Below are 111,116 nucleotides of genomic sequence, written 5' to 3' on the forward strand. Positions count from 1 at the left end.
AGCGGCAGCGTTACCCGGGCTGCGCAGATAATATCGGTGTCGCAACCCGCGATGAGCCGCATTCTCGCTCGGCTGCGCGAGGATTTTGGCGACCCGCTGCTGGTGCGCAGCGGAGCGGGGATGAAGCGCACGCCGCGTGCCGAGGCACTCGCCGATCCCGTCCGGGCGTTGCTCAAGCAAGCGGCCGCCTTGTACGAGGGCGAAGCGTTCGACCCGGCAGGAGCGCAGCGCGTGTTCCGGGCGGCGATCCCCGACGTCGTCGCCGCGACGGTGCTCGCACCATTGATCGAGGCAATGGCGCGCGAGGCGCCCGGCTGCCGGATCGACCTCATTCCCTGGCCACGGCCGAACGATCCGGTGATCGCCACGCTCGATTTCGCGATCAGTACCGACACTGGCTTGTTCGCCGGGCTGCGCATGGCGCCCTTGTTCGACGACCATGATCTGCTCGCTGTCCATGTCGGGCAGCCGGCAACCTGGCGGCAGGTGCTCGAAATGCTCGATGCGCCGCATGTCGCGGTGGTCGGGGCCGGGGCGACGAGCGACCCGGTCGACGATTGGTTGGCGGCCCAGGGCCTGCACCGTCGCATCGCCGCGGTGGTGCCGCATTATCTGCAGGCGCTGATGGCGGTCGCGCGGACCGATCTCGTCGCCATCCTGCCGTCGCGGCTGATCGCCGCTTATGGGCCGAAGCTCGACGTGCGCGGGGTCGAGCTGCCGATCGAGCAGAGCATCGATCGGCATTTCCTGTTCCACCCGGTCGAACGCGACGCCGACGCGGCGTCGGTGTGGCTGAGGGATTTGATTCAGCGGACGGTGGGGGAATAAAAATTCCTCCCCGGCACGGGGAGGGGGACCGCCGCTGAAGGCGGTGGTGGAGGGGGCCCTCCACCGCTGACTTCCAGGCCTGTTGTTGGTTTGTCGCGGGCCCCCTCCACCATTGCTGCGCAATGGTCCCCCTCCCCGTGCCGGGGAGGATTTGAGGGTCGCCTCAACCCCCGGTCAGTTTCTTCATGATCGACATCGACTGTTCGTTGCCCGATTGCGGGGTGAGCTCGCCGGTGCGGTCGGTGATCTCGGCCCAATGCGCCGCGACGCCTTCGGGCGACAGCTCGTCACCGGTCAGCAGCTTGCCCTGGGTCAGCGTGACGTACGCTGCCTGGAACACGCCGGCGCCGGCGCCGACGATCGCGTTGGTCGGCGCGTCCTCGCTGACCAGATAGAGTGCGGCAGGGGCGACCTTCTCCGGCGCGAATGCCTTGAACGCCTCGGCCGGGAACAGATCCTCGGTCATCCGTGTGCCGGCGGTCGGGGCGATCGTGTTGACCTTGATGTTGTACTTCGCGCCTTCGAGGTAGAGCGTCTTGGTCAGCCCGGCGAGGCCGAGTTTGGCGGCGCCGTAATTGGCCTGACCGAAATTGCCGAACAGCCCGGTCGACGACGCCGTCATCAGGATGCGGCCATAGGCCTGTTCGCGCATCGTCTCCCATACCGCCTTGGTGCAATTGGCCGATCCGTTGAGGTGGACGTCGACGACGAACTTGAAATCGGCCGGCTCCATCTTGGCGAAGCTCTTGTCGCGCAGCACGCCGGCATTGTTGATCAGGATGTGGACGCCGCCCCAGGCTTCCTTGGCCTTGGCGACCATCTCGACCATCTGCTCATATTCGGTGACGCTGCCGCCGTTCGACATCGCCTCGCCGCCCGCGGCCTTGATCTCCTCGACGACCTTGAGCGCGGCGTCCGAATGACCGGTGCCGTCGCGCGCGCCGCCCAAGTCGTTGACGACGACCTTCGCGCCGCGCGCCGCCAGCGCCAGTGCATATTCGCGGCCCAGGCCCCCGCCCGCGCCGGTCACGATAGCTACCTTGTCGTCGAAACGGATGGTCATGAAGTGCTCCCTAAATGGTTTGAGCGCTTCCTAGCCAAAGGTACGCGCCGTGCAAGCCCGCCATACCGCAGACACGAAAAACCCGGCGCGGGCGTGCCGACCCGCGCCGGGAGAGGGAGCTTACGACCCGTTTCTTGTCGTTACTTGGGATCGTTACGCTGGATGCACTTGTCGAACTGACCGCGCTTGCAGGGCGGGTAGCTTGCCAGTGGTGCTGGCGGCGGAAACGCCACGTCGGGCGGTGGCGCCGGCTGAAACACGATTGTCGCGCCAGGAGGGGGTGGGGGCGCCGGCGGCGGGGCATAGCCCCCCGGGGGGTCGCCCGCGCTTTGCGCGGGGGGCGGCTGGGTCGACGCCGGATTCTCCTGCGCCAATGCAGGCATCGTCACAGCGATGGCGGCCAAAAGGATCAATCTCATCCCGACCTCCTCCGGTACGGCGGAGCCGGGCGTCGACCGGCTCCGCTTCATTCAGGCGATCAGAGCGGTCATTTCCCCGGTGGGCGGGGTGTCGTGTGCAGGCGCGCGCCGTTCGGCGCCGAATGCTCCTTGCAATGATCGACGACGGTCTTGGTGCACCACGGCACGTCAGCACCGGTAGCGGGGGCAGCAGCGTCAGGCAGCGGCTGCACGACAGGCGCCGGCGGTCCCATAGTCATGGTTGCAGCGCCAGCGGGCGGTCCCGGCGGTGCGGGCATCGGCGCTGGCGGCGGCGGAGTTGGGTCGACAGGAGCCGGCGCGGTCTGGGGATCGGGGGCAGGTGGCGGCGCGGGCGTATTCTGCGCAATGGCGGGCATCGCGATCATGGCGGCCGCCGCAACGAGTATCAACTTCATGCGACTCTCCTGGTTCTGCACGATCTCAGCGTGACAGGGGCCAAACGCGCCACACCCGAATTTGCTCCCTCGTTTCGGATGCGATTCTTTACGCCCCCGAATCGAGGGCATAGCCCGCCGATCGCACCGTCCGGATGACGTCGGGTCTGTCGCCGCGATTGATCGCCTTGCGCAGCCGTCGAATGTGGACGTCGACCGTGCGGCTCTCGATGTCGCTATCATGTCCCCATACCGCGTCGAGCAGGCGCTCACGGCTGAACACCCAGCCGGGATGTTCGAGGAAATGCTTGAGCAGGCGGAATTCGGTCGGGCCAAGCGGCACGACTTCGCCGCTGCGGCGCACTTTATGCCCGACCGTGTCCATCTCGATATCGCCATAAGTCAGCTGCTCGCCGGCCAGCGCCGGGCGCACGCGGCGCAGCACCGCGCCGACCCGCGCGACCAGTTCGCGGGGAGAAAAAGGCTTGGTGACGTAATCGTCGGCGCCGGTCTCGAGCCCGCGGACGCGATCCTCTTCTTCACCGCGCGCGGTCAGCATGATGATCGGGATGTTCGCGGTCTCGGGCATGCGGCGGAGACGCCGGCACACCTCAATTCCCGATAATCCCTCGACCATCCAGTCGAGCAGGACGATGTCGGGAGTCGCTTCCTTGGCGAGCAGCAACGCCTCTTCGCCGTCGGGCGTGTGCGCGACCTCGAAATCCTCGCGTTTGAAATGGTAGACCAGCAATTCCGCCAGCGCGGCGTCGTCTTCAACCAGCAACATCTTGGCGCGTGCCATCACATTTCCCCTGATTTGCCGCGCTCACGCTCGGTCATTTGCGTGCCGGTAGCGGCGAAATAAATCATCTCGGCGACGTTCGTAGCGTGGTCGCCGATCCTCTCCAGATTCTTGGCGACGAACAGCAGGTGGGCGACCTGACCGATCGTCGCGGGATTTTCGACCATATAGGTCACCAGCATGCGGAAGATGCTGTCGTAGAAATCGTCGAGCGCCTGGTCGCGCATGCAGACATCCACCGCGGCCCGCGCGTCTCGCGCGGCGAAGGCGTCGAGCGCGTCGTGCACCATTTCGGCGGCCATCTTGCCCATCGCCGGGATGACCGAGATCGGCTCGATACGATGCTCGCTCTCGATCATCGGCACCCGCTTGGCGATATTCTTGGCGTAATCGCCGATCCGCTCGATCACGCCGGCGATCTTCAAGGCGGCGACGACTTCGCGCAGGTCGTTGGCCATCGGGGCGCGCAGCGCGATGATGCGGACAGCCAGCGTTTCCACTTCGGCCTCGATCACGTCTATCTGCTTGTCGGCGAGGCGGACTTGCTGCGCCAGGTCGAGATCGACCCGCTGCAACGCATTCATCGCGTCGTGGATCGCGCGCTCGGCCAGACCGCCCATCTGGCTGATCAGGCCGCGCAGTTGACCGATCTCGTCGTCGAACACCTTGACCGTATGTTCCTGGCCCGTTGCCATTCGCTCAAACTCCTCAGCCATAACGGCCGGTGATGTAATCGCGCGTCCGCTCTTCGCGCGGGTTGGTGAAGATGTCCGACGTCTGACCGTATTCGACCAGCTGGCCGAGGTGAAAGAAGGCGGTGCGCTGCGACACGCGCGCGGCTTGCTGCATGTTGTGGGTGACGACGACGATCGCGTAGCGGCCCTTCAATTCGTGGATAAGTTCCTCGATCTTGGCGGTGGCGATCGGGTCGAGCGCCGAGCACGGCTCGTCCATCAGGATCACTTCGGGATCGACCGCGATCGCGCGCGCGATGCACAAACGCTGCTGCTGGCCGCCCGACAGAGCGGTGCCGCTATCCGACAGCCGATCCTTTACCTCGCCCCACAGGCCGGCGCGCGCCAGCGAGCGTTCGACGATGCGATCCATGTCGGCCTTGGACGACGCCAGGCCATGGATGCGCGGACCATAGGCGACATTCTCGTAGATCGACTTGGGGAAGGGGTTGGGCTTCTGGAACACCATGCCGACGCGTGCGCGCAACTGAACCACGTCCATTTCGCGCGCATAGACGTCTTCGCCGTCGAGCCGGATATCGCCTTCGACCCGCGCCGAGGCGATCGTGTCGTTCATCCGGTTGAGCGTGCGCAGGAAAGTCGATTTGCCGCAGCCCGACGGGCCGATGAACGCGGTCACCTTGTCCTGGTCGATATCGATCGACACATCGCTGATCGCTTGCGCCGCGCCGTACCAGACGCTGACATTGTGCGCGGTCATCTTGTGATCAGAGGGAGTCTTGTTGTCGGTCACCAGCGGGTCTCGAAACGGTTACGAAGGTAGATGGCGACGCCGTTCATCGCCAGTAGGAACACGAGCAGGACGATGATCGCTGCCGAAGTCTTTTCAATGAAGCCGCGACTGACTTCGTCCGACCACAGGAAGATCTGGACCGGCAGCACGGTCGACGGATCGGTCAACTTGCCCGGCGGGGTCGCGATGAACGCGCGCATGCCGATCATCAGCAGCGGCGCGGTTTCGCCGAGCGCGCGCGCCATGCCGATGATCGTACCGGTCAAGATGCCCGGCAACGCGAGCGGCAGGACGTGGTGGAAGACGACCTGGACCGGGCTGGCGCCGAGCGCGAGCGCGGCGTCGCGGATGGAGGGCGGCACCGCCTTGATCGCGTTGCGGCTGGCAATGACGATCACCGGCATCGTCATCAGCGCAAGCGTCAGCCCCCCGACCAAGGCCGCGGAGCGCGGCAGCTGGAAGGTGTTGAGGAACACCGCGAGGCCGAGCAGGCCGAAGATGATCGACGGCACCGCGGCGAGGTTGTTGATCGATACCTCGATCAAATCGGTCCAGCGGTTCCGCGGCGCATATTCTTCGAGATAGAGCGCGGAGAGCACGCCGATCGGGAAGGCGAGCACCAAGGTCACCAGCATCGTCAACAGCGATCCCTTGAGCGCGCCCCAGATGCCGACCGCGGTGGGATCGGTCGAATCCGATCCCGACAGGAAGCCCCAATTGAACCCGGTGCGCAATTGTCCGGCGTCGGTCAGCACCTGCGCGCGCTTCTCGGCCAGCGGCGTGCCATCTGCCTTGGCCGCGGTGTCGATGTCGCTGGCGGCGGGCAACCACAATCTAGCCCGGCCGACCGCCAGTCGAGGATCGGCCTTGAGCGCCCGGCGGACGATCGTGTCGGCGCCGTCTGAAAACAACGCCGGCCCCTCGGTGCCATATTGCGCGGCTGCGGCCCGATCGACGACCGCGTCGAGCTCCGCGCCGGCGAGCGCGAGATCGGCACCCGGCCCCTTGATCCGATCCGGCGTCAGGCCGAGTCCGGCGGCCGGAAAATCGATCGTCAGCGCGACCTCTGTCGTCACGAAGCCGCGCGCGCCGTTGGCCACCATCGTCACGAGCAGGAACAGCAGGAAACTCACCGACAGCACGATCGCCGCCAGCCCGAACAGCCGGAAGCGGCGCTCGGCGGCATAGCGGCGACGGACGCGCCGCTCCATCTGCGGATTCTTCCAGTCGGTCGGCACGCGTTCGACCGCGGCGGGATCGAGCGGCCTATTCATAGGCTTCCCGATACCGTTTCACGACGGTGAGCGCGATGATGTTGAGCAGCAAGGTGATGACGAAGAGGGTCATCCCCAACGCGAACGCGGCCAACGTCTTGGGGCTGTCGAAGCTCGCTTCGCCGGTCAGCAGGTCGACGATCTGCTTGGTGACCGTGGTCGCCGAATTGAATGGGTTGAGACTGATCGTCGCGGCGCCCGAGGCGGCCATCACGACGATCATCGTCTCGCCGATCGCGCGGCTGATCGCCAGCAGGACGCCGCCGACCACGCCGGGCAGAGCGGCTGGCAGCAGGACGCGACTGATCGTCTCGCTCGGCGTCGCGCCCATCGCCAGGCTGCCGTCGCGCATCGCCGCCGGCACCGCGGCGATCGCGTCATCGGCCATCGACGAGACGAACGGGATGATCATCACGCCCATCACGAGCCCCGCGGCCAGCGCGCTTTCCGATGTGGCGCCGGGAATTCCGATCGCGACCCCCAATTGGCGCAGTGCCGGCCCGACGATCAGCGCGGCGAAATAGCCATAGACCACGGTCGGCACGCCCGCGAGGATCTCCAGCGTCGGCTTCATCCACCTGCGCAGGCGAGGCGAGGCATATTGCGTCAGATAGATCGCGCTCATCAGGCCGAACGGGATCGCCACCAGCATCGCGATGACCGCGCCGATGAAGAAGGTTCCCCAGAATAGCGGCACCGCGCCCAGGCTCGCGCCAGGATTCCTGGGATCGACGACCTGCGGACTCCAATGCGTACCGAACAGGAAATCGGTGATGGGCACCGTGCCGAAGAAGCGTGCGCTCTCTACCAATAGAGAGGCGACGATGCCGATCGTCGTCAGGATCGCGATGAGCGAGGCGGCGAGCAGGCCGGCCATCACGATCCGCTCGATCCTGGTCCGTGCGTTGAAGCCGGGGCGGATGCGCAGGAAAGCGAAGGCCCCGCCGGCAAGGCCGAGCAGTAAAGCGGTCGCTCCGCCGATCCAGCCATAGCGGGCCTGCTCCAAAGCATAAGCCGGTGCGAGCTGGGTCGCGAGCGGATTGAGCGGGGTGCGATGGCGGTCGCTGGCGATCGCGCGCGCCTCCGACAGGATCGCCGCGCGCTCGAAACCGGGCGGCGGAAGCTGCGCCGCCGCTGGCGTCTTGAGCACGGCGTCCGTCGCCAGGCCTGGCGCGCACGCTCCCCACACAGCGAGGAACAGCAAGGGGGGCAATATGGTCCACATCGCAGCAAACGAGCCGTGATGGCGCGGCAGCGACGAGAAACGCTGCCCCGGCGCCTTACGGAACGCGATCGCGCGGACGCGCCCCGACAACCAGGCGATCAGCCCGAGTCCGGCGACGAGAAAAAGGAGCGCGAGCGTCGGCAAGTCGTCAGCTCAACGTCTTCGGGTCGAGCAGGGTCTGGCGCTGCACGATCGCCGCCGAGCGCGCACGCACATCGGCGGGTGCCGAGATCAGCCCGCGGCGAACCAGCGGTCCGTTGGGCGCCCAGGCCTGTGTATAGGCATTGAGGAATGCCTTCAGGTTGGGGATGGCGCTGAGATGCGCCTTCTTGACGTAGAGGAACAGCGGGCGCGATCCGGGATAGCGACCGCTCGCGATCGTCTCGTAGGTCGGCTCGATGCCGTTGAGCGGAACGCCGTTCAGGCGGTCCTTATTCTCTTCCAGATAGGAATAGCCGAAAATGCCGATCGCGTTGGGATTGGCCTGGAGCTTCTGGACGATCAGATTGTCGTTCTCGCCCGCGTCGATATAGGGGCCGTCGTCGCGCACCCGGGTGCAGGTTTTGGCGAAATCGTCCGGGTGCGTCTCACGGGTCGCCGCCATGTCCGGCATCATTTGTGCGCAGCCGCGCGCCAGGATCAGCTCGGCGACTGCGTCGCGCGTGCCACTGGTCGAGGGCGGGCCATAGACCTGGATGGCGATCGCCGGTAGCGCCGGATTGACGTCGTGCCAGGTCTTCGCACGGTTGGGATGGCCGCCGGGTTCGGCCGCCAGCGCCTTGTAGAGGTCGACCGGAGTCAGTTGCAGCTTGGGGCCTTCATTGGCCTCTGCGAAGGCGACGCCGTCCAGCCCGATCTGGATTTCCAGCAAGTCGCCTGCGCCGTTCGCCGCGCAGGTCCGGTATTCGCTTGCCTTGATCCGCCGGCTGGCGTCGGCAATATCGGGATATTGGCCGCCCAATCCCTTGCAGAACAGGTTCAGCCCACCGCCGGTGCCGGTCGATTCGATCACCGGTGCCGGTACTCCCGGATTGGCCGCGACGAATTGCTCGGCGACCAGAGTGGTGAAGGGATAGACGGTAGACGATCCGACGACGCTGATCCGGTCGCGCCCGGCCCCCGCCAGCGCCGCCTGGTCCTGACACGCCGCTAGAAACAGGGATGTCGCGCCGAGCAGCGCGATCGTGCGAATCATGATGGGCCTTCCCGCCGGGGCGACTCGCCCCTTACCGGCGCGCTATCACGCCGGTTTCGGGCCCTCTGTGACAGTCGCGTTACCTTTTGATGACAACGCGGCCGGTAACAGGATCGTCACCACCGTCCCGCGCCCCACCTGGCTCGCGATATCCAGCCGTCCGCGGTGGCGTTCGACGATGTGCTTGACGATCGCGAGGCCCAGACCCGTGCCGCCAAGCGCACGGCTGCGTCCCGAATCGACGCGATAGAATCGCTCGGTCAACCGCGGGATATGTTCGGGCGGAATGCCGTCGCCTTCGTCGCCGACCGACAAGCGGACCATGTTGCTGGCATCGCGCGACAGCTTGACCGTCACCGGCGTTCCGGCGCGGCCATATTTCATCGCGTTGCCGATGAGGTTGTGCAGCGCCTGGCTCAGCTGGATGCGGTCGCCGCCGACCGGGGGCACGTCCGCGGCGATATCAGTGACGATCTCCGCCGCGCGTCCATCCGCGCTGTCCATCATCTCCGAATGAACTTCCGAAACAAGGTCGGCGAGATCGACCGAGGCATCGGGCAGGCGGTATTTTTCCGCCTCGATCCGGCTCAATGAGATGAGGTCCTCGACCAGCCGCTGCATCCGCCGGGCTTCGTCGGCCATGACCTTGAGGAAGCGATCGCGCATCGCCGGGTCTTCGCCGGCGCCATCGGCCAGCGTCTCGGCGAAACCCAGGATCGACGCGAGCGGGGTGCGCAATTCGTGGCTGGCATTGGCGACGAAATCGACTCGCATCCGCTCGGCGGCATAGCTGCGCGTCTGGTCGATCAGATGCGCGACCCGCCGCCCGTCGGGCAGATCGGTGACGCGCAATTCCCAACGTTGGTCGAGCGTTCCCAGGCCGACCAGATTGATCGCCTCGGACGATCCCTCACCAACTGGTGCGGTCAGTCGCTCGGCGGCGGCCGGGTGGCGGATCGCGAGCCGCACGTCCTGGCCGGTGATGTGGTTGCCGAGCACGTCGCGGGCGGCGCCATTGGCTTCCTCGACCCGGCCTCCGGCGATCACCAGCACGGGCTCGACGATCGCCTCGAGCACCGAGCCCAATCGTGCCGGCGCGGGTGCGGTGCCGATGTCGGGTTCGGCTGATGCCGCCGGGCTGGGATCGACGCCTAGCGTCACGAGCGCGGCTATGATCGCACCGACCAAAGTCACCAGCGCGCTCGCCACGTCGCCCGACAGGACGAACACGCCGATCGCCGCCACCAGAGCGGCGAGCATGCCGAGCATGAAGCGAGGGCCGAAGCGGGTCGTCATTGCCCGGTGGTTCCTAGGGCGTGCGCCAGTCAGCGGCAATGCCCGTGCCCTCCGCGCGCGGTAACCATTTCATCGGCTTGCCAGTCGCGTGCTAATGTGAAAGGCGTCTCAACCATGGACGAGAACACGACCGATCGTCAGGCGAACGAACCGCAGCCGACGCGCCGCCGCGCGCTGATGCTCGGCGCCGCGACCGCGTCGGTGGTTATCTCGATCCGTCCCGCGCTCGCGCAGACCAGTGCCTCGGTACTGACCTGCGAGATTCCGGTCCCCGATCCCGGTCGCGCCGGCATGTATGTCTCAGCCGACGGATCGCTTGTCCCCAACGGCACCAAGGACGCCTTTCCCGGCGCGACCAAGCCGTTCAAGGCGGAAGACGTCCGCACCGCGCTCAACGGTGGCACCTTGCCCGGCACGACGGACGAGCAGAGCCGCGCTTATACCGCCTATATCCGCCGCCTGCAGCATGGCACCGCCGGCTTCACCTGCTTCGCCTCGCTGCAGATGCCGCGCGGCTGAGCCGCCGGACGCGGGAGATGGCGACCCTTTATCGCGCCGCATCGCCCGACAGCCTGATCGTCGTGCCGGTTGATCTGCTGACCGCCATCTATCATCGCGCTTCGGGGCAGACGCATTTGATGGCGTCACCCGCACCCGAAATCCTCGAGGCACTGACCGAAGCACCGCTCGACGCCGCGGCGTTGCTGGTGAAACTTCGTGCAGATTATGACCTGGTTGACGCCGATCCTGCCGCGCTAGCGGCGCGGTTGGACGAGCTGGTCGAAACGGGGCTCGTCGAGCGGCGATGAGGCACGTTTTCTCGGTCGCGATCGGCCCGGTCGGATTCCGCGTCGGGTCGGATTGGCGTGGGCCGATCGCGGCGCTCGAACAGCTCTATGCGAGCTACCCCAAGCCACAGGACGGCATCGCGGATTTCACCGTGCGGCTGTTCGCCGATCGGCCGTGGCGACGCCTCTTCAGACCCAAAGTGATGATCGGCGGCGACTTTGTTCTGCCCGAAGCCGCGCCGCTCAGCCTCGAGCACGGGCTGCTCGCCGCCGAGATGGCGATGAACCTACAGATGGCGCTCGGCCAGCGGCGGTATCTGCTGCTGCACGCTTCGGCGGTCGAGCGCGATGGCAAGGCGCTGGTGATGACCGGCCTGTCGGGGGCGGGCAAATCGACGCTCGCGGCATTGCTGATGACGCGCGGTTGGCGGCTGATGGGGGACGAATTCGCGTTGCTCGATCCGGCGACTGGCCTGATCCATGCCTTTCCGCGTCTGATCAGCCTGAAGAACGAAGCCAACGCGGTGATGGAGTCGGCTGCACCGGGCATGTTCGGTCCGCTACTCGCCGATACGCCGAAGGGCGCGATCCGCCACCTGGTTCCCGATACGCGATCGGTTGCCGCGATGCTCGAGCCCGCGCGACCGGCGCTGATCCTGTTTCCCACCTTCGGACATGACGCCGCAACTCGCGAGGTCGCGCCCAGCGAAGTATTCGTCCGCCTCACCCAGGCGTCGACCAACTACGTCGCGCTTGCCGAACGCGGCTTCACGGCGCTGACGCAATTAGTCGTCGAGACGCCGGCGCGCGCGATCGACTATCCCGATACCGAAAGCGCGATCGCGCAGGTCGAGGCGTTATGGGCGTCGCTGTAGACGGTCGTCTCCTGGCGCGGGCACTGGCCGACCCTGCCTCCGTCGCGGAGCTAAATGGCCCAGGTTGGCAAGCATTGCTGACCATGGCGCGCGCCGAATTGCTGAGCGCGACGCTGGCGCATCGGCTCGATGGCATCGCCAAGCCGGCGGCGGCGCAGCGTTTCCTCGACGACGCCAAGGCGTCGTGTGCGCAGGGGCGGCTCGTCGCCCTGTGGGAAGTCGAGATGGCGCGCCGCGCGCTCGGTGATCTCGGCGTGCCGGTGGTGCTGCTCAAGGGCAGCGCGTTCATCGCCGCGGGCCTGGCGGCGGGGCGGGGGCGATTCGTCGGCGATCTCGACATTCTGGTGCCGCGCGCCGACCTCGATCGCGTCGAAGCGGCGTTGCTCGGTGCCGGGTGGGAATGGGTCAAGCCCGACCCTTACGACGATGCCTATTATCGTCGCTGGATGCACGAATTGCCGCCGCTGATCCATCGCGAGCGTGATCGCATGATCGACGTGCACCACACGATCCTGCCGCTGACCGCGCGCCCGACGCCCGATGCCGATGCACTGATCGCCGACAGCATCGCGTTACCGAACGGGCTGCGCATGCTCAATTCCGACGACATGATCTGTCACGCCGCCGCGCATCTGTTCGCGGACGGCGACCTGTCGGGCGGGATGCGCAATCTGTGGGACATCCACTGCCTGGTCGACGACTTCGGCGTCGCTGGCCTGGCCGAACGCGCGCGGCGACACGGCTTGGCTCCGGCGGTGCGCCGCGCCCTGCGGCTTTGTCATGCGCTGTACGATACCCAATTACCCGACGGCTGGGCGCGCTCGGGAAGCGACGACGAGCTTTATCTGCGCAGGCTGACGGCGCGTGACGGTTGGGGGCGGCAGACCCGTCCGGTCACCCGGCTCGGCTTCTATGCGCGCTCGCACTGGCTGCGCATGCCGCCGCTGATGCTGGCGCGGCACCTCTGGACCAAATGGCGCAAAGAGGCGGGCTGACGACCACCGGATCGCGATGATATGAAGCGGCGATTCGGGGGAGATCATCATGACCAGAATGTGGATCGCGCTGGCGCTCGCCGGCCTGTGCGTAGGCAGCAGCGCAGCTTGGGCCGAAAGCGCGCAGATGCGCGGCAAGTTTCCGGCTAATGTCCGCGAGGCGGATTTGCTCGAAAACGTCGTGGTCGATCGCTTCAACGGCCGCGATGCGCGCCAGTTCGAGGCGGCGCTGGAACAGGCGATCGGCGTCCCCGCCGGCCGGCCCGACGGCGTGCTTTCTGGCGGCGTCACCACCGGGGTCGAGGAAAGCAAGTATCAGGGCAATGAGGAACGCTGCGTCGAATGGAAGGACGGCAAGCAGGACGGAAAGTGCACCAAGCGGGCCAAGGTCGACCTCCCATGCTTCCGTCGCGTCATCAACCTGACGGTCAGTGTCCGCTTGCTCCGCGTCGCCGACACCATGCCGGTCTGGTCGGACAACAAGCCGTCGCGGGACGAAACGACCTGGTGCCAGGGCAAGGCGCCATGGCGCACCACCGAGGAAGCGGTATCGGCGATGATCACCGACCTGGCGCAGAAAATCCGCCTCGACGTGCGGCCGCGCGTGGAAACCTACAAGGTCCGCTTTCGCGAGGACCGCGACGGCATGCCCAAGGATATCGGCAACGAGTTCAAGGGGATCGTGAAGCTGTCCAACAGGGATGTGACCTCGGCGTGCCGGCAATGGGCGGAGCTAAACGGCCGCCTGCCCAATCATCCGTCGGTGCTCTACAATCTCGGCGTGTGCGCGGAAGCGGCGGGCAGTTATGCCGACGCCCAGAGCTTCTATCGCTCGGCGCAGGCCGCCTTGCCGAAACGGTCGAGCGAGATGGCGGAGTCGGCGGATCGCATCGCTCGCCTGATGATCGCGCGTGCCGATGACGAAGAGCGGGCGCGGCGGCCAGGCAATCCGCGCTAGCCGCGCCGCCTGCGCTGCGGCAGACTGATCGCGATAGGGACAGGAGGGCGACGATGCGTTTCGCGATAGTGCTGGCCGCCGCGGCGGCGCTGGCGGGCTGTTCGATGGGGCAGGACATGTCCGCCACCGATTCCGCGGTGGCCGATTTCCACGCCAAGCTGAACAACGGTCAGTTCGCGGCGATCGCCGCCGCAGCCGGGCCGGAAATGAAGAATGGCAGCGTCGACTTTCCTGTCTTTATCGAAAAGATCCACGCCAAGCTCGGCACCTTCCGGTCAACCGCGCGGCAGGGGTTCAACGACAATATCAACAATGGCGATCACACCTTCACGGCCAGCTATGCCAGCGTCTATTCGAGCGGACCCGCGAGCGAGAATTTCGTTTATCGGTTGAACAGCGGAAAGCCCGTGCTGATCGGCTATCACGTCGAATCGGCGGCTTTGCTCAAATAGCTGGCTGGGTCTCAGCCATACGCGCGAGCGTCGGCAGCAGATCGCGATAGTCGGTGAAGATCGCGTTGGCGCCCGGAATGCCGCCGCCGTCTGGAGCGAACAACGCGACCGGGATACCGGCGGCGCGCGCCGCGCCCACGTCATAGATCGAGTCCCCGACAAATACCGCTGGCCGGGCATCGCGGCAGTTGCGCAGCATGAGGTCGATCGGCGCGCGGTCCGGTTTCATCGCGACGAGGCCCGGCGTGTCGCCGCCGATGATGCACGCGAAGCGATCGGTAAGGCCCAGGGCATCGAGCAGTGCGAAGGAGAAGTGTTCGCGCTTGTTGGTCACCACGGCCAAGGTCACCCCCAGCTTTCGCAGCGCATCCAGTGCCTCGACCACGCCCGGAAATGGGCGCGTATGGTCGACGATATGCGCGGCATAAAAGGCAAGCATTCCGGGAAGCAGGGCGTCGAGTTGCTCGTCTCCGCCCGTCGCGATCAGCGCCCGCTGCAGCATCACTCCAGACCCACCCCCGATCATCGGCCGCACCTGGTCGATTGCCAGCGGCGCCCGCCCGATCTCGGCCAGTGCATGGTTCACTGCCGCTGCCAGGTCGGCGACACTGTCGACCAGCGTGCCATCGAGGTCGAAGCCGACCAGGCCAAAGGGGAAATCGTTCATCCCGACGCCGCCTGCCAGCAACGCTATGGAAAAGGCAATATGTTCGTGGCAGGGCGCGGGCCACGGAGACCCCTGTCATGACCAATCCAATCGCCGCGATCATCCTTGCCGCCGGCATGGGCACGCGGATGAAATCCGACTTGCACAAGGTGCTTCACCCGATCGCGGGGCGGCCGATGCTGCTTCACCTGATCGACAATGTGCAAGTGCTCGATCCTGAACGGATCGTCGTCGTGGCGGGCGCGCGTCGCGAACAGGTCGAGGCGGCGGTGACCCCGCTCGGGGTCGAGGTCGCGATCCAGGCCGAGCAACTCGGTACTGGCCACGCCGTGCGCCAGGCCGAGGCGGCGCTCTCCGGCTTCGACGGAGACGTGCTGATCCTGTACGGTGACGTGCCCCTGGTCTCCACCGCCACGATGGCGCGGATGACCGAGCGGCTCCACGGCGAGGGTGACCCGAGCGTCGTCGTGCTCGGCTTCCGTCCCGCCGATGCCGCCGCTTATGGCCGCGTCATTGCAGACGCCGATGGCCGCATCGCGAAGATCGTCGAATATAAGGACGCCTCGCCCGACGAGCGCGCGGTGACCCTGTGCAATTCGGGCCTGATGGCGGTGCGCTCGACCGATCTGTTCCGGCTGCTCGCGCAGGTTACCAACGACAATGCCGCGGGAGAATATTATCTTACCGACCTTGCCGAGCTGGCGGTCCGGGATGGTCGCGGCGCGGTAGTGGTCGAGACCGATGCCGAGGAAGTCGCCGGGGTAAACAGCCGGGCCGAACTCGCCGCGGTCGATGCCAGCTGGCAGGCCAGGCGCCGCGTCCAGGCAATGGCCGACGGTGCGACCCTAGTCGATCCCGCGACCGTCTGGTTCAGCTTCGACACGCAAATCGGCCGCGACGTGCTGATCGAGCCCAATGTCTTTTTCGGCCCCGGCGTCGCGGTTGCGGACGGTGCGACCATCCGCGGCTTCAGCCATATCGAGGGCGCGACGATCGGCAGCGGCGCCGAGGTCGGCCCCTATGCCCGGTTACGCCCCGGCGCGGTGCTGGGCGAGAAATCCAAGGTCGGCAATTTCGTCGAGGTGAAGAAGGCTGTGCTCGGCAAGGGCGCCAAGGCCAACCATCTGACCTACCTCGGCGACGCCGAAATCGGTGCGGGCGCGAACATCGGCGCGGGCACGATCACCTGCAATTACGATGGCTTCTTCAAGTACAAGACGGTGATCGGGGAGGGCGCGTTCATCGGCTCCAACTCGGCGCTGGTCGCGCCGGTGACGATCGGCGCGGGCGCGATAGTCGGCGCGGGGTCGACGGTGACGAAGGATGTCGAGGCCGATGCGTTGCGCCTCGTTCGCCCCGACCAGCAGACCAAGCCGGGCTGGGCGAAGCGGTTCCGCGAGATGATGGCGGCGAAGAAGGCTGCGAAATGAGCGATCGCTACATCGGCAAGCCGTTCCTCCGATTTCTCGATTGCTACGTATTGCACGCGATTGGCGAGCTCGATCAGGGAGTCGCCGAAACGTTAACCGCCATGGAGCCAAAGCTTCGCCAGACCCTTGGCTTCGAAGGGAGCTGGGACGAAATCGTTGCGCAGCAAATGGAGTTCCCATCGGCGCTCCCTGGCCGGATCCGCGAGATTTGGGAAAAGGGTCGTGAGCCGTTCGTTCAAGCCTATGGAACGCAGCCAGATCCGGCCGAATTTTCTCGGCAATTCGTTGATACTAACTTTCCGACCGGTTGACATGATATCATGATATGATATCTAGATATCGTTATGACGCGTATCCTCGCCGACCTGCCTGATGAAGACCTGAAATGGCTCGACCAGCGCGCGGCCGAGTTGGGGAGATCGCGCGCGTCGGTGCTGCGTGATGCGGTCGCAACCTACAAAGCGCACTCGCAGCCTGCGAACGGTACTGAGTGGATCGAGCGCGGGTTCGGCGCATGGAAGGACCGGGACGATATCGGCGACGCGGTCGAGTGGCAGCGGCGAGAACGCGCCGCGTCGACGCGTCCTTGGGATGACGATTACGAAGAGGTCAGGGCGGAATTCCCCGATTTGTTCGATGCCGAGGACGATCGTCAGCGCCAGATCCATCTCGATATGCTCGCGGGGCGCTATCCCGATCCCAAGAAGCCGCTCATCAAGTGAGCGGTTACTCATTCGACGCCAATATCGTGACCGACGCGCTCGTCGGCTATGATCCGGCGCGCGCCGAAATTCGCCGGGCAATCGGTCTGGGCACGCGCGTCTGGATCAGCCGGATGGTATGGGTAGAAGTGCTGTCGAAAGGGTCGGGCGCGATGCTGCGCGATGTCGAGGCGTTCCTTTCCGGGTTCGGGGTCGACGAAATCGACGCCGAGATAGCATCGCGTGCCGCCGCCTTGCGCCGCGAGCGTCCGCGCCTCAAATCACCCGACGCTATCATTCTCGCCAGCGCAATGGTGCGCGGGCGTGTCCTCGTTACCCGCAATACCAAGGATTTCCCGGCCAATATGCCTGGTATCCGTGTTCCCTATGTTTTGTAAGAAGGCGCCCTAACCATGTGCGGAATCATCGGAATTGTTGGCAAGGAACAGGTTGCGGGTCGGCTGGTCGAAGGACTGCGGCGGATGGAATATCGCGGCTATGATTCGGCCGGCGTCTGCACCGTCCAGGACGGCCAACTGATCCGCCGCCGCGCCGAGGGCAAGCTCAAGAATCTCGAGGCGGTGCTCGCCGCCGATCCGGCGCCCGGCACGACCGGCATCGCGCATACCCGCTGGGCGACACATGGGGCACCGACCACGTCGAACGCCCACCCGCACGCGACGAAGGAAGTCGCGCTCGTCCACAACGGCATCATCGAGAATTTCAAGCCGCTGCGCGAAGCGCTCCAGGCGCGCGGCCGCGTGTTCGAGAGCGAGACCGATACCGAAGTCGTCGCGCATCTAGTCAGCGAGCAGGTCGAGGCGGGCAAATCGCCACAGGAGGCGGTCCAGCAGGTTCTGCCGCAATTGCGTGGTGCCTTCGCGCTGGCGATCGCCTTCCGCGAGCATCCCGAGATGCTGATCGGTGCGCGGCTCGGCTCGCCGCTGGTGGTCGGCTATGGCGAGGGCGAAACCTATCTCGGCTCGGACGCGCTGGCGCTGGCCGGGCTGACCCAGCGTATCGCCTATCTCGATGAGGGCGACTGGGTCGTCATCACCCGCGAGGGCGCGCAAATCTTCGACGCCGAGAACAATCCGGTCGAACGCGAGATCACCATTTCGGGCGCGACCGGCGCGATGATCGAGAAGGGCAATTACCGTCACTTCATGCTCAAGGAGATCCACGAGCAGCCGATCGTCGTCGCGCAGACCTTGCGCTCGTACATCCGCGGCGTCGAGCAGACCGTCGCGCTGCCGCAGATGGATTTCGACCTGTCAACGGTGAAGCGCATCACCATCGTCGCCTGCGGCACCAGCTTCTATGCCGGGCTCGTCGCCAAATATTGGTTCGAGAGCTTCGCGCGTGTGCCTGTCGATATCGATGTCGCGAGCGAGTTCCGCTACCGCGATCCGGTGTTCGAGGATGGCGGCTTGGCGTTATTCATCAGTCAGTCGGGCGAGACCGCCGACACACTTGCGGCGCTCCGCCATGCCAAGAAAGCCGGGCAGAAGATCGCCGTCGTCGTCAACGTGCCGACCAGCACGATGGCACGTGAAGCCGATCTGTTGTTGCCGACGCATGCCGGGCCGGAGATCGGCGTCGCCTCGACCAAGGCATTCTCTTGCCAGCTCGCGGTACTCGCCGCGCTCGCCGCGCATCTGGCGGTGGTCAAGGGCAAGATGAGCCGCGAGGAAGAGGTCCAGGTTGTCCGCCACCTGATCGAGGCGCCTGCCGCACTCAACGCCGCGCTCGCTTATGACGATGCGATCGCGGCCATGGCGCATTTGATCGCGCCCGCGCGCGACGTGCTCTATCTCGGCCGCGGCCCTGATTACCCGCTGGCGTTGGAAGGCGCGCTGAAGCTAAAGGAAATCAGCTACATCCATGCCGAAGGTTATGCCGCGGGTGAGATGAAGCACGGGCCGATCGCCTTGATCGACGAAAATGTGCCGATCATCGTCATCGCGCCGTCCGGGCCGCTGTTCGAGAAAACCGTCAGTAACATGCAGGAAAGCCAGGCGCGCGGCGGCAAGATCGTGCTGATCTCCGACGCCGAGGGCCTGGCCGAAGCGGGCGATGGCTGCCTGGCGACGATCGAGATGCCGAAAGTCCACCCGCTGATCGCGCCCTTGGTGTATGCGGTGCCGGTGCAGTTGCTGGCCTATCATGTGGCCGTGGTGAAGGGGACCGATGTGGATCAGCCGCGCAACCTCGCGAAGTCTGTCACGGTCGAGTGATCTGGGTCGTCGCCGCCGGCGGTGTCATCACGGGCGTTGGCCTGATTGCTCTGGTCATTGCGATCGTCGTCAAGATGCCGCCACCCAAGGGCGGCATAGCTAGCGGCGGCGATCACGACAATTGGTATTCCGGAGGCGACGGGGGCGCTGGCGATTATGGTGGCGGACATCATGGCGGCGGCCACTAAGCGTTTCGGGCGACCGGGCGATTGGCTATTGAGGCTCGGCTGCGGTAACCAACAACATGGCCTACGCCCACACGTTTGGCGCCAATCCGCATTGGCTGCCGCGTAACCCGGCGCGGTCGCTGGCGCATATCCCCGGCGACGATGGCCTGCCGATCCTCGGTAATTCGCTTCGCCTGCTGGCCGATCCGGTCAAGTTCGGGCGCGAGATGTTCGAGCGCTTCGGACCGGTCTATCGCAATCGCGCGCTCGGCAGCACCAGCGTAACTCTGCTCGGCCCCGATGCCAACGAACTCGTCCTGTTCGATCGCGACCGCTTGTTCTCCTCCGAGCAGGGTTGGGGCCCCTTGCTCAATCTGCTGTTCCCGCGCGGGCTGATGCTGATGGATTTCGACAAGCATCGCGCCGACCGCAAGACGCTGTCGGTCGCGTTCAAGCCTGAGCCGATGCGGCATTACGCCACCCAGCTCGATGCCGGGATCGCCGCGCGGATCGGCGAATGGGGCGGCAGCCTACGCTTCTACGACGCGATCAAGAAGCTGACGCTCGATCTCGCCGCGACGAGCTTTCTCGGCGTGTCGCTCGGGGCCGAAGCCGATCGCATCAACCAGGCATTCGTCGACGAGGTCCAGGCGAGCGTCGCGCCGATCCGCTCGCCGCTGCCCGGTACGATGATGCGGCGGGGCGTCAAAGCTCGCGCCTATCTGATCGACTGGTTCGAACGCGAGATCCCGGCGCGGCGGCGAGACTCGCGGGGCGGCAATGGCGAGGACTTCTTCTCGCAATTCTGCCGCGCGACCGACGAGGACGGGCAGGAGCTGTCGGCGGCCGCGATTGCCGATCACATGAACTTCCTGATGATGGCCGCGCACGACACGATCACCTCGTCGGCGACGACCCTGGTCATGCTGCTCGCGCGCAATCCCGATTGGCAGCAACGGTTGCGCGAGGAAATTGCCGGCCTCGACGCGCAATTGCCACTGACCGAGCAACTCGATCGTCTGACCTTGACCGATTACGCTTTCCGCGAGGCGCTCCGGTTGATGCCGCCGGTACCCTCACTGCCGCGTCGCGCGCTGCGCGATTTCAGCTTTGGCGGCTTCGACATTCCGGCTGGCACCAATGTCGGAATCGGCGTCACCTGGACGCACCGCATGGCCGACATCTGGCCCGATCCGCTGCGGTTCGACCCGATGCGCTTCACGCCCGAGGCGTCGAAAGGCCGGCATCGCTTCGCCTGGGTGCCCTATGGCGGCGGTGCGCATATGTGCCTGGGCCTGCATTTCGCGCAGATGCAGATGAAGCTGCTGATCGCGCACCTGTTGACGCGCTATCGGATCGAAATCGATCCGGGTGCCGGCGGTGCCTGGCAGATGTTCCCGATCCCGCGCCCCAGGGATGGCCTGCCGATCAGGTTGATTCCCGCCTAACCCGCCCGCGCCAGTTCGGCGCACACCGCGGCGGTATGATCGTCGGCGGGGAAGGTGCAGTCGATGCGGATTTCGTCGAGCGTCACATCGTGCGGCGCGGCGAAGGTGGTGATTGTCTCGAAGAAGCGTAGCTCGCCGCGCGGGCTGGCGAAGGTGAAGGTGACGATCGGGTCGCCATCATCGTCGGCATCGCCAAGTTGCCAACGCTGGGRCACGCCCGGATAGGACAAAGCGGCATCGAGCAGCGCGCGCGAGCGGCGGTCGGTCGGGTTGGCGGCGAGGTCGTCGTGCAGATGCCGGACGAACCGCCGCGCGACCTCGGGCCAGTTGAGGATGACCTGACGGAAGTCATGGGGATCGAACAATTGGTGGATCAGATTGCTGTGCGGGCTTTGCCAATCGCCGAGCAGCAGCTTGTTCATCCGGATCGCCGCCTGATTGACCTCCAGCACTTCCCAATGCCGGCTGATGACGAAAGCGGGATAGGGTTCCTGGTGCGCCAGAATCAGGTCGATCGCCTGGCGCACGCGGTCGAGCGCGGGGGCGGCGAGCTCGCTTTCGGGATGGATCGCGGCATAGCCGGCGGCGCGGAGCAGCGCATTGCGGTCGCGCAGCGGCATGTCGAGCGCATCGGCCAGGCGCGCCACCATTTCGCGGCTTGCACGGGCCTTGCCGGTCTCGATACAGCTCAGATGCCGCGTCGAAATCCCGGTATCGAGCGAAAGGTCGAGCTGGCTCATGCGCCGCGCGCCGCGCCATTCGCGCAATATCTCGCCGACTGGAGAAAGTTGGGGCGCTATCGGTGAGCTGGCCACGAATCGTCCTATGTTCAGGAATTTCCGAACAGCTTAGCCGAGCGTGTCACGCACCACACGCCGATTTGCGGCCGCGGCGGACCTTCTCGAAGCTCAAGGCCGATCACCTGATGGCCGCGATGATTTCCGCATAAATGTCGACCAAATCGGCGAGATCGGCCAGCGCGACGGCCTCGTCGGTCTTGTGCATCGTCGCGTTGACCAGCCCGAACTCGACCGTGGGGCAGAGTTGCGACAGGAAGCGTGCGTCGCTCGTCCCGCCGGTGGTCGACAAGGCCGGCACGACGCCCGCGACCTTCTCAATCGCGCGCGTCACCAGCGCCGAGAGCTCGCCCGGTTGGGTCAGGAACGCCTCGCCAGAAATGCGCGCGATCACTTGTGCATCGGGGGCGTGCGCCTTCACCGTCCGTTCGATCAACGCGACCAGATCTTCCCCGTTCTGCTCGTCGTTGAACCGGATCGACATCCGCGCCGATGCCTTGGCGGGGATGACGTTGGTCGCCGGGTTGCCGACGGTCACGTCGGTCACTTCGATATTCGACGGCTGGAACCAATGGTTGCCCCGGTCGAGCTCGATCGCGTCGATCGCCGCCAACGCCGCGACCAGCTTGGGGATCGGATTATCGGCGAGATGCGGATAGGCGACATGGCCCTGGCGCCCCGGTACGTCGACCCAGATATTGACTGACCCGCGCCGCCCGATCTTGATCATATCGCCGAGCCGCGCGGTCGAGGTGGGCTCGCCGACCAGGCAGTAATCGGGCGTCAGTCCGCGCGCGGCCATCCGGTCGAGGATTGCGCGCGTGCCGTAAATGGCGGGACCTTCCTCGTCGCCGGTGATCAACAGGCTGAGCGTCGGCCCTTCGGCCCGCGCCGCTGCCGTGACGAAAGCGGCGATGGCGCCCTTCATGTCGACCGCGCCGCGGCCGTAGAGCAGCTCGCCGCGAACCTCCGGGGCGAACGCAGCGCTGGCCCAGCCGTCGCCCGGCGGCACCACGTCGAGATGCCCGGCAAAGGCGAAATGCGGGCCCCTGCCGTGGCGGATCGCGATCATGTTCTCGACCGGGCCGTCGGGCTCCTCGCCGACGGTGAAGCGGTCGATCTCGAACCCGATCACACTCAGCGCCTGGGCAAGCACATCGAACGCTTCACCCTGGGCGGGCGTCACGCTTTCGGCGGCGATCAACGCCTTGGTGAGTTCGACGACGTTGGGCACGGCATTCCCCGGTTGGACACGCTCCGCCTCTTGCCTTGCAACGACGGGAAGGGAAAGGTCTGCGCGTACGGGGGTGCGGAGAATCACCAATGCCTATCCTCTTCCTTCTCGCCGCCGCATCGCTCTTGCCGCAGCAATCCGACGATAACGCGCCTGTCGACATCACCCCCGGCCATTGCGTCGCCGCTGCCGACCGGCTCGACGACGCCGTCCGCCTGGCGCGCGAAATGCTCGACAGCAAAAGCGCGGCCGGAGGGCCCGACCGGACGCCGACCGAGGCGCGCATTGCGCGGGCGCAGGCGGTGGCCGCGGCGATCAGAACGCGCTTCCCGAAGGTCGTCGCGACGGATGACGATCGCGACGACATTTCGGGGGGCGACGCGATGCCATTCGCCGAACAATGCCTGACGGCGAATCCTCCCAGGGGAAAATAGCCATGCCCAAGATCGATCTCGACGCGATCCCCCAAACCAATGCCACCGGCTATCCGCCGATCTATGCTGACGTGGTGAAGGAGCGCTGGTATCGGCGTCTCGCTCCGGCCAGCGGCATCACCGATTTTGGGTTCAGCCATGTGACGCTCAAGCCCGGCGCCTGGTCGTCGCAGCGCCATTGGCACGAAGGTGAGGACGAGTTCGTCGTCATGCTATCGGGCGAAGCGGTGCTGGTCGACGACGAGGGCGAAACTCCCATGCGCGCGGGCGACATCGCCGCCTTCCCGAAGGGTGACGGCAACGGCCATGTGCTGCAGAACCGGTCGGCGAGCGACTGCGTGTTCATCGCAGTCGGCGGTCGGGGAGCGAGCGATTGCCATTATCCCGATATCGACATGCATCTGGCTGGGGCGGTCGGCGAGCAACGGCGAAAGGATGGGGGCAGGTTCTGATCGGCAGACCGTTTTGGCGGTTTTGTGATGGCGCGCGGCCGCACCGGATGCTAGCGGAACGATCGGCCGGTTGTCGCTTGCGTGGCCGCCAATGAGGGAGTTCTGACAATTCGCCAGATCGCGGCTTTGCCGTACCGGACCGAAGGCGCCGCCAGCGACGCTCCGATCCGCATCCTGCTCGTCACCTCGCGCGAAAACCGTCGCTGGGTCATTCCCAAGGGCAATCCGTCTTCGGGAGTGGTCGCTCATGCCGCGGCCGCGATCGAGGCCGAGGAGGAAGCGGGGGTGCAGGGGCTCGTCTGTCCGACACCGCTCGGCACCTATCGCTATCGCAAACGGCAAAAGAACGGCGCGTCGCTGATGATCGACGTCGAGGTCTTTCCGCTCGCGGTCAATCGCGAGCTGACGGCGTGGAAGGAACAAGGCGAGCGCGAGCGCCGCTGGGTCAGCCTTCCCGAAGCGGCGTCGATGGTCGACGAGCCCGATCTCAGCGACCTCATCCGTTCGTTCGGCCCGTCCGAATTCAAGGCGGCCGCGCGCCGCACCGGCTTTGCCGCCGCTACCAAATCGAGGATCAGTCCCATGTTCGCCTGGTTTCAGCGCCTGTTGCCCAAGACTGGCAACTTCTTCGAGATGTTCGAGGCGCACTCGTTGACGGTCACCGCCGCCGCCGACGCACTGTCGCGGCTGCTTCAGGATGGAACGGGCGCGGCGTCCGACCATATTCGCGAAGTGATCGAGCGTGAGAACGACGCCGACGAGATCACCCGCGCGGTGCTCAAGACCGTGCGCGAAACCTTCCTGACGCCGTTCGACCGCGGTACCATCACCAGCCTGATCGGCTCGATGGACGATGCGATCGATGAGATGCAGGCCGCAGTGCAGGCGATCGACCTGTACGAGGTTCGCGAGTTCGAACAGGAAATGAAGGACATGGCGGGCATCATCGTCGACGCCGCACGGCTGACCGCCGAGGCGATGCCGCTACTGCGCGATGTAGGTCGCAACGCCGGGCGCCTGCATGAACTGACCGAGCGCCTGGTCCGGATGGAAGGCCATGCCGACGACATCCACCGCGCCGGGGTGAAGCGGAGCTTCGTCGAATATGGCCGCGACGACACGCTGCGATTCATCGTCGCGCGCGAAGTCTACAAGCATCTCGAACGGATCGTCGACGCGTTCGAGGATGTCGCCAACGAGATCGACGGCATCGTCATCGATCACGCCTGAGCCCAGTCGATGCATGACCTTGCCTTTCCGCTGTTAGTCGGCCTGATCCTCGTCGCGCTGGCGTTCGACTTCCTGAACGGCCTGCACGACGCCGCCAACTCGATCGCGACAGTGGTATCGACCAGGCTGTTGAAACCGGTGCATGCGGTGCTCTTCGCTGGCGTGTTCAACTTCGCCGCCTATTTCCTGACCATCACTTTCCCCAGTCTGCACAAGGTCGCGTCGACGATCGGGCAGGGGCTGATCGACAAGAATCTGGTGACGCCGGGGGTCGTTTTCGGCGCGCTGATCGGCGCGATGTTCTGGAACATCGTGACCTGGCTGAAGGGCATTCCGTCATCCTCGAGCCACGCTTTGGTCGGCGGGATCATCGGGGCGGGCGTCGCGCATGCCGGCATGACCGGCATTCAGTGGAATGGGCTCAACAAGACGCTGATCGCGATCGTGCTGTCGCCGGTGCTCGGCATGATCCTGTCGATGCTGATCATGCTGGCGACGAGTTGGATGTTCTCGCGTGCCAGCAACCGCGGCGCGGAACGCAGCTTCCGTGTGCTCCACCTGATCTCGTCGGGCACCTATTCGCTCAGCCATGGCCTCAACGACGCGCAGAAGACGATGGGCGTCATCACCGTGCTGCTGTTCTCGACCGGCTATCTGCACGGCAAGTTCGAAGTGCCGCATTGGGTGGCGATCAGCTGCTATATCGCGATGGGCCTGGGCACGTTGATGGGCGGGTGGAAGATCATCGAAACGATGGGCAGCCGCATCACCAAATTATCGCAGCATCAGGGATTCAGCGCCTCGGCCGGCGGGACGATCATGGTGTTCACCGCGTCGCTGCTCGGCATCCCGGTATCGACCACGCATACGATCACCGGCTGCGTCATCGGTGCCGGCGTCGCCAAGCGCGCGAGCGCGGTACGCTGGGGTGTCGCGGGCGATGTCGTCGTCGCCTGGATCGTCACGATCCCGGCATCGGCAGCGGTCGGCGCGCTGTTCTACTTGCTGACGACATTGTTCTGACCCGCGGCCGGCCGTCAGGGCGGCGTACGCAATCCGCGATAGTCGTTGCTGGCAGCGATCATGACTTCCGCGATCAGCGCGTAGGCCGTCTTCCAGGCCTCGATCGTCGCGCTGTCGAGTGCAGAGCCGCCATGCACGGTAATCATGTACATCAACGCGTTGCCGGCGACCGCATAATGGCGGTCCTCCACCCCGTAATCGACATGCCGCTCCGCCAGCTTGCGTAGGCCGGGCCGCATGTCGTCCAGCTTGCTCAGCCCTGTGACGATCCTGCCCAGCGCCTCGATCAGATGCCGGCCCTGTGTGATCATTTCATTCCTGAACAGCGGACGGGTTTCAGGGGCGAGTTCGAACAGGCGGTCATAGAATGACCGCGCGGCAGCATCGGAGTCGAGCACGATCTGGACAAAACTGTCTCGGACGAGATTGACTTGGTCGGTCTCCATCGCTCGGCGGTCATCCGGATCGCGGGCAATGGCACTGCATCATCCGCACCTAGCTATTCGCCGCGGCGTGTTCGAATTTCTCGATCACCCATTCTTCTTCCTGCGCACCGGCTATCCAGTCCTGCATGAATGGGTGCGTCAGCACGGCCTCGACATAGGCCGCTGCGAACCGCGCGACCGGCAATTGATAGGTCACGATGCGCGTACAGACGGGCGCGTACATGATGTCCGCTGCGCCGAATTCGCCGAACAGGAACGGCCCGGTCCCGCCGAACCGTGCGCGGGCTTGCGCCCAGATCTCCATCAGCCGGGTCAGTTCGGCGACCACGTCGTCATCCGGCTGCCGGGGCGGATAGACTTGGCGGATATTCATGCCGTGTTTGTTGCGCAGCGCCGCGAAGCCCGAATGCATTTCCGCCGCCATCGACCGCGCCATCGCGCGCGCGGCTTCGTCCTTGGGCCAGAATTTGTCGCCGCCGGTTTTGTCGTTGAGGAATTCGACGATCGCCAGGCTGTCCCAAACAACGATGTCGCCGTCCCACAGGATCGGCACCTTGCCCGATGACGGCGCGAACTCGTCACCCTGGCGGCGCTTGTCCCAGTCGGCGTCGTAGAGCGGCACGACGACTTCCTCGAACGCCAGTCCCGATTGTTTGCACGCCAGCCAGCCGCGCAGCGACCAACTTGAATAGGCTTTGTTGCCGATGATGAGCTTGAGCATGGCGTTGCGGGATAGAGAGACGGGTAGGGCGCGGCAAGCGGGTGAATGCACACTCGATCGATCGACGGATCGGCTATTGCTCAGTCGCCGATGACCTCGCGAATCCTGCTGGTCAGCGCGTCCATCGCGAACGGCTTGGTCAGGACGTGCATCCCGCGCTCGAGTTGGCCGTTGCCGATCACCGCATTCTCGGCATAGCCGGTGATGAACAGCACCTTGAGATCGGGGCGTTCGACTCGTGCCGCATCGGCCAATTGACGGCCATTCATTCCGCGCGGCAGGCCGACATCGGTGACCAGCAGCTGGATTGCGGGGTTGGCCTGGAGCATCGCCAGCCCCGAAGCCCCGTCTCCCGCTTCGATCGCGGTATAGCCCAAATCGGCGAGGGCATCGGCGATCAGCGCGCGGATTGCGGGCTCGTCGTCGACCACCAACACGGTTTCGCCGCCAGAGGACGGCGTCGGCAGCGCATGAAGGGGCGATTCCTGCTCCGCATCCTCGCGCGAATGCACCCGCGGAAAATACAGGCACATCGTCGTGCCCTGGCCAAGTTCGGAATAGATCCGCACCTGGCCACCGGACTGGCGGACGAAGCCATAGATCATCGACAGGCCGAGCCCGGTTCCCTCGCCCAGCGGCTTGGTCGTGTAGAACGGGTCGAACGCGCGTTCGATCGTCTCAGCGGACATGCCGGTGCCGGTGTCGGTCACGCATAGCGAGATATATTGGCCGGGTGGCAAATCGCGCTCGCGCGCGCTGGCATGGTCGAGCCATTTGTTTGCGGTTTCGATCGTGATGCGGCCACCGTCGGGCATCGCGTCGCGCGCATTGATGCAGAGATTGAGCAGCGCATTCTCGAGCTGGTTGGGATCGATCAAGGTCGTCCACAACCCTCCCGCACCGACCACTTCGAGCTCGATCTCCGGGCCGACCGAGCGCCGTAGGAATTCTTCCATATTGGCGATCAGCCGGTTGACGTCGGTGGGCCGTGGGTCGAGCGTTTGGCGCCGCGAGAAAGCGAGCAGCCGATGCGTGAGCGCGGCCGCGCGTTTGGTCGCGCTGCGCGCCATCTCGACATATTTGTCGATCTCCGCGGTCCGGCCCTGCTTGATGCGCATCTCGATCAACTCGAGCCCGCCGGAAATGCCGGTGAGGAGATTGTTGAAATCGTGCGCCAATCCGCCGGTCAGCTGACCGACCGCCTCCATTTTCTGTGCTTGGCGTAATTGCTCCTGCGCGGCCTCGCTTTCGCGCGTGCGCTCCTCGACCTGGCGCTCGAGCGACTCCGCCAGCGCTGCTAGTGCGATTTCGGCCTGGCGCCGCTCGATTGCTGTCTGCGTACGATCGGCGACGTCGCGGACGAACGCCACGTCTTCCGCGATCCACGCGCGCGGACCCTTGTCGTTGAGATAGAGCAAGGCGACGAAGTTGTTATGATCGACCAACGGCATATTGAGCACTGCGCGCGCGTGGATCGCTTCCAGCGCCGTCGCAGTGGAGGCCGTGCGCGGGTCCTCGCGGGCATCGGCGATCGCCACCAATTCGCCGCGCTTCAAGTCCTCGATATAAGATCCATAGTGGCGAAAGTGGAGCACGCCCGCCAGGCTCTCGGTCCCCGCGCTGTTCCAGTCGCGCTCGATCGTGACGGTTTCCGCCACCGGATCGATGATGCCATATCCCGCCCGGCTGACGCCGAGCGTCGACCCCAGGATTTGCGCCGCCAGGAACGACATCGCGGTCGGGTCGGTCATCTGGCGTAGGCCATCACCAAGCGCAATCAGTGCGGCTTGATGGCTTTCCGTGCGGCGACGTGCCGTGATGTCCTGCGACACGCCGACCATCTGCTCGATCCTGCCACGGTCGTCACGCTCGAGCCGCCCATTGACCTGAACCCAATGGAGCGAGCCGTCGGGCCACAAGGTGCGATATTCGACGTCGAAATGGGCACCCGTTTCTATCGAACGATCGGCCGCCGCGCGCATTCGCTCGCGGTCGTCGGGATGGATCGCGGCAATCAGTTGATCATAGTCAAACGACTCGTCCGCGCGCCGGCCGTAATGTGCCTTGCAGTCGGGCGATGCGTGCAGCGTGTTGGTCCTGAGCTCCATCGTCCAGGCGCCGAGCCCGCCCGCGTTCAGCGCGACGCGCAGACGTTCCTGGCCCGCGCGGATGTCCTCGAGCCGCGTTCTTGCCTCATATTGCCGCCGTCGCGCGCGTCGCGCCGCTCGCGCCAGACTGATCAGCGTCGTGGGGTGGAAGGGACGTTCGAGGAAGGTGACGTTGCCCAGCGTCTCGAGCAACCGCACCGCACCTGGATTGCGCTCGAGCCCACCGCCGCGCGCGGTCAGAACGATGAAGGGAAAGTCGGACCATTCGGCCTGATCGGCAATGAAACCTGCTAGGTCGCGCAGATCGGCGCTGCGCAGCGTTTCTTCGGTCACGATCGCGAAGCCGGCACCGCTCCGTAACGCGCGGACGAACGCAGGAAGATCGGGAAGGGCGGCTGCCTCGAGACCCGCCTCGCGCAACATCGCTTCGGCTACGACGGCGTCGCGCCCGTGCGGCGCCAGGATGACGGCGCCTTCGTCGATGGTACGATTCAAGGGAGGCTCACCCGCGCTTGACCTCGAGGAGGCTGGCGCTGTCGTCGCCGACGAGGCTCGGCACGCCGCGCAGCACACCCTGGAAGGCAGTGAGCGGTTCGCCGAGCGTGATGCCATTTTTGTCGATCATGAACTCCCTGATCGTGTCCTCGTGAAAGCCGGTGCGTTTCTTAACGACCGACATTGCGCGCCGGACCCGTCCCAACGCCTCGAAATAGCGCAACAGGATGACCGTATCGGCCAGGTAGGTCACATCGACCGGCGATTTCATGTCGCCGACAAGGCCGTGCTGCGCGACCGTGAGGAAGGTCGTCGCGCCTTGGCGGTTCAGATATTGCAGCAATTCGTGCATGTGCAGGATCAACGCCTGCTCTTCGGGCATTGCCGCCTGATAGCCGTTGAGGCTGTCGATCACGACGGTCCGCGCGCCATGCGTTTCGACGCAAACACGCACGCGCTCGGAGAATTCCCCGGGGGTCAGTTCTGCGGCGTCGATCTGTTCGATCACCAGCCTTCCGGTGTCGACCATCGCCGGAAGATCGATGCCCAACCCCTTGGAGCGCTCGAACAACAGCCCGAGTTCCTCGTCGAAGATGAACATCGCCGCGCTTTCGCCGCGCATGATCGCCGATTGGACGAAGCTGAGCGTGAGCAGCGATTTGCCGGTGCCGGCGGGGCCCAGGATCAGATTGCTGGCGCCGCGCTCGAATCCGCCGCCGAGCAGTTCGTTGAGACGCTTATTGTCGATCGGCACCGTCTCGCGCTTGAAATCGGCCCGATGTTCGGCCGACACCAGCCGTGGGAACGCGCGGACGCCACCCGTCTCGATGACGAAGTCGTGGTACCCGCCGCGATAGCGGCGGCCGCGATATTTGATCACGCGCATTCGCCGCCGCTCCGCTCCATAATTGGGCGACAATTCCTCCAGCCGGATCACGGCATGCGCGACGCTGTGCACGGTCTTGTCCATCACATCCGCGGTCAGATCGTCGAGCATCAGCACGGTCGCGTCATTGTGCGAAAAATAGTGTTTCAGCGCCAGGATCTGGCGGCGATACCGCAGCGAACTTTGCGCGAGCAGACGGATTTCGGACAGACTGTCGAGCACCACCCGCGCCGGCTTGGCGCGCTCGAAGGCTTCGAATATCCGTTTCGTCGTTTCACCCAGTTCGAGGTCGGATGAGTAAAGCAGGCTTTGCTGTTGTTCGTCGTTGAGCAGGCTTTCGGGCGGGACGAGCTCGAAGATTTCGAAATTGTCCGGGAATTTCCATCCATGCGACGCCGCGCCGTCGCGCAGTTCCTCCTCGGTTTCGGACAAGGTGATATAGAGTACCCGTTCGCCGTTTTCCGCGCCGGACATAAGGAACTGGCTGGCGATCGTCGTCTTGCCGGTGCCTGGGCTGCCTTCGACAAGAAACAACCTGCCCTTCGCTAGACCACCGGCGAGGATTTCATCCAGCCCGGCGACCCCGGTTGCACAATTTCCCATCCGAACTCCATCTTCTGCAAACATCCAACGTTAACGGTATCGCGTCCGTTACGACTTGATGTTGCTCAATGCCGGACTGGCGATTTCGATCCCCCGCAGCTTGTCGCGGCGGCGCCTTTCCGCTGCCCGGAATGGTCCGAAATGATCGTTTATGTGAATGATTTCAGTTGTGTAGTCGCTCTCGAGCGCGGCGATTGACTTGGGTGCCCACGCATGATGCCTTGTGGCGCATGAAGATCGCCCTGCTCGCGGCGCTGGCCGCCATGACCCTTCCCGCCACGGCGCGCGCGGACAAGCTGCCGCCACGCGACGAATGCGCGGCGGATGCGTCGTTCGCCGCGTTCCGCACGACATTGAAGGGCGTCGTCGCGCGCAAGGATGCGAAGGCGCTGCTGGCGCTCACGATGCCGGACATCGAATATTCGCTCGATGTCGGCATCCCGGGCAAAGCGGGGTTCGCGAAGGAATGGGACCTGATCCACCCCGCGTCATCGAACCTGTGGGTCGAACTCGATCTGGCATTGTCGCTCGGCTGCGCACTCGACCGGGGCGAGGCGAGCATTCCTTATATGTATGCGCGCCTGCCGCAGTCGCGCGACACGTTCGCGACCACCGTGCCTAGCCGGCCGCGGGTCAATCTGCGCGCCAGTCCGAATACAGACAGCCCGGTCGTGGCGTTGCTCGACTGGGACATCCTGACCGTCATTGACGAGAAGGACAGCGCATGGACGCACGTGAAGACTGACGAGGGTAAGGAAGGTTATGTCCGCGTCGATTTCCTGCGCAACCCGCTCGCCTATCGCGCGATCTTTCGAAAGCGCGACGGCAAGTGGATGATGGCGATTTTCATCAACGGCGATTGATGGCGGATCAGCCGCTCGCGGACGGCACGATCAAATATTTCTCGCCGGTCTTCTTCGCGCTGTAGGCGAGCAGCGTGTCCTTATCGAGCGCTTCCGCCAGCGAGATTTCCGCGGTGTAATGGCTGGCGAAGGTTGTGCGGATTTCGGCGGCGACACGCGCGCGCATGCGACCGACCACCTCGGCGCCGGCCTTCATCAGGAACGGGGTCAACAGGAAGCCGCCGACGCCCCAGGAAAACCCGACATCGCGGCCGATCAAGGTCGGTCCGAGGTCGAGCGCGCCGTAGATATAGACCTGCTTGTAGGTGTTCGATCCATAGCGGCTATAGGTCGTCGCGTTGCGATTGGCGGCGACTTCCATCGCCGCGAGGATCTGACCGGCTAGCTTGCCGCCGCCGATCGCGTCGAACGCAATTGTCGCGCCGGTCTCGGCGAGCGCGTCGACCAGTTCGTCGCGGAAGTTTTCCGAGGTCGAATCGACCACATATTTGGCGCCGATATCGTGCAGGATCTTCGCCTGCTCGGCCGAACGGACGATGTTCACCAGGCTCACGCCATCGGCAATGCAGATGCGGTTGAGCATCTGGCCGAGGTTCGACGCCGCGGCGGTATGGACCAGGGCCTTATGCCCCTCGGCGCGCATCGTCTCGACCATTGCCAGCGCGGTCAGCGGATTGACGAAGGCCGACGCGCCTTCGCGTGCGGTGACACCGTCGGGGAAGGGGAGCAGGTCGCTCAATCGCGCCTTGCGGTACTGGGTGTACATGCCGCCACCGATCACCGCGACGGTCTTGCCGATCAACTCCTCGGCGCCATCGCCGGCGGCGACCACCGTTCCGGCGCCTTCATTGCCGACCGGCATCGATTCATTGAGCCGCGCGCGCACCATCGGCATGCGCTGCTCGGGAATCTCGGCGGTCAGCAGCGGACGGTCAGCCGTGCCGCGCTGATCAAGCGTGGCGAGATCGGCGGGGCCGGTCAGCAGGCCGAGGTCGGATGGATTGAGCGGCGCCGCCTCGATCCGAACGATCACTTCGCCCGGGCCGGGAGGAGACAATTCGACATCGACCAGCGACAATTCGAGCTTGCCGTCGGACACCAGCGAACGCAGTTCGAGGCCCTTGGTCGGTGTGGTCATTCGATCCTCCCTTATTTTTCGATTGTCCGGTATGTAGCTTGGGGAGCGATCGGTTCAAGTCCTCATCATTTCGGCCGGCCATTGGCTTTCCACTCCGGCTTGAACCCGCCAGACGCCAGAAGGCGGACCGGTGCGACCAGCGAGCGGATCGCCTTCGTCATATAATCGATATCGAGATTCTCGACCGTGTCGGTCGGCTGGTGATAGGTCGGCACCACCGCCCAGCCCGACAGGGTGTGAGCGACGATCCCCTTGAGGGCGAGCGAATAATTGTCCGATCGCTCGAAAAAGCTCTGCTCCGGATAAGGATCGGCAGCGATCAGCGCACCCTGGCTCTTCATCATGTCGAACAGATTGGAACGCTCCGAACCGGTCATCATCAGCGCGCCCTTGGGCAATTTGGGATCCTGCGCGCCGATCATCTCGAACTCGATATTGGCGACGAGATCGGTGAGCGGCACCGGCGGATGCTCGCCGAACCAGGTCGAGCCGAGACCGCCAATCTCTTCGCTGCCATAAGCGACGAACAGAATACCGCGCTTCTGCCGGCCCATCGCGGCAAAGGCGCGGGCGAGTTCGATGACGGCGACCGTGCCGGAAGCGTCGTCATTGGCGCCGGGCATGACGGTGCCGTCCGGCCGCACGCCGAGGTGATCGAGATGCGCCGACAGCAGGATCACGCCTGCCTTGGGATCGGTGCCCGGCAGATAGCCGATCGCATTGGTGGTGGTCGCCCTGGTGGTTGCGATCGGGACCTGGATCGACACATCGGCGCCTGCCGCGATGCCGGCCAGTGTCTCGGTGGGAATCGTCGCGACCGTCATCGGCGGGCGGCGGCTGGGCGTGCCCTCGATCGTCGTCGGCAGCGATGGCTTGCCGCCGATCATATCCAGGAACTTGCGGCTGGCGTCGCTCTCGGCGGCCAGCACCAGCTTGATTCCCTTGCCGCGCAGCTTGCGGGCAAAGGTCATCAGGCTGTCGGCAGGGCCGGTATAGACGACGATTTCGGCCGAGGGGATGTCGCCATCGGGGCGGGTCACGATGACGGCTTTGCCGCCGGCAGTCCCGCCGCCCGTCAACAACAGCGTTGCGCCTGCCACCGGCTTGCCGTCGATCGTCAGGACCGGCGGCCCGGCGATAGCGCGCCGGGTCAGCGGCGCCGTCTGGAGATAGGAGTCCATGCCGGGCGCATGGCGCAGCCCGGAATCGCGGAACAACGACGCGACATATCCGGCGGCGATGGCCTCGTCGGCAGTGGCACTGCCGCGGCCGCGCAAACCCGGTCCGGCGAGAAGAATTTCTTCGGCAAGGACTTTGTCGCGGTCGATCGTCGGCGACGCCTTGTCGCGCGATGCCGCAGGAATCGCCGGCAACGCCATGAGCGCCAGCGCCGCGACAAGGCCGATATTTTTCATGCAAGCTCCCCCGGGGTCGGTTTGCGCGACCCTTAGGTAGAGCTGCCGACGAAATCTAGCCGAGCGCCTCGATCACCGCGGCGCGCAATTCTGGCATGCCGAGCCCGGTCTCGCTCGAGGTCGACAGGATGTCGGGATGCGCGGCGGGGCGCTTGCGCGCCTCTTCCGCAGTCTCGGCCGCGACTTTGTCGAGTTCGGTCGGCTTGATCTTGTCGGCCTTGGTCAGGACCAGGCGATAGCTGACCGCTGCCTTGTCGAGCATCTCCATGATCTCGCGATCGACATCCTTGATGCCATGCCGCGCATCGATCAGCACGAGCGTGCGCTTGAGCACGTCACGCCCGCGCAGGAAGTCGTTGACCAGGTACCGCCATTTCCTGACGACATCCTTCGGCGCCTTGGCGAAGCCATAGCCCGGCATGTCGACCAGCCGGAAGGCGAGGGGCTCGCCCACGTCGAAGAAGTTGAGCTCCTGCGTCCGTCCCGGTGTGTTCGACGTGCGCGCCAGCGAGTTGCGATTGGTCAGCTTGTTGAGCAGCGACGACTTGCCGACGTTCGACCGGCCGGCAAACGCGACTTCTGGGACCACGGGATCGGGCAGATGCTCGAGCGCAGGGGCGGATTTGAGGAACGCGACCGGCCCGGCGAAAATCTTACGCGCCGCCTCGATCGCGTCCTCATCGAATTCGCTCACGTTATTTGACCACCGGTTGCTTGAGGGCAGGGTGCCGCGCGTAGAGGATCCGCTGCTGCAGCACGGTCAGCAGGTTGCTGGTGATCCAGTAGACCTGAAGGCCGACCGCGAACGGCGCCATCACGAACATCAACACCCAGGGCATCAGCGCAAAGACCTGCTTCTGCGCGTCGTCCATCGGCTGCGGGTTCATCTTGAACTGCAGCCACATCGAGATGCCGAGCAGGATCGGCACCACGCCGATCGCGATCATGTGCGGTGGGGTGAAGTGCAGGATGCCGAACAAATTGAGCGGGGTCAGCGGATCGGGCGCCGACAGATCCTTGATCCAGGCGACGAACGGCTGGTGCCGCATTTCGATCGTCAGCATCAGCACCTTGTATAGCGAATACATGATCGGGATCTGGAGGAAGGTCGGCAGACAGCCGGCGAGCGGATTGACGCCCTCGGTCTTGTACAGCGCCATCACTTCCTGCTGCTGGCGTTGCTTGTCGTCCTTATGCTTTTCCTGCAGCGCCTTCATCTTGGGCTGGATCGCGCGCATCTGCGCCATCGAGGCGAACTGGCGTTGCGCGATCGGGAAGATCAGCAAGCGGATCGTCAGGGTCAGCAGCATGATCGCCACGCCGAAATTGCCGACCATGCGGAACAGCCAGTCGAGATAATAGAAGATCGGCTTTTCGATGTACCGAAACCAGCCCCAATCGACGGCGTGATCGAACAGCGCGATGCCTTCCTTGTCGGTATAGCGGTCTAGCAACCGTACTTCCTTCGCACCCGCGAAGAACCGGCTTGTCTGGGACAATTGTTGGCCGGGCGCGACCTCCTTTGCGACGCGGGCGTAATCGGCCTGGTACCCGCCTTTGCCGGTCGACTGGAACTCGCCGGCGAAGGCCGCCTCCTGATCGGGGACCAGGGCCGTCAGCCAATATTTGTCGGTGAAGCCGAGCCAGCCGCCGGTGGTCGAAAACTTTTGCGGCGCCTTGTCGACGTCCTTCCAGTTGACATCATAGTCGGCTGCTCCGTTGTGGACCGACATCGGACCGACCTGAATCGACCAGCTGTCGAGGTCCTTCGACGCCTCGGCGCGGTTGACTAGGCCGTAGGGCGCGACTTTGATCGGCTGCGCGGCGCCATTGATGACGCTCTGGCGAACGGTGAACATGTAATCCTGGTCGACGGCGAGATCGATCTGGAAGCGCTGGCCCGCGTCGTTGGCGGCGGTCAGCGTGACCGGCTTGCCCGGCGCGAGCACGCTGCCGGTCGCGGTCCAGACGGTGTCGGGAGTCGGCGACTTGATGCCGGTATCCTGCCAGCCGAATTCCGCGAAATAGGCGCCGGCTGTGCCTGCCGGCGACAACAAGCGGATCGGCGGCGAATTCTTCTCGATCGTGTCCTTATACTCGGTCAGCAGCAGGTCATCGATCCGCGCGCCCTTGAGGTTGATCGAGCCCTTGAGCGTCGGCGTGTCGATCGGCACGCGCTGCGCCGCGGTCTCGCTCAGCACGACCTTGGTATCGCGCACCGCGTCCGGGTTCGCGGTGGTCGGCGCGGCGGGATTGGGCTGGACCTGGGTCTTGCCGCCCTCGATCTTGGTGACCGGCGGGTTTGCCGGCGGCATGATCCGGTTCACGACCAGCGGCCATGCGAACAGCAGCAGCACCGCGAGCACCGCGAACATGATAAAATTGCGATTGTCGTTCTTCACGCGCTCAGGAACCTTCGATCAGAAAATCAGGGAACGGGGTCGGGCCCGTACCCGCCCCAGGGATGGCACCGGGCGATGCGCTTCATTGCCAACCACCCGCCCTTCAGCGCGCCATAGCGGCGAAGCGCGGTGATTGCATAGGCCGAACACGAAGGCTGATAGCGACAGGTCGGCGGCATTATCGCCGAAGGGCCGATTTGCCACAGGCGAACCAGTGCGATCAGCATTTTGGCGATCATCGCGAAACCTTCGCCAGCGCCTTGATCAGATCGGCCTTCAGCTGGACAAAGTCGCGAGTCAGCGCGTCGGCGCGTCCGATCAGCACATGATCCGCGCCGGCGACGCCACTGACGCTCAGCACATCATGCGCCAACGCCCGGAAACGCCGCTTGATGCGGTTGCGAACCACCGCATTGCCGATCTTCTTGGTGACCGTATAGCCGACGCGCATCGTCGCATCTTTGTCGTCGCGACGGCGGACCAGCAGGACGAAGGCGGGCATCGGCGCGCGTTTGCCGGCATTGGCCGCCAGGAAATCGCGCCGCTTGGTCAGCGTCACCACGGACGCAGAAACGGCACCAGCCCGCGCTCCCGAAGGAGGCGGGCTGGCCGAATCATCTTGCAAAGCAGGGTCGGGTGTTACGCCGACAGCTTCTTGCGGCCGCGATTGCGACGCGCACGGATCACATTGCGTCCGCCCACCGTCGCCATCCGTGCGCGGAAGCCGTGCCGGCGCGCACGCACCAGGTTGCTCGGCTGAAAGGTCCGCTTCATCGTTCATTCCCTGTACGTCGAAATTGAAAAGGGCCGCCACGGGGACGGCCTTGTGGGGAGCGCGCTTAAGCGAGAGCGCGGCCGAAGTCAACGCGGAACGGTCAGCCGGCATTGTCGACAGATGGGGGCGGTGTCTTGGCGATACAAGACACATGAGATGGCGCCAAAATGGCGTTAAAGCCAATCGCGCCGGCGGGATAGCAGGGTAAGTAGGGGTCAGGGAGCATCAATGACCACCATCGTTTCCACCGTCGCCTATCTCGGACTGGAAGCACGCGCGGTCGAAGTGCAGGTGCAGCTGATTCCCGGTTTGCCCAAGTTTATCGTTGTCGGGCTGGCCGATAAGGCGGTGGCGGAGAGCCGGGAGCGCGTGCGCGGCGCGATCGCGGCGATGGGGCTGTCGATGCCGCCCAAACACATCGTCGTGAACCTGTCGCCCGCCGATCTGCCCAAGGAAGGGACGCATTTCGACCTGCCGATCGCGCTTGGTCTGCTCGGTGCGATGGGCGTGGTCGACGCCGAGACGCTGAGCGAGCTGGTCGTGGTCGGCGAACTTGGGTTGAACGGCCGAATCGCGCCGTCGCCGGGCGTCCTGCTCGCCGCGCTCCATGCGTCGGGCGAAGGGAAGGGGCTGGTCTGCCCGGCCGCACAAGGCGCCGAAGCGGCCTGGGCTGGGTCGATCGACGTGATCGCCGCGCCTGACCTGATTGGCCTGCTCAATCACCTCAAGGGCAATCAGTTGATCGGTCCGCCGCAGCCCGGCGAGGCCGTGGAACCGGCTGCCGGCCCCGATCTCCGGCAAGTGAAGGGTCAGGAAACCGCCAAGCGCGCGCTCGAAATCGCCGCCGCGGGCGCGCACAATCTGTTGATGATCGGGCCGCCGGGCGCGGGCAAATCGCTCATGGCGTCGTGCCTGCCGGGCATCCTGCCGCCGCTTGATGCCGGCGAAGCGCTCGAAGTGTCGATGGTCCAGTCGGTCGCCGGCACGCTCGACGGCGGGCGGATCACCCGCGCGAGACCCTATCGCGCCCCGCATCATTCGGCGTCGATGGCGGCATTGGTCGGTGGTGGTCTCAAGGTGCGGCCGGGCGAAGTCAGCATGGCGCATCTCGGCGTGCCGTTCCTCGACGAGCTCCCCGAATTCCAGCGCGGCGTGCTCGATTCGCTGCGCCAGCCGCTCGAGACCGGGACGGTCAGCGTCGCGCGTGCCAATGCACATGTGACCTTCCCGGCGCGGGTGCAGCTCGTCGCGGCGATGAATCCTTGCCGTTGCGGCCATCTCGGCGATGCGTCTCTCGCCTGTGCTCGCGCGCCGAGATGCGCCGCCGATTATCAGGCCAAAGTGTCGGGACCGCTGCTCGATCGCATCGACCTGCACGTCGAAGTCCAGTCGGTCAGCGCCGCCGATCTCGTCCTGCCGCCGCCGGCCGAGGGATCGGCGGAGGTCGCGCGGCGCGTGATGGCGGCGCGACAGGTCCAGGCGCGGCGTTATGCCGACGAAACCGCCCGCACCAATGCCGAAGCCGATGGCGACCTGCTCGAAGCGGTGGCGACGCCTGATGATGCCGGACGCACCTTGCTGGCCCAGGCCTCCGAAGCGATGCGGCTGTCGGCGCGGGGCTATACCCGCGTGCTCAGGGTCGCGCGGACGATCGCCGATCTTGCCGGTGCGGCCGATGTCGGGCGCGTCCATGTCGCCGAGGCGCTGAGCTATCGCCGGCGTGCGCCGTCCAGCTGAGGGACAGATACGGCGAGAGTTGGTTGTAATCGTACCGGGATAGGATCAGGTTACCCTCGCGACTCGGGGGAGTATCACGATGAACGGATCGACTGCGGCTGCTAAGACGCTGGGGATCCTTCGCTTTCAACTCCTCCACCATGGCGCAAGGGCGCACACCGGCGTTTCTGCCGGATGAAAATTGTCATGAAACGGATCGCAAAACCCACATTAGGCTAACAGGGAGACGTTTGATGCAATGGATGCTTATGCCGCTGAAACGGTATGCGGATTTTCAAGGCCGCTCGACCCGGATGGAGTTCTGGATGTTCGCTCTGTTCGTGACGATCGTGATGGTCGTCCTTCAGATCCTGATGGGTATCATGTTCGCGTCGTCCATGTCGGTCGATCCCCAGACGGGCGTGGTAACCGGTGGTGGGGGCGCCGGAATATTCGCCGTCATCATCTGGGTCTTCTATCTGGCTATTCTCGTCCCGAGCATCGCCGTTGGAGTCCGCCGCATGCACGACCAGGATAAATCGGGCTGGTTCATTCTGATCCCGATCGCAAACCTGATCTTCTATTGTCTGCCTGGTACGCCGGGCCCGAACAAATATGGCCCCGATCCTCTGGGCGGTGCGGGCAATTTGGGGCAGACCTTCCAGTAGGGGGCTGCGTTAGTCGATCGAGACGAGAGCAAGGAGAGACATTCCATGGAATGGATGTTTATGCCGTTGAAGCGTTATGCCGAATTTTCGGGGCGCTCGCGTCGGCAGGAATTCTGGATGTTCATGCTGCTGCTGGCCATCATCTGGCTGGTTGCGCTCGTTACCATCGTAGTGATCGCGGGCAGCGCGATGAGCATGGCCGGCACCAGTTCCGATGGCACGCCAAGGCTCGGTGGCATGGTGGGTATGTTCGCCTCCATGGGCATCATCGCCATCATCCTGGGGATCGTCTGGCTCGCCTTGCTGATCCCAATTATCGCGGTGCAAGTGCGGCGTCTCCACGATACCGATCGGGCGGGCTGGTGGCTGTTTCTGTACTGGGGTCCGTACCTGCTGGCGTTGGCGCTTAGTGTCGGCGGCGCCGTCAACCAGAGCGCCGGCATATCGGGAATCGGCGTGATCTTCTCGCTCGTGTCGTGGATCGGCGGGATCGTTCTGCTCGTCTTCTGGTGCCTTCCAGGTACCAGTGGGCCGAACCGCTTCGGTCCTGATCCGCTGGGCGGTATCGGCAATCTGTCGCAGACCTTCCAATAACCCTGCGCGGCGGCTTGCCCGGACGAAATCGCTCGTCCAGGCAAGCCGTCGGCCTGCCGATCACCTTACGGTAAAGCTGCGCGCGACGCGCGTCGCACTTCGACAAGACTCTGGTGTGCGCGGCTTCCTGCCATCGCCCGACTTCGTCGCCACGCTCAGCCTTGCCGGTCCAACAGGCAGTCGATGAACGCGCGCAACGCCGGCTGCTGCTGCCGCCGACTGGGATGGTACAGGTAGACGCCGGGAAATTTAGGTGAATAACGCTCGAGCACGCGGACCAACTTGCCTTCTTTCAGCCACCCTTCCATCCATTCGTGGGAAGCATAGGCGATCCCGAGGCCCTGGAGCGCGGCCTGCAAAACCACTTCGATATCGTTTGCGATGATCGGCCCTTGCACCGCAATCTCGAATTCCCTGCCGTCTTCTTCGAATTCCCAGCGATAAAGGCTGCCGTCGGTCGGCCAGCGCCAGTTGAGGCAGGCATGGTTATGGAGCTCGTCCGGGGTTTCGGGCGTGCCATGACGCGCGAGATAATCCGGCGAAGCGACCGCCATCATCTCCAATTCACCGGTCAGGCGCACCGCGATCATGTCCTTCTCGAGCAGCTCGCCAAGCCGGATTCCGGCGTCGAAGCGGCCTGCGACGATGTCCGTCAGCGCATCGTCCACCGTGACGTCGAGTATCACGCCGGGATTGTCGCGATGGAAGCGGCCCAATCGGGGCGCGATCAGCCTTATCGCGGCCGTTCGCGGCGCGTTGATCCGCAACATGCCCGCCGGACGTTCGCGCGTTGAAGCCGCCTCCGCGACGGCCGCGTCGAGTTCGTCCACGGCGGGACGAAGCCTTTGATAGAGGCGTTCGCCGGCCGTCGTCGGAGCCACGCTTCGCGTCGTCCGATTGAGCAGGCGAACGCCAAGCCGTTCCTCGAGCTGGCGAATAGTCTGGCTGAGCGCCGAGGGCGTGATACCCAGATGCGCCGCTGCGCGGACGAAACTGCGATGCTCCGCCACTGCAGCGAAAGCGTTGAGGTTCGCAAAATCCGTGCCGCGCATTATCCACCACCAACTTAATAGAGAAGGTGTATTCTAGCGGATAATCTAACTGTTGGTCAGGAGCCATATCGCCCCTCGCACGAGGACGCATCGCCGCGTTCGTGGGAGAATGGACAATGACCAATAGTTTGACCCTTCAATCCTACCGTTTGCTCGGCCGCTCGGGCTTACGCGTTTCGCCGCTCTCATTGGGCACGATGACGTTCGGATCCGACTGGGGCTGGGGTGCCGACGAGGACGAGGCACGCCGCCTGTTCGATACCTATGTCGATCGCGGGGGGAATTTCATCGACACCGCGAGCATGTATACGGGCGGGTCATCCGAGCGCCTTCTCGGCACGTTCATGGCCGATAAGCGCGAGCAACTCGTTATCGCCACCAAATATACGATGAGCCGCCGACCGGACGACCCCAATGCCGGGGGCAACCACCGCAAGTCGATGGTCCGTTCGGTCGAGGAGAGCCTCAGGAAACTCGGTACCGACTATATCGATTTGCTGTACCTGCACGTCTGGGATTTCACGACGCCGGTCGAGGAAATCCTGCGCGGGCTCGACGACCTCGTGCGCCAAGGCAAGGTCCTTTATCTCGGGATCTCCGACACTCCCGCCTGGCAGGTTTCGCGGATGCAAGTGATCGCGGATCTTCGCGGCTGGTCGCCACTGGTCGCATTGCAGGTCGAATACAGTCTCGCCGAGCGCACCGTCGAACGCGACCTCGCGCCGATGGCCGAGGAGATGGGGCTGGGGGTTATCCCGTGGTCGCCGCTTGCCGGCGGAGTACTGACCGGCAAGTACAAGCGCTCGGACCTCGAAGCCGAGGCGTCGGCAAACCCGACGGGCACCCGCCACAACGTGGTGCTCGCGCACAACATGCTTACCGAGCGCAACCTCACCATCGCGGACGAGGTCGGCAAGGTCGCCGAAGAACTGGGTAGGTCGCGCGCACAGGTGGCCCTCGCCTGGACCCTGCTCAATCCTGCGGTCACCTCGCCGATCATCGGTGCCCGTACGCTCCACCAGCTGGAGGACAATCTCGGTGCGCTCGATGTCGAGTTCAGCGATGAGCAACGCGCACGGCTCGACGCGGTGAGCGCCATCGATCCCGGCTTTCCGCACGTGATGATGCGCCTGCCGATGGTCCAGCAGGTCATTTTCGGAGAGACCCAGGTGCGGCGCCGCCGGCGAAGCTGATTTTTAAAGAGGGCGCCCGAGGGGCGCCCTCTTCGTCTGTACACCTACGCGGCGCGCGCACGACCGATGGACGGCTGTCAGCTCAACGCCAGCTGCTTGTTTGACCTCGAGCCCAAAGATCATTGCAGCCGGAATGAAACCAGGCCCGCACGATTGGAAACAGCTAATTCCGGTATGGAAATCCCAAAAGCGCTCGCTTATAGACCCTCAAATCGTCGATCAGTGGCCCCTGATGTGCCTCGTCGACACGCGGGCGTGGTGGAACTGGTAGACGCGCCGGACTCAAAATCCGGTTCCGAGAGGAGTGTGGGTTCGATTCCCACCGCCCGCACCATCTTCAAGCTACCATAGGTTGCACGATCAGGCGACGGATCCTGCCTGGATTGGGGAAGGGCGGCTATAATGCCGCCGGTAAGACTGACGATCTTCGAACCGGAAGCGGCGCAGCGGACACCGGCTATTCGCCCAGCCGGCCCTGCGCCGCGACGTGAGTCATAAACCTGCCGTCGTGGTGAACATCGACGCTGCGGAATGCCGGCGTGAAGATGTCGAGCGCTTCTGAGAGCGGCGGGCTGGTCATGATGTGCATGCCGGCGCTGTCTTGATATCCCCATTCGATGAAATCAGAACCGCGTGACATGACCGAGAAACCGGTCTTCGCCGCGTAGGCCGACCGGTTGAAGCTCGCCAGATCCTCGGCAAGCAGCAATTCGACATAAAGCGCCCCGCCCGGGGCGATCCAGCCGACGACCCGGCGCCACAACGCGGCGATCGCCTCGCGGTCGGCGAGATAGCAATAACCGCCCCAAAAATTCGTCAGCAGGTCGAACGACGCCGGTGCGAATTGCGTCTCCGCCATGTCGCCGCAGATGAAGTCGGCGTCGGGCGTCGCGGCGCGAGCGCGCGCCAGTTGCGCCTCGCTGAGGTCGAGACCGGTCATGCGGGCTTGCCCGGGAAATTGCGAGAAATGCCATCCCTGACCACAAGCGATGTCGATCCACCGCGGGTCAGGCCCAAGCGCGCCAAGCAACCTGCCGAGCACCTCGAGGTTCAGCGCATGTTTGGCTGGCCAGGCGGTCAGATACAACTCCGGATAGTCACGGGCATAGGAAGGACCGTACAGCGCCGGCACGCGCTCCCGATAAGTCGATGTCGGCTGGATTGCGGCTTGAGGCATATCAACACTCCATCGCAGGTTCGGCGGCCGCGCCGACAATGTCTTCCGGCCGGTAGAGGAAATGATCGAGGTCTCCGCGCACCATCGGCTCGTCGGGACTGGCATTCTGGATGCAGCACCAGTGAAAGCGGGCAATGTCGCGAGGCAATGCGTGGCCGTGCATCACTGCGTCTCGCCATCGCGAGACGATCTCGGTGGACTGATCGGAAGGAATGCGATGGCGCGCATGATTGCCGTAGAAATGGACGAACATGTCGCCTGGCCGATAGAGCAGGGGATGGTTCTGGAGGCCGTCGACATGGCCGATCCGTACGCGGTCCGACGGCGCTTCATTGAGGACCGCGATCATCGCTTCCTGCTCGCCGATCCCGTCCCATACGGCGCCGTGCGAGACGAACCCGGTTTGCGCATAGGCCCGTTCCAGGAAGCCGCGCGACCAGGCCGACCGGCGCATCAGGAACACGCCGGTATTGATCGGCATCCGCGCCATGCCGCTCTCGATCGGCACGCCGATCAGGCGGAAGAACGCGTCATGGGACTGCACGATCATGTCATGCGCGGTGTCGAGGAACCGGTCGAGCGGCCGCTGGTCGAAGATCAGCGTGTCGCTGTCCGCCCATAACACCCATTCATGATCCTGGAACGCCGCCAGGATGGCCGGAATCTTTGCCCAGCAGGCTGGACGGTCGCGCGCGATCGGCACTTCCGAGATGAAATCATAGCCGTGGCGCGAACAATATTGCCGATGGTTCTCAACGGCGAGCACGCCCAGCACTTCGTATTTGAGACTGGTGTTGATCGCCGGTACGTCGTTGAACGTGATCATCGCGATATCGGAGACAGGAAGGCTCATCGGTGACCTCCGGGGACCATTGGCTTGAGATAGATGTTGAGGCGCGGCTGCGAATCGCGGTCGATGCCCAGTCCGACAAAGGCGATCTCGACCGGCGCGTCGGGCTCCAGCGCAAAGAATGGCGGCGCGGTCAGCCGGTGGCGTCGCGCATACCCCTCGATCCGGTGCGCCCAGTCAGTCCGGCTACGAGGGACGCAATGGCCGCAAAGGTCCAGCTTGACGTCGGCGAGGGCGCCGGTCGCGACGCTCACGCCGACACTGCCGACGATCGCCGAGACCGGAGTCGCCATCCCCTCGGTTGCATCCGATAGAAACGCGGGGAGCGCCTCGTGCCTCAGCAGCGAAACCCCCAGCTCGGACAGCGGCGCCGATCCGTTGGGCCGCCAGTAGAATTTCGCCCGTGCGTCGCGCGCGCTGCTGCCCTCCACGCCCACGCTGATCAGGGTGCTGTGCTCGGAGAGATCCGTCAGCGCCGCGGCCGCTTGTGCCGCCGCGGGGGAGAGGTCGACCAGCCACGCTAAAGCGCGCGCCCAGCGCGATGCGGGATCGCCCCACCGCGCGGTCGCGTAGATCGCCACGCCGCGTCCGTCTATCCCTGCCGCCAGCCAGGCGTCGCCGCCGTTGCGCAAATAAGGAATACCGCATCCAGAGGGGGCCATGTGCTCCAGTACGGACGTGCATAGACTGGCCATGTCGGGCGCATGCCATTCGTCGAGTTGCGCCAGAGCTCGTCGGGATTGGCTGCTCCGCAACCGAGCATCTCGTCCGCCGAGATGCGGGTCGGCGATGAGGCGTAGGTTCGGTTCCGCGGAGTCCGGACGAAGGCCAAGGCAAATCTGGATCGGCGAACCGTCGTTGTTCAGCGTCGATCGCCAGCCGGCGGGGTCGCGCGGAACGCCGATCCGAGCGGAAAGACGGTCGATCCTCTCCTCTTCCGTGCCGGAGAGAAACGCGGCGCTTCGGATAAAGCCGGCGAGTGGATCGTCGCGGGAAAGGGAAGAGGGGGCCAATGCCGTCACGAAACCGCTCCTGATTGGATCAGGCGATCAGCCAGCAGCAACGCCAGCAGCGCCTGGTTGCGGGCGAAGGTCGCCCAGGTCACGACATGGCCGTTCAGGATCAGCGAGCATCCGCAAGGAACGACGATTCCCCGAACCAGCGCTGACGCCACCGCCACGCTGAACAGGCACAACAGCGCCGCCGCCGATACGATCGCCGGCGCGGCGAGCGGCGGCAGGAACGACAGCATCAGCAGAAGTCCGACGCCAATCTCGCCGATCGCCAGTCCCCGCGCGGCCGGCGCAACCGCATCGTGAGGTAGCAGCCGATATTGCGCGATCACGTGGCGGATCGAGGATTGGCGCAGCAGCTTCGATGCCCCCGACATGACGAACACCAAGCCGAGGCACAGCCGGATCGATGTGGCGAAGAGGGTGATCGGATCGGGCATGGTTGGTCGCGGTGGCGATCGGGAACGGTGATGCCGTCCCCGATCGCTCGTCCGCTCCGCCTCAGGGCACCTGGTACAGGATGGCGGTCCCCAGATCGCCATTCCCGCCATTCATGCCGGTCGCACCCGTATTCCCCGGATGCCCTTGCGCGTTGGCATTGCTGTCGCCGCCGCGACGTCCACCCGGCCCAGGCGCGCCGCCGCCGCCGGCGGTGCCGCCGGTGCCGCCCTGACCGCCGCCCATATCGGCAGTATATTCGGGAGTCGGTATGCCGGCCGAATATCTGATCACGACGTTGCCGCCATTGCCGCCACGGCCGCCGTCACCGCCACGACCGCCATTGCCGCCATCGCCGCCGATGCCGCCGTCCTGGTCGTCCTCGCAGCCCTTGCCATTGCCGCCTGGGCCACCTGAGCCGCCGGACCCGCCACTGCCGCCCGAGCCGCCATTACCGCCATTGCCGCCACGCCCGTTGACGTTGAAGCCAGTGATGAACTCGGTAACCGAGACAGTCAGCGAACCGCCATCCTGTCCGGCAAAGCCGTTAGTCCCGCTCGAACCGTTGGTGCCGCCGTTGCCAGGGCCGCCAGGCTTGCCGGCGTCGTCGCCGTCCCAATGGCAAACCGCGTTCTGGCCCTCGGCGCCGGTGCCGCCGTCATGGCCCGGCGTCCCGTTGCTGCCGGGTGTGCCATTGTCGCCGTTGATGAATATATTATACGCCATTTCAAATCCTTCCCGCGAAAAATGCAATCGTCTAAAGGTGGTTCGTGTCAGTGCGGCCGACGGATCACGTCGCCCGGGTGCAGCACGATCTGGCGCCCCTTGCCGGTGAATCCGGCGGCGTGAATCGAGGTCTTGCTGCCGCCGCGCAGCTTGATCCGGCCGGTATTCTCGACGGTGATGTAATTGGCGAACAGCGCGCTGATATTGACGTGCAGCGTCGCGCCCGCGGCCACGTTGATGTTGTTGAAGACGAACACCGGGATCCTGACCTTGAGGTTGGCGATCCAGGCGTCCAGCGCCGGCTTCTGCTTCACATCGACGCTCGCGCTGTGGCCGTAAACATAGGCGCCTGCCAACAAGTGGAGGTCGTCCGATTCCGCCTGGGTGTAGCTGGGCTGGACCGGAATGATCGCCGACGGCAGCATTGATGTCGCCACCGAGCGCGATGGCGCGATGCTGAGCGCCGAGGCGATCGTGCGGACACCAACCGTCGGCTTGGCAAGGGCGTCGTCTGGATTGCCGAGCCACTTCTTCACGTCATCGAGGCTCTTCGGCTCCAGATATTTCAGGTTCGCCTTGAGCTTGGTGTTGGACGCGTCCAGCACCAGCTCCTGGTTGGCCGGAACGTCGATGTCGGCCGGATTCGCAGTGCCTAGGTCCAGGTTGAAGCTCTTCAGTCGTTGGGCCAATGTTATCTGAGGCATGACTTTCTCCTGACATTGTACTTTTTGAAAATTTGCAATGACGCAGAGAACCCGTCGCAATTCGTCAGACGAAGTGCGTCATTACGATCTGATTATAATTGTTCGGCGACTCGTATGCGTCGTATTCACGCGTACAGGGGCGTCTTTCGGAGAAAGGCGCGCAGCATCATGATTGTGTGATGCTCACATGCAATCTAGATATGTTGGAAAGTTTGATATATTGCCGACGCTCTACCCGATAGGTGAGAGATTACCCGGCGAGTTGCGCCGTATGGCAAGATAAATTCTGTCACACTCCTTCCTTCGGCTATGAAGGAATTCATCCTCCTGCCAAAATCAGCGGTGCGACCCGAATTATTATTTTGGGGGTATTCCGGAAATCTACTCTTCTGCGCTTTTGCTGTCCACGACCCGATGTCGTTAATCACCTATTTCCCTTTATTTTGAGCATGAAGCGCCCTTTTTATGAGACAGTCCGCGTCGGCTAATGATTGCGCGCCGCGAGTCGCTCGCCCGAAAAAAGCAAAGCAAGCAAGCGATTACGATGTGATTGGGAAGCCAAACGCTATTTTGGGCGTCAGGCCGACCGCGGTTAGTAACTGCTGTTGGCCGCGCAGCGGTTGGTCGCTCCGGCTCGCTTATATCCGCCGCGCGATTACCGCCGCGTAGCCGACAAATCGCCAGTCGGTCACTTGGCCGACGGTTTCCTCGGCATGCCAGCGATCGGGTTGGGCAGGGCGCCATTCGGCCGGTCGGGGTGACAGGTTGAACACGCACAGCATGGTCTCGTCGTCCGCCGACCGTTCGATCGCCAGGATCGTCTCGCTCGCTTCGATTACGCGCGCATCGCCGCGCATCAATGCCTCGCTGGCGTGCCGGAACGCGAGCAGATGGCGCGTCAGGTTGAGCAAAGAGTTCGGATCCTGATTCTGGCGATCGACCGCCAGCGCCAGATGATCTGTGCCAATCGGCAACCATGGCGTGCTCGAACTGAACCCGGCATGGTCGTTGGCGTCGGCGCGCCAGGGCATCGGCGTGCGCGCGCCGTCGCGCGACAAGGTCAGCGGCCAGTTGGCGATCGCTTCGGGATCGCGCAGCGCCTCGAACGGGATGTCGACCTGAGTGAGGCCCAGCTCTTCGCCATTGTAGAGGAAGACATTGCCGCGCAGCGAGATGAGCAGCATCAGCTTCATCCGCGCGAAGGCGTCGCGATGTTCGGGCGTGGCCCAGCGCGAGATGGCGCGCGGCGCATCGTGATTCTCGAACGCCCAGCTTGGCCAGCCGGTCCCGGGCGTATCGGGCCATTGCGCGAGCGCGTCGCGCACCAAAGCGGGCGTCAGGCTGTCGGCGTAGAGGAAATTGAAGCCATAAGCCGAATTGAGGCGCTGATCGCCCTGGGTGAAGGCGTGCATCTCGGCCTCGGGGCTCGGGCCGCCGACCTCCGCGACGGTGAAGGTCGCGCCGTAGCGGTCGAGCAAGGCGCGGAGCCGCTCGAGGAATGTCGGGATTTCCGGTTGGCTCTGATTGTGGACGTGGAGCTGGAAATCGAACGAGCGCGTGCGCGGACCCGGAGGCGCCGGCGGGTTATCGGTCAACGCGGGGTCGTGCATCGAAAAGTTGATCGCATCGATGCGGAAGCCATCGACGCCACGATCAAGCCAGAACTTCGCCACATCGAGCATCGCGTCCTGCACGACCGGCAAATGCATATGGAGCTGCGGCTGCTCGGGCAGGAAATTGTGCATGTAATATTGCCGCCGCGAGGCGCTCCAGGTCCAGGCGGGGCCGCCGAACACCGACTGCCAATTGTTCGGCGGCGAACCGTCGGCCCGGGCATCGGCCCAGACATACCAGTCCGCCTTGGGGTTGGTGCGATCGGCGCGGCTTTCCAGGAACCAGGGGTGGCGGTCGCTGCTGTGCGAATAGACCTGGTCGATCAGCACCTTGAGCCCCAGCGCATGGGCGCGGGCGACCAACGCGTCGAAATCGGCCAGCGTGCCGAAGATCGGATCGACGTCGCAATAATCGGCCACGTCATAGCCGAAATCAAGCATCGGCGAGGTGAAGAAGGGCGACAGCCAGATCGCGTCGACGCCCAGGCTGGCGACATGGTCGAGATGCGCGGCGATGCCGGGCAAGTCGCCGATGCCGTCGCCATTGGTGTCGGCGAAGCTGCGCGGATAGATCTGATAGATCGCCGCCCCACGCCACCATTCGCGCGCGGTCTGGACGGAGGGCAAGCGGGCGGCGTCGTTCACTGGGCCTCGCAAATGATGAAGTCGAGAGGAGCGAGGCTGACCTTGAGGCTACCCGGCGCGGCGGCTTTGGCTTCGCACGCGCCATGCAGCGCGGTGAAAGCAGTGGATGTGTCGTCGACCAGCACGTTGGCGTTAAGCGGCGCGGTGGAGGTGTTGAACGCGATCAGCACTTCCTTGCCGGTGTCGGGATCGAACCGCGACACCGCGAACAGACCAGGCTTGTCACCCCAGGCGCGCGGCACCTGGCGCCCCCGGGTCAGCGCGTGGTGGCTGGTGCGGATACGGGCGAGGTCGGCGATTGCCTTGAAGATGGGATTGTCGGTGCCGAAGCTCGGAGTGGCCGTGGTCTTGGTCGTGCCGAGCAGTTTGGTGTCGTTATACACCGCGACTTTGCTGGCGAACATGTCCTCGCGCGCCAGCTGGTCGTTGCCCTTGCTGACGAAACCCTGCTCGTCGCCATAATAGATCGTCGGCACCCCGCGCAGCGTCAGCAACATGGCATGGCCAAGAATGACCCGCTTGAGCACTTCGTCGTCGCTCGCCTGCGGCATGCCCGCCTTCACGAACATCGAGAAGCGGCCCATGTCGTGATTGCCGAGAAAGGTCGGCAATGTCCGCGCGGTCGCCTCGCCATTCGCATAAGCGGGGTCGCCGAAGAACATGTGAAACAGTTCGCTGGTCGGCGCGCCGCGCGCGACGGTATCTGCCACCGCGCGTTCGAACGCGAAGTCGAGCACGGCGGGCAATTTATCGACGCGGGTGTGCGCGGCGAGCCGCGCGACGTCGAGGTCGCCGGTGAAGACTTCCCCAAAGATGTGGAAGTTGGGGATGCCCTTCGCCTTGGCCCGGGCGAGCATCGCGGGGACGAACGCCCGCCAGAAAGCGGGGTCGACATGCTGCGCGGTATCGATGCGATATCCGTCGATGCCGAAATCGTCGATCCACTTGCCGAAAATGTCGATCATGCCCGCGATCACGCGCGGATTCTCGGTCATCAGATCGTCGAGACCGGAGAAGTCGCCGAGTTGCGAATCCTCGGTCGAGAAGGTCGAATCGCCGCGATTATGGTAATAGATCGGGTCGTTGAGCCAGGCCGGAACCTTGGCCTTCTCCTCCCCCTTGGGGAGGTAAGGGGTGTAGGCCCAGGTCGGATCGGTTAGCCTGGCGAAATTCTCCGACGTGGCGACGCCGTCGCCCAGGAAGCCGGGATTGATCGCCGGGCCGCTCACGCCGCCTTTGCGCGTGTACGGATAGTCGGCACGGCTGCGGTACGCGCAGGGTTTGTCCGCTTCGCACTCGCGATATTTGATCACGTCCGCGGTGTGGTTGGCGATGATGTCCATATAGACCTTCATCCCGCGCGCATGTGCCGCGTCGACCAGTGCCTTGAAGTCGGCGTCGGTCCCGAAATGCGGGTCGACCTGGGTGAAATCGGTGATCCAATAGCCGTGATAGCCGGCGGATTCGTTGCCTTTGGGGCCTTGCACGGCCTTGTTCTTGAAGATCGGCCCAACCCAGATCGCGGTCGCGCCCAGCGCCTGGATGTAATCGATCCGCTTGAGCAGGCCCTTGAGGTCGCCGCCATGATAGAAGCCCTTGGCGGTCGGATCGAAACCGGTGACGAGCCGATCGCCCTTGAGGCTGCCGGTGTCGTTCTTCGGATCGCCATTCTCGAACCGGTCGGGCAGGACGAAATAGATCACTTCGTCCTCTGGCAGGCGATCGCGATAGTTGGAGCCCGGTGCCGGTGGGGGAGTGGCGCCGGGCGACGCCAGCGCCGGTTGCACGAGCGCGGTCGCGAGCAAGGCGGTGAGCAACGAGCGGCGGATCATGTTTGTTTCTCCAGAGCCTCGCCCGTCATCGACGTGACGAAGTCGCGATGGCTGGGCAGCGTCTCCGCCTTGACGCGATAGGACTTGGCGAGCGTGTCGAGGAACGGACCGACATCCTGTCCGGGCACGTTGTCGGCCAGCGGCGACCAGCTGCGCGGCATGATGCCCTGGCCGATCATCACCTGGCCCCAGCTGTCGTCGAGAAAGAGCTCGTCCTCCTCGCGGACGAACGCGCCGGCTTCGCGGAACAGGGCGATCTTTTCCGCCAGCGTCGCCGGCAGCTCGATCGCCCGGCAATGATCCCAGAACGGCTCGCCGATTCGGTCGTTGGCGATGTAATGCAGGACGATGAAGTCGCGGATGCGCTGCCACTCGATGGTCGACAGGCGGTTGAACGTGTCGCGCGCGATAGCGACGTTCGACAAGTCGCCCGACAGCAGAGTGAGCAGGCGCCCGAGACCCGACTGGACGAGATGGATGCTGGTCGATTCGAGCGGCTCCATAAAGCCCGCGGCAAGGCCCAAAGCGACGCAATTATGCGACCAGAAATCCTGCCGATGCCCGCTGGTGAATCGGATCGGGCGGGGATCGGCAAGCGCCTTGCCCTCGACATTGGCGAGCAGCAATTCGCTTGCCTCATCGACCGACATGAAGTCGGAGCAGAAGACATGGCCGTTGCCGGTGCGATGCTGCAGCGGGATGCGCCATTGCCAGCCGGCGGGGCGCGCCATCGACTGGGTGTAGGGGCGCAGCTCGGGGCGCGTTTCGCTCGGCACAGCCAAGGCCGTGTCGCAGGGCAGGAAGCGGCGCCAGTCGACGAACGGAACGCCGAGCGCATCGCCGAGCAACAGGCTGCGGAAACCGGTGCAATCGATGAAGAACGAACCTGCGATCTCGCGGTCGCGGTCGAGCCGCAGTGCGCGGATATCGCCCGTTTCGGCGTCGCGCTCGACCTGTTCGATCAGCCCTTCGACCCGTCGGACGCCGCGTTCCTCGGCATAGTCGCGCAGCATTGCCGCGAATAAGGCGGCATCGAAATGATAGGCATAAGCAAGCTCGGTCGGCTTGCCGTCGCGCCCCTCGGTAGTAGCGAACCGCCCCAGCCGCGTGGCGGCGACGTTGTAGCTGTAATCGCCATAATCGCCCGCAACGCCGAGATGCCGGCCGCGCAGCCAGAGCTGGCGGAACGGGATCAATCCGACGCCGCGCCCGACCTGGCCGAAGCTGTGGATGTAGCGATGGCCGGGGCGCAGCCAGTCGCTGAACTCGATCCCCAGCTTGAAGGTGGCGTTGGTGCGCCGCAGGAATTCGGCCTGGTCGAGCCCCAGTCCGATGATCAGATTGTGGATCTGCGGGATCGTTGCCTCGCCGACGCCGACCGTGCCGATCGCATCGGATTCGACCAGGGTGATCGTCGCGCGATTGCCGAGGAAGCGGGCGAGGATGGCAGCGGCCGTCCATCCTGCCGTCCCGCCGCCGGCGATGACGATGTCGAGCGACGTGGGTTCAGTCATGTCAGGCCTTCACCATCGAATGCGCCTCGCCGGCCGGAACCGGCGAGGCTGTTCGTGTATCAGAACTTTAAAGTGAAGCCTCCGACGACGCGGCGGCCATAGGTCTGATATTTGAGCCAGGCGCCGGGGAAAGCTGCGCCGTTCACGTCGGCGACCGTCGCCGACCGGGTGTCGGTCAGATTTTGGCCCTGAACGTACAACGAGAGCCCATGCAATGCGGATGTCGCGGGGAAATCGTAGCCGACCTGTGCGTCATAGACGGTTTCTGCCAGCACTTGCTGGCGATCAAGGCCGCCGCTGAACAGCGAGAAATCGCCGAGGAAGCCGGAGCGATACCGCATGCTGCCGCGCAGACTGAACCCGTCGGCTTCGTAATAGACCGTCAAATTGCCGACATATTTCGAATAGCCGGGGATGACCGTGACCCGACCGGCAAAGTCCTTCACCTTCGTTTCGGTATAACCGAAACCGCCGGTCAGGCCGAAGCCGGAAAGCGCCTTGGTGAACAGGTCGAATGGCAGCGTGCCGGCGGCCTCGATACCGTAAATGTGCCCGCCATGCGTATTCACCGGGCCGCTGAACTGGCCAATGGGCGAAGACGGCACATTGCCGGGGGGAGTGGGGAAACCCGAATAATCGAAGTTGAGATCGAACGCGCTGGGGTCAATATAGGTATTGATGTGCTTGTAGAAGGTCTGGAGCGCGATATAGCCCTTCGACCCGAAGTATTTCTCGAAGTTGAGATCGAACGCCGTCGCCTTATATGGGCGCAACAGCGCGTTGCCGCCGCTGCCGACATAGATCGGTGGCGTACGGGTATTATCGATGCCGAAGTTCACGATATTGGTCAGCTGATCCATACGGGGGCGCATGATCTGCTGCGACGCGGCGAACCGGATCACGAAGTCGTTCGGAAAACGGAAGTTGAGATTCATACTGGGCAGCACGATCCAATAGGAATCCCTGACGGTCGGCTTGGTCGCACCCTTCGACGTGAGCGCTGTGCGAATTCCCTGCACGCCGATATTGCCGGTGAGTTTTACTGCTCCGAGATCGGCGTTCAGATTGGCCATGGCGTATGGGGTCCAGACCTCTTCGGTCACGTCATAGGCCTGCGACGCGCCGGAGGTATTGGGCACGTAGACGAGCACATTGTTCGCAACCAGGGTTCGCGGATCGTAAGCCAAGATCGGCCCGAACCCTCTGTCCAGCTGTACCGGGCTAAGGATCAGGTTCGACGGGATCGCCGCGGTTGTCGCGCCACCCGGTGGCGACAGAAACGCTTCGTCCTGGGTCAGCACCTTGGTGCGATAGGTATAGTCGACACCGACCTTGATCGATTTGACGAAGTTGCCGACGTCCTGCTCGATCTCGCCACGCAGCTCGATCAGATCGTCCTTGCTCTTGCGAATTTTGTCGTAGCCTGCCTGGACTGGCGTGCCCGACCAGCCTTCGACGTCGGTCAGCACCAACGCGGAGCTGGCACCGTTATAGTCGCTGGTAAAGACCGGCCCCTTGTCGGTCAGCTTATAGCTCACCGTCGCCGTCGGATTCGGCAATGCGCGGCCGAGACCGGCGGTGGTTTCCAGACGGTCGTCCCTGCGATCCGTGCGCGACCAGCTCGCGTCGAACAGGGCGCGCGTCGACCCGCCATTGTCCCACTTTAGATTGCCGGCGAGCGAGTAGGTGCTGGCCACGCGGTCATTCGCGTAATTCTCGATGACCGGCGTTCCCTTGATCGTCGCCGACGTCACGAGCCCGCGCGAATCCGCGGTGTAGTTCAGAATTTGATCGTGCCCGCAGCCACCACCGCAGTTGAACGGCATTTCTATGCCGCGCTGATCGATCCGGTCGACGAAACGAGAATAGAATCCGTCGACCGTCAGCATCAGGTCGTCGCTTGCCTTCACCTGGATCGTACCATTGGCCCCGAAGCGCTTCAGCTTGTCCGACTCGGACCAGGTCTTGACTCCGTTCATGCCATATTGGTTCGGCCCGTAAGCGCCGTATCCCCAGGCGTTCCAGTCGCGCGTCTGATAAGGCTCGTCGGTGTAAGCGGCCGACAGCGCGATACCGATCCGATCGTCGGCGAATTTGTCGACGAATGTGCCATAGACCCGATAGCCCAGGTCACTCGTTCCCGGCTGCAGCTTCTGATCGACATAGGTGCCGCGCGCGCCGACCGCGAGGATGCGCTTGCTGACGTCGAGCGGGCGGATGGTGCGCAGGTTGATGCTGCCGACCAGGCCGCCGGCGGTGAGATCCGCTTCCGAGGACTTGTAGACGTCGACGCCCGCCAGGACTTCCGACGGATATTGATCGAATTCGACCGCACGGCTGTCATTGGTCGTGGTCTGTTGGCGGCCGTTCAGCGTCGTGGTCGAGAAATCCGGGCCGAAACCACGGATCGAGATGATATTGGCGCGTCCGGCGCTGCGCTGCGCGGAGATACCGGGCAGGCGCGCGATCGACTCGCCGATGCCGTTATCGGGCAGCTTGCCGATGTCTTCCGACGACACCGATTCGACGATCTGTTCGGAATTCCGCTTCTTCGCGGTCGCGCTGGCCAGCGCGGCCCGAAAGCCGCTGACGACGATATCCTGCGACGTGTCGGCGTTTGCCTGTTCGTCGGCCTGCGGAGCCGCCGCGGTGGGCGCCGTCTGCGCGAGTGCCGGCGACGCGATCACCGTCAGCGCGCCGGCAAGCGCGATGCCGCTTGCGCGCACGGCAAGCTGGGTACGACGGTTCGAACGGAAAGCAGTCATCAATTCCTCCCCTTGCGGCCGCACCATATTTGGCTGGCGGCATCAACGCGGCCCACATGGCGCGTGCAGATATGCTGCGCTTATGTTGCAGCGGGGATGGGGCCAAGTTGGCCACATACGTATTCAGGATTATGCATAAGGCGGTGTTGCCCCGCTGCATCGCTGAGGATCAGGTTCTGGCCTCCCTTTCTATAGCCCTCTCCCGCAAGCGGGAGAGGGTTGGGTGAGGGTCTTCTTTCTTCTTCCAGGCGTACGTCGAAAACAGAAGAAGAAGACCCTCACCCTCCCACCGCCTGATGGCGGCGGGCCCCTCCCTCTCCCGCAGGCGGGAGAGGGCTTACCTCATCGCGGCCGACGTTTCTCCGCGCGGTCCCACGCGCACCGACACTGCCGGCTGAATACGTATGTGATGGCGTTCCGACCCTCGCGCCGCTCGCCTAGGCTCCAACGATCGCCCCAGGACAGAGGGCGGTTGGGGAGGGACGATTTGCCGGACACTCGTTATGCGCGCGGGCTCTATCGCGCCGCCGCGCTGCCCGCTACACTCGCGCCCAACCGGCCGCAGGCGATGGCCGGCAGCGGGAGAAGCCGTCGGGCGATGCTAACCGACAAACCGACGTCCTTCGATATCGCGCAACGCGCGGGCGTATCCCAACCGACCGTGTCGCGCGCGCTGCGTGGCGATCCGACGGTCAGCGAAGCGACGCGCAAGCGGATCGAGGCGATCGCGGCGCAGCTCAATTACAAGGTCGACAAGAACGCCTCCTCGCTGCGCAGCCGCCATACCAACACGCTGGCGCTGTTGTTCTTCGAGGATCCGACCCCCGACGATTCGCTGATCAATCCGTTCTTCCTCTCCATGCTGGGGTCGATCGCGCGAACCTGTGCGCTGCGCGGCTATGACCTGCTCACCTCGTTCCAGCAGCTCTCGTCCAACTGGCATGTCGATTATGAGGACAGCCACAAGGCCGACGGCATCATCCTGCTCGGCTATGGCGATTACGAAACGTATCGCGCGCGGCTCGAACAACTCGAGGCGCAAGGCACGCATTTCGTGCGCTGGGGGTCGGTCCAGACCGGTCAACCGGGGACGACGATCGGCTGCGACAATGTGCGCGGCGGGCGCGATGCGGGCGCGCATCTGATCGGGCTGGGGCGCCGCCGGATCGCCTTCCTTGGACAGGTGTCGAGCCATTCGCCCGAACTCGCCGATCGCTATCGTGGCGCGTGTTCGGCAATGCTCGAAGCGGGGATCGACCCCGATCCGGCGCTTCAGGTCGACGCGATCACCACCGAGGCGTCGGGGTACGAAGCGGCGATCGAGCTGTTGCGGCGCGGCGTCGCGTTCGATGCGGTCTTCGCGGGCAGCGACCTCATCGCGATCGGCGCGATGCGGGCATTCGAGGGAGCAGGGCTCAGCGTGCCGGGCGACGTGTCGATCGTCGGCTTCGACGATATTCCGGCGGCGAGCTTGTCGCATCCGCCGCTGACCACGATCGCGCAGGATTACGCCAAGGCGGGCGCGATGTTGGTCGATACCCTGCTGCGCCAGATTCGCGCGCAGCCGGTCGAGGCGGCGATGCTGCCGCCACGGTTGGTCGTTCGACGCTCGACGGCGCCCCGGGCATGAGCACACTTTCGGCGGAGAAGCCGCGCCAGACCTGGCGCGGGCTGTGGAACATTTCGTTCGGCTTTTTCGGCATTCAGATCGCGTTCGGGCTGCAGAATGCGAACATCAGTCGTATTTTCCAGACCCTGGGTAGCGATGTCGGCAGCCTGGCGCTGTTGGCGATAGCGGCGCCGGTCACCGGGTTGGTCGTGCAGCCGCTGATCGGCCATTTCAGCGATCGGACCTGGGGGCGGTTCGGGCGTCGGCGACCTTATTTCCTGGTAGGCGCGGTGCTGGCAGCGCTTGCGCTACTCGGCATGCCGAATGCGACGACCTTGCTCGCCGCGGCTTTGTTGCTGTGGATGCTCGATGCCTCGATCAACGTGTCGATGGAGCCATTCCGTGCGTTCGTCGGCGACATGGTCGCGCCGTCGCAGCGGACCGCAGGCTATGCGTTCCAAACAGGCTTCATCGGTGCGGGCGCGGTGATCGGCAGCCTTGCGCCATTCGCGATGGCGAAGTTGGGCGTCAGCAATGTGGCGGCGGCGGGGGAGATTCCATCTTCGGTCCGCTACGCTTTCTATCTGGGCGCGGTGATGATCTTCGCGGCGGTGTTGTGGACCGTGCTGACGACGCGCGAATATTCGCCCGAACAGATGCGTGGTTTCGATGCGGTCGACGCCGGGGCAGAGCATGAAACGCCGATCGCTCCGCGTGGCGGTTGGTGGTGGTTGCTGGCCGGCTTGGTGGTCGTCGCGGGCGTCTGGCGGTTCGCGCTCGAGCGCGATCTCTACGTGCTTGGTGGGGCGCTCGCGGCGTTCGGCATTCTTGGCCTGATCGCCGCGATGATGGTGCGCGGTGGCGGCGATAGCGCGCTGGTGCAGATCATGAGCGATCTGTCGCGGATGCCCGACCAGATGAAGCGGCTGGCGCTGGTCCAGTTCTTCTCCTGGGTCGCGCTGTTCATCATGTGGATCTACACCACGCCGGTGGTGGCGCAGTATGTGTTCCATTCCACCGACACGACGGCGAAGGCGTATAACGACGGCGCCGATTGGGTCGGGGTGCTGTTCTCGGTCTATAACGGTGTCGCTGCGCTCGCCGCGTTCGTATTGCCGTTGCTGGCCAAGCGGATCGGGGCGCAGAAGACTCATATGCTGTGCCTGTTGATCGGCGCCGTCAGCTTCGCCTCGCTGCTGGTCATTCGCGATCAGCAATTGTTGCTGCTGCCGATGATCGGGATCGGCTTCACCTGGGCGTCGATCCTGACGATGCCCTACGTCATCCTCGCCGGCGTGCTGCCGCAGCACAAACTCGGTATCTACATGGGTATCTTCAACTTCTTCATCGTGCTGCCGCAGCTGCTGGTCGCGACGGTGATGGGCGCGATCATCCGCACTTTCTTTCCGACCGAGCCGGTCTGGACGATGGCGTGCGGTGCGATCGTGCTGGTACTCGCGGCGGCGTCGATGCTGCGGGTGAAGACGGGCGCGGAGCCTAACGCGGCAGCGTGATCGTCGCCGCGAGGCCGCCTTCGGCGCGGTTTTCCAGCCGGATGTCGCCGCGCGCCTCGCGGACGATCGCCCGGGCCAGCGCCAGGCCAAGGCCGATGCCGCCGGTTTCCTTGTTGCGCGATCCCTCGATCCGCGTGAACGCCTCGAACACCTCGGGGATGCGATCGGGCGGGATGCCCGGGCCCTTGTCGCACACCACGATCTCGACCGCCTTGGCGTCGGATCGCAGGAACACCTCGGCGCCGCCACCATATTTGACTGCGTTCTCGATCAAATTGCGGATCGCGCGCCGCATCAGCGATGGCCGCAAATGCATCGTCAACCGTTCGACCTCGGTGAACTCGACCGGCATGCCGAGGTCGCGGAAATCCTCGACCACCGCATCGACCAAAGCGGCGAGGTCGACTTCGGTCGCCTGCTCGCTCGGCCGCCCCAACCGCGCCAGCGACAGGATGTCGTCGAGTGTGCGATTCATCTCGTCGATCGTGTCCGCCATGCGCGCGCGGTCGTCGTCATCCTCGACCGATTCGATGCGGACGCGGAGCGCGGCCAGCGGCGTGCGCAGATCGTGTCCGATCGCGCCCAGCATGCGGTCCTTTTCCTCGAGCATCGCGCTCACGCGCGTGCGCAGGTCGTTGAACGCGCTGATCAGCGTGCGGACGTCATGCGGCCCGCTCTCGGCGATCGGGCCATCGGCTTCGCCGGGATGGAAACGCTGCGCCGCCTTGGCCAGCGACCTCAGCGGCTGGGCGATACGACGCGTCGCCAGCAACACCGGCAGCAACACAATCGCGTAGAGTACCAATGTCTGGCCGATTAGCCGCGACAGGAACGGCCATTCCGAATCCTGCCAGGGCACCGAGGCCGCCCACCAGCCGACCTTGGGTTGTTCAACGGCGATCAATAGCTCGTGCCGTACGAAGCGATAGCGCTGCGCCCGGACGCGCGACATCTTGCCGAAACGTGGGTCGTCGGACCGCAGCGGACGGATTCCTGTCACTATCTGGCCAACCGGAACTCCCGCCTCGTTGAGGCGCGCGCGCAACGCTTCCTCGATATCGGGTCGCCGCCGCAGCCCGCCTTCGACCGGATTGGACGGCCAGGGGCGCGAGCGGAACCGGTCCCAAGGCGTCTCGTCGCCGACCGGAGGGGCGGCCGCGATGTCGAGCGGCTGGTCATGCCGGTTGCGGGGGCCCTGCGACGCGTCGACGATCCGTGCCGCGACGGGGCCCACCGTCTGTTCAAGCCGGAATGCCTGGCGATCACGCAAGCTCAGCCCGAAATTGACGGCTTGCGCAGTGAACAAGGCGATGGCGACCAGTACCGCCATCTGGCCCGGGAGATTGCGCGGCCACAACCTCATAGTCGCGTGACTTCCGCGGCAAGCGTGTAGCCGCCGCCCCATACCGTCTTGATCACGGTCGGGTTCTTGGGATCGGGCTCGATCTTGCGCCGCAACCGGCTGACCTGATTGTCGATTGCGCGATCGAACGCCATCGCCTCGCGCCCCTGGGTCAGATCGAGCAACTGGTCGCGCGTGAGGACCTGGCGCGGGCGCAGCACCAGCGCCAGCAGCAGATTATATTCGCCGGTCGACAACGGCACCGACACGCCTTCGCGATCGACCAGCGCGCGTTCGCCGGACTTCAATACCCAGCCGGCAAAGGCGTAGGATCCGCTTTCGGGCGCGTGCTGACGTGCACCGCTGCCGGCTGCGCGGCGGAGGATGACGCGGGCGCGCGTCGCCAGTTCGCGAGGCGAGAAGGGTTTGACGACATAATCGTCGGCACCCATTTCGAGCCCGACGATGCGGTCGGTCTCCTCGCTCTTGGCGGTCAACAGGACCACGGGAATATCGCCGGTCGCGCGGATATGGCGACACAGGCTCAACCCGTCCTCGCCCGGCATCATGATGTCGAGGATGACCAGGTCGATGGCATAGGCCGCCATCCGCGTGCGCGCGCTTTCGGCATCGCCAGCCTGGGTGACGCGAAAGCCCTGCTTGGTCAGATACTGGGCGAGCGGTTCACGGATCGAGCGCTCGTCGTCGACCAGAAGAATGTGGGGAATGCCGCCCATCGGCACTTCGCTAAGCATCAATCGTCCCCCTGAAAAGCCCTGATGGCGAAAAGGCCCAATGAGGAAAGGGTGGAGGGCCGGGCGGGTGAGGAGGGGCACCCGCCCGGCAGCCTGGGCATATGGGGATTACTGCCCGGGCTTGTCCGTTGATGCGGGGGGCGGGGGCGGTGCGTCTCCACCGTTGCCGCGCCGACCGCGCATCTGTTCCATTGCGTCGCGCGCCGCCTGGCGCTCGGCGGCATCGACCTTGCCGTCCTTGTTGGTATCCATGCGGTCGAAGCGCTGCGCAGCCAGCGCGCGATATTCCTCGCGATCGATCACGCCGTCGCCGTTGGTATCCAGCCGGGCGAACATCCGCCCACCGAAGCCGCGGCCGGCTGGGCCGGCCGGAGGCGGCGGAGGAGACGCGCCATCAACCGGCGGCGGGGGAGGCGGCGGCGCCTCGGCTCCGCCCATCGGCCTGCGCGGCTGCATTTCGTCGGGCGTCAGCTTGCCGTCCTTGTTCGCGTCCATGCGATCGAACCGCGCATCGGCCTGTGCCATGGCTTCGTCGCGCGAGAGCACGTCGTCGCCATTGGCATCGCCTCTGGCGGCCGGGGTGGTCTGCGCCGCGGTCGGCCCGACCAGCGCTACCGCCATGAAGCTTGCGCTCGCGAGCGCCGCGGCAAGAAACACTCGATTCATCCCGTTGTCCTCGATCGGGCGAAGGGTCATTCCCTGCCGTCCGAGGACTTGTGGTACCTCTGTGTCTCCCGCGCATGTCAGTCCACGGCGAAATTGTCGCAAATTGTCGCGCTATAAGTGAAAAATCCCCGCGTCAGGCGAAGATGGCGACGCTTTGCATCTGTTCGGCGATGGGCTCGCCATTGGCATTCCAGATCATCATTTCCTGGCTCGAGCTTCCCGCCTTGGCGTAATCGGCATTGGTCCTGAGCAGCCACCAGCCGTCAGTGGTTCGCGGCTGCGCGCCGAGCAGGTTGAGCTGCCAGGTCATCGAGCTGCATGGCGCGGGTCCGCCGATCAGCTTGAGCGCGGCGGGCGGCAGGCAATCGGCCACCGCGATCAGCTCAACCATCGGATCGAGTCCCTCGCGCTCGTTCAGCCGCACCCAGCGCAACCACTCGGCGAGACCGACCGTCGCGTCGCGCCGGTCGAGTAGCTCGAAATTCTGCGCGAAGGAGACCGCCGAATTGCCCTTGAAGGTCGTGTCGCCGGCCTGCGGGCGCGGAAAGTCGGGGGCGGTGCCGACCTGATGATCGAGCTTGGAGTCGACCGCGCTCATGAACACGAAGGTCGCGCGCAGTCCGAGCCCGGCCTCGCTCTCGACATCGGCCTGGATGAAGGCGGCGTTGCGGCCACGACGCAGCCGGCTCGCGCGGATCACGACGTCGCCGGACAAGGGACCGATGAACGCGACCAGCGCGGATCGTAGTGGCGGTAGGTCGGTGTCCGACTGCTGCGCCGCATGGAGCGCGAGCGCCGCCGACAGGCCGCCATAACTGGTGCGCCCCTGCAGCCAGCTATCGGGGATGCTGCTCCGCCAGCCGCCCTCGATCGGTTCGAGCGCGTCGATGATCTGCTTCAAACCCGGCATGAATTTCCCTTGTTCTTGTGTTCTTGCGATTATGCCGGCTGCACGGCCAGGCGGTCGCGCAATTCGCGCTTGAGCACCTTGCCGATCGCGCTTCGCGGCAGTTCGTCGATCGGATGGAGCGCCGACAGCCGCTGCGTCTTGCCGAGCTGGTTATTGGTCCACGCCATGATCTCGTCGGCCGAAGCATCGACGCCGCTATTGGGGACGTAAAAGCCGACCGGGGTCTCGCCCCATTTCTCCGATGGCACGCCGATCACGGTGCATTCCTGAACCGCCGGATGCTGTTTGAGTACCGCCTCGATATCGACGGGATAGATGTTGAACCCACCCGAGATGATCAGGTCCTTCTTGCGATCCATCAGGATCAGGAAGCCGTCCTCGTCGAACCGGCCGATATCGCCATGGCGGATGAAGCGATTGCCGTCCTTGTCGTACCATTCGGCTTCGGCGGTCGCCTGCTTGCGGCCGTGATAGCCGGTCATCATCGCTGGCGACCGGCCGACGACTTCGCCCGTCTCGCCTTGCGGAACTTCGTTTCCCTTATCGTCGATCAGCCGCAGGTCGTGGCCGGGTAGCGGTTGTCCCACTGTGTGAAGCTTGTCGGGGAAGGCAGTACAGTCGAGCCCGGTCGAGGCGCCACCCTCAGTCATGCCGTAGAATTCGACCAGCCGACCCGGCCAGCGCGCCAAGATGTCGGCCTTGAGCGCGGGCGAAAAAGGTGCGCTGGTCGAGGTCTTGAACCTGAACGCCGACAGATCGAACCGGTCGAATTCGGGCAGCGCCATGATCCGTTGATATTGGACCGGGACCAGCATCGCGTGCGTCACGCGGTGTTTCTCGGCAAGCTCGAGGAAAGCGCGCGCGCCGAATTTCTGCATCAGCACGACGGTGCCGCCCCAGCCCAGCGTCGGCAGGAAACTGACCAATGTCGTGTTCGAATAAAGCGGCGTCGAGTTCATCGTCACCGCGTCGCCATAGCCCCCGGCCGAATTGCGGCCGATATGCGACCAGCGCATGCTGTGCGACTGGACGATCCCCTTGGGCGTACCCGTCGTTCCCGACGAATAGATGATGTTGAAGCCATCGGTCGGGTCGATCGTGACCGGGCGGGGTTTCGTCCCCGACGGCGCCAGCCATGCCTCGAACTCGGCAGTGTCGAGGCGGATCTGCTTCGCCGCAACGCGCTGGTCGGCGATAGCGGCCTGATTGTCGCCGTCGACGAAGACGATCGGCGCGCCGCAATCGGCGATCATCGCGGCAAGCGCCTCCGGGGTCGAGGATGGCGCGAGCGGCGCCGCGACGCAGCCGGCACGCAACGTCCCCATGAACACCGCCGCATAGGCGATCGACGAAGCGGAAATGATCGCCACCGATTGGCCCTGTTCGACGCCGTCGCGCTGCAGTGCCGCCGTGACGCGATCCATCATCGCGTCGAGCTCGGCGTACGTATAGCTACCTGCGGCGTCGGCCACCGCCGTCTTGTCACCGCGCTCTTTGGCATGTTCGCGAATGATGTCGGGCAACGTGGCGAAGTCACTGGTGAGCAAGGCTTCGGCGCTCATGATCTCTCCTCAAACTTGCCGCGAATCGCTAGGCGAAGCCGCTGTGAAATGCCATACGCGATATTCGAAAAATGGAATCAAGGGGGAGTCGATGCTGTTATACGATGCGGTAAATCCAGCGCCCAACCCGCGGCGGGTGCGGATCTATCTCGCCGAAAAAGGGCTGACCGTCGCCAGCGAACAGGTCTCGATCCCGCGCGGCGAGCACAAGGGAGAAGCGTACCGGGCGGTCAATCCGCTCGGGCAGGTGCCGTGCCTGAAACTGGATGACGGCACCGTCATTACCGAGAGCGTGTCGATCTGCCGCTATTTCGAGGCGCTCAATCCCGAGCCGCGCTTGTTCGGCGTCGGAGCGCAGGGCCAGGCGGAAGTCGACATGCTGACCCGCCGCGTCGAACTTCGCCTGATGACACCGATCGCGATGGTGTGGGTGCACACGCATCCCTACACCGCGCGCGTCGTGCCCAAGCAATATACCGAGTTCGGCGAGAGCAACCGTCCGCGGATCGATACGGTGATGCGCGAGTTCGACACGGCGCTGACCGAACGCCAGTTTCTCGACGGAAGGGGATATTCGATGGCCGATATCGTGCTGCAGACGACGATCGATTTCGGCAAGTTCATCGGCGTCGAGATGCCCAAGGACGCGATTGCACTGAGAGCCTGGTACGACCGCGTCGCCGCGCGTCCGAGTGCGGCGGCATGAGCGCAGGAATGGACGGGCGGGTCGCGATCGTCACCGGCGGCGGGACGGGGATCGGTGCCTCGACCGTGAGGATGCTGGCGGCGCGAGGCGTGCGCTGCGTCGTCAATTACGCGTCGAGCCGGGAAGATGCCGAGGCGGTGGCGGCCGAGGTCGGCAATGGCGCGATCGCGGTCCAGGCCGATATCGTCGACGACGCTGCTTGCCGCGCGCTGGCCCAGGCCGCGCTCGATGCGTTCGGGCGGATCGATTTCCTGGTCAACAATGCCGGGCGCACCAAATTCGCCAATCACGAGGATCTCGACGCGCTCGATGCCGAGGATTTCGTCGATATCTACCGGCTCAATACCGTCGCCGCGTTCCAGATGGTGCGCGCCTGCGCTCCGCCGATGCGCGCGCAGGATGCGTCGGCGGTAGTCAATGTCGCAAGCGTGGCGGGCGTGTTCGGCATGGGATCGTCGGTCGCCTATGCCGCGTCGAAAGGCGCACTGATCACCATGACCAAGAGCCTGGCACGCGTGCTGGCGCCGCAAATCCGGGTCAACGCCGTCGCGCCTGGCTATGTCGGGACGGGCTGGTTCGAGAAGAGGCTGGGGGCGGAAGGATTCGAACGACTCAACCAGAATATCGCCAGCCGCGTGCCGATGGGGTTTGCCGCGGGTCCCGACGACATTGCCGGGCCGATCGTGCAATTGCTCGATCCAATCGCGCGGGTGATCACTGGCGAGGTGACGTTGCTCGATGCCGGTGGGCATCTCGACGTCGCGCTGACGCGGCGGCCGGGGAAGGAAGGCTAGTCCGTCACCCCAGCGATGGGTAACCCGTCGCCCCAGCGAAAGCTGGGGCCTCGTGCAGTATCGCATGTCGCCTGAGATCCCAGCTTTCGCTGGGATGACGGGTAAGACGCTGGGATGACGAGTGGGGGTCAGCCTTCGGCGACCGCGACCGGTGCCGCCGGCACGCGATCGAGCACTCTCCACAGGATGATGCCGAGCGCGATCGTCACCAGCACCGCCGCGACCAGGAAATTCGCGCCGGTGAAGCCGTGATGATCCCCCGTAGCCAAGGCCTGGGTCAGGACGAGCGGCCCCAGGATCGACGATACGCTGCCCATGCTGCCGATCCCGCCCTGCAATTGCCCCTGGCGCGTTGCATCGACCATGCGGGATAACAGGCCGTTGAAGGCGGGGAAGACGAACCCCTGGAACGCGCTGATCGTCATCAGGACATAAGCCTGCCAGCCGCTGGTGGCGAACGCGAAAAGGTAAAAGGCGATGCCGGCGGAGCACATGCCCACCACCATCGCCTTGCGCTCACCGATGCGCTTGATCACCGGGCCGGTCAGGCCGGCCTGCACGCACGCCATGATGAAGCCGACGAACGCCAGGCTCCAGCCGATCGCGCGCGCATCCCAGCCGAACCGCATCGTCGCCCAGAACGACCAGGTCGAGGGATAGACCATGTGAGCCAGCTGCCAGATGAACCAGGCGAGCAGAAGAGGTGCGGCGTTGCCGGCGTGGAACAGGGGGCGGAAAGCGCCAACGATATGCGCGTCGCGCAGGTGGAATGGACGGCGATTCTCGGGCTTCAGCGTCTCCGGCATGAACAAGAACATCGTCGCCGCATTGAGCAGTGCCAGCGCCGCGGCCGCGACGAACGGTGCGCGCGGACCGAAGCTCGACAGCAGGCCGCCGAGCGCCGGCCCGAGGATGAAACCAATGCCGAAGGCCGCCCCGATCAGCCCGAAGGTCGCGCTGCGCTTCTCGGGCGGGGTGACGTCGGCAATGACCGATCCGGCCGGCCCGTAGACCGCGCCCGCCGCACCGGCGATCGCACGGCCCAGGAACAGCCAGCCGAGCGTCGGCGCCCAGGCCATCAAAGCATAATCCATCCCGAAGCACAGCATCGAGGTCAGCAATATCGGCCGCCGTCCGAACCGGTCGGACAGATTGCCGAGCACCGGCCCGGCGAAGAACTGCATGACCGAGAAGACGACGAGCATATAGCCCGCGACGCGCGTGGCCTGCTCCAGGTCGATATGGCCGAGCTGCGTGATCAGCTTGGGGTAGACCGGCATGACGATCCCGAAGCCGATCGTGTCGATCAGCACCGCCGCGAGCGCGATCGGCACGGCGCGATTGTCGAAGCGCATCAATTCCTCCCGGCGGTATTATAAATCCGCAATGCCCGAACCGCGCGGACGCGGCAATTCAGCTACTTGTGTGCGTTCTGCCCGACTTGTTCCAACATCGCAAAAAGCGCCGCCCCCGGGGCAAGGGGCGGCGCGGCCGGGGGGTCAGGCGAGATGGGCGACGAGATTGTCGAGGGTCTGGCTCGTGCCGTTGGCGACGCCGAGCCTGATATAGTCGTCGAGATGCTCGTCGGATCGGCACACGATCTCGACCGTCATGCGAGTGCCGCCGTCATGATCGGCGAGCATCACGCGACCGATCGCGTCCATCGCTTCGAACTCGAGCAGATGCGGCGGTTCGATCCGACGATAGGTGCCGGTGAACGGCATATGCGCATGGCTGGGCGAAACGAAGACGAACTCGCCGCCGATGCGCAGGTCGATCTCGCAGCGCGACAACGGCTTGCCGCCGGCGTCCCACCAGAGACGCATGCTCTCGGGTGTGGTCCAGGCGCTGAAAACGGCGTCGGGCGAAGCGGTGAAATCGCGGACGAAGCGGATGGCGTGAGCGGCGCGGTCGATCGTGAAACCGGGCGCGTCGGCGGCGATGGCGGGGGCAGGCATTCAACTCTCCTTCTTGGTGCTAGCGAGGTGGCGGTCGAGATTGTCGAAGCGGCGGTCCCATTGGTCGCGGAACCGCTCGATCCAGTCGGCGGCGTCCTTCATCGCCTCGGCGCGCAACCGCCGCGGGCGGCGTTGCGCGTCGCGCTCGCCCTCGATCAGCCCGGCATGTTCGAGCACTTTCAAATGCTTCGAAATGGTCGGCTGGCTGAGCGCGAAGGGCTGCATGAGTTCAGACACCGTCGCCTCGCCCAGCGCGAGCCGGGCAAGGATCGCGCGGCGCGTGGGGTCGCTGAGCGCGGCGAAGGTCGCGTCGAGATGAAGTGATTCGATAGCCATATGGCTATATAGCCAAATGGCTATTTAAGAGTCAAATCTTGCCCTCTTATGGACTCCCCTCCCTGCTTGCAGGGAGGGGTTGGGGGTGGGTGCGCGCGTCTGCGCGCTTACAAAGACTCATTGGCTTTTCGTCAAAACAGCGCCGGACGAGGCATCGAGCCTCGCCCAGTGCTACACCCACCCCCGTTTACGAGATTGGCAGGTAAATCATGCCCCCGGCATGATTTAGAAGTGCCCGGGGGGCATTTCGACCTGCCTATCTCGTAAGCGCCCCTCCCTTGCAGGGAGGGGGAGATTTAGAGGTCGATCGACCCTAGTCCGGCATCGTCTCAAACACGGTCAGCCCCTCCGGCATGGCGACCCAATCGGGTTTGTCGCGGACGAAGATCGCGAGCGTCGGCTTGAAATGCGTCGGCTCGTCGAGCGAACCGGCATAGACGGTGTGGCTGTCATGCACGCCATGGATGCCGCCGAACACCAGCCCGCCACACTCGGGGCAGGAATTGCGCGTGGCGCTGCCGCCGCGCATTGCCGGGGAATGGAATTGATGCGTGCGCCCCGTGATCGTCAGCGCGCTTGCGGCAAAGCCCATGAACGGGATGAAGCCCGATCCCGACGCCTTGCGGCAATCGGCGCAATAGCAGAAGCCCATGCCGTCCGGCGCTCCTTGCGCTTCGTAACGTAATTGCCCGCACAGGCATCCACCGGCGATCGTCGTCATCCGCTTCTCCGTTTGCCGCTATTCTTGAGCGCTTCGCGTTTGCTCAGGCCGCTCAATCGATCCTCGTTTGCTGCGACATAACGCGCGATTTCGTCCGGATCTGTCCAGGCATATTGGCGCAACGCCCAGCCGATCGCCTTGCGCAGGAAGAATTCGCTCGATGCGATCGACGGTTCGATACAGGCGTAGAGCAGATCGAGGTCCGTCTCGCGCTTGGCGGGCAATTGACAGAGGATCGCGCTTCTCCGCTTCCACATATCCGCGTCGGTCGACCAGGCCAGCATCGTCTCGCGCATCGCGGCGCGATCGTTCTGCAGCAAGGTCCATAGCCGATGCCCGGCGATCTCATCGACATAGTCCCACCACGCGCCGGTGACGATCATCTCCTCGTACATCGGCAGCGCGTCGATCCGCTGAAACCGCCGCGCTGACTTCACTGCAGCGAGCTCGATCGCCGCATACCGCTCCTCGCGATGGGTAGCGCCGCGCCACAAAGCGAGCACATCCGCTTGCCACGCCGCGCTGTCGCGCCAGTCGATTCCGGCGAAGACCGACTTCAGTACGGCGCGGCGCGGCACGGTCGAAGCGCCGAGATAGGGCATCGCCGATTTCATGTACGCCTGCATCGCTGGTGCGCTTGCCGGTTCCGCTACGGCCTCCAGCGCTTCGCGGACCTGCGTCGTCAGGGGCTTTCCCGCCGGCTTGGAATGTGTCATCTCCGGACCATACCCGATATTCAGATTCGGTGAAGAGGAGAGGTTTGAATGGCATCCGCCGCCGAACTCGATCGTCCGTCCGACGCACTCGAGAATTTCCGTGCCGAAGTGCGCGACTGGCTCGCCGCCAATTTTCCGGCATCGCTCAAGGGCAAGGGCAATGCGCTCGCCAGCGTCGAGGGGCCGACCCAGGAAACGCCCGAAATGACGACCTGGCGCCAGGCGATGGGCGAAAAGGGTTGGGGCGTGCCGACCTGGCCGAAGGAATATGGCGGCGGCGGGCTCAGCCGTGCAGAGGCCAGGGTGCTGGCGGACGAGATGGCGCGCGTCGATGCGTGGAACCCGATCGGCGGCATGGGCGTGATGATGTTCGGCCCGACATTGCTTGAATATGGCAATGAGGCGCAGAAGCGCGAGCATATCCCGGCGATCGCCAAAGGCGAGGTGCGCTGGTGCCAGGGCTATTCCGAGCCCAATGCCGGATCGGACCTCGCCAATCTCCAGACTTTCGCCGAGGACAAAGGCGATCATTATGTCGTCAATGGCCAGAAGACCTGGACCTCGGGCGGGCAATGGGCGGACAAATGCTTCTGCCTCGTCCGCACCGACAAAACGGAAAAGCATAAGGGAATCAGCTTCCTGCTGATCGACATGACCGCGCCGGGCGTCGAGGTGAAGCCGATCAAGATGATCAGCGGCATGTCGCCGTTCTGCGAGACCTTCTTCACCGACGTGAAGGTGCCGAAAGAGAATCTGGTCGGCGAGGAAGGGCAGGGCTGGACGATCGGTAAGCGCTTGCTCCAGCACGAGCGGACCAATTTGTCGGGCGGCGGGTCGCGGCTGATGCCGAGCGGACCGGGCCTGCCAGACGTCGCCAAGAAATATGTCGGCGTGGATGCCGAAGGGCGGATCGCCGATCCCGATCTGCGCGCGCGGATCGCCAAGTTCGAGATGGACTGGCGCGCCTTCCTGCTGACCGCGATGCGGATCCAGGCCGAATCCAAGGCAAAGGGCGGCGTGTCCGAAGTGTCGTCGATCCTCAAGACGATCGGCACCAAGCTCGGCCAGGAACGCGCCGAGCTGACCATCGAAATCCAGGGGCTGCAGGGCCTGGGCTGGGAAGGCGAGGGCTTCAGCGAAGCCGAGCTGCACGGCGTCCGCGCCTGGCTCTTCGGCAAGGCGACGACGATCTATGGCGGCTCGACCGAGATCCAGAACAACGTGATCGCCAAGCGCATCCTGGGGATGCTGGATCATCAATGAAACCGTCACCCCAGCGAAAGCTGGGGTCTCACGCCGTTTAGCGTGCGCTTGCCGCACCAGATCCCAGCTTTCGCTGGGATGACGAGGGAAGAAGAATATGGCCGTCCTCAACGAAGAACAGACGATGCTGCGCGACATGGCGCGCGAATGGACTCGCAATGAAAGTCCGGTGACCGAGTGGCGCAAGGTACGCGATGCCGATACCGCGACCGGCTACGATCCCAATGTTTATAACGAGATGGCGCAGATGGGTTGGGCGGGGATCGTCATTCCCGAAGCCCAGGGTGGCTCCGATTTCGGCTGGCTCAGCCTGGGGCTAGTGATCGAGGAACTCGGCCGCACGGTGACTGCGAGCCCGCTATCGGCAAGTGCCGTGGCGGGTTCCGCGATCGTGCTTGGTGGCAGCGACGCGCAGAAGGATGCCTGGCTGCCCAAGATCGCGAGCGGTGAGCTGGTCGCGACCTTCGCGCTCGATGAAGGGCCGCGTCATGATCCTGAGAATATCAAGACAGCAGTCGCGGGCGGCAAGCTCAGCGGGGCCAAGGCGTTCGTGGCGGAAGGCGACAGCGCCGGCCTGTTCGTCGTCGCGGCGACGGACGGGCTTTATCTGGTCGACGGGAACCAGGCCGGCATATCGCGGTCGCGTCGTCACTTGACCGATTTCCGCAGTCACGCCGACGTCACGTTCGACGCGGTCGAAGCCGACAAGCTGGCGAACGGTGGCGACAAATTGCTCGACCAGGTGCTCGATCGCGCACGCGTGGTAGCCTCGGCCGAGATGCTCGGCATGGCGCAACAGGCGTTCGAGACGACGCTCGATTATCTCAAGCAACGCCGCCAGTTCGACCAGGTGCTGTCCACCTTCCAGGCACTGCAGCACCGCATGGCCGGTCTGTTCAGCGATATCGAGTTGATGCGCTCTGCAGTCGAAGCGGGACTCGCGGCGATCGATGCCGGCGGCGATACGCGACAGGCAGCCTTGCTCGCCAAGACAAAGGCGAACGAGGTTGGCCACGCGATGAGCCGCGAGATGATCCAGCTCCATGGCGGGATCGGCATGACCGACGAATATGATGCCGGATTCTACCTCAAGCGCATGCGGGTGCTGGAAGCGGTATGGGGAAACACCGCCTATCTGCGCGACCGGTTCGCGCGGCTCGGCGGCTACTGAACTCAACACCTTTTCTGGCCATGTTTCCGGAATCCGGTTTGCCCGGCTTCGGAGCCATGCGCCCGTGCCCATTCCGCGCCGAACCGAGAATCCATAGCGATTTGCAACGCGACTAACGCTTGACGTAGGGTCACCCATAGTGCCTATTCGAGTAATGGGTATGGAGCCGATCAAGGTGCTCCAGCTCGTTTGGGGAGAGGCATATGACCAAGACAAGGTTGCTTTGCGCCTGCGCTATTTCCGTGTTTGCGGTATGCGCGGTGTCGTCGGCGGCTGCCCAATCGGCGCCGGCCGCGGATCCGCAGGACACTGGCGGCACGGCGGACATCATCATCACCGGTTCGATCATCAGGGGTACGCCGGAGGACGCGGCATTGCCGGTCAACGTCATCGGCGCCGATGAACTCCAGAAGCAGGGCTCCCCTTCCGCGGTCGAATTGCTCAAGGCGCTGCCGACATCGAGCGCGGTGCTCGGCGACTCGAACCAGTTCGACAGCCGTTCGCAGGGCGCGGAAGGCATCGCCACCGCCAACCTCCGCGGCCTGTCGCCGCAACGGACCCTGGTGCTGCTCAACAATCGGCGCTTGGTCACGGCCGGCAACGGCGTCCCCGCAGTCGATATCAACCTGATTCCGTCCGCGGCGATCGGCCGCATCGAAGTGCTCAAGGATGGCGCGGCGGCGACCTACGGATCGGACGCGGTCGCGGGCGTGGTCAATTTCATCACCCGTACCGACCAGGAAGGGTTTCGCGCCTCGGCCGCCTATCGTTGGGTCAAGGACACCGACGGCGATATCGACGCGTCGCTGAGCTACGGCCATGTCGGCAATGGCTTCAGAATGCTTGCCGCGGTCGGCTTCAATAAGCGCGGTCAATTGCTCGCGCGCGACCGTGCATTCGCGGTCCAACCCTTTCTCAACAATCCACAGGGCGGCTGGACCGGTGGTGGTAACCCCGCCAACTTCCTGCTGGTTGGTCCAAGTGCCACCCCTGGCGTCGTTACCCCCTATACGGGTGTCGTGGCCGATACGAGCTGCGTTCCCCTGGGCGGGTATCTTGGCGCGAACGGCCGCTGCTCGACTCAATATACCGGGTTCGACACGCTGGTAGACCTTGAGAAGCGCATCACCGCCTTCACCGATGTCGAGGTCGATCTCGGCGGCAGTCACAAATTCGAGGTCACCGCGCTTTATGGACGCACGACGGTCCCGCACTATCTGACCTCGCCGTCCTATCTGCTGACGCAGTTGCCCTCGACGGTGTCGCTGGGCGGTTCGGTAGCGAACACCAGTCTCGGGCTCGGTTTCTATGTGCCGGCGAACAATCCGGGGTTCATCGCCTACAAGGCCGCCAACCCGTCGCTTTTCATCAACCCGGTGACGGGCAATCCATTGCCCGCAAGCGGAGCTATCTTCCCGCTGCTGCTATTCCGCCCGTACATGGCCGGCGGCAATCCCTCTACGCTCGGGGATTCGGGTGAGACCGGTTCGGCCCGCGGCATGCGCAAGTCGGAATCGATCCGTTTCACGGCCGAATTCAGCGGCAAACTAGCGCCGAAGCTCGATTACAGCCTGTCGGCGACCTATCACCAATATTATCGCTACATCGACGGCTATGACTCATTCGGTGACCGCATCCAGCTCGCGTTGCGCGGGTTGGGCGGCCCGAACTGCACCGGCAACGTGCCCGGCGCGAACGGCTGCATGTGGCTCAATCCGTTCGGCAACGCGGTAACCGCCGGCGCGATCAATGGCACGACCAACCCGCAAGGCAATGCCGCTTTGGCCAATACCAAGGCACTGACCGATTGGTTCTTCGTGCGGTCGTCGACCGCGGTCGATTCACAATTGTTCGTGCTCGACGGCAATATCAGTGGCTCGACCGGCATCAAGCTGCCGGGCGGCGACATCCAGTTCGGCGTCGGCGCGCAATATCGCTATAATTGGTTCGACACCAAATATGCCGCGAACAACAACCTGGCGGTCAATCCGTGCCGCGACACGCCGATCACCGGCAACACAAATCCGGCGGCCTGCGCCCCGACCTCGGGCGTAACCCCGAGCCCCGCGACCGGCGCGCTGGCGTTCCTGGGTACCAACCGCGACAGCTTCCTGAAGGGCGGCGTCAAGGCCGTGTTCACCGAATTGCAGCTCCCGGTGTTCGACAGCTTCAATATCCAGGCAGCCGTGCGATATGAGGATTATGGTGGCTCAGTCGGTTCGACCGTCGATCCCCAGGTCCGCGCGCGGTGGCAGGTTACGGACTGGCTCGCCATCCGCGGGGGATATGGAACGACGTTCCGCGGCCCGACGCTGGCGAACATCACCAACAATTTCGTGACCGCGCTCCAGCTGATCGGCACGACGTTCAAACCGGTCGACGTCTATGGCAACCCGGCGCTCAAGCCCGAAAGCTCCGAAAACTACTCGGCCGGCATTCTGCTAAAGTTCGGCGGATTCAATGCCAGCGTCGACTATTTCCGCTACAATTTGACCAACGTCATCGTCAGCGATCCGCTGAGCGCGATGGTCGCGACATTGTTCCCGACCGGAATGCCCAACACATGCGCCGCGAACGCGGGCCTTGCCGCCCGGTTCACCTTCTCGACCGGCGCGTGCACCGGGGCGACGACGGTCGCCAACATCGCGCGCGTCAAGACGATGTACCAAAACGGCGCGACCCAGCGTAACGATGGGCTCGACTTCAGCGTCAACTATCGGTCCAACCAGTTCCTCGGCTCCGCTATTCGTTTCGGCATCGGTGCGGACGCCACGCGGACGCTGCACAACCGGATCAGCGCGATCATCGTGGCGGGAACGAAGGTTCAGGACGCGTTCGATGGCGTCGGGCTGCTCAACTATCAATCGACATTGTATCCGGTGCCGAAATGGAAGGGGCAGGCGTATCTCGACCTTGGCGCCGGCCCGGTCGATGCCCGGTTGACGGTCAACTATACCGACGGACTGCATGACCAGCGTTACGATACCAAGACCGGACCATTCGCGCCCAACTGCGCGCTGGGCCTGAAACCGGGAGCGACCGGCGCCTGCGTCGACTCTGGGCTGACGCCCAACGCTGCGAGCATCCTGACCGGAGCCGATCTCGACGACTTCATCTCCGCGGACCTCAACGTCCAGGTCAAGCTGCCGTGGAAGAACATCGTCCTCACCGGCACGGTGTTCAACATCTTCGACTCATCGCCGCCGTTCGCGCGCGAGGATTACAATTACGAGCCGTTCGTCGGGAATCCCTACGGCCGGATGTTCAAGCTCGGCCTGTCGACCAAGTTCTGACTTTGGCACCCTAGCTTTCTCTCTCCGGCCTCGCCGCGCCAGACCAGCGCGGCGGGGCCGTTGTTTTGCAACGAAAAGAAAGGTCGCCCCTCCCGTGTCCTCCCCCACGCATCTTCCCGAAATCGAGGCGACGTTCGTCCCCAAGCGCCGCGCGCTGACCCTGCTGCTGCTGACCTTCGCCTATTTCTTCAGCTATATGGACCGGCAGATCCTGGCGATCCTGCAGGAAGACATCATCAAGGATCTGCATCTCTCCGATACCCAGATGGCAATCCTGAGCGGCATGGCGTTCGCGATCTTCTATGCCGGGCTCGGTATTCCCGTCGCCTGGCTCGCGGACCGCAGTAACCGCGTGCGGATCATCGCTGGCGCACTTGCGATCTGGAGCGGGTTCACCGCCTTGGGCGGACTTGCCGGCAATTTTTGGCAGTTGCTCGGCGCGCGTATCGGCGTCGGCATCGGCGAGGCGGGATCGAGTCCCCCCAGCCATTCGATCATTGCCGACCTCTATCCGCCGGACAAACGCGCGTCGGCCCTGTCGATCTATTCGCTCGGCGTCGGGCTGGGGGCGGCGTTCGGCACGATCATCGGCGGCGTCGTCGCGACTTATTATGGCTGGCGCGTCGCGATGTACGTGATCGGCCTGCCCGGATTGCTGCTCGCGGCGATCATCTGGGCAGTCGTCCCCGAGCCCAAGCGCGGCTTGTCCGACGCGCAGATCGCGATGGATACCGCCAGGCCGTCACTGATCGACGGCTTCACCACGTTGTTCGCCAACCGCGCCGCGCTTCACCTCGTCGCCGGTTTTACCCTGACCTCGATGATCGGATACGGCCTCACCGCGTTCGGTCCGAGTTTCATGCAGCGGTCGTTCGGCTTCACGAAGCTCGACATCGCGCTCAAGGTCGCGCCGGCCGGCGCGGTCATCGTCGCCGTCGCGGCCATCGCCAGCGGACGAATCGCCGATCGGCTGACACGCCGCTACGGCCAGTACAGCCAGTCATTCATGGTGGTGGTCTTCAAGACGATCGGGCTGCCGCTGGCCCTGTGCGTCTATACCGCGACCAACCCGACTTTCGGGGTCGGCGCCTATTTCCTGTCGATCCTGTTTTCGACCGCCTATCTCGGCGTGACCTTCGCGCTGATCCAGTCCGAGGCGCCGATCCGCCTGCGGGCGACCTGGGCGGCGATCACCTTGCTGGTCAACAACATGATCGGGCTAGGACTGGGGCCATTTCTGGTCGGCATGCTCAGCGATGCACTCAAGCCGACCTACGGCGCTGAATCCCTGCGCTATTCGATGTTCGTCTTCGCCGCGATCACCCCCTGGGCGATCTTCCATTATTGGCGCGCGGGCGTGCTGCTCAAGCGCAAGGCGATCGAGCGTAAGGCAGCGCAGGACGCGATTGCCGTCTGAGATTCCTTGTGGTCGCGTGCTTTATCGCGAATAGCCGGATTCCACCTATTCGCAGCACGCTCCGGCAGGCGGCTCAACTATCCACTGCGCGGTCGTCGAACAGGCCGAAGGCGAGGGTGGAGGCATACATCGCCACCGCACGCTCGCGCGGCATTGTCGATGCCCATTTGCGCATGTCGAACGCCGCATTCTGCAGCGCCATCAGCGACTGGCTGACGATCAGCGCATCGACCGGGCGGACCGATCCCTCGGCCGCGCCGTCGGACAGCATGCCAGCATAGCGCCGCGCGATGCGGTTCGAGCGGTCGATCATCGCCTGGCGCACATGGCGCGGCAGGCCGGTCAGCGCGGTCGTGCGCAGCAAAGGTCCACGTTCCGAGAATTGCACGTCGAGCAAGGTCGCGATGATGCTCGACAATCGATGCCACCAGTCGCCACTGCTGTTCTCGCCGACCTGGATCGTTTCGGTGATCGTGTCGAAGCTGCGCTTGTAGCATTCGATGACCAGATCGTCCTTGGCATCGAGATGATGGTAGAAGCTGCCCTTGGTGACATTGAGCTCCGACGCGATGCGCTGCACCGAGGCGCCGCGATAGCCGAGTTCGTTGATCAGCCGGGTGGCCGCGCGCAGGAACGCCTCGCGGCCAGGCTCCGCTTCCTCATGCTCGATATCGAGGATCGCCGGCTCCCATTTGGCGCCCGGGACCGCGATGCCGTGGCGAAACATGTCCATCAACCGCGCCTCGACCCGGTCGAACTGGTCGAGATCGTAGCGCGCGATCCAGGCGGGGATCCAGAAGGTGTTCTCGAGCAGCACGTGCGCGCGCGCGCCAAACAAATCCTTGAGACGGCGATTCTCGGGTTCCTCGCCCCATAAAGCACGCGTTTTGCGGAAAATCTCGCGCCAGGCCGCCATCAGCCGGCCGAGCATCGGATCCTCCATCGCGCGCAAATCGCTCAGCGTCGCCAGCGCGCGCTCCTCGTTTTCGCGGATACGCGCAAACCGCTCCATGTTGAGCGACAGATAGCGGGCGACCCGAGCCTCCGGCGTCGCCTCCATCTGGGCGATGTCGAGCATCTCGCCCAAGGTTTCGAGCGTGTGTTCGAAACACGCCTGGGCGAGATCTTCCTTGCGCTTGAAATAATAGGTCACGCTCGTCGTGTTGAGCCCAACGCGGCGCGCAACATCGGCGAAGGTCATGCCCTTCGCGCTCTGTTCGTTTATCGCTTCGGAAGCGGCGGCCAGGATCGCATTACGTTTCGCCTTGAAACGTTTCGTTCCCGTAACCTCGTCCAGTTCTGCAGTATCGGTTTGCCCCATCCGTCCAGCTTAACATTTCCGTCACACGGGGCCAGCGGATTCCGCAGCGCCATTTCGCTTTTTCGTTGTTCGGAACCCCTCGGAAAAAGAGGATTCAACGGCTTTACCGAAAACTCGGTACGGTTTAGTCGAGATAGCGACAGCCATAGGAGAGAAGCATCATGGACTTTACGCTGAGCGATCGCGAAACCTATTTCCGGGACCGTGTGCGGGCCTTTATCGACAAGGAGATCGCACCCCGAAACGCCGAATATCACAAGCAGTCGCACGAGGGCGAGCGCTGGAAGGTGATCCAGGTGATCGAGGATGTGAAGGAGATCGCCAAGGCGCAGGGCCTGTGGAACTTCTTCATGCCGCCGCATTCGGGCCAGACCCATGTTGATGACAGTTTCGAGTTCGAAGGAACCCAGCTTTCCAATCTCGAATATGCTCTATGCGCCGAGGAAATGGGCAAGATCGGCTGGGCTTCGGAATGCTTTAACTGCTCGGCGCCCGACACCGGCAACATGGAAGTCTTCCATCGTTACGGCACGCTCGAGCAGAAAGAGCGGTGGCTGCGGCCCCTGATGGAAGGCAAGATTCGCTCCGCTTTCCTGATGACCGAGCCGGCGGTCGCCTCATCCGACGCCACCAACATCGAAACCTCGATGGTGCGCGAGGGCGACCATTATGTCATCAACGGCCGCAAATGGTGGTCATCGGGCGTCGGCGATCCTCGCTGCGCCGTCGCGATCGTGATGGGCAAGACCAACCCGGACGCCAAGCGCCACGCCCAGCAGAGCCAGATTCTGGTCCCGCTCGATGCGCCGGGCGTCAAGATCGAGCGGATGCTTTCGGTTTACGGGTATGATCACGCCCCGCACGGCCACGGCCAGGTGTTGCTCGAGAATGTCCGCGTGCCGGTCGACAATCTGCTGCTTGGCGAAGGACGTGGTTTCGAGATCGCGCAGGGCCGGCTCGGGCCGGGCCGTATCCACCATTGCATGCGCACGATCGGCGTTGCCGAAACCGGGATCGAGGCCATGGCCAAGCGCCTGCTCAGCCGCGTCGCGTTCGGCAAGCGCATCGCCGACCATTCGATCTGGGAACAGCGCATCGCGCGGGCCCGCATCGATATCGAGATGACGCGGCTGTTGTGCCTCAAGGCCGCGGACATGATGGACAAGGCCGGCAACAAATCCGCCCAGCTCGAGATCGCGATGATCAAGGTCCAGGCGCCCAACATGGCGCTGCAGATCCTCGACGACGCGATCCAGGCGCATGGCGGCGGCGGCGTGTCGGACGACTTCCCGCTGGCGCATCAATGGGCGGCGATGCGGACACTGCGCTTCGCCGACGGTCCCGATGAGGTCCACAATCGCGCGATCGCCCGCAACGAGTTCGGCAAATATGCCGACTACAAGGCCGATATCGTGTCGAGCGGGGACATCGGAGTCAGCCGGTAAGTAGTCGTCGCTCCGGCGGAGGCCGGGGCCGCCGTGTTGCAGGGACCAAAACTTAGCGGCCCCGGCCTGCGCCGGGGCGACGGAGATAAAATGAAGGCAGCCGTTCTGTTCGAAGCGAAGAAGCCGCTCGAAATCTGCGACGTGACGATCGACAATCCGGGCCCGCACGAGGTGCTGATCCGTACCGCGGCCTGCGGCGTGTGCCGGTCGGATCTGCATTTCGTCGATGGCGCCTATCCCACGCCGTTTCCGGCGATCCCCGGCCACGAGGCCGCGGGTATCGTCGAGGCGGTCGGCAGCGAGGTGCGCACGGTCAAGGTCGGCGACGCCGTCGTCACCTGCCTGTCGGCTTTCTGTGGCCATTGCGAATTCTGCGTGTCAGGGCGGATGTCGCTGTGCGTCAGCAACGATACCAAGCGCGCGCGCGATGCGGCGCCGCGGCTCACGCTGAATGGCGAGCCGGTGCACCAGATGCTCAACCTGTCGGCTTATGCCGAGATGATGCTGGTGCACGAACATGCCTGCGTCGCGATCGACCCCGACATGCCGCTCGACCGCGCGGCCCTGCTCGGCTGCGCGGTGACGACAGGCGCGGGGGCGGTGTTCAACGCCAGCCCGGTCACGCCGGGCGAAACGGTGTGCGTGGTAGGTTGCGGCGGCATCGGGCTGGCCGCGGTCAATGCGGCCAAGATCGCCGGTGCGGGCAAGATCATCGCGCTCGACCCGGTTCCGGAAAAGCGCGCTTTGGCGGAAAAGCTCGGCGCGACGCACAGTTTCGACGCGACGGCGGAAGGCACGGTCGCCGAGGTGGTCGAATTGACCAAGGGCGGGGTGCACCACGCGATCGAAGCGGTCGGGCGCGAAGCGTCGGCGCAGACCGCGGTCAAGGTGCTTCGGCGCGGCGGCACCGCGACCATCCTTGGCATGATGCCGATCGGCAGCAGCGTCGGCCTGTCGGCATTCGACCTGCTGGGCAGCAAGCGATTGCAGGGCGGATTGATGGGCGGCAATCGCTTCCCGGTCGATATCCCGCGGCTGGTCGATTTCTACCTGCGCGGGCTGCTCGATCTCGACACGATCATCGCCGATCGCATGCCGATCGAGCGGATCAACGACGCCTTCGACGAATTGCGCAAGGGCGATACCGCGCGCTCGGTGATCACGTTCGGGTAGGGACAGGTTGATGAGCGCACATCCCGACGACGCACCAAAGACGATCGAAGTCGCGGAAAAGGATCGCCTCGACCTAACCAGGCTGAGCGCCTGGATGCAGGCCAATGTCGAGGGATTCGCGGGTCCGCTCGACTACACCAAGTTCGCCGGTGGACAGTCTAACCCGACCTACAAGCTCCAGGCGGCATCGGGCGAGTACGTCCTGCGCCGCAAGCCGTTCGGCAATTTGCTGCCCTCGGCGCATGCGGTCGATCGCGAATATCGCGTGATTGCCGGGCTTTATCCGACCGGCTTTCCAGTGGCGCGGCCATATGGGCTGTGCACCGACCCCGAGGTGATCGGCACCGATTTCTACATCATGGGGTTCGCCGATGGGCGCAACATCTGGGACGGCACGATGCCCGACTATGCGCCCGACGAGCGCACCGGGGTCTACAACGCGATGTGCGACACCTTGGCGGCGCTGCACAATACCGATTACGAGAAAGCGGGCCTGGGCGATTATGGCAAGCCGGGCAATTATTTCGAGCGCCAGGTCGGCCGCTGGACCAAGCAATATCGCATGGCCGAAACCGAGCACATGCCCGCGGTGGAGAAGCTGATCGAATATCTGCCGCGCACCATTCCGCCGCAGATGCGGACCTCCGTGGTCCATGGCGATTACCGCATCGACAACATGATCTTTCACGCCACCGAGCCGCGCGTCATCGCCTTGCTCGACTGGGAATTGTCGACGCTCGGCGATCCGCTCGCCGATTTCAGCTATTTCCTGATGAGCTGGGTGACCGCGCCCGAAGGTCGTTCGGGCGTGATGGGCAAGGCCGGCGGCGACAGCGGCATTCCGACGCTGGAGGACATGATCGAGCGTTATTGCGCGGCCACCGGGCGCGACGGCGTGCCCGACCTCAACTGGTATTTCGCGTACAATCTGTTCCGCCTGACCGGTATCGTCCAGGGCATCAAGAAGCGGATCGTCGAGGGCACGGCGTCATCGGCGCAGGCCGAGAAGTCGGCGGCGGGAGTGTATCGCCTCGCGGACGCGGCCTGGGACTTTGCGCAGAAGGCGGGGGCGTAGATAGCTCGTCGCCCCGGCGGAGGCCGGGGTCGCTGGCCGTGTCGCGCCGTTGCCAACGGCCCCGGCCTCCGCCGGGGCGACGACTAGAAAAAGGAGAGGACAATGTCGCTATTCGACCTGACCGGAAAGGTCGCGGTCATCACCGGATCGTCGCGCGGGATTGGCAAGGCGAGCGTGTTCGAACTTGCCGAACATGGCGCGAAGGTCGTCGTCTCGAGCCGCAAGCAGGATGCCTGCGATGAGGTCGCCGCCGAAATCAACGCCAAATACGGTGACGGCACCGCCATCGCGGTCGCCGCGAATATCTCCGACAAGGAGGGTCTGCAGCATCTGGTCGACGAGAGCCGCCGGGCATTCGGCAAGATCGACATCCTGGTCTGCAACGCCGCGTCCAATCCCTATTACGGGCCACAGGCGGACATCAGCGACGAGCAATTCCGCAAGATCCTCGACAACAATATCGTATCCAACCACTGGCTGATCTCGATGGTCGTGCCCGAGATGCGCGCGCGCAAGGACGGCGCGATCATCATCATCTCATCGATCGGCGGCCTGCGCGGATCGACCGCGATCGGCGCCTATTGCATCTCCAAGGCGGCCGATATGCAACTCGCGCGCAACCTGGCGCACGAATATGGGCCGGACAATGTGCGGGTGAACTGCATCGCGCCGGGCTTGGTGAAGACCGATTTCGCACGGGCACTGTGGGAGGATCCGGAGCGGCAAAAGGCGGCGAATAGTTCGGTACCGCTGCGCCGGATCGGCGAGCCGGAGGATATTGCGGGCGGCGTGGTGTTCCTCGCGTCGAAGGCTGCCGCGTTCACGACGGGTCAGACGATCGTGATGGATGGTGGAGTGACGATCTAATCCTCGCGTCGCCCCGGCGGAGGCCGGGGCCGCTGGGTTTAGAAACGACAACATAGCGGCCCCGGCCTCCGCCGGGGCGACGGAGGAAAGAATGGCACGTTTTACCGGCAAATCGATCATCGTCACCGGCGCTGGATCGGGCATCGGCCGGGCCTCCGCGACCCTGTTCGCGGCGGAAGGCGGCAGCGTCATCGCGGCCGACAAGAGCGAGGCAGTGCACGACACGGTCGAGGCGATCCTAAAAGCAGGTGGCACGGCCAAGGCGATCCAGATGGATGCGGGCGATGAGGGCGATGTGGAACGCACGGTGGCGCTCGCCGTGGCCGAACATGGCGGCCTCGACATCATCTACGCCAATGCCGGGATATCGGGCGGGATCACCGGCATCCTCGACACGCCAGTCGAGCTTTGGACCGAAGTATTGCGGGTGAACCTGATCGGGCCGTTCCTGGCGATCAAGCATGGCGCGCCGGAAATCATCAAGCGCGGCAAAGGCGCGATCGTCTGCACCGCGTCGGTTGCCGGCATCCGCTCGGGCGCGGGCGGACCAGCCTATTCGGCGTCCAAGGCGGGCGTCATCAATCTCGTCGCCACTGCCGCGCAGCAGCTGACCGGCACCAATGTCCGCGTCAACGCGATCTGTCCGGGGCTGATCGAGACCGGCATGACGGCGCGCGTGTTCGAATATGCCCGCGCCAACGACAAGATGGACAAGGTCGGCCGCCTCAATCCGCTCAAACGCGCCGGCGTTCCGGAAGAAATTGCGCGGGTCGCCTTGTTCCTAGCGAGCGACGATGCGAGCTACGTCAACGGCCAGGCCTGGGCAGTCGACGGCGGCCTGTCGTCGAGCCACCCGGTCACGCGGCAGGAGTTCGGCAAGCCTGCCGTTTGAGGAGTAGAAGAGATGCTGTTGATTATGGGCACGGTGCGGTTGCCGGCAGGCGGGCTCGATCGCGCGCGGGCGGCGATGGAGGCAATGGTGACCGCGAGCCGTGCCGAGGACGGCTGCTTCACTTATGCCTATGGCCAGGATGTACTCGATCCAACGCTGATCCATGTCGTCGAACGCTGGCGCGATCGTGACGCGCTCAAGGCGCATGGCGCATCGGCGCACATGGCCGAATGGCGCGTACAGGGCGCCGAGCTCGGGCTGCACGACCGTGACCTGAAACTCTATAACGCCGACGAGGGCACGCCGCTCTGACGGTTTGACAGACTCGCCGCAACGCCGCACCCTGCGATGACAAGCAGGGGGAGGGTTGAGATGCGCAAGTTTCTCACGGGCTTGGCAGTGGTCGTCACGTTTGCCGGCGCGACACCTGCCGTTGCTCAGGACAACGGCGCCAGTGACGGCACCGCGGAAATCATCGTCACCGGCTCGCTGATCCGCAAGCGCAACAATAATGACGACCAGCCCAGGCCCGTAATCCCGCCCGCCGCGGTGCAGATGCTGCGCCGCACGGCCGACTTCGCCATTCAACAGGTCGTGATTGCGAGCGACACTGTCGGTGACGATGAGGCCAAGAAGGAAGTGCTGGCTATGGTCCGCAAGGCGGTCGATTCCGCCGGCGCCTCGGGCGTGCTCGTCGCGAGCGGCGACATCGTGGTCGAACCGCTGACCGTCGGCAATTATACCGATCTCAAGGTCCTCGATGGCGACGAGGACGACAATGATCCGGACGACACTATCGACGGGCAATTCGTCAAGTTCCTGGTCAAGGTACCGCTCGCGCCCGGCGTCGATGCCAAGACGGCGTTGGCCAAGATCGATCAGTTCATCAAGAAAGTGCCGCAAGTCGGTCGCGCTGAAATGAAACCATATGGCGACCTGACGCTGAGCGTGGTCAATCCCGAGCAATATCGCGGCGCGATCATCGACTTGGTCGCCAAGGACACGGGGGGGACCAGCGCGAAATTCGGAGCCGGCTATGGCGTCGAAGTCACGGGACTCGACAAACCGGTGCAATGGAAACGCGCGGGCCTGACCGAGGTGCAGCTATTCCTGCCCGCGAACAGCACCATTCGGCCGCGCAACTGAACGCAAGGAGGAATGCAATGCGGATCATCGCCGGCAGTCTGACCATCCTTGCCGCGGTCGCGAGCGTCACGCCGCTATTCGCGCAGGAAGTCATCGTCACCGCGCAACGCCGATCGCCGAGCGATTATAATGGCGGCTATGCCAATGGCATCGTCGCCACCCAGCGGTCGATCATCAACCTCAAACGCAAAGCCGATTATGTCGTGCAGAGCGTGCGACTGACCGGCGACACCCGAGATGCGACGGTGCGGATGAACGACATCAACGCGACGTTGCGCACGATGATCGCCGGGGCGCCCAAGGCCGGCGTGGAATTGGCGACGGGCGACTATATCGTGGAACCGCTCACGACGACCAATTATCGGAACCTCACTTATGGCGGCGATGGCCGGCCCGACACCTCAACCACGACCTTCCTCGTCAAGGTGAAGCTCACGCCCGACATGGATATCGCCGCGGCCAAGACGCAAATCGGCCGCTTTGTCGATGCCGTAGCCAAGGCCGGGCGGTCGACATTGACCGTGATGGGCGAGCCGACTTTGTCGGTCGTCAATCCGGACCAATATCGTGGGCAGATCGCCGATCTGATCGCCGCCGACGCCGCGACGATGAAAGTGAAGTTCGGGCCCGATTACGGCGTCAACGTCAGTGGACTCGATCGGCCGGTCGAATGGGCGCGGGCGGGGCCGGTCGACGTGGTCCTGTACCTTCCCTCTACTTATACCGTCACAAGGAAGTAGGGCTCAGCTCCTAGGCTCGCGCTTGCGGATCAGGCCTTCCTGCGCGACGCTCGCCACCAGGCGGCCGTCGCGAGTGAAGATGCTGCCGCGGTTCATGCCGCGGCCGTGCCCGGCCCATGGGCTGTCCATCGCGTAGAGCATCCATTCGTCGGCGCGGAATGCCTCATGGAACCACATGGCGTGGTCGAGGCTCGCGGTCTGCATGCCGGGCGTCATCCAATTGACGCCGTGCGGCATCATGCTCGTCGCCATCAGCCCCATGTCGCTGGCATAGGCCAGGATTGCGCGGTGCATCGCCGTATCGTCGCCGAGCGGGGCAACGGCACGGATCCAGCTATAGTTGATCGGTTCGCGCGCGGCGGGCGAGAACCAGTTGCGCGGGTAGAGCGGGCGAACGTCGATCGGGCTCGCCCAGCGGAGGAAACGCGTGCGATGTTCTTCGGGCATGTGCTGCGCCGCCTCGACGCGTAGCTCGCTTTCGGATTTGAGGTCTTCGGGCGGCGGAATGTCGACGGGGAACGCATCCTGATGATGCAGCCCGCCTTCGGGCACCTGGAACGATGCGGCCATATTGAGGATCGGCTGGCCGTTCTGCGTCGCGATCACGCGCCTGGTGGCGAAACTCTTGCCGTCGAAATCGCGCACGACGCGATAGATGATCGGCAGCGCATCGTCCCCGGCGCGCATGAAATAAGCGTGCAGCGAGTGCGCGTCCTTGCCTTCCGCCGATCGTTGCGCCGCTTGCAGCGCCTGGCCGATCACCTGACCGCCGAACACGCGGCCCTGGCCACCGGGGACCTTCATGCCGCGATAGAGATCGGCATCGAGTTCCTCGACGTCGAGCAACGCGACGAGCCCCTCGATCAGCTGTTCGGGGGTGCGCTGGGGGCGCGGATTGGGGTCTTCTTCGGCCATCAATAACCGGCGTTACGCGCGATTTTGTCGGCATGGAAGTTGGCGTCGCCGAACATCTCGGCCAGCACGCGCTGGCGCTTCATGTAGAAGCCGATGTCATATTCGTCGGTCATGCCGATGCCGCCATGCATCTGCACGGCTTCCTGCACCGCGAGCATCGAGGCGAGCCCGGTCTGTGCCTTGGCGACCGAGACGGCTTCGTCTGCGCGATCTGCCCCGCTGTCGAGCATCTGCTGCGCGCGGAGCGTGGCGGCGCGGGCCACTTCCATTTCCGAATAGAGGTGCGCGGCGCGGTGTTGGAGCGCCTGGAACGTGCCGATCACGACGCCGAACTGCTTGCGCTGCTTGAGATAATCGACCGTCATGTCCGTCGCCCCCGCGCCGACGCCGAGCATCTCGGCCGAGGCGCCGGTGCGCCCGGCGCGAAGCAGGCGATTGAGCGGATCGCGGCCGGCATCGACCTCGCCGATCACCGCATCAGCGGTGACCTCGACATTGTCGAAGTCGAGCCGCGCGGCGATGCTCGAATCCGCGAGCCGCTCGGGCGTCGCGGTCAGGCCGGCAGCGCCCTTGTCGATCGCGAACAACGTTACGCCGTTCTCATCCGCATCCGACCCGGATGTGCGCGCGGCAACGATGATCAGGTCGGCGACATGGCCATGAGTGACGAACTGCTTCTTGCCCGACAGGCGGAAGCCGTTGCCCGACCGTTCGGCCTTCATCCCGACGCTGTCGCGAAACTTGGCCTGCTCGTCGATCGCCAGCGCGGCGACGGTCTCGCCGGCCAGAATGCCGGGGTAGAATTTGCCGGCGAGTGCGCTGCCCCTGAGCGCTTCGATCGCGGCGACGGCAGTGGCGAGAAACGGGGAGGGCGACAGGTTGCGACCGATCTCCTCGAGCACGACGCCAGCCTCGACATGGCCGAGCCCGAGCCCGCCTTGATCCTCGCCGATCAGGATGCCGGTGAAGCCCATCTCGGCGAACGACTTCCACAAGTCGCGGCTGAAGCCGTCGGCATTGTTGGTATCGCGGAGCTCGCGGAGGTGTTTGACCGGGGCATGTTCGCGCACGAAGTCCTTCGCGGTATCCGCGAGCATGGATTGTTCGTCGTTGAGGTAGAGGGGCATTCTTTACTCCTGATCCCTCTCCCGCTTGCGGGAGAGGAGCGAGACTTGGTGAGCGAAGCGAGCCTAGTCGCAGCGGTGAGGGTCTTCTTTCTTCTTCGGGCCTGCTCTGAACCAAGAAGAAAGAAGACCCTCACCCAACCCTCTCGCGCGAGCGGGAGAGGGCTAAGACGATTATCTGTCGGGCAATTCCAAAATCCGCTTCGAGATGATGTTGAGCTGCACCTCGCTGGTGCCGCCCTCGATCGAATTGGCCTTGGTCCGCAGCCAGGCGCGTGGTGCCGCGCCGGTGTTCGACTCCTGGCTTTCCCATTCGAGCGCGTCGGAGCCGCCCGCCGCCATCATCAGTTCGTGGCGCGACTTGTTGAGCTCGGTGCCGTAATATTTCATCATCGACGGCTGGGCAGGGTGCGCCTTGCCGGCTTTCAATTCGTCGATGAACTTCTCCGACATGGCGGTGAACGCCTTGGCGCGCACCTCGAACAACGCCATCTGCGCGCGCAACACCGGGTCGGCGAGGGTGCCGTCGTCGGTCAGGCCGACAGTCCGCTTGGCGCCATCGACCAGCGGGTTGCCGCCGCTCGATCCTAGCCCCATGCCGCTGATCATCTCGCGTTCGTGACCGAGTAGGTATTTGGCGACGTCCCAACCCTTATTCACTTCGTGAACAAGGTTTTCCTTGGGGACCTTCACATTGTCGAAGAAGGTTTCGCAGAACGGCGAATAGCCCGAGATCAGCAGGATCGGCTTGGTCGACACGCCCGGCGTCGCCATGTCGAACAGCAGGAAACTGATGCCGCCTTGCTTGACCGTCTTGTCGGTGCGCACCAGGCAGAAGATCCAGTCGGCGTAATTGGCATAGCTGGTCCAGACCTTCTGTCCGTTGACCAGATAGTGATCGCCTTTGTCTTCCGCAGAGGCCTGCAAACTGGCCAGGTCGGATCCGGCGCCGGGCTCGGAATAGCCCTGGCACCAGCGGATCTCGCCGCGCGCGATCTTGGTCAGATGCTCGATTTTCTGCGCCTCGGTGCCGTATTTGAGCAGCGCCGGCCCAAGCATCGAGATACCGAAAGAATTGAGTGGGTTGCGGCATTTGAGCCGCGCCATTTCCTCGCGCAGGATCTTGGTTTCGGCCGGCGACAGCCCGCCGCCGCCATATTCCTTGGGCCAGTCGGGTACGGTCCAGCCCCTCGCGCCCATTGCGCCCATCCATTGCTTCTGCGCCGGCGTCATCTTCGACTGGTCGCGTCCGCCCCAAACGACATCGGCATCGGACCGCACCGGCTCACGCATCTCGGCCGGGCAATTGGCTTCGAGCCAGGCGCGGGTTTCGGCGCGGAAAGTTTCGAGGTCTTCGGTCATTGCATGGCTCCATGCGCCAGCCGGGCAACGGCGATGGCTTTGTGGTCGAGATAGGTGTCGGCGATCGCCTGCACGCCGATCGGCATGCCATCAGGGTCGACGCCGATCGGGAAGCTGGTCGCGGGCAGCATCGGAAAAGTCGCGAGCCCCGGAAAGGCGAATTGCAGGCCGAATGGCGTGGGCTCGCCGTCGATGTCGAGCACACGCTTGGGTAAGGGCGTCGGATCGTGTGGGAAAGCAGTGACGCCCAAGGTCGGCGCGATCACCGCGTCGTAGCTCGCGAACAGGCGGTTCCAGGCGCGTGCGTTACGCGCCTGTTCGTCGCGCAGGTCGAACCATTGGACCAAGGTGGTCGCCGCCGATCCATCCTGCGGCACGCCGCGTGCGATCGTGATGTTGAGCATCTTCATATAGGCGCGCTGCTGCGCTTCGAGATCGGGAAGCAGGTCGCTCTTGCGATCGACCGACACGCCGAGATCGTGGAGCGCGTCGGCCAATCGATCGAGCGCGTCGGCGATCGGCGCGGCGACCCTTGCATGCGGATGCGAATTGAGCACCAGCACGCGATATTCGTTCGCCGGACGATTATCGGCCTGTTTGAGCGGATGGTCCGACAGGATGTCGAGCGCGAGCGCGAGGTCGTCGGGGTTGCGCGCCATCGGCCCTATCACCGACAATTCGCCGGGCGCGCCGTCGGTGCCTGGAAAGTAATGACCGTCCCGACTGAGCGCGCCGAAAGTTGGCTTGTGGCCCCAGACGCCGTTGAACGCGGCGGGCACCCGGATCGAGCCGCCGATATCGCTGCCCAGTTCGAGCGGCACCATGCCGGCGGCGAGCGCGGCGGCGGCTCCACCCGACGATCCACCCGCGACGCGGTCGTGATTGTGCGGGTTGCTGGTGCGACCGTAGATCGGATTGTCGGACTGGAGGTCGGCCAGCATCGGCGGGACGTTGGTCTTGCCCAGGATCACCGCGCCGGCCGACTTGAGCCGCTTCACGGCGAGCGCGTCATCCTGCGCGGTGAAGTCCCGCGCCGCTTCCATGCCCCAGCTGGTCTTGAGTCCGGCGATATCGAAGCTTTCCTTGACCGTCATCGGCACGCCGAGCAGGGGTGCGCGTTCGCCGGCGGCGAGACGTTGATCCATCTCATGCGCCTGATGCCTGGCGCGGTCGAAATCGCGGACGACGACGGCATTGATCGGCCCGTCGCGCGCTTCGATCCGTGCTATCGCGGCTTCGCATTCGAGCAACGCACTGGTCTCGCCGGAGCGGATCGCCTTGGCGGTTTCGATCGCCGATTTTTCGGTCACGCGGTCCAGAACGTCCGTCATAGTCGACCTCATCTCATTGCCCCGGCCGAGGCCGGGGCCGCTGGAAACTTGGCCCGGTCGGTGCGCCAAACGGGCCGGCCCCGGCCTTCGCCGGGGCGACGCAACTTCATGCTCAGAACTTCTCGCCAGCCTCGGCCTTGGCCCTCAGCAGCGGCGATACCTCGACGCCGTTCTTCTCCAGTCCGGCGACGACCTTATCCAAGCCAACGGTATTGCCCCAGAACATCGGACCGCCGCGATAGACCGGCCAGCCATAGCCGTAGATCCACACCACATCGATATCGGACGCGCGCTGCGCCATGCCTTCGTCGAGGATCTTCGCGCCCTCATTGACCATCGGATAGATGGTCGCGGCGATGATATCCTCGTCAGTGAAATCGTGCCGGGCCTGGTTCGACCGGTTGCGGAAATCCTCGATGATCTCGGCGACTTCGGGCGAGGGGGTGGGGTTGCGGTTCTCGTCGTAATCGTACCAGCCCTTGCCGGTCTTCTGCCCCCAGCGACCGCGCGCGCAGAGCACGTCGCGGATCGTATCCTGCTTGGTCGGATCGCGATGCCAGCCGATATCGACGCCGGCCAGGTCGCCCATCTGGAACACGCCCATCGGGAAACCGAAATCGACCAGCGCCTTGTCGATCTGTTCGGGCCGCGCGCCTTGCATCAGCATGGCGTTGGCGGGCGCGTTGCGTGCCGACAGCATGCGGTTGCCGATGAAGCCTGGGCACACGCCGGAGACGACCGCGACCTTGCCGATCGGCTTGGCCAGCGCCATTACCGTCGCCAGCACGTCCGGCGCGGTCTTGGCGCCGCGCACCACTTCGAGCAGCTTCATGACATTGGCCGGCGAGAAGAAGTGCATGCCCAACACGTCCTGCGGACGGCCGGTCGCAGAGGCGATCTCGTCGACATTAAGGTAGGACGTGTTCGACGCCAGGATCGCGCCGGGTTTGACGATTTTGTCGAGCTTGCCGAACAGCTCCTTCTTGACCTCCATATTCTCATAGATCGCCTCGATGACGAGGTCGCACTCCTTGAGGTCGTCGAGGCTCAATGTCGGGGTCAGAATCCCCATCATCGCCTCGACCCTTTCGGTCGTGAAGCGGCCGCGCTTGGCTGAATTCTCGTAATTCTTGCGGATCACGCCGACGCCGCGGTCGAGCGCTTCCTGCGCCGTCTCGACGATCGTCACCGGGATGCCGGCGGTCAGGAAATTCATGCTGATCCCGCCGCCCATCGTGCCGGCGCCGACCACGCCGACCTTCTTGATCGGGCGCAGCTGAACGTCGGCGGGGATGCCGTCGACCTTGGCGGCCTGGCGTTCGGCGAAGAACATATAGCGCTGGGCAGCGGATTGCGTGCCCATCATCAGCTTCATGAATTCCTGGCGCTCGACCGCAATGCCCTCGGCAAAGGTGCCGTGCGTCGAGGCCTCGACGCAGCGGATATTGGCGGCGGGCGCATCGAAGCCGCGGAATTTGCGGCCATTGGCCTTCTTGAACGCCTCGACCGCTTCGGGATCGGCGGTCGCGGTCTTTTCCGACGCGCGGGGCAGGGGGCGCTTACTGGCGACCTCGTTGGCGAAGGCGATCGCATCCGCCGCCAGGCTGTCCTCGCCCGCCAGGCGATCGATCAGTCCGGCCTCCTGCGCCTTCTTGGCGGAGATCGGATCGCCGAGCGCGGTCATTTCGAGCGCGAGCTTGACCCCTGCGATGCGCGGAATGCGCTGTGTCCCGCCGGCCCCCGGTAACAGGCCGAGCTTGACCTCGGGGGTTCCGATCTTCGCCGAGGGCACCGCGATGCGATAGTGGCAGCCCAGCGTGACCTCGCAGCCGCCGCCGAGCGCGGTGCCGTGGATCGCGGCGATCACCGGCTTGTCGAGCGCTTCGATCATGTCGATCACCGTGCCGAGGCCCGGCCCCTTCATCGGCTTGCCGAACTCGGTGATGTCGGCACCGGCGAAGAAGGTGCGGCCGTTGCAACGGATCACCACCGCCTTGATCGTCGCATCGGCCTCAGCCTGCTTGATCCCCGCTTCGAGCCCCTCGCGCACCGCCGCACCCAGCGCGTTGACCGGCGGGTTGTTCGAGATGATCACGAGGACGTCGCCATGGCGTTCGGTGCGGATCGGCGAGGCGGGCGTATCGGACATTCTTCTCTCCTGAAATCGTCGCCCCGGCGGAGGCCGGGGCCGCTATGTTCTGGCCCGTGCCGGCGATGCGGCCGGCGGCCCCGGCCTCCGCCGGGGCGACGGATTAGGTCAGCGACGAATAGATCAGCGTCTTGAGTTCGCGGCGGATCGGATACAGGCCGGACGGGCTGAGCTGGGTCATGAATACCATGTGCAGCCGCTCGACCGGATCGATGAAGAACGCGGTCGAGAACATCCCGCCCCAATAATATTCGCCCGCCGACCCCGGGATCATCGTCTTGGCGACGTCCTCGGTGACGGCAAAGCCGAGGCCGAAGCCGGTGCCGGCATTCTGCGTCTCGCTGAACAGCGAGCGCGACAGCGTCGATAGGTCCGACTTGCCCGGCAGATGGTTCATCGTCATCAGGTCTAGCGTCTTGCGTCCGAGCAGGCGGACCCCGTCGAGATCGCCGCCATTGGCGCACATCTGGCAGAAGCGGTGATAGTCGAGTGCGGTCGAGACCAATCCGCCGCCACCCGAGAGCAATTTGGGCTGGCGCCGCCACACGCTTTCGCTCGCACGATCGTACATGACGCGACCTTTGTCCGCGACGAAGGTGTAGCAATCGGTCAGCCGGTCGACCTTGCCGTCGGGCACGACGAATCCGGTATCGTCCATCTTGAGCGGCTTGAAGATCTTCTCGGCGAAATATTGATCGAGCGGCATGCCCGACACGCGCTGGATCACTGCGCCGAGCACATCGGTCGACACCGAATAATTCCACGCGGTGCCGGGCGAGAATTCGAGCGGGAGTTTGCCCAAAGCCGCGACGAAACCATCGAGGTCGTTGCCGCCATGCCAATTGTCGATCTTGCCCTCGCGATAGGCGGCATCGACGTTGGTGCGGTTCTGGAAACCATAGGTCAGACCGGAGGTGTGGCGCAGCAAATCGAGCATCCGCATCGGCTCGGCCGTCGGCGTCACCGGCAGGAACGGGACGCCGCCACCGCCGCCATTATAGACGCCGATTCCCTTGAACTCGGGCAAGATGTGATGGACCGGCGTGTCGACCGCGACCTTGCCGTCTTCGACCAGCATCATGAACCCGACCGAAGTGATCGGCTTGGTCATGCTGGCGATGCGGAAGATCGAGCCCTCGTCGATCGCCTTGTCGGAGCCTTCGATCGCCGCGCCCTGGCTCGAGAAATGGACGATCTCACCGTCGCGGCTGATCAGTATCTGCGCGTTCGGCAATTTGCCCGAATCGAGGTACCGTTCCTTCAGGAATGCCGGAATGCGGTTGAGGCGGGCGGCGTCGAAGCCATGCTTTTCGGGCGCTTTCATCAGCATCGCTCTTCCATACCCCTATTTCAAATTCCGACTCTCTATTGCCTTGAGCGACGCTCGAATCAACTCTAACGTTGCGAAATCGCGCAGGCGGAGACCTGCAATGGCCGAAGCTGGAGAGCGGATCCTTGTCAATGAATGGCGCACCCGAACCCGTTATCGCCCTCGATCCGGCCTGGCCCAGGGTTTCGCTGAAGGACGCGACCGCCGCGCTGACCGCACCGGGCACCAAGTTCGAGATGGAGACGATCGAGATTCGCGGCGTGCCGACGCGCATATGGAAACACGCGCCGCACGATCTGGGCGTCCTGCTCGATCTGTCGCGCACGCATGGCGACCGGCTATTCACGATCCTCGAGGACGAACGCGTCAGTTACGAGGCAAATTACCGCGCGACGGCAGTGCTCGCCCGCGCCTTTCAGGATATGGGCGTCGGCAAAGGCGATCGCGTCGCCTTTGCGACTCGCAACCTGCCCGAATGGCCGGTGATCTTCTTCGCGATCACGACGCTCGGCGCTATCGCGGTGCCGCTCAATGCCTGGTGGACGGGTGCCGAGCTCGAATATGGCATCAATGATTCGGGCGCCAAATTGCTGTTGGTCGACGCTGAGCGCTACGAGCGGATCAGACCACATCTTTCAGCCCTGACCAACGTCGAGCATCTGATCGTTGCCCGCTCGCCAGCGCCGATCGCGGGGACCACCGCGCTCGAAAGCATTATCGGCGGAGCGAAAAGCTGGGCGGACCTGCCGGCAGACGATCGGCCGCGGGTCGAAATCGATAGCGATGACGACGCGACGATCTTCTACACCAGCGGCACCACCGGTAACCCCAAGGGGGCATTGGGGACGCACCGCAACCTTGTCACCAACATCATGTCGGGCGGCTTCTCGGCCGCGCGCAGCTTCGTTCGCCGTGGCGAGCCGATTCCCGACCCGATTCCGCGCACCAGCCTGACGGTGATCCCGATGTTCCACGTCACGGCCTGTTCGGCCGGGCTGATGGGGACGATGGCTAGCGGCAGCACCACCATCTTCATGCGCAAATGGGACACCGTGAAGGCGATGGAGATCATCGAGCGCGAAAAGGTCAACATGACCGGCGGCGTGCCGACCATCGCCTGGCAATTGCTCGAACATCCCGATCGCCACAAACATGATCTCTCCTCGATCGAAGCGATTGCTTATGGCGGCGCCCCGTCGGCGCCCGAACTGGTCAAGAAGATCTACGAGGAATTCGGCGCGCTCCCCGGCAATGGCTGGGGCATGACCGAGACCATGGCGACCGTCACCAGCCATTCGAGCGAGGATTATCTCAACCGCCCGACCAGCGCCGGTCCGCCGGTAGCGACCGCCGACCTCGAAATTCGTGCCGAGGATGGGGTCACGGTGTTGCCGACCGGGGAAGTGGGTGAGCTTTGGGCGCGCGGTCCGATGATCGTGAAGGGCTATTGGAACAAGCCCGAAGCGAGCGCCGAGACCTTTGTCGACGGTTGGGTGCGCACCGGCGACCTCGCGCGGCTCGACGAGGAGGGCTTCTTGTTCATCGTCGATCGCGCCAAGGACATGGTGATCCGCGGTGGCGAGAATATCTATTCGTCCGAGGTCGAGAACGCGCTCTACGAGCATCCCGCGGTGACTGACGCCGCGGTGATCGGTATCCCGCACCGGACGTTGGGCGAGGAGCCGGCGGCAGTGGTCCATCTCGCGCCGGGCACCACCGCGACCGAGGCGGAATTGCAGGCCTGGGTGCGTGAGCGACTGGCGGCGTTCAAGACGCCGGTGGCGATCCGCTTCGTCCACGAAACGCTGCCACGCAACGCCAATGGCAAGATCCTGAAGAAGGATTTGAAGGTGCTGTTCGAGGATCGCGCGAGCCAAGCGGCTTGAGTTGATACCGGCGTTGGTGTCGGCGTTTAGCCTGCCGGGGCGAAATCCATGTCGACGTTGAAATTGGTTTGCATCCCCGGGATCGGGCTCGGCGGCCGGGGCAATTGGCGCAGGTGAAGCCCCAATGCGTCACAGAAGAAGCTGTGGCCGATCGATTGCGCGCCGGCGCGGCGGTTTTCGATCGTCGTCCCGCCGGGCGAGTGTAATTCATTGTACAGGGTGAGCAGGTTGCCGCCGGGCTGCAGGACGGTCAGCAGCTTGCCGTCGAGCACCTTCCACGTGAATCGGGTGCCGCCCGTCTTGGTCTGGCGCAGCCAGAAATCGGCCGCCCTGTGCGTCTCGGTGATCACGCCTTCATAGGCCAGCGATCCGGTATGATCGGCATTGAGCGTCAGCCGCCGCCCGCCCGATATATATTCGGGCGGCGCGCCGCCCGGCATCGACGTCTGCTCGAAATAATGGTGCAGCGACTCCGATGTCTCCTCCCAAGTCCCGATCGGGCATGAACAGGTGGTGCCCGATGCCGGCTGCGCGCGGACATTGGTGTTGCCGTAGCCGTAGCTGTTGGTGCTGACGTAGAGCACGCGATAGCGCTGCTCGTTGCCGCAGGTCGATAAATTGGTCAGCGGTTGTACCCAGCCGCCACCCTGGTCCTTGCGCCAGGTGATCCGCGTGTCAGCGGGGCGTGGCGAATAGGTCAGATCGTATCTTTTGTTGGCGGCGAAGGCCCAGATTTCCTCGTTGAGCGAGTAGGGTGGGTAAGCGGGAGAGGCGATCCGCGTCGTCGCGTTGATCGATCGCGTGGTCGTGATCTGAGGGCTCGACGGTAGCGACAGCCTGTGGTCGGGCATCTTGATGTTGCCGTCGAAATAATCCTGTCCGAACCGCAGCCAGGTGTCGGCGGGAAGCGCCGATTCCATGTCGAGATCATAGCCGGGGATGAAATCGCGTACCGCTCGCGGCCCGTTCTTGTCGCCGAGCCATAGGAAATAGACCACCGCGGGATAATCCATCTCGTTCAGCGCGTGGCGCTGGATGTGCGCGTCGAACTGCGGAATGAAGCCAGCGCCGAAGTCCGGCTTGGCGAGGTAGCCGAAATATTCCGCCGATCCCTCGATCAGCCAGCCATCCTCGCGCGAAGTGGGCCAGGTCTTCCACTGGATGCAATGAAACACTTCGTGCGCCACGGTGAAGACCAGATCGTTCGAATCGTGCGCGCGCCCTGCCTTGAAATAGCCGACCGCGCACTCGTTGGCATAGGGCCGGCCGGCCGCGGCGATATAGGCGCCCTTGACCAGTTGCTGATCGCCCGATGTCGTCGGCGGCGACGCATAATTGCTGAACAGGACGGTGACGTCGTCGAGTTGCATGCCGCCGCCCATGCGGTCCATCGCGCCGCCGATCCGCCCGGCGGCGTCTCGCATGTCGGCGGCGGCCTGCGCCTCGTCGGGCATGGTCGTCGATCTCAGGCGGATCGCCCGCAAGGTTGCATGGCCGCCGCGCCAATTGATCTCGGCGGTGGCGATTACCACACAATCCTGCGGTCCCAGCCGGGGGTCGAAGCGCGCGAGATAGCCTTCGCTGCGGCACGAGCCCGGCAATTCGGCGCGCACGCGCTGCGGCCAGACAAGGAACGCGCCGGCGAACAGCGCGATGGCGACGAGCGCGGCACGGATCATCAGCGTTGTCCCGAGTGAGTGCGACGCGATGCATCCTGCCATTGCGCTCGGCTGGCCATATAGGACGAATACGACCGGGCAGGTGCTCAGCGCGCGGCTGGCGCCTTTGACGGGGCGGTCTCACGCGCGAAGGCCATCGCGACAACCCCGATCAGCGCCGCGCCGGCCATGTACCAGGCAGGCGCCAGTGGGTTGCTCGTGATCCCGGTCAGCCAGGCGACCATGAACTGGGTCGATCCGCCAAAGATCGAGATCGCCAGCGCATAGACGATCGCCAGCGCGCCCGAGCGGATGCGCGCGGGGAAGTCCTCGGTGATGTGGACCAGCACCGCGCTCAACGCGATGCCGATCGACAGCCGCAATATGCATCCCACCAGAAACAGGCTCGCTTTGCCGGGCGCAATGGTCAGCAACCAGAAAGCGGGCAGGGTGATCAGGCAGACGAACAGCATCGGCAAGATCATCGCCGGCCGCCGGCCGTAGCGATCGGCCAGCCAGCCGCCGATCGGCGCGCCGATCGTCCCGCCGATCCCCACCGCGATTGTCGCCCAGAAGGCCGTGCCGGACGGCAAGTGCAGTGTCGTCTTGGCGAAGGTCGTCAAATAATTGGTGACATAGGTCATGATCGTCCCCGACAGCAGCGCCACGAAGGCGATAATGGCGGTACGGCGATAGTCGCGAAACAGCGGCCCCCCCGTCGCGGAGGTATCGCCGGGTAGGGTCTCGGGCGATGTCCGCCGACGCATAAGCCCGATCGTGGCAACACCGACGCCGATCCCCACCACGATCGTCGCCCAGAAAGCAGTACTCGGCGGCAAGTGGAGCGTGGTTGTAGCGAAAGTGGTCAAATAATTAGTGATATAGGCCATGACCGCCCCGGACAGCAGCGCCACGAAAGCGATGATGGCGATGCGGCGATAGTCGCGAAGCCGCGGTGCCGGAGCGTCGCTGGGGAGGGTCTCGGGCAATGTCCGCCGGAGCATGAGCCCGATCGGGACAACGCCAACGCCGAGCGCCAGTGCGATCCGCCATCCCCAGTTCGCGAGCGTTGCATCGTCCATCACTTGCGCCAGCGCGAGTCCGATCAGTCCGGCGACCAGGACCGCTACATTCTGCCCGAACATCTGCATCGAGACGTACAGGCCGCGGCGATGCGGCGGTGCCGCTTCCGCCAGGAACGCAGTGCTTGGGCCGACCTCTCCGCCCAGCGCGAATCCCTGGACCAGGCGCCAGAACAGCACCAGCAGCGGCGCGGCGATGCCGATGGCGGCGTAGGAGGGCGTCAGCGCCACGCCCAGGCTGGCGACACCGATCAGCGCGAACGACAACAGCATCATCGGCCGGCGCCCGAGCCGATCACCAAGCACGCCGATCACCAGCCCGCCAAGCGGTCGCGTCAGGAACCCCGCGCCGAACGTAGCCAACGCCGCGAGCAAGCTCGACTGCGGGTCGGTGGCCGGGAAGAAGGTGTGGCCTATCTCGACCGCGAAGAAGGTGAAGATCAGGAAATCGTAGAATTCGAGTGCGTTGCCGAGCGTGACTCCCACGACTTGGGAAGCGGTGACCCGCGGCGGCGCCGTATTAGTGGTCATCGTGCTCCCCAGCTCGTCCGCTACATCAAGCGATGTCGGGTGCCGCGAGTCAATCGCGGTCCGTTGGGGTTCGATGCACGCAGGCTATAGGCGCCCGACGACGCTGTCCCGAACGGCTGACAATAGGGCTGGGCGCGAGTTGGAAGTCAATCCGAGGCCTCAAGCCGGCCCGTTCGACGCCGCGTGCGACGGTGCTCACCACAAGCGTGCGCGGGGGGGGGGCGCTCCAACGGAATCCGTCCGGAATGGTGGCTTCCTTGCTGGCTTGCCGGCGACCGAAGGCGTAACATTCTCCCATAAATACGGGGGGATGCCATGATGCGCTTCGCTGTTCGCCGCCCATTCCAATCGGCCGCCTTGATCGGCGCGATGCTGGTCTTCGCCGCTGCGTGCACGATGAAGACGTCGTCTACCAAGCCCGCGACGAATATGGCCAACGCCACTTGCCCGACGCCGCGGAATATCCCGTCGGGGTTCGACTATCCGCAAAAGGCCGCCACGGTCGAAGGCTGGGTGACGAGCGGCGACGTCGCCCGCACACGCCAGCACGGCTGGAACGTCTGGGCAGCGCTCAACACGATGGCCGGCGGCAAGCCGATCTGGCAAAGCTGGTGCACCGAAACCCAGGCATTCGCGCCCGACCCCGCGGTCACCGCCAAGCTCGCCAAGACCCAGCCGGCGGTCGCTACCGTCCCGATGCGCAAGTTCAAGCTCAACAACGGAGCGAGTACTGGGACCGACCCGATCAACTTCCCTGTCTCGCCGACCTATGCCGTGCCGCAGCCGGTGGTCGATCGCTACACGGGCACGCCGTGTCTGCAGGGAACGACGCCCGCCGACTACGCTCTGGCGAACGGCCCGACCCTGCAGAATAACGGCGACGTGATGGTGGCGGGGGTCATCTACAACCAGCCCGCTTTCGACTGGATCCGCAACAACAAGCTTTATCTGCAGTCGACGCTCAACGGGCTGATCCCGCCGGCCAACCAGACCAAGCAGATGGCGGCGATGCCCGATGGCTCGATCGTGCTCAAGCCGATGATGTGGCCGGTGGCGGCGGGCCAGTTCACCGCGCTGCCGATCTGGGACGATCCGGCGTCGGACGACGGTGTCTATGCCGGCTTCGAAATCCAGAAGAAATGGCCGAAAGCGGTGGCGGTGACCACGACGCCGGCGGCGCAAGTCATCCCGTCCTCGGTCAGTTTCCTCCACGGCGTGACGATGAACGGCAAGCCGCTCGGGCCCAACACCTATGCCAAGCCGCGCGTGGTCGGGGTCGACCGCTTCTACAATTACAAACCCGATCTCTCGACAATGGCGCAATGCGATCGCGCGATACTCGATGCCTCGGCTTATTATGCTTATGGCCGGATGTTCCAGCAGGGCGACTATCTGATCCTGGTGGCAATGCACATCATGACCAAGGAACAGCCGGCCTGGACGTTCCAATCGGTGTGGTGGAACGATTCGCCCGGCATCAATCCCCATGCTGCCGACCGGCCGAACCTGTCGTCGGTCGACGCGCCGGGGCCGTGGCGCAATTATCTGATGGCGGCGACCTATGGCATTCCCGCGAGTTCGGGCAGCAACCAATGGCCGGTGGCGTTCAATCCCTATATCGAACTCGCCGCCGACCATCCGATCAAGACCAATTGCATGAATTGCCATCACCGCGCGGCGTGGCCGGCGTCGAGCACCGAATATGAAGCGCCCGGCGGTCCGAGCGCGCTCGACATCTTCGCGCTCAACAATGCCGTGCTGAACGGCAAGATCGGCGTCGATGCTTTATGGTCGATCAGCGACCGCGCGCTGGCGCCCGACCAGCGGACGGAAGCAGTCGCAGCCCGCAAATAGACGGCCATTCGGCGGGGCCGGGGGCAGGCGACTGCCCCCGGTTATCAGCCGAGCGCCAGGTCGACCGCCGCGAGCGCATGAAGGCTGGTCGTATCGAACAACGGCACCGCGCTGTCCGACTGGTCCACCAGCAGCATGATTTCGGTGCAGCCCAGCACGATCGCCTGGGCGCCGCGTTCGACGAGCCGCGCGATCACCTCGCGATAGATCTGGCGCGAAACTGGCTCGAACTTACCCGCGACCAATTCCTCATAGATCACGCGATGGACATCGCGCCGATCCGCGTCGCTGGGGATAAGCACCTCGAGCCCCGCCGCGGCGAGCCGGTCGCGATAGAACGGCCTTTCCATCGTGAAGGCGGTACCGAGCAGTCCGACGCGCTTCAGCCCCGCTTTGACGATGGCCGCCGATGTCTGATCGACGACATGGAGCAAGGGAATATCGATTTCGGCTGCCATGGCGTCGGCCATCAGATGCATCGTGTTGCTGCAGATCAGGACGAAATCGGCGCCACCGGCCTGAATGCGTTTTGCGACATCCACCATTTGGACGGTTAGCGAGGACCAATCGCCATCGTGCTGAAGTCGTTCGATTTCGCCGAAATCGAGCGAGTGCATCAGGATCTTGGCCGAATGCGAACCCCCGAGCCGGTCGCGAACGGCGCGATTGATGATCGCATAATATTGTGCCGAGCTTTCCCAGCTCATGCCGCCGATCAGGCCAATCGTCTTCATCGTGCCGCTATCGCTTTTTCTCATGACGAAACCAAGGCGCGCGCACGATCGTTACGCAAGCGAAGAGGTTCGAAAACGATCATGCTGACAGACAATTTCCTGCGCGGCCGCCGTCGCCGCGAGTTGAGTGATGACGAAAAGGAGGCAATCGAGAGCGTCCTGACCGCGCCGGTGACGCTGCCGCGGCGCAAGGTGGTGACTAGCCGGGGCGATGTCGTCACGCGGTCGACCTTTCTCATCTCGGGGTTCATGTGCCGCTATATGGACGGGTCGGACGGCCACCGGCAGCTCGTCAGCATCCAGACGCCGGGCGATTTCGTCGATCTGCATGGTTATCCGCTGCAACGGCTCGATCACGATATCGCGACGTTGAGCGAGTGCACCGTCGCCTATGCGCCGCACGACAAGCTGACGCAGATCATCGAGCGCCTGCCACATCTGGGACGCGTGTTGTGGTTCTCGACCCTGCTCGATGCCGCCATGCATCGCGAATGGATTTTCCGGCTGGGCCGGCTCGACGCTGTGGGCCGCGTCGCGCACATGTTGTGCGAAACCTATACGCGGCTCGATGCGGTCGGGCTGGTCGAGGATAACGCTTTCGCCTGGCCATTGACCCAGCAGGACCTCGGCGAGGCATGCGGACTGACCTCGGTCCACGTCAATCGCACTCTACGCGTGCTGCGTGAGGCGGGCATGGTCGAGGTATCGGATCGCATCGTCACGATGCTGGATTTCGATCGCCTCGCCTCGACCGGCGAATTTCAGTCCGACTACCTCTATTTCGACAATCATACCCGCACACCATAAGCGCGCGACCGGGCATGGCGTCAGTGCGCGGCGGCGATCACCGATTTGACCGCCGCTGCCCAGCCATCGAGCCGGGTCTGCCGGGCGTCGGCGGCCAAAGCGGAATGAAAAGCGTCCAGTTTGCCGCGCATGGCTGACGCCGCCTTCAGATCCTTGAACAAGCCGATGCCGACGCCCGCCAGCATCGCCGCGCCGAGCGCGGTGGTTTCGGCGAAGACCGGCCGCTCCACCTCGACCTCGAGCATGTCGGCGAGATCCTGCGCGATCCAATCATTGGCGACCATGCCGCCGTCGATCCTGAGCGTCGTCCAGTCGGCGCCATCGGCGGCGAAGGCTGTCTTCAGGTCGTTGGCCTGGTGCGCCATCGCCTCCAGTGCGGCGCGGACGATGTGCGCGCGCGTGGCGGTGAAGCTGAGCCCCGACATGCAGCCGCGCGCCTCTGCTTCCCACCATGGTGCGCCCAGGCCCGACAGCGCGGGGACCAGATAGACTCCGGCATTGTCCGGGACCGACCGCGCCAACGCCTCGGTTTCGTCGGCGGCGGCGATCAGCTTGAGCGAATCGCGCAGCCACTGGATCAGACTGCCGGCGACGAACACCGATCCTTCCAGCGCGTAAGCGCGGCGGCCGCCGAGTTGCCAAGCCACCGTCGCGAGCAGCCGATTCTTCGATGTCGGCTGATGCGCGCCATATTGCGTCAGCACGAACGCGCCGGTGCCGAACGTCGCCTTGGTGTCGCCCGGCGTCAGGCAGGCCTGGCCGATCGTCGCCGCCTGCTGATCGCCGGCCATGCCGCAGATCGGAATCGGCGCGCCGAACAGGCTCGTGGTTCCATAATTGCCCGCGCAATCGACGATTTCTGGAAGCGCCTGGCGCGGCGCGTCGAACAGCTCGATCAGCCCGTCGTCCCAATGCCCGCTGCCGATCGCCATCAGCGCCGTGCGGCTGGCATTGGTCGCATCGGTGATGTGCAGCCCGCCTCGGCCCTTGGTCGCGGTCAGTTTCCACACCAGCCACGAATCGATCGTGCCGACCGCCAGTCGGTCGCCCGCGGCCTTGAGCTGCGGCCAATTGGCCATCGCCCAGCCGATCTTGGATCCCGAGAAATAGGGGTCGAGCAGCAACCCGGTGCGGGCCTGGACCGTCGGCTCGTGCCCGGCCTCCTTGAGCTCGCGGCACCATGACGCCGTGCGCCGGTCCTGCCAGACGATCGCCCGCGCCAGTGGTTCGCCGGTCTGTTTGTCCCAGAACACCACCGTCTCGCGCTGGTTGGTGATGCCGATCGCCGCTACCGCCTCGGCTCCGCCCGCCAGCTCGACCATTTTCCGTGCGCAGGCGAAGGTCCGATCCCAGATTTCGGCCGCATCGTGCTCGACCAGTCCGGGGGAGGGGTAATGCTGCGTCAGGTCGGCCGATTCGCTGCCCAGGCATTGGCCGTCGGGCGCGAACAGCATCGCACGGGTGGAAGTGGTGCCTTCGTCGATGATCAGCAGCTTCTCGCTCATCTCCTGACGCTAGCCGGGATTACTTTGCCCGCCAATGGCGCTACGGAAGCGCTATGAGTAATGGCGAGAGCGGCACGGGGGCGAGTTTGTCGGCGACGGTTGGGGGCGCCGCTGCCGTTGCGCCGAGCGCGCCCGAGACGCCGGCGTCGACCGACGATAGTCCGCCGCCGGTAATCGACCCCAGGCGCGATCGCCTGCTCGCTGCGCTGACGCTGATCGCTGGCGTCGGGCTGGTGATCGGCCTGCCGTTCGCGCTCAAGGCCGGCGCCGAATTCTTCCTGCCGATCACGATCGCTTTGGTCATCTCGATCGCGCTGATCCCGGTGCTCGAATGGCTCGAGCGGCGGCGGCTGCCGTCCTGGCTCGCGGCGCTGATCTGCGTGCTGACGTTCCTGGCCGCGGCGAACGTGGCGCTGGCTGCGATCGTCGTCCCGGCGATCGAGTTCTTCCGCCGCTTGCCCGAGCGGATCGACCGGATCCAGGCCAATCTGGCGCCGGTGCTCGATCTCTATGCGAGCCTCGAAAAATACATCAACAAGGCGGCGGCGCATATCGCCACCATTCCCAAGGTCCGCGCCACGACCTCGGTGTCGCCGCCGAGTTCGCTGCTCGATCTCATCGCCACCTCCGCGCCGACCGCACTGGTGCAGATATTCTTCGGGGTGCTGGTGGTGTTCTTCTTCCTCGCCGGTTGGACGCGGACGCGGCGCCGGACGATCACCAGCCGCGCGAGCTTCGGCGGCGCGATGGCGACCGCGCGCGTGATCCAGGACGTGGTCGACGACGTCTCCGCTTATCTCGGCACGATCACCGCGATCAACATCGTGCTCGGGCTGATCGTCTCGGGCGCCTTGTGGCTGATCGGCATGCCCTATCCGCTGATGTGGGGCGGCATCGTCACCTTGCTCAATTATATTCCCTATTTCGGGCCGATCGTCGCGGCGTTGCTACTCGCGGTCGGCGGGTTGATGACCTTTCCCGACATCTGGGTGGCGCTGATGCCTGCCGGCATCATGATCGGTTGCCACTTGCTCGAGGCCAATGCGGTCACGCCGTTCATCGTCGGTCATCGCCTGACGATCAGCCCGGTGCTGATCCTGATCTCGTTGAGCTTCTGGAGCTGGGTGTGGGGAACGCCGGGCGCGTTGCTCGCGGTGCCGCTCTTGATCATCATGCAGACCGTGATCGGAGCAGCGGGCAAGCCCGACATCGCCGGTTTCCTGTTCGAGCACGGCACCTTGGTCAGCGAGCGCAAGCGCGGCCGCTGGGGCGTGCGACAAAACTGATTTGACCGCTGTTGACACTGGGGGGCCGCTCGCTTAGTGGCCGCGCCTCACGCTTCCAAGCGGGTGTAGCTCAGTTGGTTAGAGCGCCGGCCTGTCACGCCGGAGGTCGCGGGTTCGAGCCCCGTCACTCGCGCCATTTTCGGCGTGGACTTCTCGAGATGAATGATCGTCGCGGACGTCAGCGCCAGCGCCCGGTTTCCATCCAGCGCAGCATGCGCCGCATCGGCAGCAGCCAGAGCCACACGATTCCGGTCACGATGTAGAACAGCAGTTGCGCCAGTGCCGGCCAGTGCCCAACCCAGGGCGACAGACTGACCACCGCGATGCACCAGATCGCGATCAGCACCAGGATGGCGAGCATGCCCACCGGCTTTTGCCAGCGCGGTGTCGGCGGCGGGTTCATCGTGTAATCAATCCTTGTTCGGTAATGACGGCGTGCAGTGGCATGTCCCATGGATCGACCGGCAAGTCCTCGACCAATTGGACGCTCCACGCGACACCGACGCGCCATGCGTCGGGAAAGCGCGCGAACGCGCCGTCATAATAGCCTGCTCCTTGGCCGAGTCGATCGAGCTTTGCGTCGAACGCGAGCATCGGGGTCAGGATGATGTCGGGGCGCAATTCGGCAGCCAGCGCCGAGGGCTGGCTGAGGCCGAACGGGCCGGCCTCCAGCGCGGCCTCGGTTTCCCAAGCCAGGAAGCGCATCGGTTCGCTGCGCACCGTGACATGGGGGAGGGCAAGAACGCATCCCGCCTCGACCGCGGCGCGCGCGAGCGGCGAGGGATCGGCTTCGCTGCCGATCGGGACATAGGAAGTGACGGTCAGACCGCGATCGAGCCGCGCGTGGAAGGCGTCCGGTACCGCGATCGGCGACGGCTTGCCGGCGACGAAGGCGTCGCGCGCGGCGCGGAGGCGCGCCCGCAATGCCTGTTTGTTGCTGATTGTCATGATCCGATGGAGTGGCGGGACCACCGTAGACCGTTTGCCGGGTTATCCTCTGACGCACGGTACGTCAGGTGGGGGCCATATGCGTCGGACCAGGATCCGGACAGGGACAGCCCCCATGGATGATGAATAGCCTCAGGGATAATAAAGGCTCGTATCGGGCAGTACCCGCCGGCCATGAATCTAGGCGCTCGGTGCCGGTTTCTCAAGGGTCTCGGCAAGCGCTTCGAGACGATCGGCGAGGCGGTTGAGAAAAGCGGGGCTAGGGCCGCCATCCGCCGAGGGGCGGTTTTCCGCCTGATCGAGGCTGTCGGCGAGCATCAGCGCGATCAGCAGCATGGTGCGCTCGGCGTTGAGACCACCCGAGGCGCGGTTGGCCATCGCCCAGCGCTGGTCAAGCATTTCTCCCAATCGACGAAGCTGGGCTTCCTCGCCATCGCGGCAAGCGACGTTGTGGCGGCGGTCGCCGATCGTCAGCGTGACCTCAGCCATTTCGCGCGCCCAGCGCATCGAGCGCGGCGATCGCTTCGCCGACGCGGGCGCGCAGCGATTCGTGTCGTGTCTTCAGGTCCTGCGCGCTCCTGTCGCGCGCCGCGACGGCGCGTTCGATGCGGGCGAGCGCGGCGTCGATCCGATCGGTCGGGGAAGCGTCTGCCATCGGGGGGAGATAGCACGGCGGGGGGGCGCGACAAGATCGTTTCGCCGCGCAAAGGGCTCGGGCTCGCCGCCAGCGATCGCCTCAAGCCAATGCGTCGCACCGCGACGAGCTAGTCGATGACGTTGTGATCGGCGCCATTGCGGCCGATCCGGGAGCAAATACGCGGCCCTGACGGTTGACGCGCCGCCCCGGCATCCCCAAAGGCAGCCGCGACCGACCGGCCCCATTCGCGCGTGCCGGCATCAGCAGCTCAAGGAGCGAAACAACATGGCGGTGAAGGTTGCGATCAACGGGTTCGGACGGATTGGGCGTCTGGTAGCGCGCGCGATGCTCGCGCAAGGCGATACCGGTCTCGACCTGGTGGCGATCAACGATCTGGGCGACGCCAAGGCCAATGCCTGGCTGTTCAAGCGCGACTCGGTCCACGGCAAATGGCCCGGCGAAGTTCATGCCGAAGGCCAGGACATGGTGATCGACGGCAAGCGCATCCGCGTCACCGCCGAGCGCGATCCGGGCAATTTGCCGCACAAGGAACTGGGCGTCGACCTGGTGCTCGAATGCACCGGCTTCTTCACCGATCGTGACGCTTGCCAGAAGCATATCGATGCCGGCGCCAAGAAGGTGCTGATCTCGGCGCCCGGCAAGAATGTCGACCTGACCGTCGTCTATGGCGTCAATCACGACAAGCTGACCGCCGACCACAATATCGTGTCGAACGCGTCGTGCACGACCAATTGTCTGGCGCCGGTCGCCAAGGTGCTCAATGACGAATTCGGCATCGAGCGCGGCCTGATGACCACGGTTCACGCTTATACCAACGATCAGAAGATCCTCGATCAGATCCATTCCGACCTGCGCCGTGCGCGGGCGGCGGCGATGTCGATGATCCCGACCACCACGGGCGCCGCCCGCGCGGTCGCTGAGGTGCTGCCCGAATTGAAGGGCAAGCTCGACGGCTCGGCGATCCGCGTACCTGTTCCCGACGTGTCGCTGATCGACCTGACCTTCACGCCGAAGCGCGACGTGACCAAGGAAGAGATCAACGCCGCGCTGAAGGCAGCGTCGCAAGGCAAGCTCAAGGGCGTGCTCGATTACACCGACGAGCCGCTCGTCTCGATCGACCTGATGGGCTCGCCCGCTTCGTCGACCGTCGACAGCCTCGAAACCGCGGTGCTCGAAGGCAAGCTGGTTCGCGTTCTCAGCTGGTACGACAATGAATGGGGCTTCTCGAACCGCATGGTCGACACTGCCAAGGCGATGGCGGCGTTGATCTGAGAAATCAGCGTTATGCCAGCGAAAGCTGGCATCTCGTGGTAGGAAATACGGCCAGAGACCCCAGCTTTCGCTGGGGTGACGGAGGTATAAATGGCGCGCAACTTCAAGACGCTTGACGACATGGGTGGCATCGCGGGCAAGCGTGTGCTGGTCCGCGAGGATCTCAACGTGCCAATGGCCGACGGCCAGGTCACCGACGATACCCGGCTGCGCGCCGCGGTGCCGACCGTTGCCGAGCTCGCCGACAAGGGCGCCAAGGTCCTGATCCTCGCGCATTTCGGGCGGCCCAAGGGCCAGCGTAATCCCGGGATGAGTCTGGCGCTCGTCACCCGCCCGTTCGAGCAAGTGCTCGGCCGGCCGGTGCGCTTCATCGACGACGAGGGCGCGGCCGAGGCGATCGCGACGCTCAAAGACGGCGATGTTGCGATCCTCGAGAATACGCGCTTCGATCCAGGCGAGGAAAAGAACGCGCCCGAGACGATCGAGCGGCTGGCCGCGCTCGGCGATTATTACGTCAACGACGCCTTCTCCGCCGCACACCGCGCGCACGCCTCGACCGAAGGGCTGGCGCACCGGTTGCCGTCATTCGCGGGCCGACAGATGGAAGCCGAGCTCGACGCGCTCGACAAGGCACTGGGCGATCCCGAGCATCCGGTCGCAGCCGTGGTCGGCGGGGCCAAGGTTTCGAGCAAGCTCGACGTGCTCAAGCATCTGGTCACCAAAGTCGATCATCTGATCATCGGCGGCGGCATGGCCAATACGTTTCTCGCCGCGCGCGGCGTCGATGTCGGCAAGAGCCTGGCCGAGCATGATCTGACTGGCACGGCGGAAGAGATTTTCGACGCGGCTGAGACCGCCGGTTGCACGATCCATCTGCCCTATGACGTGGTGGTCGCGAAGGAGTTCAGGCCGAACCCTGAAACGCGCACGGTCAACGTCCATGAAGTCGCGAGCGACGAGATGATTCTCGACATCGGTCCGGCGGCGACCGAGGCGCTGGGCGATGTACTCAAGAATTGCCGCACGCTGGTGTGGAACGGCCCGCTCGGCGCGTTCGAAACACCACCATTCGACGTGGCGACGATGACGCTGGCGAAGACGGTAGCGGCGCTGACGCGTGAAGGCTCGCTGGTGTCGGTAGCCGGCGGCGGCGATACCGTCGCCGCGCTCAACCAGGCGGGTGTCGCCGGCGACATGACCTTTGTGTCGACCGCGGGCGGGGCCTTCCTCGAATGGATGGAAGGCAAGGAACTTCCGGGTGTTAAGGCGTTAAGCTCCTAACGCTCGACAAGTAGCGGGTTGACGACGGCGTCCAGGCTCCGCGCGGTGAAGGCGGCGGCTTTCTCATAGCGGACGCGGCCGTGGCGATCGATCACATAGCTCATCGGCACCGCCGAAACCGCGATGTCGGCGCCCGCGACCCAGGTCGCCTGGGGGTAGGGGATCGAAGTCGCCGTCGCCTGACCCTTGCCGTTGGCGCCTGGATCGACCGAAATGCCTATCACGACCAGGCCCTGCGACAGATGCTGGCGATAATAGCGGGCGAGGAGAGGGATCTCGGTCCGGCATGGCACGCACCAGCTCGCCCAATAATTGATCACAACGACGCGCCCACGCAGGTCGCCGAGCGTCAAGCGCTGCCCACCGGTCAGCGTCATCGCGCCGGGCAAGCCGGGTGCTCCGGCGATCGCAGGCGTCGCCAGCGCGGCGGCCGTGAACAGCGTGGATATCTGCCGGAACAGGCGCATGTTAGGTCGTGGGCGCAGGCTCGCGCAGCAGCGGCACGAGGAGTTGGTTCAGCATATCGAGATCGAAAGCGCCGGCCTTGGCGTAGCGCACGCGGCCGTCGCGCCCGATCACGATATTGGTCGGGACGCCGTTGCCTATCACGTCATACGGTCCCTTGACCTTGCGGACCGGCTGGATGTGCATAACCGAGAACAACTGCTTGAGCTGATAGGCGGGTAGCGAATCCTCGGTCGTCACCGCGAATACGCGGAGCCCCGCCTCCTTGCGCTGGTTGTAATAAGCATCAAGTGTCGGCAATTCGGTGCGGCACGGCACGCACCACGTCGCCCAGAAATTGAGCACGACGACCTTCCCGCGGAGCTCGTCGCGCGTGACCTTGGTCCCGTCGATCAAGGTAAGCGTGAAATCGGGCGCGGGGTCGCCGACCTTCATTTTTTCGCCCGCGGCAACCGGCATGCCGATTGTCGCAGTGGCGAGCGCCGCCGCCGTGACGATCATCCTCGCTGTGCTTGCGATCCGCCCCATAACTACCCCCTTGTCGACCCGATACCAACGTGAGCGCGCCGCCGCAGCAGGTCAATTGGGCGAAAGCTCCAAAAAGGAGACATTGTTTGGGCGCATCAGGACGGCTTTGGACGGGTGGAAGGCATCTAACCGGTTACAGCGATCATCGGCCCATTGCGGAGCCGCCGGACGCTGTCTAACAGCCGCCACACATACGTATGCACAGACGGGAAACGACCATGCAGACCGCTGAAATGACCGCCAAGATTGCCACCGGACACGGCTTCATCGCCGCGCTCGACCAGAGCGGCGGGTCGACCCCCAAGGCGCTCAAAGGCTATGGCATCGAGGAAGGCGCGTGGTCGAGCGATGAAGAGATGTTCGATCTGATCCACCAGATGCGCGTGCGGATCATCACCGCGCCGGCCTTTGCCAGCGGAAAGGTGATCGCCGCGATCCTGTTCGAGCGCACCATGGATGGCCAGGCCAATGGCAAGCCGGTGCCCCAGGCGCTCCACGATATTGGCGTCGTGCCGTTCATCAAGATCGACAAGGGCCTGGAGGCGGAGGTCAATGGCGTCCAGCTGATGAAGCCGATGCCGGGGCTTGACGCTTTGCTCGAGCGTGCGCGCGGGCTCGGCATGTTCGGGACCAAGGAGCGGTCGGTCGTCAATCTCGCCAACCGCGAAGGCATTGCCGCGATCGTCGCACAGCAGTTCGAGATCGCGCGGCAAGTGCTGAGCCACGGCCTGATGCCGATCATCGAGCCCGAGGTGAACATCAAGAGCCCGGAGCGTGCGGAGGCCGATGCGAT

108 protein-coding genes and 2 tRNA genes (2 of these 110 cut by a window edge) are annotated in these 111,116 nt (G+C 64.5%); 48 read left to right on the forward strand and 62 right to left on the reverse strand.

The genetic code is table 11. The features are described from left to right. On the forward strand, window positions 1-828 hold the 3' portion of the coding sequence (locus AC1DQQ_RS06320; protein ID WP_478041827.1) for a LysR family transcriptional regulator. Its footprint begins 66 nt before the window's first position; only the last 828 of its 894 coding nucleotides appear in the window; the start codon falls outside the window, past its left edge; its stop codon occupies window positions 826-828. A gap of 163 nt (window positions 829-991) precedes the next feature. Here AC1DQQ_RS06320 and AC1DQQ_RS06325 read toward each other — a convergent pair whose 3' ends face one another. From AC1DQQ_RS06325 to AC1DQQ_RS06370, 10 genes are all read right to left on the reverse strand, one after another. Further along, on the reverse strand, window positions 992-1,891 hold the full coding sequence (locus AC1DQQ_RS06325) for an SDR family NAD(P)-dependent oxidoreductase (RefSeq protein ID WP_478041826.1): 900 nt from the start codon (window positions 1,889-1,891) through the stop codon (window positions 992-994). A 140-nt stretch (window positions 1,892-2,031) separates the two neighbouring features. Next, window positions 2,032-2,310: a hypothetical protein gene (locus AC1DQQ_RS06330; protein WP_478044619.1), complete on the reverse strand. Its 279-nt coding sequence runs from the start codon at window positions 2,308-2,310 to the stop codon at window positions 2,032-2,034. Between the two features lie 68 nt (window positions 2,311-2,378). Beyond that, window positions 2,379-2,726 (reverse strand): hypothetical protein, encoded by a 348-nt coding sequence (locus tag AC1DQQ_RS06335; RefSeq protein ID WP_478041825.1) that lies wholly within the window; start codon window positions 2,724-2,726, stop codon window positions 2,379-2,381. Window positions 2,727-2,814: 88 nt separating this feature from the next. Continuing rightward, window positions 2,815-3,507, reverse strand: a complete 693-nt coding sequence (phoB, locus tag AC1DQQ_RS06340) for a phosphate regulon transcriptional regulator PhoB (protein WP_066809495.1) — start codon at window positions 3,505-3,507, stop codon at window positions 2,815-2,817. Then, window positions 3,507-4,202: a phosphate signaling complex protein PhoU gene (gene phoU / locus AC1DQQ_RS06345; protein ID WP_478029367.1), complete on the reverse strand. Its 696-nt coding sequence runs from the start codon at window positions 4,200-4,202 to the stop codon at window positions 3,507-3,509. Before phoU ends, phoB begins: the two co-directional genes overlap by 1 nt. Before the next feature lie 13 nt (window positions 4,203-4,215). Then, a complete protein-coding gene (gene pstB, locus AC1DQQ_RS06350) occupies window positions 4,216-4,962 on the reverse strand; it encodes a phosphate ABC transporter ATP-binding protein PstB (protein WP_478029544.1) in 747 nt (248 codons plus the stop codon). A gap of 29 nt (window positions 4,963-4,991) precedes the next feature. Continuing rightward, window positions 4,992-6,269, reverse strand: a complete 1,278-nt coding sequence (gene pstA, locus AC1DQQ_RS06355) for a phosphate ABC transporter permease PstA (protein ID WP_478041824.1) — start codon at window positions 6,267-6,269, stop codon at window positions 4,992-4,994. Next, entirely contained in the window at window positions 6,262-7,638 is a 1,377-nt protein-coding gene (gene pstC, locus AC1DQQ_RS06360; protein ID WP_478041823.1) for a phosphate ABC transporter permease subunit PstC, read from the reverse strand. The genes pstA and pstC overlap by 8 nt, the downstream gene beginning before the upstream one ends. Before the next feature lie 4 nt (window positions 7,639-7,642). Then, window positions 7,643-8,689: a substrate-binding domain-containing protein gene (locus AC1DQQ_RS06365; protein ID WP_478041822.1), complete on the reverse strand. Its 1,047-nt coding sequence runs from the start codon at window positions 8,687-8,689 to the stop codon at window positions 7,643-7,645. A gap of 45 nt (window positions 8,690-8,734) precedes the next feature. Next, the gene (locus AC1DQQ_RS06370; RefSeq protein WP_478041821.1) at window positions 8,735-9,985 is read right to left on the reverse strand and encodes an ATP-binding protein; all 1,251 of its coding nucleotides are present in this window, start codon (window positions 9,983-9,985) and stop codon (window positions 8,735-8,737) included. 114 nt (window positions 9,986-10,099) lie between these two features. On the opposite strand from AC1DQQ_RS06370, the gene AC1DQQ_RS06375 reads away from it, so the two are divergent. The 6 genes from AC1DQQ_RS06375 to AC1DQQ_RS06400 are packed head-to-tail and all read left to right on the forward strand — an operon-like array spanning window position 10,100 to window position 14,053. Continuing rightward, window positions 10,100-10,504 carry a hypothetical protein gene (locus tag AC1DQQ_RS06375; protein WP_478041820.1) on the forward strand — a complete coding sequence of 135 codons (405 nt, stop codon included), beginning with the start codon at window positions 10,100-10,102 and terminating at the stop codon, window positions 10,502-10,504. Window positions 10,505-10,521: 17 nt separating this feature from the next. Continuing rightward, entirely contained in the window at window positions 10,522-10,794 is a 273-nt protein-coding gene (locus AC1DQQ_RS06380; RefSeq protein WP_478041819.1) for an HPr-rel-A system PqqD family peptide chaperone, read from the forward strand. Next, window positions 10,791-11,648 (forward strand): HprK-related kinase A, encoded by an 858-nt coding sequence (locus AC1DQQ_RS06385; protein WP_478044621.1) that lies wholly within the window; start codon window positions 10,791-10,793, stop codon window positions 11,646-11,648. The genes AC1DQQ_RS06380 and AC1DQQ_RS06385 overlap by 4 nt, the downstream gene beginning before the upstream one ends. After that, on the forward strand, window positions 11,633-12,643 hold the full coding sequence (locus tag AC1DQQ_RS06390; RefSeq protein WP_478041817.1) for a nucleotidyltransferase domain-containing protein: 1,011 nt from the start codon (window positions 11,633-11,635) through the stop codon (window positions 12,641-12,643). Before AC1DQQ_RS06385 ends, AC1DQQ_RS06390 begins: the two co-directional genes overlap by 16 nt. A gap of 49 nt (window positions 12,644-12,692) precedes the next feature. Further along, window positions 12,693-13,601: a tetratricopeptide repeat protein gene (locus AC1DQQ_RS06395; RefSeq protein ID WP_478029358.1), complete on the forward strand. Its 909-nt coding sequence runs from the start codon at window positions 12,693-12,695 to the stop codon at window positions 13,599-13,601. A gap of 53 nt (window positions 13,602-13,654) precedes the next feature. Beyond that, window positions 13,655-14,053, forward strand: coding sequence for a hypothetical protein (locus tag AC1DQQ_RS06400; protein ID WP_478041816.1), 399 nt, complete (start codon window positions 13,655-13,657; stop codon window positions 14,051-14,053). Here AC1DQQ_RS06400 and AC1DQQ_RS06405 read toward each other — a convergent pair. Continuing rightward, window positions 14,046-14,720, reverse strand: a complete 675-nt coding sequence (locus AC1DQQ_RS06405) for an HAD hydrolase-like protein (RefSeq protein ID WP_478044622.1) — start codon at window positions 14,718-14,720, stop codon at window positions 14,046-14,048. The two genes, AC1DQQ_RS06400 and AC1DQQ_RS06405, sit on opposite strands and share 8 nt — an antisense overlap. A gap of 77 nt (window positions 14,721-14,797) precedes the next feature. Between AC1DQQ_RS06405 and glmU the strand changes: the two genes are divergently transcribed. Genes glmU through AC1DQQ_RS06440 form a run of 7 tightly spaced genes read left to right on the forward strand, consistent with a single transcriptional unit; the run spans window position 14,798 to window position 20,703 of the window. After that, entirely contained in the window at window positions 14,798-16,150 is a 1,353-nt protein-coding gene (gene glmU / locus AC1DQQ_RS06410) for a bifunctional UDP-N-acetylglucosamine diphosphorylase/glucosamine-1-phosphate N-acetyltransferase GlmU (protein WP_478041814.1), read from the forward strand. Next, the gene (locus AC1DQQ_RS06415) at window positions 16,147-16,461 is read left to right on the forward strand and encodes a hypothetical protein (protein WP_478041813.1); all 315 of its coding nucleotides are present in this window, start codon (window positions 16,147-16,149) and stop codon (window positions 16,459-16,461) included. The genes glmU and AC1DQQ_RS06415 overlap by 4 nt, the downstream gene beginning before the upstream one ends. A 33-nt stretch (window positions 16,462-16,494) precedes the next feature. Further along, on the forward strand, window positions 16,495-16,872 hold the full coding sequence (locus AC1DQQ_RS06420; RefSeq protein WP_478041812.1) for a ribbon-helix-helix protein, CopG family: 378 nt from the start codon (window positions 16,495-16,497) through the stop codon (window positions 16,870-16,872). Next, complete coding sequence (locus AC1DQQ_RS06425) at window positions 16,869-17,249, forward strand: PIN domain-containing protein (protein WP_478029352.1); 381 nt, start codon at window positions 16,869-16,871, stop codon at window positions 17,247-17,249. Before AC1DQQ_RS06420 ends, AC1DQQ_RS06425 begins: the two co-directional genes overlap by 4 nt. A 15-nt stretch (window positions 17,250-17,264) precedes the next feature. Then, a complete protein-coding gene (gene glmS, locus AC1DQQ_RS06430) occupies window positions 17,265-19,088 on the forward strand; it encodes a glutamine--fructose-6-phosphate transaminase (isomerizing) (protein ID WP_478041810.1) in 1,824 nt (607 codons plus the stop codon). Then, window positions 19,085-19,276: a hypothetical protein gene (locus AC1DQQ_RS06435; RefSeq protein WP_478044624.1), complete on the forward strand. Its 192-nt coding sequence runs from the start codon at window positions 19,085-19,087 to the stop codon at window positions 19,274-19,276. The genes glmS and AC1DQQ_RS06435 overlap by 4 nt, the downstream gene beginning before the upstream one ends. 56 nt (window positions 19,277-19,332) lie before the next feature. After that, window positions 19,333-20,703: a cytochrome P450 gene (locus AC1DQQ_RS06440; protein WP_478044626.1), complete on the forward strand. Its 1,371-nt coding sequence runs from the start codon at window positions 19,333-19,335 to the stop codon at window positions 20,701-20,703. Here the strand turns inward: AC1DQQ_RS06440 and AC1DQQ_RS06445 are convergent. Next, window positions 20,700-21,443 (reverse strand): helix-turn-helix domain-containing protein, encoded by a 744-nt coding sequence (locus tag AC1DQQ_RS06445; RefSeq protein ID WP_478044627.1) that lies wholly within the window; start codon window positions 21,441-21,443, stop codon window positions 20,700-20,702. The two genes, AC1DQQ_RS06440 and AC1DQQ_RS06445, sit on opposite strands and share 4 nt — an antisense overlap. Window positions 21,444-21,621: 178 nt before the next feature. Further along, window positions 21,622-22,734, reverse strand: a complete 1,113-nt coding sequence (gene dapE, locus AC1DQQ_RS06450) for a succinyl-diaminopimelate desuccinylase (RefSeq protein ID WP_478044628.1) — start codon at window positions 22,732-22,734, stop codon at window positions 21,622-21,624. A gap of 89 nt (window positions 22,735-22,823) precedes the next feature. Between dapE and AC1DQQ_RS06455 the strand changes: the two genes are divergently transcribed. From AC1DQQ_RS06455 to AC1DQQ_RS06470, 4 genes are all read left to right on the forward strand, one after another. After that, window positions 22,824-23,168 (forward strand): hypothetical protein, encoded by a 345-nt coding sequence (locus AC1DQQ_RS06455; protein ID WP_478044630.1) that lies wholly within the window; start codon window positions 22,824-22,826, stop codon window positions 23,166-23,168. 2 nt (window positions 23,169-23,170) lie between these two features. Continuing rightward, window positions 23,171-23,620 carry a cupin domain-containing protein gene (locus AC1DQQ_RS06460; protein WP_478029345.1) on the forward strand — a complete coding sequence of 150 codons (450 nt, stop codon included), beginning with the start codon at window positions 23,171-23,173 and terminating at the stop codon, window positions 23,618-23,620. Between the two features lie 126 nt (window positions 23,621-23,746). After that, complete coding sequence (locus AC1DQQ_RS06465) at window positions 23,747-24,850, forward strand: DUF47 family protein (RefSeq protein ID WP_478029542.1); 1,104 nt, start codon at window positions 23,747-23,749, stop codon at window positions 24,848-24,850. 9 nt (window positions 24,851-24,859) lie between these two features. Further along, window positions 24,860-25,873, forward strand: a complete 1,014-nt coding sequence (locus AC1DQQ_RS06470; RefSeq protein WP_478029344.1) for an inorganic phosphate transporter — start codon at window positions 24,860-24,862, stop codon at window positions 25,871-25,873. 14 nt (window positions 25,874-25,887) lie between these two features. On the opposite strand, the gene AC1DQQ_RS06475 is transcribed toward AC1DQQ_RS06470, so the two are convergent. From AC1DQQ_RS06475 to AC1DQQ_RS06490, 4 genes are all read right to left on the reverse strand, one after another. Next, window positions 25,888-26,319, reverse strand: a complete 432-nt coding sequence (locus tag AC1DQQ_RS06475) for a globin domain-containing protein (RefSeq protein ID WP_478041806.1) — start codon at window positions 26,317-26,319, stop codon at window positions 25,888-25,890. A gap of 49 nt (window positions 26,320-26,368) precedes the next feature. Beyond that, window positions 26,369-27,040 (reverse strand): glutathione S-transferase family protein, encoded by a 672-nt coding sequence (locus AC1DQQ_RS06480; RefSeq protein ID WP_478041805.1) that lies wholly within the window; start codon window positions 27,038-27,040, stop codon window positions 26,369-26,371. 80 nt (window positions 27,041-27,120) lie between these two features. Further along, on the reverse strand, window positions 27,121-29,643 hold the full coding sequence (locus tag AC1DQQ_RS06485) for an ATP-binding protein (RefSeq protein WP_478044632.1): 2,523 nt from the start codon (window positions 29,641-29,643) through the stop codon (window positions 27,121-27,123). 7 nt (window positions 29,644-29,650) lie between these two features. Further along, window positions 29,651-31,132, reverse strand: a complete 1,482-nt coding sequence (locus AC1DQQ_RS06490; protein ID WP_478041803.1) for an ATPase domain-containing protein — start codon at window positions 31,130-31,132, stop codon at window positions 29,651-29,653. 203 nt (window positions 31,133-31,335) lie between these two features. Between AC1DQQ_RS06490 and AC1DQQ_RS06495 the strand changes: the two genes are divergently transcribed. Further along, window positions 31,336-31,995 (forward strand): SH3 domain-containing protein, encoded by a 660-nt coding sequence (locus AC1DQQ_RS06495; protein WP_478044813.1) that lies wholly within the window; start codon window positions 31,336-31,338, stop codon window positions 31,993-31,995. A 7-nt stretch (window positions 31,996-32,002) separates the two neighbouring features. On the opposite strand, the gene AC1DQQ_RS06500 is transcribed toward AC1DQQ_RS06495, so the two are convergent. The 7 genes from AC1DQQ_RS06500 to rpmH form a co-directional block, all read right to left on the reverse strand. After that, a complete protein-coding gene (locus AC1DQQ_RS06500) occupies window positions 32,003-33,133 on the reverse strand; it encodes a zinc-binding dehydrogenase (protein WP_478044634.1) in 1,131 nt (376 codons plus the stop codon). Window positions 33,134-33,198: 65 nt separating this feature from the next. After that, complete coding sequence (locus tag AC1DQQ_RS06505) at window positions 33,199-34,548, reverse strand: M28 family metallopeptidase (RefSeq protein WP_478044635.1); 1,350 nt, start codon at window positions 34,546-34,548, stop codon at window positions 33,199-33,201. A gap of 55 nt (window positions 34,549-34,603) precedes the next feature. Next, window positions 34,604-35,242 (reverse strand): ribosome biogenesis GTP-binding protein YihA/YsxC, encoded by a 639-nt coding sequence (yihA, locus tag AC1DQQ_RS06510; RefSeq protein WP_478029336.1) that lies wholly within the window; start codon window positions 35,240-35,242, stop codon window positions 34,604-34,606. A 1-nt stretch (window position 35,243) separates the two neighbouring features. After that, window positions 35,244-36,950, reverse strand: a complete 1,707-nt coding sequence (gene yidC, locus AC1DQQ_RS06515; protein WP_478041799.1) for a membrane protein insertase YidC — start codon at window positions 36,948-36,950, stop codon at window positions 35,244-35,246. 26 nt (window positions 36,951-36,976) lie between these two features. Next, a complete protein-coding gene (gene yidD, locus AC1DQQ_RS06520; protein ID WP_478029334.1) occupies window positions 36,977-37,189 on the reverse strand; it encodes a membrane protein insertion efficiency factor YidD in 213 nt (70 codons plus the stop codon). Further along, a complete protein-coding gene (rnpA, locus tag AC1DQQ_RS06525; RefSeq protein ID WP_478041798.1) occupies window positions 37,186-37,509 on the reverse strand; it encodes a ribonuclease P protein component in 324 nt (107 codons plus the stop codon). The genes yidD and rnpA overlap by 4 nt, the downstream gene beginning before the upstream one ends. Window positions 37,510-37,589: 80 nt before the next feature. After that, window positions 37,590-37,724, reverse strand: a complete 135-nt coding sequence (gene rpmH / locus AC1DQQ_RS06530) for a 50S ribosomal protein L34 (protein ID WP_066589281.1) — start codon at window positions 37,722-37,724, stop codon at window positions 37,590-37,592. Window positions 37,725-37,953: 229 nt separating this feature from the next. On the opposite strand from rpmH, the gene AC1DQQ_RS06535 reads away from it, so the two are divergent. From AC1DQQ_RS06535 to AC1DQQ_RS06545, 3 genes are all read left to right on the forward strand, one after another. Beyond that, window positions 37,954-39,462, forward strand: coding sequence for a YifB family Mg chelatase-like AAA ATPase (locus AC1DQQ_RS06535; protein WP_478044637.1), 1,509 nt, complete (start codon window positions 37,954-37,956; stop codon window positions 39,460-39,462). Between the two features lie 233 nt (window positions 39,463-39,695). Then, complete coding sequence (locus tag AC1DQQ_RS06540) at window positions 39,696-40,109, forward strand: DUF805 domain-containing protein (protein WP_478029331.1); 414 nt, start codon at window positions 39,696-39,698, stop codon at window positions 40,107-40,109. A gap of 45 nt (window positions 40,110-40,154) precedes the next feature. Continuing rightward, a complete protein-coding gene (locus AC1DQQ_RS06545) occupies window positions 40,155-40,703 on the forward strand; it encodes a DUF805 domain-containing protein (protein WP_478029330.1) in 549 nt (182 codons plus the stop codon). Window positions 40,704-40,858: 155 nt separating this feature from the next. Here the strand turns inward: AC1DQQ_RS06545 and AC1DQQ_RS06550 are convergent, their stop codons facing one another. Next, window positions 40,859-41,755 carry a LysR family transcriptional regulator gene (locus AC1DQQ_RS06550; protein ID WP_478044639.1) on the reverse strand — a complete coding sequence of 299 codons (897 nt, stop codon included), beginning with the start codon at window positions 41,753-41,755 and terminating at the stop codon, window positions 40,859-40,861. Between the two features lie 116 nt (window positions 41,756-41,871). Here AC1DQQ_RS06550 and AC1DQQ_RS06555 point away from each other — a divergent pair, with 116 nt between their 5' ends. Next, window positions 41,872-42,948, forward strand: a complete 1,077-nt coding sequence (locus AC1DQQ_RS06555; RefSeq protein ID WP_478044640.1) for an aldo/keto reductase — start codon at window positions 41,872-41,874, stop codon at window positions 42,946-42,948. A 249-nt stretch (window positions 42,949-43,197) separates the two neighbouring features. Further along, window positions 43,198-43,282, forward strand: a tRNA-Leu gene (locus AC1DQQ_RS06560). Between the two features lie 123 nt (window positions 43,283-43,405). Here AC1DQQ_RS06560 and AC1DQQ_RS06565 read toward each other — a convergent pair. From AC1DQQ_RS06565 to AC1DQQ_RS06610, 10 genes are all read right to left on the reverse strand, one after another. Continuing rightward, window positions 43,406-44,125 carry a class I SAM-dependent methyltransferase gene (locus AC1DQQ_RS06565; protein ID WP_478044641.1) on the reverse strand — a complete coding sequence of 240 codons (720 nt, stop codon included), beginning with the start codon at window positions 44,123-44,125 and terminating at the stop codon, window positions 43,406-43,408. Window position 44,126: 1 nt separating this feature from the next. Next, window positions 44,127-44,978 (reverse strand): glycosyltransferase family protein, encoded by an 852-nt coding sequence (locus tag AC1DQQ_RS06570; protein ID WP_478044642.1) that lies wholly within the window; start codon window positions 44,976-44,978, stop codon window positions 44,127-44,129. Next, window positions 44,975-45,997, reverse strand: coding sequence for a hypothetical protein (locus AC1DQQ_RS06575; RefSeq protein WP_478043655.1), 1,023 nt, complete (start codon window positions 45,995-45,997; stop codon window positions 44,975-44,977). The genes AC1DQQ_RS06570 and AC1DQQ_RS06575 overlap by 4 nt, the downstream gene beginning before the upstream one ends. Continuing rightward, the gene (locus tag AC1DQQ_RS06580) at window positions 45,994-46,428 is read right to left on the reverse strand and encodes a MauE/DoxX family redox-associated membrane protein (RefSeq protein ID WP_478041794.1); all 435 of its coding nucleotides are present in this window, start codon (window positions 46,426-46,428) and stop codon (window positions 45,994-45,996) included. The genes AC1DQQ_RS06575 and AC1DQQ_RS06580 overlap by 4 nt, the downstream gene beginning before the upstream one ends. A gap of 61 nt (window positions 46,429-46,489) precedes the next feature. Further along, window positions 46,490-47,152 (reverse strand): hypothetical protein, encoded by a 663-nt coding sequence (locus AC1DQQ_RS06585; RefSeq protein ID WP_478029323.1) that lies wholly within the window; start codon window positions 47,150-47,152, stop codon window positions 46,490-46,492. A 47-nt stretch (window positions 47,153-47,199) separates the two neighbouring features. After that, window positions 47,200-47,856, reverse strand: a complete 657-nt coding sequence (locus AC1DQQ_RS06590; protein WP_478029322.1) for a hypothetical protein — start codon at window positions 47,854-47,856, stop codon at window positions 47,200-47,202. Between the two features lie 638 nt (window positions 47,857-48,494). Beyond that, window positions 48,495-50,114 (reverse strand): alpha-glucosidase, encoded by a 1,620-nt coding sequence (locus tag AC1DQQ_RS06595; protein ID WP_478044644.1) that lies wholly within the window; start codon window positions 50,112-50,114, stop codon window positions 48,495-48,497. Next, the gene (locus tag AC1DQQ_RS06600; protein WP_478044645.1) at window positions 50,111-51,946 is read right to left on the reverse strand and encodes an alpha-amylase family glycosyl hydrolase; all 1,836 of its coding nucleotides are present in this window, start codon (window positions 51,944-51,946) and stop codon (window positions 50,111-50,113) included. The genes AC1DQQ_RS06595 and AC1DQQ_RS06600 overlap by 4 nt, the downstream gene beginning before the upstream one ends. Further along, window positions 51,943-53,460, reverse strand: a complete 1,518-nt coding sequence (locus AC1DQQ_RS06605) for a tryptophan halogenase family protein (protein ID WP_478044647.1) — start codon at window positions 53,458-53,460, stop codon at window positions 51,943-51,945. Before AC1DQQ_RS06605 ends, AC1DQQ_RS06600 begins: the two co-directional genes overlap by 4 nt. A gap of 59 nt (window positions 53,461-53,519) precedes the next feature. Continuing rightward, a complete protein-coding gene (locus tag AC1DQQ_RS06610; RefSeq protein ID WP_478044649.1) occupies window positions 53,520-56,225 on the reverse strand; it encodes a TonB-dependent receptor in 2,706 nt (901 codons plus the stop codon). Window positions 56,226-56,793: 568 nt separating this feature from the next. Here AC1DQQ_RS06610 and AC1DQQ_RS06615 point away from each other — a divergent pair. Both AC1DQQ_RS06615 and AC1DQQ_RS06620 read left to right on the forward strand, forming a co-directional pair. Further along, window positions 56,794-57,855 carry a LacI family DNA-binding transcriptional regulator gene (locus AC1DQQ_RS06615; RefSeq protein WP_478041895.1) on the forward strand — a complete coding sequence of 354 codons (1,062 nt, stop codon included), beginning with the start codon at window positions 56,794-56,796 and terminating at the stop codon, window positions 57,853-57,855. Then, window positions 57,852-59,348 carry an MFS transporter gene (locus AC1DQQ_RS06620; protein ID WP_478041790.1) on the forward strand — a complete coding sequence of 499 codons (1,497 nt, stop codon included), beginning with the start codon at window positions 57,852-57,854 and terminating at the stop codon, window positions 59,346-59,348. The genes AC1DQQ_RS06615 and AC1DQQ_RS06620 overlap by 4 nt, the downstream gene beginning before the upstream one ends. Here AC1DQQ_RS06620 and AC1DQQ_RS06625 read toward each other — a convergent pair. From AC1DQQ_RS06625 to AC1DQQ_RS06645, 5 genes are all read right to left on the reverse strand, one after another. Continuing rightward, window positions 59,332-60,711: a sensor histidine kinase gene (locus tag AC1DQQ_RS06625; protein ID WP_478041789.1), complete on the reverse strand. Its 1,380-nt coding sequence runs from the start codon at window positions 60,709-60,711 to the stop codon at window positions 59,332-59,334. The two genes, AC1DQQ_RS06620 and AC1DQQ_RS06625, sit on opposite strands and share 17 nt — an antisense overlap. Then, entirely contained in the window at window positions 60,708-61,427 is a 720-nt protein-coding gene (locus tag AC1DQQ_RS06630) for a response regulator (protein WP_478029534.1), read from the reverse strand. The genes AC1DQQ_RS06625 and AC1DQQ_RS06630 overlap by 4 nt, the downstream gene beginning before the upstream one ends. Before the next feature lie 126 nt (window positions 61,428-61,553). Further along, window positions 61,554-62,111: an EF-hand domain-containing protein gene (locus AC1DQQ_RS06635; RefSeq protein WP_478029315.1), complete on the reverse strand. Its 558-nt coding sequence runs from the start codon at window positions 62,109-62,111 to the stop codon at window positions 61,554-61,556. A gap of 133 nt (window positions 62,112-62,244) precedes the next feature. Beyond that, window positions 62,245-63,021, reverse strand: a complete 777-nt coding sequence (locus AC1DQQ_RS06640; protein WP_478044651.1) for a thioesterase family protein — start codon at window positions 63,019-63,021, stop codon at window positions 62,245-62,247. 29 nt (window positions 63,022-63,050) lie between these two features. Further along, the gene (locus AC1DQQ_RS06645) at window positions 63,051-64,583 is read right to left on the reverse strand and encodes a class I adenylate-forming enzyme family protein (protein ID WP_478044653.1); all 1,533 of its coding nucleotides are present in this window, start codon (window positions 64,581-64,583) and stop codon (window positions 63,051-63,053) included. 91 nt (window positions 64,584-64,674) lie between these two features. Here AC1DQQ_RS06645 and AC1DQQ_RS06650 point away from each other — a divergent pair, with 91 nt between their 5' ends. Together AC1DQQ_RS06650 and AC1DQQ_RS06655 are read left to right on the forward strand one after the other, a co-directional pair. Then, complete coding sequence (locus AC1DQQ_RS06650; protein WP_478044654.1) at window positions 64,675-65,289, forward strand: glutathione S-transferase family protein; 615 nt, start codon at window positions 64,675-64,677, stop codon at window positions 65,287-65,289. Beyond that, a complete protein-coding gene (locus AC1DQQ_RS06655; protein ID WP_478044656.1) occupies window positions 65,286-66,083 on the forward strand; it encodes an SDR family NAD(P)-dependent oxidoreductase in 798 nt (265 codons plus the stop codon). The genes AC1DQQ_RS06650 and AC1DQQ_RS06655 overlap by 4 nt, the downstream gene beginning before the upstream one ends. 128 nt (window positions 66,084-66,211) lie before the next feature. Here AC1DQQ_RS06655 and AC1DQQ_RS06660 read toward each other — a convergent pair whose 3' ends face one another. The 5 genes from AC1DQQ_RS06660 to AC1DQQ_RS06680 all read right to left on the reverse strand — a co-directional run bounded on the left by AC1DQQ_RS06660 (window position 66,212) and on the right by AC1DQQ_RS06680 (window position 69,814). Then, window positions 66,212-67,438, reverse strand: a complete 1,227-nt coding sequence (locus AC1DQQ_RS06660) for an MFS transporter (RefSeq protein ID WP_478044658.1) — start codon at window positions 67,436-67,438, stop codon at window positions 66,212-66,214. 144 nt (window positions 67,439-67,582) lie between these two features. After that, the gene (locus tag AC1DQQ_RS06665) at window positions 67,583-68,041 is read right to left on the reverse strand and encodes an SRPBCC family protein (protein WP_478041783.1); all 459 of its coding nucleotides are present in this window, start codon (window positions 68,039-68,041) and stop codon (window positions 67,583-67,585) included. Next, window positions 68,042-68,377, reverse strand: coding sequence for an ArsR/SmtB family transcription factor (locus AC1DQQ_RS06670; RefSeq protein WP_478041782.1), 336 nt, complete (start codon window positions 68,375-68,377; stop codon window positions 68,042-68,044). 313 nt (window positions 68,378-68,690) lie between these two features. Then, window positions 68,691-69,098 (reverse strand): GFA family protein, encoded by a 408-nt coding sequence (locus tag AC1DQQ_RS06675; RefSeq protein ID WP_478041781.1) that lies wholly within the window; start codon window positions 69,096-69,098, stop codon window positions 68,691-68,693. After that, window positions 69,095-69,814, reverse strand: a complete 720-nt coding sequence (locus tag AC1DQQ_RS06680) for a DNA alkylation repair protein (RefSeq protein ID WP_478041780.1) — start codon at window positions 69,812-69,814, stop codon at window positions 69,095-69,097. Before AC1DQQ_RS06680 ends, AC1DQQ_RS06675 begins: the two co-directional genes overlap by 4 nt. 48 nt (window positions 69,815-69,862) lie before the next feature. Here AC1DQQ_RS06680 and AC1DQQ_RS06685 point away from each other — a divergent pair, with 48 nt between their 5' ends. The 4 genes from AC1DQQ_RS06685 to AC1DQQ_RS06700 all read left to right on the forward strand — a co-directional run bounded on the left by AC1DQQ_RS06685 (window position 69,863) and on the right by AC1DQQ_RS06700 (window position 76,958). Further along, window positions 69,863-71,077 carry an acyl-CoA dehydrogenase family protein gene (locus AC1DQQ_RS06685; RefSeq protein ID WP_478041779.1) on the forward strand — a complete coding sequence of 405 codons (1,215 nt, stop codon included), beginning with the start codon at window positions 69,863-69,865 and terminating at the stop codon, window positions 71,075-71,077. A 97-nt stretch (window positions 71,078-71,174) separates the two neighbouring features. Then, window positions 71,175-72,248: an acyl-CoA dehydrogenase family protein gene (locus AC1DQQ_RS06690; RefSeq protein WP_478044659.1), complete on the forward strand. Its 1,074-nt coding sequence runs from the start codon at window positions 71,175-71,177 to the stop codon at window positions 72,246-72,248. 203 nt (window positions 72,249-72,451) lie between these two features. Then, window positions 72,452-75,541, forward strand: coding sequence for a TonB-dependent receptor domain-containing protein (locus tag AC1DQQ_RS06695; RefSeq protein WP_478044660.1), 3,090 nt, complete (start codon window positions 72,452-72,454; stop codon window positions 75,539-75,541). 94 nt (window positions 75,542-75,635) lie between these two features. Beyond that, the gene (locus tag AC1DQQ_RS06700; protein ID WP_478044661.1) at window positions 75,636-76,958 is read left to right on the forward strand and encodes a spinster family MFS transporter; all 1,323 of its coding nucleotides are present in this window, start codon (window positions 75,636-75,638) and stop codon (window positions 76,956-76,958) included. Window positions 76,959-77,031: 73 nt separating this feature from the next. Here AC1DQQ_RS06700 and AC1DQQ_RS06705 read toward each other — a convergent pair whose 3' ends face one another. Further along, window positions 77,032-78,279 (reverse strand): TetR/AcrR family transcriptional regulator, encoded by a 1,248-nt coding sequence (locus AC1DQQ_RS06705; protein ID WP_478029301.1) that lies wholly within the window; start codon window positions 78,277-78,279, stop codon window positions 77,032-77,034. Window positions 78,280-78,440: 161 nt separating this feature from the next. Between AC1DQQ_RS06705 and AC1DQQ_RS06710 the strand changes: the two genes are divergently transcribed. The 8 genes from AC1DQQ_RS06710 to AC1DQQ_RS06745 all read left to right on the forward strand — a co-directional run bounded on the left by AC1DQQ_RS06710 (window position 78,441) and on the right by AC1DQQ_RS06745 (window position 85,617). Then, complete coding sequence (locus AC1DQQ_RS06710; protein ID WP_478029300.1) at window positions 78,441-79,724, forward strand: acyl-CoA dehydrogenase family protein; 1,284 nt, start codon at window positions 78,441-78,443, stop codon at window positions 79,722-79,724. A gap of 90 nt (window positions 79,725-79,814) precedes the next feature. After that, window positions 79,815-80,897 carry a Zn-dependent alcohol dehydrogenase gene (locus AC1DQQ_RS06715; RefSeq protein WP_478041774.1) on the forward strand — a complete coding sequence of 361 codons (1,083 nt, stop codon included), beginning with the start codon at window positions 79,815-79,817 and terminating at the stop codon, window positions 80,895-80,897. Between the two features lie 10 nt (window positions 80,898-80,907). Beyond that, window positions 80,908-81,972: a phosphotransferase family protein gene (locus AC1DQQ_RS06720; RefSeq protein ID WP_478041773.1), complete on the forward strand. Its 1,065-nt coding sequence runs from the start codon at window positions 80,908-80,910 to the stop codon at window positions 81,970-81,972. 102 nt (window positions 81,973-82,074) lie between these two features. Then, window positions 82,075-82,839: an SDR family oxidoreductase gene (locus tag AC1DQQ_RS06725; RefSeq protein WP_478029297.1), complete on the forward strand. Its 765-nt coding sequence runs from the start codon at window positions 82,075-82,077 to the stop codon at window positions 82,837-82,839. A gap of 91 nt (window positions 82,840-82,930) precedes the next feature. Continuing rightward, entirely contained in the window at window positions 82,931-83,731 is an 801-nt protein-coding gene (locus tag AC1DQQ_RS06730) for an SDR family NAD(P)-dependent oxidoreductase (protein ID WP_478041772.1), read from the forward strand. Between the two features lie 12 nt (window positions 83,732-83,743). Next, window positions 83,744-84,043 (forward strand): putative quinol monooxygenase, encoded by a 300-nt coding sequence (locus tag AC1DQQ_RS06735; RefSeq protein WP_478041771.1) that lies wholly within the window; start codon window positions 83,744-83,746, stop codon window positions 84,041-84,043. 60 nt (window positions 84,044-84,103) lie between these two features. Further along, window positions 84,104-84,877, forward strand: coding sequence for a hypothetical protein (locus AC1DQQ_RS06740; RefSeq protein ID WP_478041770.1), 774 nt, complete (start codon window positions 84,104-84,106; stop codon window positions 84,875-84,877). Window positions 84,878-84,894: 17 nt separating this feature from the next. After that, on the forward strand, window positions 84,895-85,617 hold the full coding sequence (locus AC1DQQ_RS06745) for a TonB-dependent receptor (protein ID WP_478029293.1): 723 nt from the start codon (window positions 84,895-84,897) through the stop codon (window positions 85,615-85,617). A 3-nt stretch (window positions 85,618-85,620) separates the two neighbouring features. On the opposite strand, the gene AC1DQQ_RS06750 is transcribed toward AC1DQQ_RS06745, so the two are convergent. The 6 genes from AC1DQQ_RS06750 to AC1DQQ_RS06775 form a co-directional block, all read right to left on the reverse strand. After that, complete coding sequence (locus tag AC1DQQ_RS06750) at window positions 85,621-86,532, reverse strand: acyl-CoA thioesterase (protein ID WP_478044662.1); 912 nt, start codon at window positions 86,530-86,532, stop codon at window positions 85,621-85,623. Next, a complete protein-coding gene (locus tag AC1DQQ_RS06755; protein WP_478044664.1) occupies window positions 86,532-87,659 on the reverse strand; it encodes an acyl-CoA dehydrogenase family protein in 1,128 nt (375 codons plus the stop codon). The genes AC1DQQ_RS06750 and AC1DQQ_RS06755 overlap by 1 nt, the downstream gene beginning before the upstream one ends. Before the next feature lie 171 nt (window positions 87,660-87,830). Beyond that, entirely contained in the window at window positions 87,831-89,018 is a 1,188-nt protein-coding gene (locus tag AC1DQQ_RS06760) for an acyl-CoA dehydrogenase family protein (protein WP_478044665.1), read from the reverse strand. Beyond that, the gene (locus AC1DQQ_RS06765; RefSeq protein ID WP_478044667.1) at window positions 89,015-90,349 is read right to left on the reverse strand and encodes an amidase family protein; all 1,335 of its coding nucleotides are present in this window, start codon (window positions 90,347-90,349) and stop codon (window positions 89,015-89,017) included. The genes AC1DQQ_RS06760 and AC1DQQ_RS06765 overlap by 4 nt, the downstream gene beginning before the upstream one ends. 112 nt (window positions 90,350-90,461) lie before the next feature. Continuing rightward, a complete protein-coding gene (locus tag AC1DQQ_RS06770) occupies window positions 90,462-92,498 on the reverse strand; it encodes a 3-hydroxyacyl-CoA dehydrogenase NAD-binding domain-containing protein (RefSeq protein WP_478044669.1) in 2,037 nt (678 codons plus the stop codon). 103 nt (window positions 92,499-92,601) lie between these two features. Next, complete coding sequence (locus AC1DQQ_RS06775; protein ID WP_478044671.1) at window positions 92,602-93,828, reverse strand: serine hydrolase domain-containing protein; 1,227 nt, start codon at window positions 93,826-93,828, stop codon at window positions 92,602-92,604. A gap of 131 nt (window positions 93,829-93,959) precedes the next feature. On the opposite strand from AC1DQQ_RS06775, the gene AC1DQQ_RS06780 reads away from it, so the two are divergent. After that, entirely contained in the window at window positions 93,960-95,714 is a 1,755-nt protein-coding gene (locus AC1DQQ_RS06780; protein ID WP_478044672.1) for a class I adenylate-forming enzyme family protein, read from the forward strand. Between the two features lie 26 nt (window positions 95,715-95,740). On the opposite strand, the gene AC1DQQ_RS06785 is transcribed toward AC1DQQ_RS06780, so the two are convergent. Then, window positions 95,741-97,393 carry a hypothetical protein gene (locus AC1DQQ_RS06785; protein WP_478044674.1) on the reverse strand — a complete coding sequence of 551 codons (1,653 nt, stop codon included), beginning with the start codon at window positions 97,391-97,393 and terminating at the stop codon, window positions 95,741-95,743. Window positions 97,394-97,479: 86 nt separating this feature from the next. Continuing rightward, complete coding sequence (locus tag AC1DQQ_RS06790) at window positions 97,480-98,985, reverse strand: MFS transporter (protein WP_478044676.1); 1,506 nt, start codon at window positions 98,983-98,985, stop codon at window positions 97,480-97,482. A 318-nt stretch (window positions 98,986-99,303) separates the two neighbouring features. Here AC1DQQ_RS06790 and AC1DQQ_RS06795 point away from each other — a divergent pair, with 318 nt between their 5' ends. After that, on the forward strand, window positions 99,304-100,839 hold the full coding sequence (locus AC1DQQ_RS06795; protein ID WP_478041761.1) for a hypothetical protein: 1,536 nt from the start codon (window positions 99,304-99,306) through the stop codon (window positions 100,837-100,839). A 44-nt stretch (window positions 100,840-100,883) separates the two neighbouring features. On the opposite strand, the gene AC1DQQ_RS06800 is transcribed toward AC1DQQ_RS06795, so the two are convergent. Further along, window positions 100,884-101,573: an aspartate/glutamate racemase family protein gene (locus AC1DQQ_RS06800; RefSeq protein ID WP_478041760.1), complete on the reverse strand. Its 690-nt coding sequence runs from the start codon at window positions 101,571-101,573 to the stop codon at window positions 100,884-100,886. A gap of 81 nt (window positions 101,574-101,654) precedes the next feature. Here AC1DQQ_RS06800 and AC1DQQ_RS06805 point away from each other — a divergent pair, with 81 nt between their 5' ends. Continuing rightward, a complete protein-coding gene (locus AC1DQQ_RS06805) occupies window positions 101,655-102,380 on the forward strand; it encodes a Crp/Fnr family transcriptional regulator (protein ID WP_478029281.1) in 726 nt (241 codons plus the stop codon). 20 nt (window positions 102,381-102,400) lie between these two features. Here AC1DQQ_RS06805 and AC1DQQ_RS06810 read toward each other — a convergent pair whose 3' ends face one another. Continuing rightward, complete coding sequence (locus AC1DQQ_RS06810; RefSeq protein ID WP_478044677.1) at window positions 102,401-103,885, reverse strand: glycerol kinase; 1,485 nt, start codon at window positions 103,883-103,885, stop codon at window positions 102,401-102,403. Window positions 103,886-103,938: 53 nt separating this feature from the next. On the opposite strand from AC1DQQ_RS06810, the gene AC1DQQ_RS06815 reads away from it, so the two are divergent. Together AC1DQQ_RS06815 and AC1DQQ_RS06820 are read left to right on the forward strand one after the other, a co-directional pair. Beyond that, window positions 103,939-105,171: an AI-2E family transporter gene (locus AC1DQQ_RS06815; protein WP_478044679.1), complete on the forward strand. Its 1,233-nt coding sequence runs from the start codon at window positions 103,939-103,941 to the stop codon at window positions 105,169-105,171. Window positions 105,172-105,230: 59 nt separating this feature from the next. After that, a tRNA-Asp gene (locus AC1DQQ_RS06820) sits at window positions 105,231-105,307 on the forward strand. A gap of 42 nt (window positions 105,308-105,349) precedes the next feature. On the opposite strand, the gene AC1DQQ_RS06825 is transcribed toward AC1DQQ_RS06820, so the two are convergent. The 4 genes from AC1DQQ_RS06825 to AC1DQQ_RS06840 all read right to left on the reverse strand — a co-directional run bounded on the left by AC1DQQ_RS06825 (window position 105,350) and on the right by AC1DQQ_RS06840 (window position 106,774). Continuing rightward, a complete protein-coding gene (locus AC1DQQ_RS06825; RefSeq protein WP_478044680.1) occupies window positions 105,350-105,574 on the reverse strand; it encodes a DUF2842 domain-containing protein in 225 nt (74 codons plus the stop codon). Next, window positions 105,571-106,119 carry a 5-formyltetrahydrofolate cyclo-ligase gene (locus tag AC1DQQ_RS06830; RefSeq protein WP_478044681.1) on the reverse strand — a complete coding sequence of 183 codons (549 nt, stop codon included), beginning with the start codon at window positions 106,117-106,119 and terminating at the stop codon, window positions 105,571-105,573. The genes AC1DQQ_RS06825 and AC1DQQ_RS06830 overlap by 4 nt, the downstream gene beginning before the upstream one ends. Before the next feature lie 180 nt (window positions 106,120-106,299). Continuing rightward, on the reverse strand, window positions 106,300-106,608 hold the full coding sequence (locus tag AC1DQQ_RS06835) for a cell division protein ZapA (RefSeq protein ID WP_478041753.1): 309 nt from the start codon (window positions 106,606-106,608) through the stop codon (window positions 106,300-106,302). Beyond that, window positions 106,601-106,774, reverse strand: coding sequence for a hypothetical protein (locus AC1DQQ_RS06840; RefSeq protein WP_169804179.1), 174 nt, complete (start codon window positions 106,772-106,774; stop codon window positions 106,601-106,603). The genes AC1DQQ_RS06835 and AC1DQQ_RS06840 overlap by 8 nt, the downstream gene beginning before the upstream one ends. A gap of 267 nt (window positions 106,775-107,041) precedes the next feature. On the opposite strand from AC1DQQ_RS06840, the gene gap reads away from it, so the two are divergent. Together gap and AC1DQQ_RS06850 are read left to right on the forward strand one after the other, a co-directional pair. Then, window positions 107,042-108,049 carry a type I glyceraldehyde-3-phosphate dehydrogenase gene (gene gap / locus AC1DQQ_RS06845; protein WP_478044682.1) on the forward strand — a complete coding sequence of 336 codons (1,008 nt, stop codon included), beginning with the start codon at window positions 107,042-107,044 and terminating at the stop codon, window positions 108,047-108,049. A 90-nt stretch (window positions 108,050-108,139) separates the two neighbouring features. Beyond that, the gene (locus AC1DQQ_RS06850; RefSeq protein WP_478044683.1) at window positions 108,140-109,330 is read left to right on the forward strand and encodes a phosphoglycerate kinase; all 1,191 of its coding nucleotides are present in this window, start codon (window positions 108,140-108,142) and stop codon (window positions 109,328-109,330) included. Here AC1DQQ_RS06850 and AC1DQQ_RS06855 read toward each other — a convergent pair. Continuing rightward, window positions 109,327-109,797, reverse strand: coding sequence for a TlpA disulfide reductase family protein (locus AC1DQQ_RS06855; protein WP_478029271.1), 471 nt, complete (start codon window positions 109,795-109,797; stop codon window positions 109,327-109,329). The two genes, AC1DQQ_RS06850 and AC1DQQ_RS06855, sit on opposite strands and share 4 nt — an antisense overlap. A 1-nt stretch (window position 109,798) precedes the next feature. After that, entirely contained in the window at window positions 109,799-110,323 is a 525-nt protein-coding gene (locus AC1DQQ_RS06860) for a TlpA family protein disulfide reductase (RefSeq protein ID WP_478044684.1), read from the reverse strand. Window positions 110,324-110,541: 218 nt separating this feature from the next. Between AC1DQQ_RS06860 and AC1DQQ_RS06865 the strand changes: the two genes are divergently transcribed. After that, on the forward strand, window positions 110,542-111,116 hold the 5' portion of the coding sequence (locus AC1DQQ_RS06865) for a fructose bisphosphate aldolase (protein ID WP_478029269.1). The gene runs 325 nt beyond the window's last position; 575 of the gene's 900 nt are visible here — the first part of the coding sequence; it begins with the start codon at window positions 110,542-110,544; its stop codon lies beyond the right edge, outside the window.

It is taken from the genome of Sphingomonas sp. P4_G3 (assembly GCF_056401105.1).

Bases quoted from the DNA above. Each gene is read 5' to 3' on its own strand.
- AC1DQQ_RS06325 (WP_478041826.1), bottom strand. From the start codon at position 1,891: ATGACCATCCGTTTCGACGACAAGGTAGCTATCGTGACCGGCGCGGGC.
- AC1DQQ_RS06330 (WP_478044619.1), bottom strand. From the start codon at position 2,310: ATGAGATTGATCCTTTTGGCCGCCATCGCTGTGACGATGCCTGCATTG.
- AC1DQQ_RS06335 (WP_478041825.1), bottom strand. From the start codon at position 2,726: ATGAAGTTGATACTCGTTGCGGCGGCCGCCATGATCGCGATGCCCGCC.
- phoB (WP_066809495.1), bottom strand. From the start codon at position 3,507: ATGGCACGCGCCAAGATGTTGCTGGTTGAAGACGACGCCGCGCTGGCG.
- phoU (WP_478029367.1), bottom strand. From the start codon at position 4,202: ATGGCAACGGGCCAGGAACATACGGTCAAGGTGTTCGACGACGAGATC.
- pstB (WP_478029544.1), bottom strand. From the start codon at position 4,962: ATGACCGCGCACAATGTCAGCGTCTGGTACGGCGCGGCGCAAGCGATC.
- pstA (WP_478041824.1), bottom strand. From the start codon at position 6,269: ATGAATAGGCCGCTCGATCCCGCCGCGGTCGAACGCGTGCCGACCGAC.
- AC1DQQ_RS06365 (WP_478041822.1), bottom strand. From the start codon at position 8,689: ATGATTCGCACGATCGCGCTGCTCGGCGCGACATCCCTGTTTCTAGCG.
- AC1DQQ_RS06370 (WP_478041821.1), bottom strand. From the start codon at position 9,985: ATGACGACCCGCTTCGGCCCTCGCTTCATGCTCGGCATGCTCGCCGCT.
- AC1DQQ_RS06375 (WP_478041820.1), top strand. From the start codon at position 10,100: ATGGACGAGAACACGACCGATCGTCAGGCGAACGAACCGCAGCCGACG.
- AC1DQQ_RS06380 (WP_478041819.1), top strand. From the start codon at position 10,522: ATGGCGACCCTTTATCGCGCCGCATCGCCCGACAGCCTGATCGTCGTG.
- AC1DQQ_RS06385 (WP_478044621.1), top strand. From the start codon at position 10,791: ATGAGGCACGTTTTCTCGGTCGCGATCGGCCCGGTCGGATTCCGCGTC.
- AC1DQQ_RS06390 (WP_478041817.1), top strand. From the start codon at position 11,633: ATGGGCGTCGCTGTAGACGGTCGTCTCCTGGCGCGGGCACTGGCCGAC.
- AC1DQQ_RS06395 (WP_478029358.1), top strand. From the start codon at position 12,693: ATGACCAGAATGTGGATCGCGCTGGCGCTCGCCGGCCTGTGCGTAGGC.
- AC1DQQ_RS06400 (WP_478041816.1), top strand. From the start codon at position 13,655: ATGCGTTTCGCGATAGTGCTGGCCGCCGCGGCGGCGCTGGCGGGCTGT.
- AC1DQQ_RS06405 (WP_478044622.1), bottom strand. From the start codon at position 14,720: ATGAACGATTTCCCCTTTGGCCTGGTCGGCTTCGACCTCGATGGCACG.
- glmU (WP_478041814.1), top strand. From the start codon at position 14,798: ATGACCAATCCAATCGCCGCGATCATCCTTGCCGCCGGCATGGGCACG.
- AC1DQQ_RS06415 (WP_478041813.1), top strand. From the start codon at position 16,147: ATGAGCGATCGCTACATCGGCAAGCCGTTCCTCCGATTTCTCGATTGC.
- AC1DQQ_RS06420 (WP_478041812.1), top strand. From the start codon at position 16,495: ATGACGCGTATCCTCGCCGACCTGCCTGATGAAGACCTGAAATGGCTC.
- glmS (WP_478041810.1), top strand. From the start codon at position 17,265: ATGTGCGGAATCATCGGAATTGTTGGCAAGGAACAGGTTGCGGGTCGG.
- AC1DQQ_RS06440 (WP_478044626.1), top strand. From the start codon at position 19,333: ATGGCCTACGCCCACACGTTTGGCGCCAATCCGCATTGGCTGCCGCGT.
- AC1DQQ_RS06455 (WP_478044630.1), top strand. From the start codon at position 22,824: ATGCCTATCCTCTTCCTTCTCGCCGCCGCATCGCTCTTGCCGCAGCAA.
- AC1DQQ_RS06460 (WP_478029345.1), top strand. From the start codon at position 23,171: ATGCCCAAGATCGATCTCGACGCGATCCCCCAAACCAATGCCACCGGC.
- AC1DQQ_RS06470 (WP_478029344.1), top strand. From the start codon at position 24,860: ATGCATGACCTTGCCTTTCCGCTGTTAGTCGGCCTGATCCTCGTCGCG.
- AC1DQQ_RS06475 (WP_478041806.1), bottom strand. From the start codon at position 26,319: ATGGAGACCGACCAAGTCAATCTCGTCCGAGACAGTTTTGTCCAGATC.
- AC1DQQ_RS06480 (WP_478041805.1), bottom strand. From the start codon at position 27,040: ATGCTCAAGCTCATCATCGGCAACAAAGCCTATTCAAGTTGGTCGCTG.
- AC1DQQ_RS06490 (WP_478041803.1), bottom strand. From the start codon at position 31,132: ATGGGAAATTGTGCAACCGGGGTCGCCGGGCTGGATGAAATCCTCGCC.
- AC1DQQ_RS06500 (WP_478044634.1), bottom strand. From the start codon at position 33,133: ATGACCACACCGACCAAGGGCCTCGAACTGCGTTCGCTGGTGTCCGAC.
- AC1DQQ_RS06505 (WP_478044635.1), bottom strand. From the start codon at position 34,548: ATGAAAAATATCGGCCTTGTCGCGGCGCTGGCGCTCATGGCGTTGCCG.
- yidD (WP_478029334.1), bottom strand. From the start codon at position 37,189: ATGATCGCCAAAATGCTGATCGCACTGGTTCGCCTGTGGCAAATCGGC.
- rpmH (WP_066589281.1), bottom strand. From the start codon at position 37,724: ATGAAGCGGACCTTTCAGCCGAGCAACCTGGTGCGTGCGCGCCGGCAC.
- AC1DQQ_RS06535 (WP_478044637.1), top strand. From the start codon at position 37,954: ATGACCACCATCGTTTCCACCGTCGCCTATCTCGGACTGGAAGCACGC.
- AC1DQQ_RS06540 (WP_478029331.1), top strand. From the start codon at position 39,696: ATGCAATGGATGCTTATGCCGCTGAAACGGTATGCGGATTTTCAAGGC.
- AC1DQQ_RS06545 (WP_478029330.1), top strand. From the start codon at position 40,155: ATGGAATGGATGTTTATGCCGTTGAAGCGTTATGCCGAATTTTCGGGG.
- AC1DQQ_RS06550 (WP_478044639.1), bottom strand. From the start codon at position 41,755: ATGCGCGGCACGGATTTTGCGAACCTCAACGCTTTCGCTGCAGTGGCG.
- AC1DQQ_RS06555 (WP_478044640.1), top strand. From the start codon at position 41,872: ATGACCAATAGTTTGACCCTTCAATCCTACCGTTTGCTCGGCCGCTCG.
- AC1DQQ_RS06565 (WP_478044641.1), bottom strand. From the start codon at position 44,125: ATGCCTCAAGCCGCAATCCAGCCGACATCGACTTATCGGGAGCGCGTG.
- AC1DQQ_RS06570 (WP_478044642.1), bottom strand. From the start codon at position 44,978: ATGAGCCTTCCTGTCTCCGATATCGCGATGATCACGTTCAACGACGTA.
- AC1DQQ_RS06580 (WP_478041794.1), bottom strand. From the start codon at position 46,428: ATGCCCGATCCGATCACCCTCTTCGCCACATCGATCCGGCTGTGCCTC.
- AC1DQQ_RS06585 (WP_478029323.1), bottom strand. From the start codon at position 47,152: ATGGCGTATAATATATTCATCAACGGCGACAATGGCACACCCGGCAGC.
- AC1DQQ_RS06590 (WP_478029322.1), bottom strand. From the start codon at position 47,856: ATGCCTCAGATAACATTGGCCCAACGACTGAAGAGCTTCAACCTGGAC.
- AC1DQQ_RS06600 (WP_478044645.1), bottom strand. From the start codon at position 51,946: ATGATCCGCCGCTCGTTGCTCACCGCCTTGCTCGCGACCGCGCTCGTG.
- AC1DQQ_RS06605 (WP_478044647.1), bottom strand. From the start codon at position 53,460: ATGACTGAACCCACGTCGCTCGACATCGTCATCGCCGGCGGCGGGACG.
- AC1DQQ_RS06610 (WP_478044649.1), bottom strand. From the start codon at position 56,225: ATGACTGCTTTCCGTTCGAACCGTCGTACCCAGCTTGCCGTGCGCGCA.
- AC1DQQ_RS06615 (WP_478041895.1), top strand. From the start codon at position 56,794: ATGGCCGGCAGCGGGAGAAGCCGTCGGGCGATGCTAACCGACAAACCG.
- AC1DQQ_RS06620 (WP_478041790.1), top strand. From the start codon at position 57,852: ATGAGCACACTTTCGGCGGAGAAGCCGCGCCAGACCTGGCGCGGGCTG.
- AC1DQQ_RS06625 (WP_478041789.1), bottom strand. From the start codon at position 60,711: ATGAGGTTGTGGCCGCGCAATCTCCCGGGCCAGATGGCGGTACTGGTC.
- AC1DQQ_RS06630 (WP_478029534.1), bottom strand. From the start codon at position 61,427: ATGGGCGGCATTCCCCACATTCTTCTGGTCGACGACGAGCGCTCGATC.
- AC1DQQ_RS06635 (WP_478029315.1), bottom strand. From the start codon at position 62,111: ATGAATCGAGTGTTTCTTGCCGCGGCGCTCGCGAGCGCAAGCTTCATG.
- AC1DQQ_RS06640 (WP_478044651.1), bottom strand. From the start codon at position 63,021: ATGCCGGGTTTGAAGCAGATCATCGACGCGCTCGAACCGATCGAGGGC.
- AC1DQQ_RS06645 (WP_478044653.1), bottom strand. From the start codon at position 64,583: ATGAGCGCCGAAGCCTTGCTCACCAGTGACTTCGCCACGTTGCCCGAC.
- AC1DQQ_RS06650 (WP_478044654.1), top strand. From the start codon at position 64,675: ATGCTGTTATACGATGCGGTAAATCCAGCGCCCAACCCGCGGCGGGTG.
- AC1DQQ_RS06655 (WP_478044656.1), top strand. From the start codon at position 65,286: ATGAGCGCAGGAATGGACGGGCGGGTCGCGATCGTCACCGGCGGCGGG.
- AC1DQQ_RS06660 (WP_478044658.1), bottom strand. From the start codon at position 67,438: ATGCGCTTCGACAATCGCGCCGTGCCGATCGCGCTCGCGGCGGTGCTG.
- AC1DQQ_RS06665 (WP_478041783.1), bottom strand. From the start codon at position 68,041: ATGCCTGCCCCCGCCATCGCCGCCGACGCGCCCGGTTTCACGATCGAC.
- AC1DQQ_RS06670 (WP_478041782.1), bottom strand. From the start codon at position 68,377: ATGGCTATCGAATCACTTCATCTCGACGCGACCTTCGCCGCGCTCAGC.
- AC1DQQ_RS06675 (WP_478041781.1), bottom strand. From the start codon at position 69,098: ATGACGACGATCGCCGGTGGATGCCTGTGCGGGCAATTACGTTACGAA.
- AC1DQQ_RS06680 (WP_478041780.1), bottom strand. From the start codon at position 69,814: ATGACACATTCCAAGCCGGCGGGAAAGCCCCTGACGACGCAGGTCCGC.
- AC1DQQ_RS06685 (WP_478041779.1), top strand. From the start codon at position 69,863: ATGGCATCCGCCGCCGAACTCGATCGTCCGTCCGACGCACTCGAGAAT.
- AC1DQQ_RS06690 (WP_478044659.1), top strand. From the start codon at position 71,175: ATGGCCGTCCTCAACGAAGAACAGACGATGCTGCGCGACATGGCGCGC.
- AC1DQQ_RS06695 (WP_478044660.1), top strand. From the start codon at position 72,452: ATGACCAAGACAAGGTTGCTTTGCGCCTGCGCTATTTCCGTGTTTGCG.
- AC1DQQ_RS06705 (WP_478029301.1), bottom strand. From the start codon at position 78,279: ATGGGGCAAACCGATACTGCAGAACTGGACGAGGTTACGGGAACGAAA.
- AC1DQQ_RS06710 (WP_478029300.1), top strand. From the start codon at position 78,441: ATGGACTTTACGCTGAGCGATCGCGAAACCTATTTCCGGGACCGTGTG.
- AC1DQQ_RS06715 (WP_478041774.1), top strand. From the start codon at position 79,815: ATGAAGGCAGCCGTTCTGTTCGAAGCGAAGAAGCCGCTCGAAATCTGC.
- AC1DQQ_RS06720 (WP_478041773.1), top strand. From the start codon at position 80,908: ATGAGCGCACATCCCGACGACGCACCAAAGACGATCGAAGTCGCGGAA.
- AC1DQQ_RS06725 (WP_478029297.1), top strand. From the start codon at position 82,075: ATGTCGCTATTCGACCTGACCGGAAAGGTCGCGGTCATCACCGGATCG.
- AC1DQQ_RS06730 (WP_478041772.1), top strand. From the start codon at position 82,931: ATGGCACGTTTTACCGGCAAATCGATCATCGTCACCGGCGCTGGATCG.
- AC1DQQ_RS06735 (WP_478041771.1), top strand. From the start codon at position 83,744: ATGCTGTTGATTATGGGCACGGTGCGGTTGCCGGCAGGCGGGCTCGAT.
- AC1DQQ_RS06740 (WP_478041770.1), top strand. From the start codon at position 84,104: ATGCGCAAGTTTCTCACGGGCTTGGCAGTGGTCGTCACGTTTGCCGGC.
- AC1DQQ_RS06745 (WP_478029293.1), top strand. From the start codon at position 84,895: ATGCGGATCATCGCCGGCAGTCTGACCATCCTTGCCGCGGTCGCGAGC.
- AC1DQQ_RS06750 (WP_478044662.1), bottom strand. From the start codon at position 86,532: ATGGCCGAAGAAGACCCCAATCCGCGCCCCCAGCGCACCCCCGAACAG.
- AC1DQQ_RS06755 (WP_478044664.1), bottom strand. From the start codon at position 87,659: ATGCCCCTCTACCTCAACGACGAACAATCCATGCTCGCGGATACCGCG.
- AC1DQQ_RS06760 (WP_478044665.1), bottom strand. From the start codon at position 89,018: ATGACCGAAGACCTCGAAACTTTCCGCGCCGAAACCCGCGCCTGGCTC.
- AC1DQQ_RS06765 (WP_478044667.1), bottom strand. From the start codon at position 90,349: ATGACGGACGTTCTGGACCGCGTGACCGAAAAATCGGCGATCGAAACC.
- AC1DQQ_RS06770 (WP_478044669.1), bottom strand. From the start codon at position 92,498: ATGTCCGATACGCCCGCCTCGCCGATCCGCACCGAACGCCATGGCGAC.
- AC1DQQ_RS06775 (WP_478044671.1), bottom strand. From the start codon at position 93,828: ATGCTGATGAAAGCGCCCGAAAAGCATGGCTTCGACGCCGCCCGCCTC.
- AC1DQQ_RS06780 (WP_478044672.1), top strand. From the start codon at position 93,960: ATGAATGGCGCACCCGAACCCGTTATCGCCCTCGATCCGGCCTGGCCC.
- AC1DQQ_RS06785 (WP_478044674.1), bottom strand. From the start codon at position 97,393: ATGATCCGTGCCGCGCTCGTCGCCATCGCGCTGTTCGCCGGCGCGTTC.
- AC1DQQ_RS06790 (WP_478044676.1), bottom strand. From the start codon at position 98,985: ATGACCACTAATACGGCGCCGCCGCGGGTCACCGCTTCCCAAGTCGTG.
- AC1DQQ_RS06795 (WP_478041761.1), top strand. From the start codon at position 99,304: ATGCGCTTCGCTGTTCGCCGCCCATTCCAATCGGCCGCCTTGATCGGC.
- AC1DQQ_RS06800 (WP_478041760.1), bottom strand. From the start codon at position 101,573: ATGAAGACGATTGGCCTGATCGGCGGCATGAGCTGGGAAAGCTCGGCA.
- AC1DQQ_RS06805 (WP_478029281.1), top strand. From the start codon at position 101,655: ATGCTGACAGACAATTTCCTGCGCGGCCGCCGTCGCCGCGAGTTGAGT.
- AC1DQQ_RS06810 (WP_478044677.1), bottom strand. From the start codon at position 103,885: ATGAGCGAGAAGCTGCTGATCATCGACGAAGGCACCACTTCCACCCGT.
- AC1DQQ_RS06815 (WP_478044679.1), top strand. From the start codon at position 103,939: ATGAGTAATGGCGAGAGCGGCACGGGGGCGAGTTTGTCGGCGACGGTT.
- AC1DQQ_RS06825 (WP_478044680.1), bottom strand. From the start codon at position 105,574: ATGAACCCGCCGCCGACACCGCGCTGGCAAAAGCCGGTGGGCATGCTC.
- AC1DQQ_RS06830 (WP_478044681.1), bottom strand. From the start codon at position 106,119: ATGACAATCAGCAACAAACAGGCATTGCGGGCGCGCCTCCGCGCCGCG.
- AC1DQQ_RS06835 (WP_478041753.1), bottom strand. From the start codon at position 106,608: ATGGCTGAGGTCACGCTGACGATCGGCGACCGCCGCCACAACGTCGCT.
- AC1DQQ_RS06840 (WP_169804179.1), bottom strand. From the start codon at position 106,774: ATGGCAGACGCTTCCCCGACCGATCGGATCGACGCCGCGCTCGCCCGC.
- gap (WP_478044682.1), top strand. From the start codon at position 107,042: ATGGCGGTGAAGGTTGCGATCAACGGGTTCGGACGGATTGGGCGTCTG.
- AC1DQQ_RS06850 (WP_478044683.1), top strand. From the start codon at position 108,140: ATGGCGCGCAACTTCAAGACGCTTGACGACATGGGTGGCATCGCGGGC.
- AC1DQQ_RS06855 (WP_478029271.1), bottom strand. From the start codon at position 109,797: ATGCGCCTGTTCCGGCAGATATCCACGCTGTTCACGGCCGCCGCGCTG.
- AC1DQQ_RS06860 (WP_478044684.1), bottom strand. From the start codon at position 110,323: ATGGGGCGGATCGCAAGCACAGCGAGGATGATCGTCACGGCGGCGGCG.